The organism is Enterobacter vonholyi (assembly GCF_008364555.1).
Lineage (GTDB): Bacteria > Pseudomonadota > Gammaproteobacteria > Enterobacterales > Enterobacteriaceae > Enterobacter > Enterobacter vonholyi.
Map to the genome: position 1 here is coordinate 1 of NZ_VTUC01000012.1, position 97,536 is coordinate 97,536.

Below are 97,536 nucleotides of genomic sequence, written 5' to 3' on the forward strand. Positions count from 1 at the left end.
AGCGTTCAATCTGAGCCATGATCAAACTCTTCAATTTAAGTTTGATGCTCGTGAATTAAACTTCGTAATGAATTACGCATGTTCACTCAGAGACTTGGTATTCATTTTTCGTCTTGCGACGTTAAGAATCCACGTCACTTTGAGTGCCCACACAGATTGTCTGATAAATTGTTAAAGAGCAGTGCCGCTTCGCTTTTCGCTGCGGCGCGGGGTGTGCATATTACGCCTTCCCGCTTCAGAGTCAAGCGTTTATTTACGCTATTCTCTGCTGACCTGGCGGCGTGTGTGCCGTTGTTCCGTGTCAGTGGAGGCGCATTATAGGGAGTTATTCCGACGTGACAAGAGGAAATTTAAAAAAAGTTTTCATCCGCGTTTTTTTTCACCACCAGAGGTGAAATCAAGCTACAAATTGTTCTATTTGATGTATCTGCAACCACAATCACATTCGAGGTGGCATAATTATCAGCATGAATCTTTAAGGAATAAAAGCGATGCCATTAAGCGCACAACAGCTGGCCGCCCAAAAAAACCTGTCGTACGTGCTGGCAGAAAAGCTGGCGCAGCGGATTTTAGCGGGTAAATATGCCCCCGGTAGCATCCTGCCGGGTGAGATGGAGCTGGGTGAGCAGTTTGGGGTGAGCCGTACCGCCGTGCGCGAAGCGGTGAAAACCCTGACGGCAAAAGGTATGGTGCTTCCACGTCCTCGCATTGGCACACGCGTAATGCCACAGAGTAACTGGAATTTTCTCGATCAGGAGCTGCTCTCCTGGTGGATGACGGAAGATAACTTTCATCAGGTCGTCGATCACTTTCTGGTGATGCGCAGCAGCCTTGAACCTCAGGCATGTCTGCTTGCCGCTACGCTGGGAACAGCAGAGCAGAAAGCGCAGCTTAACGCGTTGATGGAAGAGATGGTGTTCCTGAAAAAACACTTCAACCGCGAACGCTGGGTTGAGGTCGATATGGCCTGGCATGAACACATCTATATGATGAGCGCCAATCCGTTCCTTACCTCTTTTGCTTCTTTATTTCATTCTGTGTATCACACCTACTTTACCTCTATTACACAAAACGAAGTGGTAAAACTGGATTTGCATCAGGCGATAGTGGATGCCATCCAGGAAAGCGACGGGCAACGAGCCCTGAGTGCGTGCCAGGCATTGCTGGCCGCGCCAACCCACCAGCAGGTAAATAAATGACAAAGAAAAAAGCGCGCAGCATGGCCGGATTGCCGTGGATTGCAGCCATGGCGTTTTTTATGCAGGCACTGGATGCCACCATCCTCAACACCGCGCTTCCCGCTATTGCGCAAAGCCTCAACCGTTCCCCACTGGCGATGCAGTCCGCCATCATCAGCTACACCCTGACGGTGGCAATGTTAATACCGGTCAGCGGCTGGCTGGCCGACCGCTTTGGCACCCGCAGAGTTTTCATGCTGGCCGTAACGCTCTTTACGCTCGGTTCGCTGGCCTGTGCGCTCTCCTCATCATTAACAGAGCTGGTTATCTTCCGCGTATTGCAGGGCATCGGCGGCGCGATGATGATGCCCGTGGCGCGCCTTGCCCTACTGCGAGCCTACCCTCGCAGCGAATTACTTCCCGTGCTCAACTTCGTTACCATGCCAGGCCTTGTTGGCCCGATACTTGGCCCGGTACTCGGTGGCGTGTTTGTCACCTGGGCAAGCTGGCACTGGATCTTCCTGATTAATATCCCAATTGGCGTTGCGGGGCTGCTGTATGCCCGCAAATATATGCCGAACTTCACCACGCCAAGGCGCAGCTTCGACATGGGCGGCTTTTTCCTGTTCGGCCTGAGCCTGGTGTTATTCTCCAGCGGGATGGAGCTGTTTGGCGAGAAGATCGTCGCAACGTGGATAGCGCTCTCCGTTATCCTGGGCGGTATTCTGTTATTTCTTCTTTATATACGTCACGCGCGCCGCCACCCGACACCGTTAATCTCCCTGGGGCTCTTTAATACCCGAACCTTTTCCGTAGGGATTGCAGGCAACATTGCGTCTCGTCTGGGGACGGGTTGTGTGCCGTTCCTGATGCCATTGATGCTGCAGGTGGGTTTCGGCTACCCGGCCCTGATTGCTGGCTGCATGATGGCGCCCACGGCAATGGGCTCGATTCTGGCAAAATCAACCGTTACGCAGGTGCTGCGCTGGTTTGGCTATCGTAAGACGCTGGTTGGCGTGACGGTCTTTATCGGTTTGATGATTGCGCAGTTTTCGCTGCAGTCCGCCGCGTTACCCGTCTGGATGCTGATCCTGCCGCTGTTTGTGTTGGGCATGGCGATGTCGACGCAGTTCACATCGATGAACACCATCACCCTCGCAGATCTGACTGACGAGAACGCCAGTAGCGGCAACAGCGTGCTGGCGGTAACGCAACAGCTGTCGATCAGTTTAGGGGTTGCCGTGAGTGCAGCGGTGCTGAGGTTTTATGAGGGTTTTGACAACGCAAATACCGTTGAGCAGTTCCACTATACCTTTATTACCATGGGTGCACTTACCGTGGTATCGGCGCTGGTCTTTATGCTGTTAAAACCGAAAGACGGCAGAAACCTGATTAAAGAACGTCATAAAGAGAAAGCTAAACCGAACCGCGTTCCATCAGAACAGGAGTAAGCTGCAGGCGTTGTTGCTGCAGCGTGGGCTGCGCCATACGGTGGATCAACACATCTATGGCCAGCTCGCCCAGTTCATCCTTCGGCTGATGAATAGTAGTCAGCGGCGGCGTCATGTAGCGGGCAAGTTCAATATCATCGTAGCCAATCACCGCCATATCGTCCGGCACGCGTAGCCCCGCCTGGTACAACGCCTGATAGGCACCAAACGCCATCGCATCATTACCAATAAAGACCGCCTGCGGGCGCTGCGCTTGCGTCAGCAGTTTCTGCATTGCCTCGAAGCCACCGTTAAATTCGAAATCACCAGTGATCCGGTAGCCATCAGGAATGGCGAGCCCTGCTCGATCCATGGCGGAGAGATACCCTTCCAGACGCAAACGCGCCGGGGTTTTATCCAGCGGACCGGTAATACAGGCGATGCGGGTATAGCCTTTATCAATCAGATACTGAGTCGCCATATCACCACCCAGCAGGGAGTTATCCTGAATGAGATCGCTGGTTCCGTCGAATGGGGCCCAGTCCATCATCACGGTGGGAATAGAAGGATAGCGCTGGATGATCTCTTTCGAGGGCTGGTGCGTTTCGGTGCAGAGCAACAGTAGCCCGTCGACGCGTTTTTGCATCAGCGTCTCCAGGTTACGATTCATGCGCTGCTCGTCACCTTCGGTGTTACACAGCACCAGGCTGTAGCCGCGCTCGAAGCAGCTGCGCTCCACGCCGCGAACCAGTTCTGAATAAAAGGGGTTGGTACTGGCAGTGATCAGCATACCGATAGTACGCGTCTGATTGAGCTTAAGGCTGCGCGCCAGCGCAGACGGCGCATAGTTGAGTTCTTTTACCGCAGCTTCGACTTTTTCCCGAATCGCCTCGCTGACGAAGCGATCTTTATTAATGACGTGGGAGACCGTCGAGGTAGAAACGCCCGCCATACGGGCGACATCTTTCATTGTAGCCAAGCGTTACCCCTACTGACTTAAGAATTCATCGATCTCTTTACGCCACGGAACGGAAGGCTGGGCTCCCTTGCGCGTCACCGCAATCGCGGCAGCGGCGTGAGCGAAGCGAATAGCGTCATCCATTTTCTTGCCTTCCAGCAGCGCGGTCACCAGTGCACCATTGAAGGTGTCTCCCGCTGCAATGGTATCAATCGCCTTCACCTTAAAGCCCGGCACATGACGGCCTTCGCCATTGACGCTTGCCCACACCCCACGGCTGCCAAGGGTGATAATTACGGTGCCGATGCCCTTATCATGCAGTGCACGTGCGGCTCGTGCGGCATCGTCATCATTTTCTACGCGAATGCCCGTCAGCTTTTCGGCTTCGGTTTCGTTCGGCGTAATGATGTCCACCAGCGCCAGCAGCTCGTCTGATAATACACGTGCTGGGGCCGGGTTCAGTACAACAGTGGTATGATTTTCATGTGCAATTTTTGCGGCGGCCAGCACGCTTTCAACCGGTGATTCCAGCTGCATGAGCAGGGCTTCCGCTCCGGCGATGATTGCACGTTGCGCTTCTACGCGCTCCGTCGTCAGCGCAGCGTTAGCCCCAGCATGAATACCGATGACATTCTCACCTTCAGCGTTGACGAAAATCAGCGCCACGCCGGTAGATTCCCCTGCAACAACGCTGACCGGTGCGATATCAACGTTGTCGCTCGCCAGCTGCTTGCGTACACGCTCACCGGTATCGTCATCACCCGTGCAGGCGATAAACGCAATATTCGCCCCACTGCGACCCGCGGCCACGGCCTGGTTGGCACCTTTACCGCCAAATGCCACCTGATAATGATTACCCGTGACGGTTTCGCCCGGTGCAGGGAACGATTCAAGGTTAAGAATGTGATCGGCATTGATACTGCCAAGGACGACGAGGTTGCCTGCGGTTTTCATGGTTGGGTTGTCCATCTGAGAGCGCCACCGGTGTTACCCGGTGGCGTATGCCACACTTTTCTTTTATTGGTGTCCCTCAGGCAGCCAGCGACTGCCTGATTCGCCTTTTACTGCTTGATGACCAGCTTCAGGTCAACCGGGTATTTAGCCTGAACTTTTTCGCCCTTCAGCACTTTGTCGGCAGTTTCAACGCCAGTGGCGCCAATCTGCTCAGGCAGCTGAGCGATGGTCGCAGCCAGTTTGCCATCGTTTACTGCTTTTTCACCATCCGGCGTGCCGTCAAATCCGACAACCATCACATCAGATTTACCTGCAGTCTGCAGAGCACGCAGCGCACCGAGCGCCATTTCGTCGTTCTGCGCGAAGACCGCCTGCACATCAGGGTGTGCGGTCAGCAGGTTCTGCATGACGTTCAGACCTTTGGTACGATCGAAGTCTGCTGGCTGGCTCGCCAGCACGTTGAATTTGTGTGCAGCCACAGCCTGCTGGAAGCCTTCGCCACGCTCGCGGGCGGCAGACGTACCGGCAATCCCCTGCAGTTCGATAACTTTCGCGCCTTCGCCAGCTTTCTTCGCGATGTAATCACCCGCGATTTTGCCGCCCAGCACGTTATCAGACGCAATGTGGCTCACTACTTCGCCTTTCGTTGCCTGACGGTCCAGGGTGATTACCGGGATCTTCGCCTGGTTTGCCATTTTAACGGCGTTACCTACGGCGTCAGAGTCGGTTGGGTTGATCAGCAGAATTTTGGTGCCACGAACGGTTAAGTCCTGAACGTTAGCCAGCTCTTTCGCCGGGTTGTTCTGTGAATCCAGCACCACCAGGTTGTAGCCCAGCTTGTCAGCTTCTTTCTGCGCACCGTCCTTCAGGGAGACGAAGAACGGGTTGTTCAGGGTTGAGACAACCAGCGCGATGGTATCTTTCGCCATGGCGTTAGCACTTACGGTTGCGCTCAGCGCGACAGCAGAAACCAGGGTAGCCAGTTTTTTCATGTTCATATCTAAGATGTCCTGTAGTGTCGTCAGTTACTGTTTTTTGTTGTCTACCAGTACCGCCAGCAAAATCACCACTGCCTTAACGATCATCTGGTAATAGGAGGAAACACCTAACAAATTCAAACCATTATTCAGGAAACCGAGAATCAGTGCGCCGATCAATGTCCCAACAATGCGACCTTTACCGCCCGCAAGACTCGTACCGCCCAGAACCACTGCCGCGATAGCATCCAGCTCATACCCCGTACCCGCCGTCGGCTGCGCGGAAGAGAGGCGCGCCACTTCGATAATGCCCGCCAGTGACGCCAGCAGACCGCACAGGGAGTACACGATAACTTTGACTTTATTAACGCTGATACCGGACAGGCGCGTTGCCGCTTCGTTACCGCCCAGCGCATAGATATAACGACCCAGACGGGTATGATGCAGCATGTACCACGCCGCCAGGAAGACAATAGCCATGATCCAGACCGGCGTCGGGACACCCAGCGGGCGACCGATACCGAACCAGCCAAACAGATCGGCGTTATCGGTGAAGCCGGTATTGACCGGGCTGCCGTTGGTATAAACCATGGTCACCCCGCGCAGCAGCAGCATCATCACCAGCGTGGCGATGAATGCCTGAACGCGACCTTTTGCCACAATCACGCCTGTGACGGCACCAATCGCCGCGCCTGCAGCCAGGGCTGCGGCCACGGCCACCAGCGCGTTGACTTCAATCCCGACAAGCGAAGCGGCGATCGCGCCGGTAAGGGCCAGCAGGGAACCGACGGACAAATCGATCCCTGAGGTCAAAATTACCAGCGTCATGCCGACCGCCATAATGGCATTCACCGACGTCTGCTGCAGAATGTTGAACAGGTTATTAACGGTGAAAAAGTTCGGGCTCATGGTCGATACAATCGCGATCAGCACCAGCAGGGCAATCAGCGATTTTTGTTCCATCAGCCACGCCTTTGTGAAATAGCGGCGACCAGAAACAGCCTGGGTAGTCATCTTCTTACTCCTGATTCACGCGATTAAGCTTGCCCACAGCGGCAGCCATCAGAACTTCCTGGGTGGCCTGCTCGCGAGTGAATTCACCGCCGAGATGCCCTTCATGCATAACGATAATGCGATCGCTCATGCCTAATACTTCTGGCATCTCGGAAGAGACCAGAATGATGCTCAGACCGTCGGCCTTAAACTGGTTAATCAGCTGATAGATCTCTTTCTTCGCGCCCACGTCCACGCCGCGGGTTGGCTCGTCGAGGATCAGCACTTTCGGGCGCGTCATCAACCCGCGCGCAATCGCCACTTTCTGCTGATTCCCGCCGGATAACAGGCCAATCGCCTGCTCCATCGACGGGGTTTTGACGTTAAAGAGGCGGATAAAATCGCTGACCGCCTGCTGTTCGTCTTTATGCTTCAGGCTTCCACCGCTATGGCTGAAATAGCGCAGCGCGGTCAGGGACATGTTCTCTTTTACCGACATGCCCAGCACCAGGCCATCGCGTTTGCGGTCTTCGGAGATATAGACGATGCCGTTCGCCAGACCATCCTGCGGAGAGCGGGTGACCACTTCATGGCCGTCAAGGGTGACATAACCGCTGGTGCGCGGCAGTGCGCCGTACAACACTTTCATCAGCTCGGTACGTCCCGCCCCCATCAGGCCCGCCACGCCCAGGATCTCGCCCTGGCGCAGGGTAAAGGTCACGTCGTTCACACCCGGACCGCAGAGGTTGTCCACCTTCAGGCGGATCTCTCCCGGCGCTTTATCCAGATGCGGATATTGATCTTCAAGCTTACGTCCCACCATCATTTCAATGAGCGTATCTTCGGTCAGCGTGGCCACTTCGCGCTCGGCAATAAACTGCCCGTCGCGGAAAACGGTGACGTCGTCGCAGATCTCGAAGATCTCTTTCATGCGGTGAGAGATATAGACAATCCCGCGCCCCTGCGACTTCAGCTCGCGGATAACGCGGAACAGGGATTCGGTTTCAGTATCGGTCAGGGCGTCGGTCGGTTCATCCATAATGATGACCTTCGACTCAAAGCTCAGCACCTTCGCGATTTCCACCATCTGCTGATCGCCAATCGACAAATCGCCTACCAGACGGTCGCTCTTAAAGCGCAGGTTCAGCTTCGCCAGCAGCTTGTCCGCTTCGGCATACATAGTTTTCCAGTCGATTTTGCCGAACCGGTTAACAAACTCGCGGCCGAGGAAGATGTTTTCCGCAATGGTGAGCTGCGGGATCAGGTTCAGCTCCTGGTGAATAATGCCGATACCCGCTTCCTGAGAAGATTTCGGGCCAGTGAAGGTGGTTTCTTTACCCAGCCAGAGGAGTGAGCCAGCATCGCGTTGATAGATACCGGTCAGCACTTTCATCATGGTGGATTTGCCGGCGCCGTTTTCCCCCACCAGCGCCATTACGCGCCCGGGGTAGACGTTCAGCGCCGCGCCGGAGAGGGCTTTTACGCCCGGGAACGACTTATCGATCCCTTTGAGTTGCAGTAATGCGTCCATGATGGCCTCAGAAGGTGACGCCAGCACAGAGAATGATATTCGCATACGGGGAACACTCCCCGCTGCGAATTACCGCCTGACTGTCTGCGGTTTGTTGTTTGAACTGCTCGTGCGTTGTGTAACGAATTTCTATGGTGTTTCCCTGGTGTTGTTGCAGTTGCTCAATATGGCTGAGCAACGTTTCGTGGAGTTGCGGATTATGTTGTTTGATTTCCGCCGCGAGAATGGCTGCCTCAACCTGCATCTCCGCCGTCACGACTTCCAGTACCTGCATAAACGAAGGAACACCCTGCGTTAACGCCATATCAATACGGGTTGTGCTGCGCGGAACCGGTAAGCCAGCATCGCAAACCACCAGCGTATCGGTATGCCCAAGACGGGAAATAACCGATGAGATTTCTGAGTTGAGTACCGTGCCTTTCTTCATTTTCTTGCTCCACTAGCGAAACGTTTCGCTAAAAGTAGTGTAGCGCCAGAAATGTTCAGAAAACCATCATGACGTAACAGATTTGTGATCGACGTCGAAACGTTTCGCTAAGTGAAATATTGATGGGAGAAATAGCCCGACGGCGCTTCACTTGCACGGGCCTACGGGTTTGGTAGGCCGGGTAAGCGCAGCGCCACCCGGCATTTTCGAAAGGACTTAAATCTCGACCTGCGTACCCAGCTCTATCACGCGGTTAGGCGGGATCTCAAACTGGTCAGGCGCGCGCAGGGCGTTACGCTGCAGGATCAGGTACAGCTTGCCGCGCAGGCGCAAATACCAAGGGCGCTTGCCGATGATAAGCGATTCGTGAGACATAAAGAACGACGTCTCCATCATCCGGCAGCTCAGCCCTTCAAGACCGCAGCGGTGGAACACCTCTTCCACGTTTGGCGTTTCACGCCAGCCGTAGCTCGCCACCACGCGCCAGAATGTCGGGGAGAGCTGCTCGATTTGCACGCGACGCACGTTGTGAACGTAAGGCGCATCTTCAGTGCGCAGCGTCAGCAGGATCACGCGCTCGTGCAGCACTTTGTTGTGCTTGAGGTTATGCATCAGCGCGAAGGGAATGACGTTCAGGGCGCGAGACATGTACACCGCTGTGCCAGGCACGCGGACCGGCGGGGATTTCTCCAGAGAAGCGATCATCGCCTCAAGAGAGTTCCCGTGCTCGTGCATGCGGCGCAGCAGACGGAAACGCTCGCTTTTCCAGGTGGTCATGACGATGAACATCACCAGACCCAGCGTCAGCGGCAGCCAGCCGCCGGAGACAATCTTGTCGAGGTTTGCGGAGAATAGCGGCACGTCAATGCACAGGAAGCCCACCAGAATCATCGCCACGAGGAATTTATTCCAGTGCCAGTTTCGGTACGCTACCGTGGTGGAGAGAAGCGATGTCAGCACCATCGTACCGGTTACCGCAATACCGTACGCCGCCGCCAGGTTGCTGGAGTGCTCGAAGCTGACGATAACAATCACAACCGCGAAATAGAGCAGCCAGTTAACGAACGGGATATAGATCTGGCCCGACTCCATCTCAGAGGTATGGATGATGCGCATCGGTGAGAGATACCCCAGACGCACGGCCTGGCGCGTCAGAGAAAACACGCCGGAAATCACCGCCTGGGAGGCAATGACGGTCGCCAGCGTCGCCAGAATCAGCATCGGCACCAGCGCCCAGTCAGGCGCCAGCAGGAAGAACGGGTTCTTGATCGCTTCCGGATTTTTAAGTAACAGCGCGCCCTGGCCGAAATAGTTCAGCACCAGCGACGGTAGCACCACAATAAACCATGCCACGCGGATAGGCAGTTTCCCGAAGTGCCCCATGTCAGCATATAGCGCTTCCACACCGGTGATGGAGAGCACGACGGCACCCAGCGCCACGAAGGAAACCACTTTGTATTCAAGGAAGAAATGCACGGCCCAGTAAGGGTTCAGCGCATGCAGCACTTCCGGATTCGCGATAATGCTGCGCAAACCAAGCGCGGCCAGGATCAGGAACCAGGCCAGCATAATCGGTGCAAACAGTTTGCCCACCAGCCCGGTACCGTGCTTCTGGATCATAAACAGCAGCGTCAGGACAATAATGGCCAGAGGAACAACCCATGAATCGAGCTGCGGGGCAATAATTTCCAGCCCCTCTATCGCCGAGAGGACCGAAATCGCGGGCGTGATAACCACCTCTCCGTAGAAGAAGCTGCCGCCAATCAGGCCGATAATCACCAGAACGGAGGTCATTCTGGCGGAGGTGTTGCGCCCTGCAAGGGACATCAGGGTCAGGATCCCGCCTTCGCCGGCGTTATCAGCACGCATAACGAAGGAGAGATACTTAACGGAAACGACCAGAATCAGCAGCCAGAAGATGAGGGACAGGAAGCCAAACACGGCATCGCGCTCAACACCAAAGCCAAACTGGCCGGACAAACATTCACGAAGCGTATAAAGCGGGCTGGTGCCAATATCACCGTAGACAACCCCGATCGCCGCAAGCGTAATTGCGGGTAATGATTGCTTATTATCAGTGCTCATAGACTAGTCTTTTCGTTTAAATAACAAATGTGTTCCTGGTCCCTTGGCCCACAAAAAGCGCACAGTATGCACGATTCATTGCAAAATCGTACCCCTAAATGCAACCGCATTAATGTAGCGCAAAGAAGATTGCGCCGCACTTCAGTCTATTACCAGCCCTGACTGAAACGTCTATACTCGCTTCAATTGGCCGCCACGACGGCGAAAGGATGCAAAACTATTATGGCTCACTCACATTTATTAGCAGAAAGAATTTCCCGCCTTAGCAGCGCGCTGGAGAAAGGCCTTTTCGAGCGTAGCCACGCCATTCGCCTCTGTTTACTGGCGGCGTTGAGCGGCGAGAGCGTGTTTTTGCTGGGTCCGCCGGGCATTGCCAAAAGCCTGATTGCCCGCAGGCTAAAATTTGCTTTTCAGAACGCCCGCGCCTTCGAATATCTCATGACCCGGTTTTCCACCCCAGAAGAAGTTTTTGGCCCACTTTCCATCCAGGCACTGAAAGATGAGGGGCGCTATCAGCGTCTGACAGAAGGGTATCTTCCGGAGGCTGAGATTGTCTTTCTTGATGAAATCTGGAAAGCGGGACCGGCCATTCTGAACACCCTGCTCACGGCGATAAACGAACGTCGGTTCCGCAACGGCGCCAGTGAAGAAAAAATCCCAATGCGCCTGCTGGTGGCCGCCTCAAACGAACTGCCTGAAGCCGACAGCAGCCTGGAAGCGCTGTATGACCGTATGCTGATCCGCCTGTGGCTGGACAAAGTACAGGATAAATCCAACTTCCGCTCCATGCTGGTCAGCCAGCAGGACGAGAGCGAAAATCCGGTACCCGCTTCGCTGCAGGTGACGGATGAGGAGTACCACCAGTGGCAGCAGGATATTGGCAAAATCAAATTGCCGGACGCGGTATTCGAGCTGATCTATCTGCTGCGTCAGCAGCTTGATCACCTTCCCTCGGCGCCCTATGTCTCCGATCGCCGCTGGAAAAAAGCGATCCGTCTGCTGCAGGCCAGCGCCCTGTTCAGCGGCCGCGATGCCGTGGCACCCATTGATCTGATCCTGCTGAAAGACTGCCTCTGGCACGACGCGGAAGGCATGAACCTGATGCAGCAGCAGCTTGACGTTTTGATGACCGGACACGCCTGGGGACAGCAGGCGATGCTCAATCAGTTGGGGGCGATTGCCCAGCGGCGCATCCAGCTCCAGCAGCAGCAAAGTGATAAAACCGCGCTGAAAGTGAATCGCCTGGGGGGGATGTTCGCACGCAAACCGCACTATGAATTACCCGCCGAACTCACCACCCCGACGCTGACCCTGCTGCTCCAGCAGCCGCTTAAGCTGCATGATATGCAGGTGGTGCACGTGACGATTGAGCGCGAGGCGCTGGCACAGTGGCTGGATAAGGGCGGAGAGATCCGTGGAAAGCTCAACGGCATCGGTTTCGCGCAGCCGCTGAATATGGAAGTGGACAGCAGCCAGCACCTGGTGATCCGCGACGTCAGCCTGCAGGGCTCGCGTCTCGCGCTGCCGGGAACCGCCTCTGACAGCGTCCCCGAGGAGATTAAGCAGCAGCTGGAAGCGCTGGATACGGAATGGCACCAGCAGCACACCCGCTTTAGCGAGCAGCAAAAGTGCCTCTTTATTCATAGCGACTGGTTAGGTCGCATCGAAGCCAGCCTGCAGGACGTCAGCGCGCAGATTAAACAGGCGCGTCAATGCTAACTCTGGATACGCTTAACGTCATGCTGGCCGTCAGCGAGGAAGGGTTGATCGAAGAAGTGGTCATAACCCTTCTGGCTTCGCCGCAGCTGGCAGCCTTCTTTGAAAAATTTCCGAAGCTCAAAAAAGCGATGACGGACGATCTTCCGCGCTGGCGGGAAAATTTGCGTCAGCGGTTCAGGGAGACCGAAGTTCCGCCTGAGCTAACGGAAGAGGTGGCCTGTTATCAGCAGTGCCAGCGGCTCTCCACATCGCAGTTTATCGTTCAGCTTCCGCAAACCCTCACGCTGCTCGACAAGCTCCACTCTCCGTTTGCCAGCCAGGCCCGGGCGCTGGTCACGGATAACGCCACGTTCACTCCCGCACTGCACACCCTCTTCTTACAGCGCTGGCGCCTCAGCCTGGTGGTGCAGGCCACGACGCTAAACCAGCAGTTGCTGGACGAAGAGCGCGAACAGCTGCTCAGTGAAGTTCAGGAGCGCATGACCTTAAGCGGCCAGCTTGAGCAGGTGCTGGTGGAGAATGAAAACGCCGCAGGGCGTCTCTGGGATATGAGCGCAGGCCAGCTCCGGCGCGGGGACTATCAGCTGATCGTCAAGTACGGCGATTTTCTGACGCAGCAGCCCGAGCTGATGAAGCTTGCAGAACAGCTGGGTCGCTCAAGGGAGGCAAAGTCGGTCCCAAAGAAAGATGCCCCCATGGAGACTTTCCGCACCCTGGTGCGCGAACCGGCTACCGTGCCGGAGCAGGTCGACGGGCTCCAGCAGAGTGATGACATTTTACGCCTGCTGCCCACGGAACTGAGCACGCTCGGGATGACCGAGCTGGAGTATGAGTTTTACCGTCGGCTGGTGGAAAAACAGCTCCTCACCTACCGGCTGCACGGCGAAGCCTGGCGCGAGAAGGTAAGCCAGCGTCCTGTGGTTCATCAGGATTTTGATGAACAGCCGCGCGGGCCATTCATCGTTTGCGTGGATACGTCCGGATCGATGGGTGGGTTTAACGAGCAGTGTGCGAAGGCGTTCTGTCTGGCACTGATGCGCGTGGCGCTCGCCGATCGCCGTCGCTGCTTCATCATGCTGTTCTCCAGCGAAGTCGTGGGCTATGAGCTGACGAACCAGCAGGGGATCGAGCAGGCAATCCGCTTCCTGAGCCAGCGTTTTCGCGGTGGAACCGATCTGGCAAGCTGTTTTCGCAGCATTGTGGAGCGTATGCAGGGCGGCGACTGGTACGACGCTGACGCAGTGGTGATTTCCGATTTTATTGCCCAGCGGCTGCCGGATGATGTAGTCAATAAGGTGAAGGAATTACAGCGGGTGCATCAACACCGTTTTCATGCGGTGGCGATGTCCGCCCATGGAAAACCCGGCATCATGCGCATCTTCGATCATATCTGGCGCTTTGATACCGGGCTGCGTAGCCGCCTGCTCAGACGCTGGCAGCGTTAATTACAGAAGAGAGCCAACGCTTTCACGTACCTGCTGCGGCCAGACACCACACTGAACCTGACCGATATGAGGTAATTGCAGCAGCAGCATGGTCAGACGGGACTGGCCGATACCGCCGCCAATCGTCTGCGGCATTTCGCCGCGCAGCAGCGCCTGATGCCACTCGAGTTTGAGACGGTCTTCATCACCGGTAACCGCCAGCTGGCGCTTCAGCGCGTCAGCATCCACGCGGATCCCCATAGAAGAGAGCTCGAATGCGTCTTCGAGTATCGGGTTCCAGACCAGGATATCGCCGTTCAGCCCGGCAAATTCGCCATCACCCACAGTACTCCAGTCATCATAATCAGGCGCACGAACGTCGTGGCGCTTACCGTCAGACAGCTTGCCGCCGATACCGATCAGGAACACAGCACCTAATTCTTTGGCGATCGCACGCTCGCGGCCTTTGGCATCCAGATCCGGGAAACGGGTCAGCAGTTCCTGGCTGTGGACAAAGTGGATCGTATCCGGCAGGAACGTTGCCAGACCAAACTCTTTGCTCACTGCCGCTTCGGTTGCTTTGATCCCGGCGTAGATCGCCTCAACGGTGGATTTCAGCGTACCGATATGACGTTCACCATCACCCATTACGCGCTCCCAGTCCCACTGGTCAACGTAAACAGAATGAATCGGTGAAAGGCGATCTTCATCAGGGCGAAGGGCTTTCATGTGCGTGTAGAGCCCTTCGCCCGCACTGAAGTCGTGTTGTCCCAGGGTCTGACGCTTCCACTTCGCCAGTGAATGAACCACTTCGAACTGGGCGTCTGGCAGTGTTTTCACTTTCACCTGTACCGCTTTTTCGCATCCAGAGAGGTTATCCTGCGTCCCGTCACCCACGCGGCTGAGGATCGGTGCCTGGACTTCAATCAGCCCAAGCTTCTCTTCCAGCTGGCGGGAAAAATGGGATTTTACGAAACTGATCTGGCGTTGTTTTGCGATGTAAGCGGTTTTCATTATTTATACTCCTGCGTCCTGTTGATATTGATTAAGCAACAGAAACGGCGCCTTATTCAATAACCCATCAACAAAAAGCCACCTTCATTTTTGATTCGATAAAATATAGCGCTAGAATAGAGTGATTCATTAATCTTCATAAGAAAAAGCTATGGAAAATTATCAGATCGACAATCTCGACCGCGGCATTCTGGAGGCCTTAATGGCTAATGCCCGCACCGCCTATGCCGAACTGGCAAAACAGTTTGGCGTCAGCCCGGGAACCATTCACGTTCGCGTAGAAAAGATGAAGCAGGCAGGGATCATTACCGGTGCGCGCATTGACGTCAGCCCAAAGCAGCTGGGTTACGACGTCTGCTGCTTCATCGGCATCATTCTTAAAAGCGCCAAAGACTACCCTTCTGCCCTGGCGAAACTGAACGCGCTGGATGAAGTCACCGAGGCGTACTACACCACCGGGCACTACAGCATCTTTATTAAAGTTATGTGCCGATCCATCGACGCGCTCCAGCAGGTACTTATCAACAAGATCCAAACAATAGATGAAATTCAGTCCACCGAGACCCTGATCTCCTTGCAAAACCCGATCATGCGTACCATCCGCCCGTGATCGGGCAAATTCATTCCCACATTTTCCACAGGTAGATCCCAGCTCGTTCACAGCGTACAATGGCCCTCTCTTTATCTGAGCGAGCGATCAATGGCGGACATTACCCTTATCAGCGGCAGCACCCTTGGTGGTGCGGAATACGTAGCGGAACATCTGGCTGAAAAGCTGGAAGAGGCGGGCTTTTCCACGGAAACCCTGCACGGCCCGTTGCTTGAAGATCTCCCGACTGACGGGGTCTGGCTGCTGATCACCTCCACGCACGGCGCGGGGGATCTGCCGGATAATCTGCAACCTTTATATGACGAACTGCTGGAACAGCAGCCCGACCTGTCAAACGTCCGTTTTGGCGCAGTGGGGATCGGCAGTCGTGAATATGACACCTTTTGCGGGGCAATAGAGAAAGTCGAAGCCGCTGTGACCTCCTGCGGAGCAAAACAGCTGGGTGAAACGCTCAAGATCAACATCCTCGATCATGACATTCCGGAGGATCCAGCCGAGATCTGGCTCGCGGAATGGAAAAATTTACTCAAAAATGATTAAAGATCGCGCGAACAGATGTGGATAACTCTGGTTAAAAGCTCGTATTAACCCGTAGTTATCCAAATAACAACCGTAGCGCAGTTTTTGGCCTGTGTATAAAGTCGCGATCTGATCCCAGCTTATACGGTCCAGGATCACCGATCATTCACAGCAAACGATCCTTTCTAACTGCATGATCTTCTTTATGAGATCGGACTTATCCACACAGGTTCGCGATCCTAATAAGAGATCACAATAGAACAGATCTCTAAATAAAAAGATCTTCTTTTTAATAGCCCAGGATCCCAATGCTTTCTCGAAAGACTAAAGTTGAGTAGAATCCACGGCCCGGGCTTCAATCCATTTTCATACCGCTTTACGCGAGGCAGACCACCATGTTTTATCAGGATCCTTTTGACGTCATCATCATTGGCGGGGGTCACGCAGGCACTGAGGCCGCAATGGCCGCAGCGCGAATGGGTCAGCAGACCCTGCTTTTGACACACAATATCGACACGCTGGGACAAATGTCCTGTAATCCGGCGATTGGCGGCATTGGGAAAGGACACCTGGTAAAAGAAGTGGATGCACTTGGCGGCCTGATGGCGAAAGCGATCGATCGGGCCGGCATCCAGTTTAGGATACTAAACGCGAGTAAAGGTCCCGCTGTGCGTGCGACCCGTGCTCAGGCAGACCGCGTACTTTACCGTCAGGCGGTGCGTACCGCCCTGGAGAATCAGCCGAACCTGATGATCTTCCAGCAGGCGGTTGAAGATCTAATCGTTGAGAACGATCGCGTCGTGGGTGCCGTGACTCAGATGGGCCTCAAATTCCGCGCCAAAGCCGTGGTGCTGACCGTGGGTACATTCCTTGACGGTAAAATTCATATCGGTCTGGATAACTACAGCGGCGGCCGTGCTGGCGATCCGCCGTCTATACCATTGTCTCGCCGTCTGCGAGAACTGCCGCTGCGCGTTAGCCGCCTGAAAACCGGTACGCCGCCGCGTATTGATGCGCGCACCATTGATTTCAGCGTGCTGGCGCAACAGCACGGTGATAACCCAATGCCGGTCTTCTCGTTCATGGGCAATGCGGCACAGCATCCGCAGCAGGTGCCGTGCTATATCACGCATACCAACGAGAAAACCCACGACGTGATCCGCAATAACCTCGATCGCAGCCCCATGTACGCCGGCGTGATCGAAGGGATCGGTCCGCGCTACTGCCCGTCGATCGAGGACAAAGTGATGCGCTTCGCCGATCGCAACCAGCACCAGATCTTCCTGGAGCCGGAAGGGCTGACCTCGAACGAAATTTACCCGAACGGCATCTCCACCAGCCTGCCGTTTGACGTGCAGATGCAAATTGTTCGCTCAATGCAGGGCATGGAGAACGCAAAAATCGTTCGCCCTGGCTACGCTATTGAGTACGATTTCTTCGATCCGCGTGACCTGAAGCCAACCCTGGAGAGCAAATTCATCCACGGTCTGTTCTTTGCGGGTCAGATTAACGGCACCACCGGCTACGAAGAAGCGGCTGCGCAGGGCCTGCTTGCCGGTCTGAACGCCGCGCGCTTCTCTGCTGAGAAAGAGGGCTGGGCACCCGGCCGTTCTCAGGCGTATCTGGGCGTGCTGGTTGACGATCTCTGCACGCTGGGTACCAAAGAACCGTACCGTATGTTTACCTCTCGCGCGGAATATCGCCTGATGCTGCGTGAAGATAACGCCGACCTGCGTTTGACCGAAATCGGCCGCGAGCTGGGTCTGGTCGATGACGAACGCTGGGCGCGCTTTAACGAGAAGCTGGAGCGCATTGAACAGGAACGTCAGCGCCTGAAAACCACCTGGGTGAACCCGCAGGCGGAAACCGCTGCCGAAGTAAACGCTCACTTAACCGCGCCGCTGTCGCGCGAGGCCAGCGGTGAAGATTTGTTGCGCCGTCCTGAAGTCACCTACGAGAACCTGGTCAAACTGACCGCGTTCGCGCCGGGCCTGGAAGATGCTGAAGCGGCAGAGCAGGTTGAGATCCAGGTTAAGTACGAAGGTTACATCGCGCGTCAGCAGGATGAGATCGAAAAACAGCAGCGTAACGAAAACACGCTGCTGCCGGAAATGCTGGACTACCGCCAGGTGACTGGCCTTTCCAACGAAGTGATCGCCAAGCTGAACGATCACAAACCGGTCTCGATCGGCCAGGCCTCACGTATCTCCGGCGTCACGCCTGCAGCGATTTCCATTCTGCTGGTGTGGCTGAAAAAGCAGGGCATGCTGCGCCGTAGCGCGTAAGGCCCGGAATATTGCCCGGTGGCGCAGCGCTTACCGGGCCTACTGAACCCGTAGGGTGGGTAAGCCAAGCGCCACCCGCCACCTAAGTTTTCCAACAGGTATTCACCGTGCTCAACAAACTCTCTCGTCTGCTGGATCAGGCAGGTATTTCGCTCACCGATCACCAGAAAAATCAGCTGGTGGCCTATGTCGATATGCTGAATAAATGGAATAAAGCGTACAACCTGACGTCTGTTCGCGACCCCAACGAGATGCTCGTTCGCCACATTCTCGACAGCATCGTGGTTGCCCCTTATCTGAAAGGTGAGCGTTTTATCGACGTAGGGACGGGCCCTGGTCTGCCGGGTATTCCGCTGTCGATTGTTCGCCCTGAGAGCCATTTCACGCTTCTGGACAGTCTTGGCAAGCGTGTGCGCTTTTTACGTCAGGTACAGCATGAGCTGAAGCTTGAAAATATTACGCCCGTGCAGAGCAGGGTAGAGGCGTTCCCGGCAGAGCCGCCGTTTGACGGGGTTATCAGCCGCGCATTTGCGTCGCTCAATGATATGGTGAGCTGGTGCAAGCACTTACCTGCTGAGAATGGCCGCTTTTATGCGCTAAAAGGGCAGTTGCCAGGCGATGAGATTGAACAGCTTCCGGACGGTTTTGCTGTTGAATCCATCGAGAAATTAAACATTCCTCAGCTCGATGGCGAACGTCATCTGGTGATAATTAAGCCAAACAATTTTTAAAAAATTAATAAAAAATGTGGAATTTGTGCTGTTCTTCGCATGTTAAAAAACAGCACAACTACCGGGGATTTACTGGTGAGCTTTTAACCTCGTTTTTACTAAGGTTTTTCTTCTGGTTAACCTGGCGACTATTCTTCCCCTTGAAGATAGTCATCTGTGAAAATATAAGTCTGCTAAAAGTGGAAAGCAGTAACCAGAACGCAATGTTAATTATTTATTAAGAATGTCAATAAAACGTTTTTATTGTGTACCGGGCTGTTTTGAAAATAGTTGCGATATTTTGCGTTTAATTTCATAAAGATAAATTTCTGCGATTTGCGTCTTTGATAAATACAACCTTATCGCAAATGTGTGTTTTGTGATCTCGTGCACGCTTTATCGACAACGTTTTCGCGCTGTTTGCAGTTTTGGTCGAAGGTTGGTGCTTTGCTCGAAAGTTAAAAAATAGCGGTGGGGAAAAATATTTAAACATTTATTCACCTTTTCGCTACTTAATGTTTGAAATCACGGGTGCGCACCGTATAATTTGACCGCTTTTTGATGCTTGACTCTGAGCCTTAAAGGACGTTTTATACGACACGCGGCATACCTCGAAGGGAGCAGGAGTAAAAACGTGATGTCTGTGTCGCTCTTGAGTAGAAACGTTGCTCGTAAGCTTCTGTTCATTCAGTTTCTGGCTGTGATAGCAAGTGGACTGCTGTTTAGCCTCAAAGACCCCTTCTGGGGCATCTCCGCCGTGTGCGGGGGTTTGGCGGTTGTGCTGCCAAACGTGTTGTTTATGATTTTTGCCTGGCGTCATCAGGCGCATACACCCGCCAAAGGCCGCGTGGCCTGGTCCTTCGCCCTCGGCGAAGTGTGTAAGGTGTTGCTGACCTTTGCTCTACTGGTGATGGCGCTGGCGGTTTTGAAAGTGGTCTTCATGCCGCTGATAGCAACGTGGGTTTTGGTGCTGGTGGTACAAGTTCTGGCTCCAGCTGTAATCAATAACAAAGGGTAAAAGGCATCATGGCTTCAGAAAATATGACGCCGCAGGATTACATAGGTCACCATCTGAATAACCTTCAGTTGGACCTGCGTACATTCTCGCTGGTGGATCCACATAACCCCCCGGCCACCTTCTGGACGATCAACATCGACTCCATGTTCTTCTCGGTGGTTTTGGGTCTTCTGTTCCTGGCCATGTTCCGCGGTGTTGCTAAACGAGCGACCAGCGGTGTACCAGGGAAATTCCAGACCTTCATCGAAATGATCATCGGCTTCGTCCATGGCAGCGTCAAAGACATGTACCATGGCAAGAGCAAGCTGATTGCTCCGCTGGCCCTGACCGTGTTCGTTTGGGTCTTCCTGATGAACCTGATGGACCTGCTGCCAATCGATCTGCTGCCGTTTATCGGTGAGCACATCTTCGGCCTGCCAGCGCTGCGTGTTGTACCGTCTGCGGACGTGAACATCACCCTGTCGATGGCGCTGGGCGTATTTATCCTGATTCTTTTCTACAGCATCAAAATGAAAGGCGTAAGCGGCTTTGTGAAAGAGCTTACCTTGCAGCCGTTCAACCACTGGGCGTTTATTCCGGTCAACCTGATCCTGGAAGGCGTTAGCCTGCTGTCCAAACCTGTTTCACTGGGTCTGCGACTGTTCGGCAACATGTATGCGGGTGAGCTGATTTTCATTCTGATCGCGGGTCTTCTGCCGTGGTGGTCACAGTGGGTTCTGAATGTGCCGTGGGCCATTTTCCACATCCTGATCATTACGCTGCAAGCCTTTATCTTCATGGTTCTGACGATCGTCTATCTATCGATGGCGTCTGAAGAGCACTGATTTTTTACCAACACTACTACGTTTTAATTGAAACAAACTGGAGACTGTCATGGAAAACCTGAATATGGATCTGCTGTACATGGCTGCCGCTGTGATGATGGGTCTGGCGGCTATCGGTGCTGCGATCGGTATCGGCATCCTCGGGGGCAAATTCCTGGAAGGCGCAGCGCGTCAACCTGATCTGATTCCTCTGCTGCGTACTCAGTTCTTTATCGTTATGGGTCTGGTGGATGCTATCCCAATGATCGCTGTAGGTCTGGGTCTGTACGTGATGTTTGCTGTCGCGTAGTAGTAGTTTTAAAACCCTAAGCCACAGATATTAAAGAGGTATTGTGCTGTGAACATGAACGCAACAATCCTCGGCCAGGCCATCGCGTTTATTCTCTTTGTCTGGTTCTGCATGAAGTATGTATGGCCGCCTTTAATGGCTGCCATCGAAAAACGTCAGAAAGAAATTGCTGACGGTCTGGCTTCTGCAGAACGCGCTAAGAAAGATTTGGACCTTGCACAGGCCAACGCGACAGACCAGCTGAAAAAAGCGAAAGCGGAAGCTCAGGTTATCATCGAACAGGCTAACAAACGCCGTTCGCAGATCCTGGACGAAGCCAAAGCTGAAGCAGAACAGGAACGTACTAAGATCGTGACACAGGCTCAGGCAGAAATTGATGCTGAGCGTAAACGTGCTCGTGAAGAACTGCGTAAGCAGGTTGCGATTCTGGCTGTTGCTGGCGCCGAGAAGATCATCGAACGTTCCGTGGATGAAGCTGCTAACAGCGACATCGTGGACAAACTTGTCGCTGAACTGTAAGGAGGGAGGGGCTGATGTCTGAATTTGTTACGGTAGCTCGCCCCTACGCCAAAGCAGCTTTTGACTTTGCTGTCGAACACCAAAATGTCGATCGCTGGCAGGATATGCTGGCGTTTGCCGCTGAGGTGACGAAAAACGAACAAATGGCTGAGTTGCTTTCCGGTGCGTTAGCACCTGAAACTCTCGCCGCGTCGTTTATCGCCGTGTGCGGAGAGCAACTGGATGCCAACGGCCAGAACCTGATTAAGGTGATGGCAGAAAATGGTCGTCTCCGTGTGCTCCCGGATGTTCTCGAGCAGTTTGAGCACTTACGTGCCCTTAGTGAAGCAACCGCTGAAGTCGAAGTGACTTCTGCGACTGAACTGAGTAATGAACAGCTTGCGAAAATCACCGCCGCGATGGAAAAACGTCTGTCACGCAAAGTTAAGCTGAATTGCAAAATCGATAAGTCTGTAATGGCAGGCGTAATCATCCGTTCGGGTGATATGGTCATTGATGGCAGCGTACGCGGCCGTCTTGAACGCCTTGCAGACGTCTTGCAGTCTTAAGGGGACTGGAGCATGCAACTGAATTCCACCGAAATCAGCGAACTGATCAAGCAGCGCATTGCTCAGTTCAGTGTTGTGAGTGAAGCTCACAACGAAGGTACTATTGTTTCTGTAAGTGACGGTGTTATCCGTATCCACGGCTTGGCCGATTGTATGCAGGGTGAGATGATTTCCCTGCCGGGTAACCGTTACGCTATCGCACTGAACCTGGAGCGCGACTCCGTAGGTGCAGTTGTGATGGGTCCATACGCTGACCTCGCCGAAGGCATGAAGGTTAAGTGTACTGGCCGTATTCTGGAAGTGCCGGTTGGCCGTGGCCTACTGGGTCGCGTTGTTAACACCCTGGGTGCGCCAATCGACGGTAAAGGTCCGGTTGAGCACGATGGCTTCTCTCCAATCGAAGTTATCGCACCAGGCGTTATCGACCGTCAGTCCGTAGATCAGCCTGTTCAGACAGGTTATAAGTCCGTTGATGCCATGATCCCAATCGGTCGTGGTCAGCGTGAACTGATCATCGGTGACCGTCAGACCGGTAAAACCGCGATGGCTATCGACGCCATCATCAACCAGCGTGACTCCGGCATCAAATGTGTGTACGTGGCCATCGGCCAGAAAGCGTCCACCATTTCTAACGTGGTTCGTAAACTGGAAGAGCATGGCGCACTGTCTAACACCATCGTTGTGGTAGCGACCGCGTCTGAATCTGCTGCACTGCAATATCTGGCGCCATACGCCGGTTGCGCAATGGGCGAATACTTCCGTGACCGCGGTGAAGATGCTCTGATCGTATACGATGACCTGTCTAAACAGGCTGTTGCTTATCGTCAGGTTTCCCTGCTGCTCCGTCGTCCACCTGGACGTGAAGCGTTCCCTGGCGACGTATTCTACCTCCACTCTCGTCTGCTGGAGCGTGCTTCCCGCGTTAACGCGGAATACGTCGAGAACTTCACCAAAGGTGAAGTGAAGGGTAAAACGGGCTCTCTGACCGCTCTGCCGATCATTGAAACCCAGGCGGGTGACGTTTCTGCGTTCGTTCCGACCAACGTAATCTCTATTACCGATGGTCAGATCTTCCTGGAAACCAACCTGTTTAACTCCGGTATTCGTCCGGCAGTTAACCCGGGTATCTCCGTATCCCGTGTGGGTGGTGCTGCTCAGACCAAGATCATCAAGAAACTGTCCGGTGGTATCCGTACCGCGCTGGCACAGTATCGTGAACTGGCTGCGTTCTCTCAGTTCGCATCCGATCTGGACGAAGCAACCCGTAAACAGCTGAGCCACGGTCAGAAAGTGACCGAGCTGCTGAAGCAAAAACAGTACGCACCAATGTCTGTTGCTCAGCAGGGCCTGGTACTGTTCGCGGCTGAACGCGGTTACCTCGAAGATGTGGAACTGGCGAAAATCGGTAGCTTCGAAGCCGCTCTGCTGGCTTACGTCGACCGTGATCACGCTCCGCTGATGCAAGAGATCAACCAGACCGGTGGCTATAACGACGAAATCGAAGGCAAGCTGAAAGCTATCCTCGATTCCTTCAAAGCAACCCAATCCTGGTAATCGTCCGGCGGCTTGTCTCAGGACAAGCCGCCTGGCATTGAGGAGAAGCTCATGGCCGGCGCAAAAGAGATACGTAGTAAGATCGCAAGCGTCCAGAACACGCAAAAGATCACTAAAGCGATGGAGATGGTCGCCGCTTCCAAAATGCGTAAATCGCAGGATCGCATGGCGGCCAGCCGTCCTTATGCAGAAACCATGCGCAAAGTGATTGGTCACCTTGCAAACGGTAATCTGGAATATAAGCACCCTTACCTGGAAGAACGCGACGTTAAGCGCGTGGGCTACCTGGTGGTGTCGACCGACCGTGGTCTGTGTGGCGGCTTGAACATTAACCTGTTCAAAAAACTGCTGGCGGATATGAAAGCATGGTCTGAAAAAGGCGTTCAGTGCGATATCGCAATGATCGGCTCTAAAGGCGTCTCTTTCTTTAACTCCGTTGGTGGCAACATTGTCGCTCAGGTGACCGGTATGGGTGATAACCCGTCCCTGTCCGAACTGATCGGCCCGGTTAAAGTGATGTTGCAGGCTTATGATGAAGGCCGTCTGGACAGACTGTATGTTGTCAGCAACAAATTCATTAACACCATGTCTCAGGTTCCAACGCTCACTCAGATGCTGCCGTTACCGGCATCAGAAGATGGCGAGCTGAAGCAAAAAACCTGGGATTACCTGTATGAACCCGATCCGAAACCGCTGCTGGATACCCTGCTGCGTCGTTACGTTGAATCTCAGGTTTATCAGGGCGTTGTAGAAAACCTGGCCAGCGAGCAGGCCGCACGAATGGTGGCGATGAAAGCCGCGACCGATAATGGCGGCAGCCTGATTAAAGAGCTGCAGTTGGTTTACAACAAAGCTCGTCAGGCCAGCATTACTCAGGAACTCACCGAGATCGTCTCGGGGGCCGCCGCGGTTTAACCAGGTTTACGAATTACGTAGAGGATTCAAGATGGCTACTGGAAAGATTGTCCAGGTAATCGGCGCCGTGGTGGACGTCGAGTTCCCTCAGGACGCCGTACCACGCGTGTACGACGCGCTTGAGGTACAGAATGGTAACGAGAGCCTGGTGCTGGAAGTTCAGCAGCAGCTCGGCGGCGGTATCGTGCGTACCATCGCGATGGGTTCTTCCGACGGTCTGCGTCGTGGTCTGGAAGTCAAAGACCTTGAGCACCCGATCGAAGTCCCGGTAGGTAAAGCAACACTGGGTCGTATCATGAACGTATTGGGTCAGCCAATCGACATGAAAGGCGACATCGGTGAAGAAGAGCGTTGGGCTATCCACCGCGCGGCACCTTCCTACGAAGAGCTGTCCAGCTCTCAGGAACTGCTGGAAACCGGTATCAAAGTTATCGACCTGATGTGTCCGTTCGCGAAGGGCGGTAAAGTCGGTCTGTTCGGTGGTGCGGGTGTAGGTAAAACCGTAAACATGATGGAGCTGATCCGTAACATCGCGATCGAGCACTCCGGTTACTCTGTGTTTGCAGGTGTAGGTGAACGTACTCGTGAGGGTAACGACTTCTACCACGAAATGACCGACTCCAACGTTCTGGACAAAGTATCCCTGGTTTACGGCCAGATGAACGAGCCACCTGGAAACCGTCTGCGCGTTGCGCTGACCGGCCTGACGATGGCTGAGAAGTTCCGTGACGAAGGCCGTGACGTTCTGCTGTTCGTTGATAACATCTATCGTTACACCCTGGCCGGTACGGAAGTATCTGCACTGCTGGGTCGTATGCCTTCAGCGGTAGGCTACCAGCCTACGCTGGCGGAAGAGATGGGTGTTCTTCAGGAACGTATCACCTCTACCAAAACCGGTTCTATCACCTCCGTTCAGGCGGTATACGTACCTGCGGATGACTTGACTGACCCATCTCCAGCAACCACCTTTGCGCACTTAGATGCAACCGTGGTACTGAGCCGTCAGATCGCGTCTCTGGGTATCTACCCGGCCGTTGACCCGCTGGACTCCACCAGCCGTCAGCTGGATCCACTGGTTGTTGGTCAGGAGCACTACGACACCGCGCGTGGCGTCCAGTCTCTGCTGCAGCGTTACCAGGAACTGAAAGACATCATCGCCATCCTGGGTATGGATGAACTGTCTGAAGAAGACAAACTGGTGGTAGCACGTGCGCGTAAGATCCAGCGCTTCCTGTCCCAGCCGTTCTTCGTTGCGGAAGTATTCACCGGTTCTCCGGGTAAATACGTTTCCCTGAAAGACACCATCCGTGGCTTTAAAGGCATCATGGAAGGCGAATACGATCACCTGCCAGAGCAGGCGTTCTACATGGTTGGTTCCATCGAAGAAGCTGTGGAAAAAGCCAAAAAACTTTAACGCCTTAATCGGAGGGTGATATGGCAATGACTTACCACCTGGACGTCGTCAGCGCAGAGCAACAAATGTTCTCTGGTCTGGTCGAGAAAATCCAGGTAACGGGTAGTGAAGGTGAACTGGGTATTTTCCCGGGTCACGCACCGCTGCTCACCGCCATTAAGCCTGGTATGATCCGCATCGTTAAACAGTTCGGTCACGAAGAGTTTATCTATCTGTCCGGCGGCATTCTTGAAGTGCAGCCTGGCAGTGTGACCGTTCTGGCCGATACCGCTATTCGTGGCCAGGATCTCGACGAAGCGCGAGCCCTGGAGTCGAAGCGTAAGGCTGAAGAGCACATTAACAGCTCTCATGGTGACGTGGATTACGCTCAGGCGTCTGCGGAGCTGGCCAAAGCAATCGCGAAACTGCGCGTTATCGAGTTGACCAAAAAAGCGATGTAACACCGGCTTGAAAAGCACAAAAGCCAGTCTGGATACCAGGCTGGCTTTTTTTTTCGGCCTTAATTCATGATGAAAAAGATGTAGAATTTTAAGCATCAAACGTTTTTACTTCACACTCAAACTACCGTCAGGATGCGTATGTCAAACAGTGCGATGAGCGTGGTGATCCTTGCCGCTGGCAAAGGGACCCGCATGTATTCCGATCTGCCTAAAGTGCTTCACACGCTTGCTGGAAAGCCAATGGTGCAGCATGTCATTGATGCAGCGAATGAACTGGGTGCCAATCAGGTCCACCTGGTCTACGGCCACGGCGGCGATCTTCTTAAAAAGACGCTGAGCGACGACAAGCTCAACTGGGTGCTTCAGGCTGAACAGCTGGGCACAGGTCATGCGATGCAGCAGGCAGCACCGTTCTTTGCGGATGACGAAGACATTTTGATGCTCTACGGCGATGTCCCGCTGATCTCCGTTGAAACCCTGACTCGCCTGCGTGAAGCCAAACCGCAGGGCGGCATCGGTTTATTAACCGTCGTGCTGGACGATCCAACCGGTTATGGCCGTATCACCCGTGAAAACGGTAACGTCACGGGTATTGTTGAGCACAAAGATGCCAGCGATGAACAGCGCCAGATTCAGGAGATCAACACCGGTATCCTGATTGCCAATGGCGCGGATATGAAGCGCTGGCTGTCCAGACTCGACAACAACAACGCGCAGGGTGAATTCTACATCACCGACATCATTGCGATGGCGTATCAGGAAGGACGTGAGATTGCGGCGGTTCATCCGGCGCGTATTAGCGAAACCGAAGGGGTGAATAACCGCCTTCAGCTTTCCCGTCTGGAGCGTGTTTATCAGTCCGAGCAGGCTGAAAAACTGCTTCTGGCAGGTGTGATGCTGCGCGATCCGGCGCGTTTCGATCTGCGTGGTTCGTTATCTCACGGTCGTGACGTTGAAATTGATACTAACGTTATCCTCGAGGGTAACGTGACGCTGGGCAACCGCGTCAAAATCGGTGCCGGCTGCGTGATTAAAAACAGCATTATTGGTGACGACTGCGAAATCAGCCCGTACAGCGTGGTGGAAGATGCCCGTCTGGACGTGGCCTGTACCATCGGCCCGTTTGCGCGTCTGCGCCCGGGCGCAGAGCTACTGGAAGGCGCTCACGTGGGTAACTTCGTGGAAATGAAAAAAGCGCGTCTGGGTAAAGGCTCGAAAGCCGGTCATCTGACCTATCTGGGCGACGCGGAAATTGGCAATAACGTGAATATTGGTGCAGGGACCATAACCTGTAACTATGACGGCGCGAATAAGTTTAAAACCATCATCGGTGATGATGTGTTCGTGGGCTCCGATACGCAGCTGGTGGCGCCTGTTACCGTGGGTAACGGGGTGACCATTGCAGCCGGAACAACCGTAACGCGTGATGTGGCCGAGAACGAGCTGGTGTTAAGCCGCGTTCCGCAGGTCAGCAAACAGGGCTGGAAACGTCCGGTGAAGAAAAAGTAACGGATTTACCCCTCTCCCCAAAGGAGAGAGGGGATCGTTCGGTGCGGTGTTTTTCTCCCTCGCCCCTTTGGGGAGAGGGCCGGGGTGAGGGGATAATATAATCCTCCCCCCACAAGCAGTACCCATAAAAATAACCCCACTCTCTACAAGGCTCGGGGCGCCCGGAAAGGGCAAATACAGGTCAGCGACAACGCAGGCATAATGCCTAAATTCGGAATCTAAAATTATGTGTGGAATTGTTGGCGCAGTTGCGCAGCGTGATATTGCTGAAATCCTTCTCGAAGGTTTACGTCGTCTGGAATATCGTGGTTACGACTCTGCCGGTCTGGCTGTCGTCGATGCAGAAGGTCATATGACCCGTCTGCGTCGTCTCGGTAAAGTGCAGATGCTGGCCCAGGCCGCGGAAGAACATCCGCTGCACGGGGGAACCGGTATTGCGCACACCCGCTGGGCGACGCACGGCGAACCGTCTGAAGGTAACGCGCACCCGCATGTGTCTGAACACATCGTGGTGGTGCACAACGGCATTATCGAAAACCACGAACCGCTGCGCGAAGAACTGAAAGCGCGCGGCTACACCTTCGTCTCTGAAACTGACACCGAAGTGATTGCTCACCTGGTGCACTGGGAGCTGGAGCAGGGCGGTACACTGCGTGATGCGGTGCTCCGTGCTATCCCTCAGCTGCGCGGTGCGTATGGTACGGTGATCATGGATTCCCGCGATCCGTCAACGCTTCTGGCCGCGCGTTCCGGTAGCCCGATGGTTATCGGTCTGGGCATGGGTGAAAACTTTATCGCCTCTGACCAGCTGGCGCTGCTGCCGGTTACCCGTCGCTTTATCTTCCTCGAAGAGGGTGATATCGCGGAAGTGACCCGTCGCAGCGTGACCGTCTTCGATACTAAAGGCGAGCAGGTGAAGCGTCAGGAGATCGAATCGAATCTGCAGTACGACGCGGGCGACAAAGGCGCTTACCGTCACTATATGCAGAAAGAGATTTACGAGCAGCCAAACGCCATCAAAAACACCCTGACCGGGCGCATTAGCCACGGTGAAGTGGATCTGAGCGAGCTGGGCGCAAACGCGAACGAACTGCTCAGCAAGGTCGAGCATATTCAGATCGTGGCCTGCGGCACCTCCTATAACTCCGGTATGGTTTCTCGCTACTGGTTTGAATCCCTGGCGGGCGTGCCGTGCGATGTGGAAATCGCGTCTGAATTCCGCTATCGCAAATCTGCGGTGCGTCGTAACAGCCTGATGATCACCCTTTCCCAGTCCGGCGAAACGGCGGATACGCTCGCAGCGCTGCGTCTGTCTAAAGAGCTGGGCTACCTGGGCTCTCTGGCCATCTGTAACGTCCCGGGCTCCTCGCTGGTGCGTGAATCCGATCTGGCGCTGATGACTAAAGCGGGCACCGAAATCGGCGTGGCTTCAACCAAAGCGTTTACCACGCAGCTGACCGTTCTGCTGATGCTGGTGGCGAAGCTTGCGCGCCTGAAAGGCGAAGATGCGTCCGTTGAGCATGACATCGTTCATGGTCTGCAGGCGCTGCCAAGCCGTATTGAGCAGATGCTGTCTCAGGACAAACGCATCGAAGCGCTGGCGGAAGATTTCTCTGACAAACATCACGCCCTGTTCCTGGGTCGTGGCGATCAGTATCCGATTGCGCTTGAAGGCGCACTGAAGCTGAAAGAGATCTCCTACATCCACGCGGAAGCCTATGCGGCAGGCGAGCTGAAACACGGCCCTCTGGCGCTGATTGACGCGGATATGCCGGTCATAGTTGTGGCACCAAACAACGAACTGCTGGAAAAACTGAAGTCTAACATCGAAGAAGTGCGTGCCCGTGGCGGTGTTCTGTACGTCTTCGCCGACAAAGATGCCGGTTTTGTCAGCAGCGACAACATGCACATCATCGAGATGCCGCATGTGGAAGAGGTGATTGCACCGATCTTCTATACCGTTCCGCTGCAGCTGCTGGCTTACCATGTGGCGCTGATCAAAGGCACCGACGTTGACCAGCCGCGTAACCTGGCGAAATCAGTTACCGTAGAATAATCCCTTCAGGCTCCACCCTCGGGTGGAGCTTTTTTATCCCGCCCGGTTTGTTTTTAATCAATCCTGTCTCGTTTTTAATAATGACAATTTGTCATCTTCAGCTACTTTTTTCAGTGTCACATAAAGAAAATATTTCTGAAAACGTATTGTCATAAAAGTGGCTAACACGATGAAAATTAAGCTTTATTGTGCGGTATTTTAAGTGAAATTTTCATTGTCATAAAACTGTCATAATTCGTACATTTATCTGTCACCTGTTTGTCCTATTTTGCTCATCGTAGCCACTAAACAACGATTTACGAAAATCTTGCAGGAGACATTATGAAAGTTATGCGTACCACTGTCGCAACTGTTGTCGCCGCGACCTTATCTCTGAGCGCGTTCTCTGTATTTGCAGAAGCAAGCCTGACTGGCGCTGGTGCAACCTTCCCTGCGCCGGTGTATGCCAAATGGGCGGATACCTACCAGAAAGAAACCGGTAACAAGGTTAACTATCAGGGTATCGGCTCCTCCGGTGGCGTGAAACAAATTACCGCGAACACGGTTGATTTCGGCGCGTCTGACGCTCCGCTGTCTGATGATAAGCTGGCTCAGGAAGGCCTGTTCCAGTTCCCTACCGTGATCGGTGGCGTGGTCCTGGCCATCAACCTGCCGGGCGTGAAGTCGGGCGAGCTGGTGCTGGACGGCAAAACGCTGGGTGACATCTACCTGGGCAAAATCAAAAAATGGGATGACGAAGCGATCGCCAAACTCAACCCAGGCCTGAAGCTGCCTTCTCAGAACATCGCCGTGGTTCGCCGCGCGGATGGTTCCGGCACCTCTTTCGTGTTCACCAGCTACCTGGCAAAAGTGAACGAAGAGTGGAAATCTAAAGTCGGCTCCGGCTCTACCGTTAACTGGCCTACCGGTCTGGGTGGTAAAGGTAACGACGGTATCGCCGCGTTCGTACAGCGTCTGCCTGGCTCCATCGGCTACGTAGAGTATGCGTACGCGAAGCAGAATAACCTGTCCTACACCAAACTGGTTTCTGCCGACGGCAAACCGGTTAGCCCGACCGAAGAGAACTTTGCTAACGCTGCCAAAGGCGCTGACTGGAGCAAATCCTTCGCTCAGGATCTGACTAACCAGAAGGGCGAAGGTGCATGGCCAATCACCTCTACCACCTTCATCCTGGTGCACAAAGAGCAGAAGAAACCTGAGCAGGGCGCTGAAGTGCTGAAGTTCTTCGACTGGGCATACAAAAACGGCGGCAAACAGGCTAACGCTCTGGATTACGCCACCCTGCCGGACAACGTGGTTGAGCAGATTCGTGCTGCATGGAAAACCAACGTGAAAGACAGCAGCGGTAAAGCGCTGTACTAACAGGATATATTTAACGAAGATGGCGGGTGGCGCTGAGCTTGCCCGCCCTACGGTTTAAGCTGTAGGCCCGGTAAGCGTCAGCGCCACCGGGCATATTCGTAAAAACGTCTCAAACAGAAGAGTAATTTATGGCTGCAACCAAGCCTGCATTTAACCCTCCGGGTAAAAAAGGTGACATGATTTTCAGCGCGCTGGTCAAACTGGCTGCGCTGATTGTGCTATTGCTGCTGGGCGGCATTATCGTGTCTCTGATTTTCTCCTCATGGCCGAGCATCCAGAAATTCGGTTTCTCCTTCCTGTGGACCAAAGAGTGGGACGCGCCGAACGACATCTACGGTGCTCTGGTGCCGATTTACGGCACGCTGGTAACCTCGTTCATCGCCCTGCTGATTGCGGTTCCGGTAAGCTTTGGTATTGCCCTGTTCCTGACGGAGCTGGCGCCAGGCTGGCTGCGTCGTCCGCTGGGTATTGCCATCGAACTGCTGGCGGCTATTCCGAGTATCGTCTACGGCATGTGGGGCCTGTTCATCTTTGCACCACTGTTCGCTACATATTTCCAGGAACCGGTGGGTAATGTCCTCTCTGCCATTCCGTTTGTGGGGGCCCTGTTCTCTGGCCCGGCTTTCGGTATCGGCATTCTGGCGGCAGGTGTGATCCTCGCCATTATGATTATTCCGTACATTGCGGCGGTCATGCGCGATGTCTTCGAACAAACGCCGGTGATGATGAAAGAGTCGGCCTACGGCATCGGCTGCACCACCTGGGAAGTTATCTGGCGCATTGTACTTCCGTTCACCAAAAATGGGGTGATTGGAGGCGTGATGCTAGGCTTGGGTCGTGCGCTGGGTGAAACCATGGCGGTCACCTTTATCATCGGTAACACCTACCAGCTCGACAGCGCGTCGCTCTACATGCCGGGTAACAGTATTACCTCGGCGCTGGCTAATGAATTTGCGGAAGCGGAATCCGGGCTGCACGTGGCGGCGCTGATGGAGCTGGGTCTGATTCTGTTCGTTATTACCTTCATCGTTCTGGCGATTTCCAAGCTGATGATTATGCGCCTCGCTAAAAATGAGGGAGCACGCTAATGGCTACTCTCGAAATGCAAGCTACCGCTGAACTGGCGGAATCCCGCCGCAAAATGCAGGCCAGACGCCGCATGAAAAACCGTATTGCCCTGACGCTCTCAATGGCGACTATGGCATTCGGCCTGTTCTGGCTGGTCTGGATCCTCTTCTCGACGATCGTTCGGGGGATTGACGGAATGTCACTCTCGCTGTTCACCGAAATGACGCCGCCGCCGAACACGGCGGGGGGGGGCCTGGCGAATGCGCTGGCCGGCAGCGGATTGCTGATCCTCTGGGCAACGGTATTCGGCACGCCGCTGGGCATCATGGCGGGGATTTACCTGGCAGAATACGGTCGCAAATCCTGGCTGGCGGAAGTGATTCGCTTCATTAACGATATTTTGCTGTCAGCCCCGTCTATCGTGGTGGGTCTGTTCGTTTACACCGTTGTTGTAGCGCAGATGGAACACTTCTCCGGCTGGGCGGGTGTGATTGCCCTGGCGCTGCTGCAGGTGCCGATTGTGATTCGAACCACCGAGAACATGCTGAAACTGGTGCCGGACAGCCTGCGTGAAGCGGCTTATGCACTGGGTACGCCGAAATGGAAGATGATCTCTGCAATTACGCTGAAGGCGTCCGTATCCGGGATCATGACCGGTATCCTGCTGGCGGTTGCGCGTATCGCGGGGGAAACGGCACCGCTGCTGTTTACGTCCCTCTCCAACCAGTTCTGGAGCACGGACATGATGCAGCCGATCGCCAACCTGCCGGTGACGATCTTTAAATTTGCGATGAGCCCATTTGCGGAATGGCAGCAGCTGGCCTGGGCCGGGGTGCTGATCATTACCCTTTGCGTACTGTTGCTGAACATTCTGGCGCGCGTCATTTTCGCGAAGAAGAAACACGGTTAATTTTTTACGGCGCGGCAGCTCGCGGCGCCGAATGAGGAAATGAGTCAATGAGTATGGTTGATACTGCCCCGGGTAAGATTCAGGTTCGTGATTTGAACTTCTACTACGGCAAATTCCATGCCCTGAAGAACATCAACCTGGATATCGCGAAGAACCAGGTCACGGCATTTATCGGTCCGTCCGGCTGTGGGAAATCCACGCTGCTGCGTACCTTTAACAAAATGTATTCGCTCTATCCGGAGCAGCGCGCTGAAGGGGAAATCATCCTCGATGGCGAAAATATTCTGACCCAGGCTCAGGATATCGCCCTGCTGCGCGCCAAAGTGGGAATGGTGTTCCAGAAACCCACGCCGTTCCCGATGTCCATTTATGACAACATCGCCTTTGGCGTTCGCCTGTTTGAAAAGCTCTCCCGCGCCGATATGGACGAGCGCGTGCAGTGGGCTTTGACCAAGGCCGCATTATGGAACGAAACCAAAGATAAGTTGCACCAGAGCGGTTACTCTCTCTCCGGTGGTCAGCAGCAGCGTCTGTGCATTGCGCGCGGTATTGCGATTCGCCCGGAAGTGTTGCTGCTGGATGAGCCGTGTTCAGCGCTGGACCCGATCTCAACCGGTCGTATTGAAGAACTGATCACCGAGCTGAAGCAGGATTACACCGTGGTTATCGTGACCCATAACATGCAGCAGGCTGCACGTTGCTCCGATCACACGGCGTTTATGTACCTGGGTGAATTGATTGAGTTCAGCAACACGGACGATCTCTTCACTAAGCCCGCGAAGAAACAAACCGAAGATTATATTACTGGCCGCTACGGTTGATTTGCCTTAGTGCATGTGGAGAAACCATGGACAACCTCAATCTTAATAAACACATTTCCGGCCAGTTCAACGCAGAGCTGGAAAGCATTCGCACCCAGGTGATGACCATGGGCGGTATGGTCGAGCAGCAGCTTTCTGATGCGATTACGGCGATGCACAACCAGGACAGCGAGCTGGCGAAACGCGTCATTGAAGGCGACAAAAACGTCAACATGATGGAAGTCGCTATCGACGAGGCCTGCGTGCGCATTATCGCGAAACGTCAGCCGACGGCGAGCGACCTGCGTCTGGTGATGGCCATTATCAAAACCATCGCCGAGCTGGAACGTATTGGCGACGTTGCGGATAAAATCTGCCGCACCGCGCTGGAGAAGTTCTCTCAGCAGCACCAGCCGCTGCTGGTGAGCCTGGAGTCGCTGGGCCGCCACACCGTGCAGATGCTTCACGACGTACTGGATGCCTTTGCGCGAATGGATCTTGACGAAGCGGTGCGTATCTACCGTGAAGACAAAAAGGTCGATCAGGAGTATGAAGGCATCGTGCGTCAGCTGATGACCTACATGATGGAAGATTCCCGTACGATCCCAAGCGTACTGACCGCCCTGTTCTGCGCGCGCTCCATCGAGCGTATCGGCGACCGCTGCCAGAACATTTGCGAATACATTTTCTACTTCGTGAAAGGTCAGGACTTCCGTCACGTGGGCGGCGACGAGCTGGACAAGCTGCTGGCGGGTAAAGATCCGAAAGAGTAATCCTGTCATCTGATAACAACGCCGGTACTCACCGGCGTTGTTATTTCTAGTGTAATCACAATTTTCCCCTTCATCCGTAGCCTGACGTTCGAAACGCGCTAACGTAAGACGAAAAAAACAGCAAAGGATGGGATATGAAAAATTCATTAGCGTGCCTGGCGATGGCCATCAGTATCGGGATCGGTACTGGAACAGACGTTATTGCCGCACCGTTGCCGGTCACACCTGACCAGACTACCCCGGTCAGCCACTATGTGACCCGGGTTAATGCGGATAAAAGCATTACGTTTCGCCTGTTTGCACCCGGCGCAACGCGAGTCTCCGTGGTGACGGGGTCAATGCCTGAAAGCCAGGTTTCCCATGATATGACGAAAGAGAAAAATGGCGTCTGGTCATGGAAAAGCGAGCCGATGGCCCCGAATCTCTACGAATATTATTTCGACATCGATGGTTTCCGTTCAGTCGACACGGGAAGCCGCTATCAAAAACCTCAGCGGCAGGTGAATACCAGCCTGATTCTGGTTCCGGGCAGTATTCTCGACGATCGTCCTGTACCGCATGGCGATCTGACGACCCTGACCTGGCACTCGCCGTCGCTCAAGTCAGAGCGCCGCGTCTATGTATGGACTCCTCCTGGCTACAACGGCACAGGGGAACCCTTACCGGTTCTCTACTTCTACCATGGTTTTGGGGATACCGGGCTCTCGGCCATCGACCAGGGCCGTCTGCCGCAAATCATGGATAACCTGATGGCCGAGGGGAAAATCAAACCGATGCTGGTGGTGGTACCCGACACCGAGACGGACAGCACTGAGGCCATCCCCGAGAACTTCCCACCGGCAGAACGACGGAAGTCTTTCTACCCGCTCAATGCGAAAGCCGCAGATCGTGAACTGATGAGCGAGATTATTCCGCTGGTGGATACACGCTTCAACGTGCGTAAAGATGCTGACGGCCGGGCGCTGGCGGGGTTGTCACAGGGCGGTTATCAGGCGCTGGTCTCCGGGATGAATCATCTGGAGAGCTTCGGCTGGCTGGGAACGTTCAGCGGCGTTACCACAACAACCGTGCCTGACGAAGGCGTGGCCGCACGCTTTAAGCAGCCGGAGGCCATTAACCGGCAGCTGCATAACTTCACCGTCGTCGTGGGAGAGCGCGATTCGGTGACCGGCAAAGATATCGCCGGTCTGAAAGCGGAGCTGGAAAAACAGGGCATCAAATTCGACTATAAGATGTACCCCGGTCTGAATCACGAAATGGACGTCTGGCGTCCGGCCTATGCTGAGTTTGTTCAAAAGCTCTTCAGATAAACCTGTCGCCCTCCCTGCAGGGAGGGGCAACTTAACGCGTAATATTCCACCCGCGCGCCTTCCACAGCTCGGGTAGCTGCGCCAGATCGGTGAAGGTCGTGACTTTTGGATGAACGATCGGCTTGTTGTGCGGGTCGGCGCAGAAGTAAAACACTTCCATCCCCGCATCAATCCCCGACTGCGCACCCGCAGACGAGTCATCCACCAGAACGCAATTCTCTACGTTAACGTTCATCGCTTTTGCCGCATGGAACATCAGCGCCGGGTCCGGCTTCCAGCGCTGGATATCGTAGCCGCTGAACAGTTTTTCCGGGAAATGGTGCAACATCTCAAGCTTGCCCAGCGAGTGCTGCATTTTGCTGACCGGACCGTTGGAGACCACGCAGATCGGCACCGTCATCGCATCCAGCAATGCGTTAGCCCCGGAGATAACTTCCAGCTCGGAGTCAAACAGGCGTGCGACCTCCGCGCGGTACACCGGTTCCAGATCGGCTTTCGCCAGATCCACACCGTGTTCCTGGTTAATGATGTCGATGATCTCGTAGAGCTTCACGCCCTTAAAGCGTTTAAACACCTCTTCGAGTTCCAGAGTAATGCCAAATTCCTGGAACATGGTGACATACGCGCGGGAACAAATGACCTCACTGTCGACCAGCGTACCGTCGCAGTCGAAAAATACCGCTTCAATTCCGGACATGCCTTTCCCTTTTAACAAGTTTAACGTTTACGTACGGCAGTTCACCGGGACGCAATCGTTGCCGTATAAGCAAAATCAATGAAAAAAGTATCACGTAACCGCCACTATTGTCGCATTTTGGTATAGGATAGCGACGAATTTTCCCTCCTTGTTCGGAAATTGATGATGAGTCAACAACACACTACCCAGACATCTGGTCAGGGTCTGCTTGAGCGCGTTTTTAAACTGCGCGAGCACGGCACAACGGCACGCACCGAAGTGATCGCTGGTTTCACCACCTTCCTGACGATGGTCTATATCGTTTTTGTGAACCCACAAATTCTGGGCGTTGCTGGCATGGATACCAGCGCCGTCTTTGTAACCACCTGCCTGATCGCCGCCCTTGGCAGCATTCTGATGGGTGTATTCGCTAACCTGCCGGTTGCATTGGCACCGGCGATGGGCCTGAATGCGTTCTTCGCGTTCGTGGTTGTTCAGGCGATGGGTCTGCCTTGGCAGGTGGGCATGGGCGCTATCTTCTGGGGCGCGGTTGGCCTGCTGCTGCTGACCATTTTCCGCGTACGTTACTGGATGATTGCAAACATTCCCGTGAGCCTGCGCGTGGGCATTACCAGCGGTATCGGTCTGTTCATCGGTATGATGGGGCTGAAAAACGCCGGCGTTATCGTGGCGAACCCGGATACGCTGGTGAGCATCGGTCACCTGACCTCGCATAATGTGCTGCTGGGCGTGCTGGGCTTCTTTATCATCGCGATCCTCGCTTCCCGCAATATTCACGCGGCAGTGCTGGTATCCATCGTGGTGACCACGCTGCTGGGCTGGATGCTGGGCGACGTTCACTATAACGGCATCGTTTCCGCGCCACCGAGCGTTTCTACCGTTATTGGTCATGTTGATCTGGCGGGTTCCCTGAACCTGGGCCTGGCGGGCGTGATTTTCTCCTTCATGCTGGTGAACCTGTTCGACTCCTCCGGTACGCTGATCGGCGTGACCGACAAAGCGGGTCTGGCAGATGAGAAAGGCAAATTCCCGCGCATGAAGCAGGCGCTGTTTGTGGACAGTATCTCCTCAGTGACCGGCTCATTTATCGGGACCTCGTCTGTTACCGCTTACATTGAATCCTCTTCCGGCGTGTCCGTGGGCGGCCGTACCGGCCTGACGGCGGTTGTGGTGGGTATTCTGTTCCTGCTGGTGATCTTCCTCTCGCCACTGGCGGGCATGGTGCCTCCGTACGCGGCGGCCGGCGCGCTGATCTATGTGGGGGTGCTGATGACCTCCAGCCTGTCTCGCGTGAAGTGGGATGATTTAACCGAAGCGGTGCCGGCTTTTATTACCGCCGTGATGATGCCGTTCAGCTTCTCGATTACCGAAGGTATCGCGCTGGGCTTTATCTCTTACTGCGTAATGAAGATCGGTACCGGCCGCTTCCGCGACCTCAGCCCTTGCGTCATTATTGTGGCGCTGCTGTTTGTGCTGAAGATTGTGTTTATTGACGCGCACTAAGGTGCGGTTTGTGGTGTCAGGTGGCGCTTCGCTTACCTGACCTACTGAAGAGTGTAGGCCCGGTAAGCGTTAGCGCCACCGGGCTTTTTTATCAGGCTTTTACCCGCTTAATATAATCCCCGAACGCCGTCAGCTGGCCAGAGAGATGGTCGCGCGTGCTCTGATCCACCACCTCACCCGTTTGCGGGTCGACCTTGTTCTGAATCACACCGCCCATAAATTCCGGCTTGTTCATCACCATCGCATCCAGGAATACCAGGATCTGACGCAGATGATACTGGCAGCGAGCGCCGCCAATTGCGCCCATTGAGCTGGTCTGGATCAGCACCGGTTTGCCTGACAGAGGCTGTTCAGGTAAACGGGACAGCCAGTCGATGGCATTCTTCAGGCCACCCGGAACCGAGTAGTTATATTCCGGCGTGACGATGACCACGCCGTCAGCCTGGCGGATCTGCTCTGCCAGCGCCTCGACGCTCTGCGGGAACCCTTCTTCCTGCTGGACGTCCGCATCATACAGCGGAATATCGCCAATAGACGGCAGGGCGCTAATTTCCATACCTGCCGGTGCCAGCTGTGGCAGCGTGCGGGCAACCATCCCGTTAAATGAACCTTTGCGCAGGCTTCCCAGTAACGTAACTACTTTCAACGTATCAGACATGATTACTCCTGTTTCATCATGATGACCCTGATTGGATCAGCTAAGGGTGAATGCTTTTTCTGTCGGTAAACTGGTTAAACGCATCAGGCGTGCGGCGGGCTCGTTGGCGCGCTCGGGCACATCAGGAAGGCTACGCCATCCCTGTTGACTGTCAAATTCCCAGATTTTCATGCGTTCGATGGCAGGGGTAACCGCAATGGACCAAATGAGCACATCCTCTGCGTCACTGAGTGCCTCCACCAGCGTGGCCTGGGCGGCACGCAGACGTCCGGAGCCAGGCAACAGCTGCAGCAGGCTGGCGTCGTCTGAGGCGCATCCGCAGAGCTTACGAATGCTCTGGCGCAGGGTAATGAGCTGGGCTCGGGCTTCGACAGGATCGTTCTGGTTGCGTACCCACAGCTTCTCATTGCTGGAGAGCGGATAGTCTTCATGTGCGTTACCGCCATGGAAGCTGCGCGTTGCGCGCTGAAGTTCCATATCGAGCCCACAATCCCCTTCGGTGGTCAGCGCGACGCCAATGATATTGCCCGCGTAGGCAATCGAAAAACGAGGGAGATCCGGGTCGACAAAGACCGGGCGGCCTTCGGGTTGGGTAATGATGTCCGGCAGCTCGCTGGTGCCGTACAGCATAAACAGCAGTTCTGCGAGAAGTGCTCTGGACGCTAAAAACCGCGTCCTCCGGTGTTCCGGGAGAGCGAGTGCTTCACGGTGACAGACTGAAGAAATTCTTGCCGATACGAGACGTCCTTCCGTAAGTATCCCTCTTGCAAAGTGCGTAGCCATTTTTCGCTCCTTGATAATGGTCGTAATCGGTTAAACGGTTACATGATTATCGCTTAACTTGACTCCTGTTTTAATCAGTAAATGGGAGTAAGAGAAGCCTTAGGACCGAACTTTACATTTTCTTAGGCAAAAATTGGATCGCTCGCACCGTACAGCGCCTTGATGGTTTCCCGCAACCATAGAATTTTCGGATTATGACTGTTCCGTTTATGCCAGATCAGCGTGAAGGGAACGGTGAGCTTTTCAGCCTGCGCTTCGTCAATGGGAATAGGAAGCGCGATCAGCTTCCGCTGGTGGAGTTCATTGTAGTGATGGCAGTAGTGCGGAGCCGTGGCGATATAGTTATGACCGGGCTGTGCTGCCATAAACATCGACTGCTCAAAGCCCGGCACGCTCATGGCAATGTTTCTCTCCCGACCCATCTCCTTTAGCACTTCGTCCAGTGCCCAGGTGTCGCTGCGTTCCCAGAAGATGCTGATGTGAGGGTAGCGCAGAAAGGTCTCGAGGTTCCATTCATCCTGTAGCGCGGGGTGATCCTCACGCAGATACACGCACGGACGGTCGCTGAACAGGATCTCATAGTCGATGAACCACGGCATTAGCTTCAGCAATTCACGCGATCGCGGGTGCGTTTCGCGTCCGGTGAATCCCAGATCTACCTCTCCACGCGTAATGGCGTCCAGAGAGTCGTAATCCCAGTGGCGCATTTTCACCGTAGCCTGCGGATAGCGCTGGTTCACCTGCTCCAGTAGAGCATTGAAGCGGATCAGCATCAACGGCGTTTCCGCGGCCAGCACGAACGTCAGCCCGCCCGGAGAATCATGGTGAAATTTATCGAGGATCTGGTTGCCGATTTGCATCCAGTCAGCCAGATCCTGCTCAAGACTCACCGTTAGCGGCGTCGGCAGCAGCCCTAGCGGCGTTTTGACAAACAGCGGGTCTTCGAACCAGTCGCGCAGCTTGGCCAGCGATTTGCTCACAGCCGACGGCGTCACGTTCATCCGCTTTGCCGCTTTGGTGACGCTGCGCTCCTGCAGCAAAAGCTGCAGGCACAGCAACAGGTTAAGATCGAGACTGCTGATGGGCTTCTTCATAGTGCGCCGCGGGCTGGATGACCATAAGTAAGGTAATGCACAATATGCTACAGCCAATCAGAACCCCGATCAGCATATTCAGCGCGTTAAGCCCGATGACCGCCGCCAGCCAAATCCACATCGACGAGCCGCAGACCTGCGCGATCCCCAGTACCGAGCTTGCCACGCCTGCCCGCAGCGAAAATGGGCCAAGCGCCTGGCTCATCGCTACGCCAAAGCCAACCGAGAACCCGGCACAAATCAGCGTAATACCCGCCAGCATGACCGCATGTGAGCTGGTGGTCGCCAGGACCGCGCCGGCGGCGAGGAATAAAACCTGTGAGGTCAGCATCAATGTGCGCTGGCTGAAAACATTTAGCGCAAACGGCGTCGAAAACGAAACGGCCATACTGACCATCGCGGTTAATGCCATCACCGTTGAATACTGACCGCGATCGAAGCCCATGGTCTCCATCAGCAAAACCGGGGAAACGTTTACATAGGTCAGGATCACCGCCACGCTTAACGTGGTCACGGCCAGACGGCTGAGGAAAAAGCGGTTGAGAAGCTTCTCTGCCGGGTGAATAGTTGCGGTATGGCCGGTATTCTGCGAGCCCGGGTGGGTCTCTTTCAGCACGGCGATCGACAGGATAAACACCAGCGCGCCCATCGCCGCCATGGTCCAGAACAGGCTCTGCCACGGGAATTTCAGCATGATCAGATAGCCCACGACCGGGGCCAGCACCGGGATGATGCAGGTAATGCCGTTCAGCATCGACAGCACTTTGGCGCGACGCTGGGCGCTTAAAGTGTCGCGCAAAATGGCAAACGCCACCACGTAGCAACCGCCCGCCCCGATGCCCTGGATAAAGCGCCCGGTCAGAAACACGGTGCTGTTTTGCGCCTGTGAGCAGAGAAGGGACGCCAGGGCAAAAACGATGGCACCGGAGATAGCGACAGGCTGACGGCCTGCCTTATCCGCGATCTTTCCGGCAAACACCATCGACGACGCCATCCCCGCGAGGTAGGCCGAAAACGCGATGTGCAGCTGCGCTTCGCTGGCGCCCAGATCGCGGGCGATATGCGGTAATCCCACCAGATACATATCAATACCGGACGGATAAAGCAGAACTAATGCGAAACTACAAAACAGAAAACGCGCCATAAACCCCCCATAGATGCAGGCATGCAGGATAGGGGGTGAAAAGGGATTAGGCGAGTTGCCATTTGGACAATGGTGATTTCCCAGGAGGAAATCACCATTGATTAGCGGGAATTATTTACCAATACAGAAGCTTGAGAAGATCCGTCCCAGCAGATCGTCCGAGGTAAACTCCCCGGTGATCTCGCTCAGATTCTGCTGCGCCAGACGCAGCTCTTCCGCCAGCAGTTCACCCGCCCACGCGCCGATCAGCTGCGCTTTACCCTGGACAAGGTGGTTAGCCGCCTCTTCCAGCGCCTGCAGGTGACGGCGACGCGCCAGGAAGCCGCCTTCCATGCTGGTATCAAAGCCCATGCTCTGCTTGAGATGGTTACGCAGGTCGTCCACGCCTTCACCGGTACGCGCCGACAGGCGGATTAGTGAGTGACCATTCACATCGCTGATGCCCAGCGTTTCGCCTGTCACGTCTGCCTTATTACGTACCACGGTGATCGGCAGTTTGGCAGGCAGACGGGCAATAAAGTCCGGCCAGATCTCTGCCGGGTCAACGGCGTCGGTCGTGGTGCCGTCCACCATAAACAGCACGCGGTCGGCCTGCTCGATCTCCTGCCAGGCGCGTTCGATACCGATGCGCTCAACCTCGTCGCTGGCATCGCGCAGACCGGCGGTGTCGATGATGTGCAGAGGCATGCCGTCGATGTGGATGTGCTCGCGCAGCACGTCGCGAGTGGTGCCGGCAATGTCGGTCACGATTGCCGCTTCACGGCCCGCCAGGGCGTTCAGCAGGCTCGATTTGCCGGCGTTAGGACGTCCGGCAATCACCACCTTCATCCCTTCGCGCAGCAGGCTGCCCTGGCGCGCTTCGGCGCGAACGGCGTCGAGATCGCTCATCACCTGGTTGAGCTGAGCTTCGATTTTACCGTCAGAGAGGAAGTCGATCTCCTCATCAGGGAAGTCGATAGCCGCTTCCACGTAGATGCGCAGGTGAGTAAGTGCTTCCACAAGGTGATTCACACGCGCGGAGAATGCCCCCTGCAGGGAGTTAAGGGCGGAGCGGGCCGCCTGTTCAGAACTGGCGTCGATCAGGTCAGCAATGGCCTCAGCCTGCGCCAGGTCGAGCTTGTCGTTGAGGAAGGCACGTTCGGAGAACTCGCCCGGCTTGGCAATGCGCAGGCCCGGCAGGGTCAGGATACGTTTTAACAGCAGGTCGAGGATAACCGGGCCGCCGTGGCCTTGAAGCTCGAGCACGTCTTCGCCGGTGAAGGAGTTAGGGCCTGGGAACCACAGCGCAATGCCCTGGTCCAGCGGCGTGCCGTCGGTATCTTTAAACGGCAGGTAATCAGCGTAGCGCGGCTTTGGCAGTTTACCCAGCACCGCTTCGGCCACCTCGCGCGCCTTCAGGCCGGAGATGCGCAGAATGCCTACACCACCGCGTCCCGGTGGGGTTGCCTGGGCGACGATAGTGTCGTTATGGCTCATGGTTGGTCTCGTTCAATACAAATAAAAAAGGCGGTCAATCGACCGCCCTTATTTTAGCGTTAACTTACCGAATCAGGACTTTTTCTTTTCGCGGCTATGCAGGCCACGTTTTTCCAGACCACGGTAAATCAGCTGCTGCTGGATGATGGTCACCAGGTTGCTGACGATATAGTACAGCACCAGACCTGACGGGAACCACAGGAAGAACACGGTAAAGATGACCGGCATAAAGGTCATGATCTTCTGCTGCATCGGGTCGGTCACGGTGGTCGGCGACATCTTCTGGATGAAGAACATCGTCACGCCCATCAGGATCGGCAGGATGTAGTACGGGTCCTGTGCGGACAGGTCATGGATCCACAGGGCGAACGGCGCGTGGCGCAGCTCAACGGAACCCATCAGCATGTAGTACAGCGCAAGGAAGATTGGCATCTGAATCAGCAGAGGGAAGCAGCCACCCAGTGGGTTCACTTTCTCTGCTTTGTACAGGGCCATCATTTCCTGGCTCTGGCGCTGTTTGTCATCGCCCAGACGCTCACGCATTGCCTGAATCTTCGGCTGCAGCATGCGCATCTTCGCCATGGAGGTGTACTGCGCTTTAGTCAGCGGGTACATGATGCCACGAACGATGAAGGTGATAACGATGATGGAGAAGCCCCAGTTACCCAGGAAGCTGTGGATGAACTTCAGCAGCTTAAACAGCGGCTGAGAGATGAACCACAACCAACCGTAATCCACGGTCAGATCCAGGTGCGGCGCAACAGCGGCCATTTTGTCCTGAATTTCCGGGCCGACCCACAGGGTGCTTGCCAGCTTACCGGTTTGACCCGGCTGTACCAGAACCGGCTGAGATTTGTAGCCGATGGCTGCAATACCGTTGCCCAGGTTCGCGGTATAGAAGTTGTTGGTACCGTCGTTATTTGGCACCCACGCAGTGGCGAAATACTGCTGCAGCATTGCCACCCAACCGCCTTTAGCGCTGACGTTCAGGTTTTCGTTATCGGCAATGGTGTCGAATTTGTATTTCTCATACTTCGCGTCTGGCGTGGAGTACGCCGCGCCACGGAAGGTATGCAGCGCAAAGTTGCTGCTTCCGGTGTCACGGTGAGACGGCAGATTGATGGACTGCTTCAGCTGGCCAAAGGTGGACAGTTCCAGCGGTTTCGCACTGGCGTTCTGTACGCTGTAGCCCACGTTCACCGCATACTCACCGCGTTTCAGGGTGAAGGTTTTGGTGAAGGTGTTGCCTGCGGCGTCGGTATAGGTCATCGGGATAACGAGTTCGTTCTGGCCATCAGCCAGCACAAAGGTGTCATTCTCGACGGTATACAGTGGACGCGCACCGTTAGCCGGGTTATCCGGGCCATCACGACCGGTCAGGCCGCTCTGCGCCTGGTAGATAAACTCAGGCGTGGTTTCCAGTAACTGGAACGGTTCGTTAGACTTCAGCTCTTTCGGGTAGGTCAACAGCAGCGCCTGCTCAACATCACCACCACGGGTGTTGATTGTCAGCTCAAGCACATCGGTCTTAACCGTAATCTGTTTCCCCTGGCCACTGGCCGGTACGCCCTGGTCGGCGGCGCTACCCGCTGCGGTGGTCGTAGTCTGCGTGGTCTGCTGCTGGGGTTGAGGATTTTTATCCTGCTCCCATGCCTGCCAGATCATGAAAGACACGAACAACAAAGCGATGATAAGAAGATTGCGTTGCGAATCCATCGTTAGTGTTCTCTGGTATCAAAGGGTCCTGGAGGGACGGGGTCGTCTCCACCGGGGTGTAAAGGGTGGCATTTTAATACGCGTTTCACCGTCAACCAACTGCCTTTTATCACTCCAAACCTGCGCAATGCCTCAATTCCGTAGCTTGAGCATGTTGGTGTGAAACGGCAGTGCGGCCCGAGTAGCGGACTAATCAGGCGTTGATAGACCCGAATGAGGGCTATCAGGACCCGTGAGCCAGGCGACAGTGGCGGCGCCATAATTTTTCCAACGCTTCCGAGAGAGCACGGTTATCGAGGTCGGCAACCCCCTTTTTAGCCACCACCACGAAATCCATTGAAGGCAGTTCGTGCTGACGTAAACGGAAGCTTTCACGCGTCAGACGTTTAATCCGATTGCGTTCATGCGCACGCTTAACATTTTTCTTGGCGACTGTGAGACCGATGCGGGGATGCCCCAGCGAATTTTGGCGGCCGAGGATGGTGATTTGCGGCGTGCCAGCCCGTAGTGGCTGCTGGAAGACGAAAGTGAAATGAGCGGGAGTTAACAAACGTAACTCCCTGGGAAATGCTAGCTTAACCACTCAGGGGTTAGCTTTATTACTTGGAAACGGTCAGACGAGCGCGGCCTTTAGCACGACGACGTGCCAGAACCTGACGACCATTTTTAGTAGCCATACGAGCACGGAAGCCGTGAGAACGGTTGCGCTTCAGTACAGACGGTTGAAAAGTGCGTTTCATGGCGATTTCTACCTAAACTTGAATAAATTCACTGACTTTTGCGTATACCCGAACGAGTTTCGAACGACTAACGCCTCAGCGTGGGTGATTAAAGAGGCCGGATTGTAATAATTGTACACTCCGGAGTCAATTCTCTTTCCTTATTTCCCGCGTATTTCCGCACGTTTTCGCGTGGAAAATGAGCAACGGACGACGCAGGAAGATGAGCATCACGCGCCGGGTCGAGGATTATACGGGCTCACCGACAAAGCGCAAGGATCGTCCCGGATCTTCGTTAGATCATTTAAGCAATAAATTGTCTGTGCTCATTAATTTTTCCAATATGCGGACTAAATCGCGGGGCACTCGCGCCAGGATCGTTTACACTTACCCGGTTCTGGATCTTCCTGTGGATAAATCGGGAAGAAACTGTGAGAAACAGAAGATCTCTGGCTCAGTTTAGGCTATGATCCGCGGTCCCGATCGGGATCCCAGGATCCTGGTCAGGATAAATTGCAGATAGCAATTCGCACGTCCCCCTTTACACAGGGTCATGTCGATGTGCGCCAACAATCATGAATATTCAATAGTTTTCTTTTATTGTTCGAGTGGAGTCCGCCGTGTCACTTTCGCTTTGGCAGCAGTGTCTTGCCCGATTGCAGGATGAGTTACCAGCCACAGAATTCAGTATGTGGATCCGCCCGTTGCAGGCGGAACTGAGCGATAACACGCTGGCTTTGTATGCGCCAAACCGTTTTGTGCTCGATTGGGTAAGGGACAAGTACCTTAATAACATCAATGGACTGCTGAACGATTTCTGTGGGTCAGATGCCCCGCAGCTGCGCTTTGAAGTGGGCACAAAGCCGGTCACCCAAACCGTACGTGAAACCGTGAACGTCGCAGCGCCTGCTCAGGCCGCTCCTGCTCCGGCCCCTCGCGTCGCACCCGCTCGTCAGGGCTGGGATAATGTCCCTGCACCGGCTGAGCCAACCTACCGCTCTAACGTTAACGTGAAACACACGTTCGATAACTTCGTTGAAGGTAAATCGAACCAGCTGGCGCGCGCGGCGGCTCGTCAGGTTGCTGATAATCCCGGTGGAGCCTACAACCCGCTGTTCCTTTATGGCGGCACGGGTCTGGGTAAAACGCACCTGCTGCATGCGGTGGGCAACGGCATCATGGCGCGCAAGCCCAATGCCAAAGTGGTGTATATGCACTCCGAACGCTTCGTTCAGGACATGGTAAAAGCCCTGCAAAACAATGCGATCGAAGAGTTTAAACGCTACTATCGTTCCGTTGACGCGCTGCTGATCGATGACATCCAGTTCTTTGCCAATAAAGAACGATCGCAGGAAGAGTTTTTCCACACCTTCAATGCCCTGCTGGAAGGCAATCAGCAGATCATTTTGACCTCGGATCGTTACCCAAAAGAGATCAACGGCGTTGAAGATCGTCTGAAATCCCGCTTCGGCTGGGGCCTGACCGTGGCGATCGAGCCACCGGAGCTGGAAACCCGCGTCGCGATCCTGATGAAGAAAGCCGATGAAAATGACATTCGCCTGCCGGGTGAAGTGGCGTTCTTCATTGCCAAGCGTCTGCGCTCCAACGTCCGTGAGCTGGAGGGGGCACTGAACCGCGTTATCGCCAATGCCAACTTCACCGGTCGTGCGATCACCATCGATTTTGTGCGTGAAGCGCTGCGCGATTTGCTGGCATTGCAGGAAAAACTGGTCACTATCGACAATATTCAAAAGACGGTGGCTGAGTACTACAAGATCAAAGTGGCAGATTTACTGTCTAAACGTCGTTCCCGCTCGGTGGCGCGTCCGCGTCAGATGGCGATGGCGCTGGCAAAGGAGTTAACCAACCACAGTCTGCCGGAAATCGGGGATGCGTTTGGTGGCCGTGACCATACGACCGTACTGCACGCTTGTCGCAAGATTGAGCAGTTACGCGAAGAAAGCCACGACATAAAAGAAGATTTTTCCAATCTAATCAGAACATTATCATCGTGACGCTATGAAATTTACCGTTGAACGTGAACATTTATTAAAACCGCTGCAACAGGTGAGTGGCCCATTAGGCGGTCGCCCAACGCTGCCTATTCTCGGAAACCTGCTGCTTCAGGTCGCGGACGGTACGCTGTCGCTGACCGGTACAGATCTGGAAATGGAAATGATCGCGCGCGTTACGCTGACGCAGCCGCACGACGCGGGCGCGACCACGGTTCCGGCACGTAAATTCTTTGATATCTGCCGCGGGCTGCCGGAAGGCGCTGAAATCGCCGTGCAGCTGGAAGGCGACCGTATGCTGGTGCGTTCTGGCCGCAGCCGTTTCTCGCTCTCCACGCTGCCAGCAGCGGACTTCCCGAACCTGGACGACTGGCAGAGCGAAGTTGAATTCACCCTGCCTCAGGCGACGATGAAGCGTCTGATTGAAGCCACGCAGTTTTCCATGGCGCATCAGGACGTTCGTTACTACTTAAACGGCATGCTGTTCGAAACCGAAGGTGAAGAGCTGCGTACCGTGGCAACCGACGGCCACCGTCTGGCGGTCTGTTCTATGCCGATTGGCGACTCACTGCCAAACCATTCGGTGATCGTGCCGCGTAAAGGGGTGATTGAGCTGATGCGTATGCTCGACGGTGGCGACACGCCGCTGCGCGTGCAGATCGGCAGCAACAACATCCGTGCACACGTGGGTGATTTTGTCTTCACGTCTAAGCTGGTTGACGGTCGTTTCCCGGATTATCGCCGCGTATTGCCGAAGAATCCGGACAAAACGCTGGAAGCAGGCTGCGACAGCCTCAAGCAGGCCTTTGCCCGTGCCGCCATCCTCTCTAACGAGAAATTCCGCGGCGTGCGCCTGTACGTGAGTGAAAACCAGATCAAAATCACCGCTAACAACCCGGAGCAGGAAGAGGCAGAAGAGATTCTGGACGTCACCTACGCCGGGGCTGAGATGGAAATCGGCTTTAACGTCAGCTACGTACTGGATGTGCTGAATGCGCTGAAATGCGAAAACGTGCGCATTCTGCTGACCGACTCCGTTTCAAGCGTACAGATTGAAGATGCCGCATCACAGTCGGCTGCCTATGTTGTCATGCCAATGAGACTGTAATGTCGCTCACCCGTCTGTTGATCCGCGACTTTCGCAATATCGAAAGCGCGGATCTCGCTTTATCCCCCGGCTTTAACTTCCTGGTTGGCGCAAACGGCAGCGGCAAAACCAGCGTGCTTGAGGCCATCTATACGCTCGGCCACGGTCGGGCGTTTCGCAGTTTGCAGATTGGTCGCGTCATTCGCCACGAGCAGGAATCCTTTGTTCTGCACGGGCGTTTGCAGGGGGCGGAGCGGGAAACCGCGATCGGCCTGACCAAAGACAAGCAGGGCGACAGCAAGGTGCGCATCGACGGCACTGACGGCCATAAAGTGGCGGAGCTTGCGCTGCTGATGCCGATGCAGCTGATAACGCCCGAGGGGTTTACTTTACTCAACGGCGGCCCCAAATACAGAAGAGCGTTCCTCGACTGGGGATGCTTTCACAACGAAGCCGGATTCTTTAACGCCTGGAGCAACCTGAAGCGTCTGCTCAAGCAGCGTAACGCCGCGCTGCGCCAGGTGACGCGCTACGCCCAGCTGCGTCCGTGGGACATGGAGTTAATCCCTCTTGCGGAACAGATTAGCCGCTGGCGTGCCGAATACAGCGCTGGTATCGCCGAAGACATGGCCGACACCTGCAAACAGTTTTTACCTGAATTCTCTCTCACCTTCTCCTTCCAGCGCGGCTGGGAAAAAGAGACGGACTATGCCGAGGTGTTAGAGAGAAACTTCGAGCGCGACCGCATGTTGACCTATACCGCGCACGGCCCGCACAAGGCGGATTTCCGCATTCGTGCTGACGGTGCGCCGGTGGAAGACACGCTGTCGCGCGGGCAGCTCAAGCTCCTGATGTGTGCGCTGCGCCTGGCACAGGGAGAGTTTCTCACCCGCGAGAGCGGAAGACGCTGCCTGTACCTGATAGATGATTTTGCCTCGGAACTTGACGACGCGCGGCGCGGGCTGCTTGCCAGCCGCTTAAAAGCCACGCAGTCGCAGGTTTTCGTTAGCGCGATAAGCGCTGAACACGTTATAGACATGTCGGACGAAAATTCGAAGATGTTTACCGTGGAAAAGGGTAAAATAACGGATTAACCCAAGTTGAAATGAGCGAGAAACGTTGATGTCGAATTCTTATGACTCCTCCAGTATCAAAGTCCTGAAAGGGCTGGATGCGGTGCGTAAGCGCCCGGGTATGTATATCGGCGACACGGATGACGGCACCGGTCTGCACCACATGGTATTCGAGGTGGTAGATAACGCTATCGACGAAGCGCTCGCGGGTCACTGTAAAGACATCGTGGTCACCATCCATGCGGACAACTCCGTCTCCGTCACCGATGACGGTCGTGGCATCCCAACCGGTATTCACCCGGAAGAGGGCGTCTCTGCAGCGGAAGTGATCATGACCGTCCTGCACGCAGGCGGTAAGTTCGACGATAACTCCTATAAAGTTTCCGGCGGCCTGCACGGCGTAGGTGTTTCGGTAGTAAACGCCCTGTCGCAGAAGCTGGAGCTGGTTATCCAGCGCGAAGGCAAAATCCACCGTCAGCTTTATACGCACGGCGTGCCGCAGGCACCGCTGGCCGTTACGGGCGACACCGACAAAACCGGTACCATGGTGCGTTTCTGGCCGAGCCTCGAAACCTTCACCAACGTCACCGAGTTCGAGTACGACATCCTGGCGAAACGCCTGCGTGAACTGTCGTTCCTGAACTCCGGCGTCTCGATTCGCCTGCGCGACAAGCGTGATAACAAAGAAGACCACTTCCACTACGAAGGCGGTATCAAGGCGTTCGTTGAGTATCTGAACAAGAACAAAACGCCTATTCACCCGAATATCTTCTACTTCTCCACCGAAAAAGACGGTATCGGCGTGGAAGTGGCGCTGCAGTGGAACGATGGTTTCCAGGAAAACATCTACTGCTTTACCAACAACATTCCACAGCGTGATGGTGGTACTCACCTTGCAGGCTTCCGTGCGGCGATGACCCGTACCCTGAACGCCTACATGGACAAAGAAGGCTACAGCAAGAAAGCGAAAGTCAGCGCCACCGGTGACGATGCCCGTGAAGGCCTGATTGCCGTGGTTTCCGTGAAGGTGCCGGATCCGAAGTTCTCCTCACAGACCAAAGATAAGCTGGTCTCTTCTGAGGTGAAATCGGCGGTTGAGCAGCAGATGAACGAACTGCTGAGCGAATACCTGCTGGAAAACCCGTCCGACGCGAAAATCGTGGTGGGCAAAATTATCGATGCGGCGCGTGCCCGTGAAGCGGCGCGTAAAGCGCGTGAAATGACACGTCGTAAAGGCGCGCTGGACCTGGCAGGCCTGCCGGGCAAACTGGCTGACTGTCAGGAACGCGACCCGGCATTGTCCGAACTGTACCTCGTGGAAGGGGACTCCGCGGGCGGCTCTGCGAAGCAGGGTCGTAACCGTAAGAACCAGGCTATCCTGCCGCTGAAGGGTAAAATCCTCAACGTTGAGAAGGCGCGCTTCGACAAGATGCTCTCTTCTCAGGAAGTGGCGACGCTCATCACCGCGCTGGGCTGCGGTATCGGCCGTGACGAGTACAACCCGGACAAACTGCGCTACCACAGCATCATCATCATGACCGATGCGGACGTCGACGGCTCGCACATTCGTACGCTGCTGTTGACCTTCTTCTATCGTCAGATGCCTGAAATCGTTGAACGTGGCCACGTATACATTGCCCAGCCGCCGCTGTACAAAGTGAAGAAAGGCAAGCAGGAACAGTACATCAAAGATGACGAAGCGATGGATCAGTACCAAATCGCGATCGCCCTTGATGGCGCGACCCTGCATGCGAACTCCCACGCCCCTGCGCTGGCCGGTGAGCCGCTGGAGCGTCTGGTGTCCGAGTTCAACGCTACGCAGAAAATGATCACGCGTATGGAACGTCGTTATCCGAAAACGCTGCTGAAGGAACTGGTTTATCAGCCAACCCTGACCGAAGCCGATCTGAGCGACGAGCAGACCGTCACACGCTGGGTGAACGCCCTGGTGACCGATCTCAACGAAAAAGAGCAGCACGGCAGCCAGTGGAAATGCGATGTTCAGCAGAATGCCGATCAGCAGTTCGAGCCGATCGTTCGCGTGCGTACTCACGGCGTCGACACCGACTATCCGCTGGAGCACGAGTTTGTGACCGGTCCGGAATACCGTCGTATCTGCACGCTAGGCGAGAAGCTGCGCGGTCTGATTGAAGACGATGCGTTCATCGAACGTGGCGAACGTCGTCAGCCGGTAGCCAGCTTCGAGCAGGCGCTGGACTGGCTGGTGAAAGAGTCCCGTCGCGGCCTCGCGATCCAGCGCTATAAAGGTCTGGGTGAAATGAACCCGGAGCAGCTGTGGGAAACCACCATGGATCCGGAAAGCCGTCGCATGCTGCGCGTCACCGTTAAGGACGCGATTGCTGCAGACCAGCTGTTCACAACCCTCATGGGTGATGCGGTAGAACCACGTCGTGCCTTCATCGAAGAGAACGCCCTGAAAGCGGCAAATATCGATATTTAATCGACGTTATACCGCACGATAACTGGCCGCGCGTTTAGCGCGGCTTTTTTATGGGCGCAGGCATATCCAGCGACATCACGGATGGTAAACGGCTCGCCAGCGTATCTATCGCTATTCTTACCCTCAGCGGCAGATGCGGCGTCTGCTGCCACACGGCATGAACGTTGAAATGCACATCCGGTGCCTGCTTCAGGAGCGGGACGAGTTTACCCTGATGGATTTCTTTAACGACCATCCAGCAGGGCAGCCATGCAATGCCGTGTCCGGCCAGCGCAGCGTCGCAGATCGCCTGCAAATCATCCATATTGAGTGATGACCGGGGTGTAAAGGTGTGCGACGTTCCTTCGTTATCCATCAGCTGCCAGGACAACACTCTGCCTGCGCTCAAATAGTTGATGGCCGTATGCTGGGATAAATCATTAACGCTTTGTGGCTGGCCTTTCTTCAGCAGATACTCCGGCGTGGCGCACAGCACCATGCGGTGTTCTCCCAGCTTTCTGGCGACCAGCACGCTGCTGTCCTGAAGCGTGCCGTTACGCACCGCCATATCAAACCCTTCCTCCACCAGATCCACCACGCGGTCGCTGAACGACATTTCAAGCTCAAGCCCGGGGTGTTCCTGCGCCAGTTCAATCAACAGCGGCGCGACGCACTGGCGGCCAAAGAGTACCGGCATGGCAACGCGCAGGCGGCCGCTGACCTGCTGTTTCCCCGTTTCAAGCAGCGACTCTGCGCCCCGAATCTCCTCCAGCGCGCGCAGGCAGCGTTCATAAAAAAGGGCGCCGTTATCGGTCAGCCTCTGGCTGCGGGTGGTGCGCTGAAAGAGCCGTACTCCCAGGCGTTCCTCAAGGCGAGCAATGCTTTTTCCCACCGCCGAGCGCGACAGGTGCAGGCGAACTGCGGCCTGTGCAAAGCTTCCTGCCTCCACGGCAGCGACAAAAACAGGAATATCTTTCAGCGTATCGGTCATGGATTGTATCCATTCAGGCATCAATAAAGAGAAAACTTATCGCCACTGGTGACGAAGAGTCAACGCTAGACTGTCGGTACTGAAGCTTATTTGATCGCAGGAGAGAAAAATGACAGAGACAATGCAACGCTGGACGATGAACGCCCTCGGGCGCGAGAGCCTCACACTCACTCAGGAGCCCATTCCACAGCCAGGCCCGGGTGAAGTACGCGTGCGGGTGAATGCCGTTGCGCTCAACTATCGCGATAAAATGGTGATTGAAGGCACGATGCCGATTCCGCTCTCCTTCCCGTTTACCCCGGCGTCTGACATGGCGGGCGTCGTAGACAGCGTTGGTGAAGGCGTCACGCGTTTCCAGCCTGGCGCTCGCGTTATCTCAACCTTTTTCCCGGAGTGGATCGACGGTAAACCGCAGGCGGACGCGCGCAATTTGCCCTATAGAACGTCCGGCGGATACTTCCAGGGAATGCTGGCCGAATATGTGATTGTGAAGGAAGACGCGCTGGCGGTATCGCCGGAAACCCTGGATGACGCAGAGGCCAGCACCTTACCCTGTGCAGGGCTTACCGCCTGGTTCGCGCTGGTGGAACGCGGCCAGCTGCGCGCCGGGCAATCGGTGCTGGTACAGGGGACGGGCGGCGTGGCGATTTTCGCCCTGCAAATTGCCAAAGCGCACGGCGCAGAGGTCATTGTTACGTCCGGGAGCGATGAAAAGCTGGCGCTGGCCAAAACGCTGGGGGCCAGCCAGGGCATCAACCGCCTGAAAGGCGACTGGGCTGAAGAGGCGCTGGCGCTGACTCAGGATCGCGGCATTGACCATATTATTGAAACCGTGGGGGGCGAGAACCTGAAGCATTCCCTGCGCGCCGTTGCCGTTCATGGACGCATATCGGTCATTGGCGTGCTGGCCGGAACTGACATTTCACTCTCTGCTGGCGAACTGTTGCTGAAATCTCCCGTCATTCAGGGGATCGGCGTAGGACACCGCAGGGCGCTGGAAGATTTCGTTCGCGCTGTTGACGTCACGGGACTGAAGCCGGTGATTGAGCATCGCTACCGCTTTAACGAGCTTGAACAGGCACTTGAACATCTGGATCGCGGCGCGTTTGGTAAAATCGTTCTCACCCGCGAGTAAGCCTTTGTTCCCCGGGATAAACGTAAAAGGGGTGTTCCTGTTGCGCAATGTAGCTCTATTTTTGTGTGCTTAATCGCGTTAGCATGAGGCAGCACTCATTTATTCCGGGGAACTCATGGCTATCAAACTCATTGCAATCGATATGGACGGCACGCTGCTGTTGCCGGACCACACCATCTCTCCAGCTGTTAAAAACGCGATCGCCGCGGCGCGCGCAAAGGGCGTGAATGTGGTTCTGACCACGGGGCGTCCGTATGCTGGCGTGCACAGCTACCTGAAAGAGCTGCACATGAATCAGCCGGGTGATTACTGCATCACCTATAACGGCGCGCTGGTGCAGAAAGCCGCAGATGGCAGTACGGTTGCGCAAACCGCGCTGAACTATGACGACTACCGGTTCCTGGAAAAACTGTCCCGTGAGGTGGGTTCCCACTTCCACGCCCTCGATCGCAATACGCTTTACACCGCCAACCGTGATATCAGCTACTACACGGTACATGAATCCTACGTTGCGACCATTCCGCTGGTGTTCTGTGAAGCCGAGAAAATGGATCCGGCGACCCAGTTCCTGAAAGTGATGATGATCGACGAGCCGGAGATCCTGGATAAGGCGATTGCACGCATTCCGGCCGAGGTGAAAGAGAAATACACCGTGCTGAAAAGTGCGCCGTACTTCCTCGAAATACTCGATAAACGCGTCAATAAAGGCACCGGCGTTAAATCGCTGGCTGACGCGCTGGGCATTAAGCCGGATGAAATCATGGCTCTGGGCGATCAGGAAAACGACATCGCGATGATTGAATACGCGGGCATGGGCGTGGCGATGGAAAACGCTATTCCGTCGGTGAAAGAAGTGGCTAATTTTGTCACCAAATCCAACCTGGAAGACGGCGTTGCCTACGCGATTGAGAAGTTTGTGCTGAACTAAACACCCGCTTGCTATACCCTGATGCGATAACTGTGCATCAGGGTATCCTCATGAAACAAATCACCTTCGCTTCCCGCAACCACCAGCTGACCAACATCAATACCTGGACGCCGGACAGCCAGTGGCTGGTCTATGACGTGCGCCCGTCAGGTGCGTCGTTCACCGGTGAAACCATCGAGCGGGTCAACGTCGGCACGGGTGAGGTGGAGGTGGTTTATCGCGCCACTGACGGCGCGCACGTCGGCGTGGTGACCGTTCATCCCACGCAGGAAAAATACGTGTTTATCCACGGTCCGAAAAACCCGGATGCAGACTGGCACTACGATTTTCATCATCGTCAGGGGGTGATTGCGCATCACGGCCAGTTGAGCAACCTGGACGCGATGGATATCACTTCGCCGTACACTCCTGGCGCGCTGCGCGGCGGAAGCCACGTCCATGTCTTCAGCCCGAACGGCCTGCTCGTCAGCTTTACCTATAACGACCACGTGCTCCACGAGCGCGATCCTAAACTTGATTTACGCAACGTCGGCGTGGCGGCGCCTTTCGGTCCGGTAAACCCGCAGGGGAACCATCCCCGTGAATACCCGGGCGCTTACTGGAGCGTGCTGGTCAGCCGCACGACGCCCAATCCGCAGCCGGGCAGCGACGAGATTAACCGCGCTTACGAAGAGGGCTGGGTGGGCAACGACAGGCTGGCGTTTATCGGCGATACCCTGTGTGCAACCGGCGAGAAAGTGCCTGAACTTTTTATTGTTAATCTGCCCGAAGACGAGCAGGGCTGGAAGCGTGCGGGCGATGCGCCGCTACAGGGCACGACGGATACCCTGCCAGCGCCGCCAGCGGGAGTAGAACAGCGTCGTTTAACCTTTACGCATCAGAGGGCGTATCCGGGTCTGGTAAACGTGCCGCGTCACTGGGTTCGCAGTAATCCGCAGGGGACACAGATTGCGTTTCTGATGCGGGATGATAACGGCATTGTGCAGCTGTGGCTGATCTCGCCGGAGGGCGGCGAGCCGCGCCAGTTGACGCGAAACGGAAGCGATATCCAGTCTGCATTTAACTGGCATCCTTCCGGCGATCGTTTGGGGTTTGTGCTCGAAAATAGGATCGCGTGCTGCGACGCACAGACCGGAGAGGTGACGTTTTTGACGTCCGATCACGGCAATCCGCCATCTGCTGATGCGGTCGTGTTTTCTCCGGACGGGCGCGTTATTGCATGGATGGAAGAGACAGCCGGTTTCCGTCAGCTTTGGGTAACGGAAACCGCGCAGCGCTAGCGTGGAGGCATGTCAGCGGGCGGGATGACGGCGTTTGTCGCCAGATTCTCCTGCTCGCTTTTTTCTACCCGTGAGCGTACGGAGTTGTCCTTACGAAACATATCCCACGGCAGCAGAAGCGTATCCGCCACGGCCGTAAACGGCATATCGAGGATTACCAGGGATTTTGTGCCCCAGTTTGTATCGTCATCGGAGAGCATCGTCGCGCTGGCTCGCGTCCCCGGATATGTTCCTTCTTTACCGCCGGTGTGAGACATCACGCTCGAACACCCGCAAAGTAAAACAACCCCGCTGAACGTCGTCAGCTTTATCAGAACATTTTTCATCATCACTCAGTCATCGTTAATGGCACTGCATAGACCTTCAACTCAGGGTTATAGCGAGCCTTATCCAAAATGGATAGCCCGATAACCCCGCACTGTGGCAGCCATCGCAATTTAACCCTTTGTGCTGTTGTCCCAGTCTAAGCGAGATGCAGGAAAGTGCAAAAAAAAGTGCAGGTGTCGTTCTTGAAAAGGCCGATTGCAGACCCATTTTAATGATGTGGCCCGATAACGAACTCGCCTGATGGGTGTTCGGGGGCGCAAAGGCCTGTCCATGGTGGAAGGCTTCAACTTCTCGCTGATTTCAGGAGTTTTATTTATGCGTAACTTCGATCTTTCTCCGCTATACCGTTCTGCAATTGGTTTTGACCGTCTGTTTAACCATTTAGAAAATAACCAAAGCCAGAGCAACGGCTACCCTCCATACAATGTTGAGCTGGTCGACGAAAACCACTACCGCATCGCCATTGCCGTCGCCGGTTTTGCAGAAAACGAACTGGAGATCACCGCGCAGGACAACCTGCTGGTGGTGAAAGGTTCCCATACGGCCGAGCAGAAAGAACGTACCTACCTTTATCAGGGCATCGCCGAGCGCAACTTTGAACGCAAGTTCCAGTTAGCCGAGAACATTCACGTGAAAGGCGCGAACCTGGTCAACGGCCTGCTGTTTATCGAACTGGAACGTGTGATTCCGGAAGAGAAAAAACCGCGTCGTATCGAAATTAACTAATTATGCGGGTCGCGCGAGCGGCCCACCCGGACTTGTTTGCCGTAACGGGAGCATATGCGAATCCACCTGGATTTGCAGGAACAACTGCGCACAAAAAATTGTGCCGAACTCGCTTCTCAGAAGGAGATTTAGTATGCGTAACTACGATTTATCCCCCTTGCTTCGTCAGTGGATTGGTTTTGACAAACTGGCTAACGCCCTGCAAAACACCGCTGAGCAACAGACTTTTCCGCCTTACAACATCGAAAAAAGCGACGATAACCACTATCGCATCACCCTGGCGCTGGCCGGCTTCCGCCAGGAGGATCTGGATATCCAGCTCGAAGGCACGCGTCTGACCGTGAAAGGTACGCCGGAGAAACAAGAGACCGAGACCAAATGGCTGCATCAGGGGCTGGTTAATCAGCCGTTTAGCCTGAGCTTTACTCTGGCAGACCATATGGACGTCTCCGGCGCAACGTTTACAAACGGGCTGCTGCATATCGACCTGACCCGTAACGTGCCGGAAGCCATCGCGCCGCAGCGTATCGCCATTAGCGACCGGCCGGCGTTAAACAGTTAACAGTGTGCGGGCTGGTGCCCTCATCCCGGCCCTCTCCCACAGGGAGAGGGTGAAAAGATAAAGCCCTGCCACGACAGGGCTTTTTTGTGCGCCATCGCCCATACAACCGCCCACGGCTCTGAGAGAATCCTTAGCATAACTAAGGTTATGCCAAGGAAGTGGATCATGAGTGATATCGCGTTAACCGTAAGCGTGTTGGCCCTGGTCGCTGTTGTTGGCCTGTGGATAGGGAATATCAAAATCCGCGGCGTCGGGTTTGGGATAGGCGGGGTACTGTTTGGCGGCATTTTTGTCGGGCACTTTGCCGACAAGCTCGGGCTGGTCCTCAGCGCCGAAATGCTCCACTTTACCCAGGAGTTCGGCCTGATCCTCTTCGTTTACACCATCGGTATTCAGGTGGGACCGGGATTTTTCGCCTCACTTCGGGTCTCCGGATTACGGCTCAACCTGTTTGCCCTCGGCATTGTGATAATGGGCGGGCTGGTCACAGCGATTCTGCACAAAATCTTCGATATCCCGCTCCCCGTAGTGCTGGGCATTTTCTCCGGGGCGGTCACCAACACGCCTGCGCTCGGCGCGGGGCAGCAGATCCTTCGCGATTTGGGTATCGAACCCGGCATCGTCGACCAGATGGGGATGAGCTACGCCATGGCCTATCCGTTTGGCATTTGCGGCATTCTGCTCTCCATGTGGCTGGTCCGCGTCCTGTTTCGCATTAACGTCGACAAAGAGGCGAAGGACCATGAAACCACGCTCACCAACGGCCATATGCCGATCAAAACCATCAATATTCGGGTTGATAACCCTAATCTGAATAATATGGCGATTCAGGACGTGCCGATCCTGAACAGCGCCAATATCATCTGCTCCCGCCTTAAGCGCGACGATATGCTGATGGTCCCCGCACCCGGCACCGTCATTCAGCAAGGCGATCTGCTGCACCTTGTCGGTCAGCCCGGGGATTTAAATAACGCGCGGCTGGTGATTGGTCAGGAAGTGGATACCTCGCTCTCAACCCGCGGCACCGATATGCGGGTGGAGCGCGTGGTGGTAACAAACGAGCATGTTCTCGGCAAGAAAATACGCGATCTGCAGGTAAAAGAGCGCTATGACGTGGTGATCTCCCGCCTCAACCGTGCGGGTGTCGAGCTGGTCGCCAGCCCGGAGGCCAGCCTGCAGTTCGGGGATATCCTCAACCTGGTCGGTCGCCCCTCGTCCATTGACGCCGTGGCGGATATGGTGGGCAACGCCCAGCAGAAACTGCAGCAGGTGCAGATGCTGCCGGTGTTTATCGGTATCGGGCTCGGCGTGCTGCTCGGTTCTATCCCTGTGTACGTGCCGGGCTTCCCGGTGGCGCTCAAGCTGGGTCTGGCGGGCGGGCCGCTGATTATGGCGTTGATCCTCGGGCGTATCGGCTGCATCGGCAAGCTCTACTGGTTTATGCCGCCAAGCGCTAACCTGGCGCTGCGCGAGCTGGGCATCGTGCTGTTCCTTGCGGTGGTCGGGCTGAAGTCCGGCGGGGATTTCGTCGACACCCTGATCAAGGGCGAAGGGATGAGCTGGGTCGGTTACGGCATCTTTATCACGGCGATTCCTTTGCTGACGGTGGGCATACTGGCGCGGATGTTCGCCAAAATGAACTACCTGACGCTGTGCGGCATGCTGGCGGGTTCCATGACCGATCCGCCCGCGCTGGCCTTTGCCAACAACCTGCACGCCACCAGCGGCGCGGCAGCGCTCTCCTATGCCACCGTCTACCCGCTGGTGATGTTCCTGCGCATCATCACTCCACAGCTACTGGCGGTGCTGTTCTGGGGGATGAGCTAGTAAATCTTCCGGGTGGATGCGCCGCAAATGGTAGTCCACCTGGTAATCGCTGGTATTTCGGAACATCACGGAATAATTAAGGAACTCGCCGCTGTCGCTGTAGGAAAGCGAGGTGATACGCAGCAGCGGCGTCTGTTCCGGCAGGTTCATATAACCGGCCAGCTGTTTATCGGCCAGCACGGGCGTCAGGCTCTCGTAGTTGCCGCTGATGGTGATCCCGCACTCCTTCTCGATGTAATCAAACTTTGACCCTTCAAGATGCGCCAGCGACAGGTTGCGAAACAGCTTCACCGGCATAAAGCTGTCCTCCAGCATCAGCGGTTTTCCGTCCACGTAGCGCACCCGTCTGGAAAAGTAGATCCGCTCATCCACCTGAATCCGCAGCTGGCTGGCGATGGCGGGCGGGGCGGGCATCACTTCGAACTGTAAGACCTTACTCTGCACCTCTTTTCCCTGCTGACGCAACACCTCCACCAGCCCGGTCAGGTTGGTGGTTTCGTGGTGAACGTCTTTGCGCGACACAAACGTTCCGCTACCGTGCCGCCGTTCAACCAGCCCCCAGCTCACCAGCAGATCCAGCGCCTTGCGGATGGTCATTCGCGCCACGCCAAATTCCTGCGCCAGCGCTTTCTCGCCCGGCAGCGGGCTGCCGATGTTGTAGTCAGACGAATTCAGCCGCAGCCGCAATCTGTCAGCAATGGATTTGTAGATCACCAGTAGACCTCTCTGCCATTATCAGGGCGTGGATGGCGTCCTGACATGTCCATATTTACCGTAAAAAGTAGACCTGATTGGTCAAAATAAAACCATGAATGCGATCACGAATCGCAGCGGCACGCCATGTTCGCGCATCAGTAAGTTCTTATGCTCACCTCAGGCCAGCAAAAAACCATAAAGGCCTCTACCCCTACAGGTTGTTTCATGAGGATTTAAAAATGCTCAGTCAAATACAACGTTTTGGCGGTGCCATGTTTACCCCGGTGTTGCTGTTTCCGTTCGCCGGGATCGTGGTGGGAATCGCCATCATGCTTCGCAACCCGCTGTTTGTCGGCGAAGCCTTAACGGCCCCCGATCATCTTTTCGCGCAGATTGTTCACATCATCGAAGAGGGCGGCTGGGCGGTGTTCCGCAATATGCCGCTGATTTTTGCCGTCGGCCTGCCGATTGGCCTGGCGAAGCAGGCGCAGGGCCGCGCCTGTCTGGCGGTGCTGATTAGTTTCCTGACCTGGAACTACTTTATCAACGCGATGGGGATGACCTGGGGCCACTTCTTTGGCGTCGATTTCTCCGCCGAACCGACGGCAGGTAGCGGGCTGGCGATGATTGCCGGGATCAAAACGCTCGATACCAGCATCATCGGGGCCATCGTGATTTCAGGCATCGTCACCGCCATCCACAACCGCTATTTTGACAAGCCGCTGCCGGTGTTTCTGGGGATTTTCCAGGGCAGCTCGTTTGTCGTTATCCTCGCATTCTTCGTCATGATCCCCTGCGCCTGGCTTACGCTGCTGGGCTGGCCGAAAGTGCAGATGGGCATTGAGTCCCTGCAGGCGTTCCTGCGCTCTGCCGGGGCGCTGGGCGTGTGGGTGTATACCTTCCTGGAACGCATTCTGATCCCAACCGGATTGCACCACTTCGTCTACGGTCCGTTCATCTTCGGCCCGGCGGCGGTGGAAGGGGGGATTCAGGTCTACTGGGCACAGCACCTGCAGGAATTCAGCCAGAGCACCCTGCCGCTGAAAACCCTCTTCCCGGAAGGCGGCTTCGCCCTGCACGGTAACTCAAAAGTGTTCGGTTCGATCGGGATTGCGCTGGCGATCTGGTACACCGCGTCGCCGGAAAACCGCGTCAAGGTCGCGGGGCTGCTGGTCCCGGCCACGCTTACCGCGGTGCTGGTGGGCATTACTGAACCGCTCGAATTCACCTTCCTGTTTATCTCGCCGCTGCTGTTTGCCGTTCACGCCGTGCTGGCGGCGACCATGGCAACGGTGATGTACACCTTCGGCGTGGTCGGCAACATGGGCGGCGGCCTGCTGGACCAGTTCCTGCCGCAAAACTGGATCCCGATGTTCCATAACCACGCCGCGATGGTCTTCACCCAGATCGGCATTGGCCTCTGCTTTACCGGGATCTACTTCGTGGTCTTCAAAACGCTGATTGCGCGTCTGAACCTGAAAACGCCGGGCCGGGAAGAGAGCGAAATCAAACTCTACAGCAAGGCCGACTATAAGGCGGCGCGCGGGCAAACCACCGCCCCGGCGGCGGCCAGCCAGCAGGTCGGACAGGCCGCCGGGTTCCTGCAGGCGCTTGGCGGCGCGGCCAACATCGAAAGCATCAACAACTGCGCCACCCGCCTGCGCATCGCCCTGGTCGATATGGCGAAAACGCAAAGCGATGACGTCTTCAAAGCCCTCGGCGCCCACGGCGTGGTGCGACGCGGCAACGGCATTCAGGTGATTGTCGGCCTGCACGTTCCTCAGGTGCGCGACCAGCTGGAATCGCTGATGAAAACCCCCTTAACGAATGAACAAACCACCCTGACAGAGGCTATATCATGAAAAAATTCTCAGTTGTCATTGCAGGCGGCGGCAGCACCTTTACGCCTGGTATCGTCCTGATGCTGTTAGCCAACCGTGACCGTTTCCCGCTGCGCGCCCTGAAGTTTTATGACAACGACGGCGCGCGTCAGGAGACCATCGCCGAAGCGTGCAAAATCATCCTTAAGGAGCAGGCTCCGGAGATTGAATTCAGCTACACCACCGATCCGAAAGCGGCGTTTACCGATGTCGATTTCGTGATGGCGCATATCCGCGTGGGCAAATACCCAATGCGTGAAAAAGATGAAAAAATCCCGCTGCGCCACGGCGTGCTGGGCCAGGAAACCTGTGGCCCGGGCGGCATCTCCTACGGCATGCGCTCTATCGGCGGCGTGCTGGAGCTGGTGGATTACATGGAGCAGTACTCCCCAAACGCGTGGATGCTGAACTACTCCAACCCGGCGGCGATTGTCGCGGAAGCCACGCGCCGTCTGCGTCCGAACGCCAAAATCCTCAACATCTGCGATATGCCGATCGGCATTGAAGGGCGCATGGCGCAGATTGTCGGCCTGAAGGACCGCAAAGAGATGCGCGTGCGCTACTACGGCCTGAATCACTTCGGCTGGTGGACGTCGATTGAAGACCTGAACGGCAACGATCTGATGCCGAAGCTGCGCGAATACGTGGCGAAAAACGGCTATGTTCCGCCTTCGGAGGATGCGCACACCGAAGCGAGCTGGAACGATACGTTCGCTAAAGCAAAAGACGTACAGGCGCTGGATCCGGACACCATGCCTAACACCTACCTGAAGTATTACCTGTTCCCGGACTACGTGGTCGCGCATTCCAACCCGGAACGCACCCGCGCCAATGAGGTCATGGATCACCGTGAAAAGCATGTGTTCAGTTCCTGCCGGGCGATTATCGAGGCGGGCAAATCCTCCGCCGGTGAGCTGGAAATTGATGAACATGCGTCGTACATCGTCGATCTGGCGACGGCAATTGCCTTTAACACCCAGGAGCGGATGCTGCTGATTGTGCCTAACAACGGGGCCATCCATAACTTCGATGCCGACGCGATGGTTGAGATACCGTGCCTGGTCGGTCATAACGGTCCTGAGCCGCTTACGGTGGGCGATATTCCACACTTCCAGAAAGGGCTGATGAGCCAGCAGGTGGCAGTGGAAAAACTGGTGGTGGATGCCTGGGAGCAGCGCTCGTATCAGAAACTCTGGCAGGCGATTACCCTGTCGAAAACCGTGCCGAGCGCGTCCGTCGCGAAAGCGATTCTGGATGACCTGATCGAGGCCAACAAGGATTACTGGCCAGAGCTGCACTGATCGTCCTGACCGACATCGCCCGATGTCGGTCTCCTTGTCCTTGTCAATTTACGCTATGCTGAAGCCTGCCCGTAGCTCGACAAGGAACCTTCATGAAAATTTCCCGCCTCGGCGAAGCGCCGGACTACCGCTTCTCGCTGGCTAATGAACGCACGTTTTTAGCGTGGATCCGCACCGCGCTGGGATTCCTTGCCGCAGGGGTGGGTCTCGACCAGCTCGCGCCTGATTTTGCCACGCCGCTGATTCGCGAGGTGCTGGCGCTGCTCCTGTGCCTGTTTGCGGGCGTGCTGGCGGTTTACGGCTATCTGCGCTGGCTGCGCAATGAGAAGGCGATGCGTCTGAAGCAGGATCTGCCCTATACGCGCGGGTTATTCATCATCAGCGCGGTTTTGCTGGCGGTGACGGGCGTGGTGATGGTGCTGGTGTTCTATGGCGGATAGCCGCAAAGCGCGACGGGAAGCGGACCCCGGCCTGCAGCCTGAACGGACGTCGCTCGCCTGGCTGCGTACGTTGCTGGGGTATGGCGCGCTGATTGCCCTGGCGATTAAGCACAACTGGCACCATACCGGGGTGCCGTTCTGGATCTCGCTTGTTGTGCTGGCGCTGGTGGCGATTGTTTTATGGCGCTATACCCGCAGCCGTAACCTGATGGACGTGGCGCAGAACGACTTTGTGCAGCCGAAGGCTGTGCGGGATAAATTCCTGATTGCGCTGGCCGTGCTGTCTCTGTCTTTACTCTTCGCAGTGACTCACATTCAGCAAATTGTGAGCTTTTAAAGCCCGGTGGCGGCTACGCCTTACCGGGCCTACGATTAGCGGCCTTTTGCTAAATACTTCGCCATCTCGTCTTCCGGCACCATCCCACCGCCGGTCGCCCACACCAGGTGGGTAACGTTCGCACCGGCACTGACGCGCAGCGGCCCGGCCATCCCCGCCAGCGCCGACGGTTCCAGACGAATGCCTTCCTCCTGCGCCAGCCAGCCGAGCATGTCGTACATGCTCTGATCGGAAAGCGTATAGAATCCGTCGAGCAGGCGCTCCATCGCGCGGCCCACGAAGCCGGAGGCACGTCCTACCGCCAGTCCGTCCGCCGCCGTCACGTTATCAATGCCCAGGTCCTGCACGGCAATTTCATCGTGCAGGCCGGTGTAAACCCCCAGCAGCATGCACGGGGAGTGCGTGGGCTCCGCGAAGAAGCAGTGAACGTTGTCGCCAAAGGCCAGCTTCAGGCCAAACGCCACGCCGCCGGGGCCGCCGCCGACGCCGCACGGCAGGTAGACATACAGCGGATGCTCCGCATCCACCACGCGGCCCTGTGCGGCAAACTGCGCCTTCAGCCGCTCGCCTGCCACCGCGTAGCCCAGGAACAGGGTGCGGGAGTTTTCATCGTCAATGAAGAAACAGTTAGGATCGCTTTCCGCCGCTTTGCGTCCCTGCTCCACCGCCACGCCGTAATCCTGCTCGTATTCCACGACGATCACGCCGTGGCTGCGCAGTTTGGCTTTCTTCCACTCGCGGGCGTCGGCGGACATATGCACCGTCACCTTAAAGCCGATGCGGGCGCTCATAATGCCGATGGACATACCCAGGTTGCCGGTTGAGCCCACGGCGATGCTGTACTGGCTGAAGAAGTCCTTAAAGCGCGGCTCCAGCAGAACGCTGTAGTCGTCTTCAACGCTCAGCAACCCGGCTTCCAGCGCCAGTTTTTCCGCGTGGGTCAGCACCTCATAGATACCGCCGCGCGCTTTAATCGAGCCGGAGATCGGCAAATGGCTGTCTTTTTTCAGCAGCAGGGTGCCGGGAATGGCCTTGCCGGACTCTTTCTCCAGCCGCGCCTGCATTGCCGGAATCGCGACCAGTTCGGATTCAATAATCCCGCCCGTTGCCGCCGTCTCCGGGAAGGCTTTCGCCAGATAAGGCGCGAAGCGTTTCAGGCGAGCGTGGGCGTCGTCCACGTCGGCTTTGGTCAGCCCGACATAGGGCAGCCCTTCAGCCAGCGTCGTGGTGCGCGGGTTAAGCCAGGTGGTTTCTTTCAGGGCAATCAGATCCTCAACCAGAGGAAACTGTGCGGTTAAAGTAGTGATAGTTGCGTTTTCCATAATACGTCTCTTCGCGCTCAGATAATGAAAGAAAGCAGGAATGTGCCGCCAAGTGCAAGCACCGAGGCGATAAACGTCGCCGTCGTATAGTATTTGAAGGTCTCATTCAGGGTCGCGCCGCAGTATTGCTTCACCAGCCAGAAGAGAGAATCGGTCACGATCGTGCAGCCAATCGCGCCGGAACCGATGGCAATGGTGATGATCTCCGGGCTGACGTTCGGGTAGAGCGGCAGCATCGGCGCGACTATCGCCGTGGCGCCCATCATCGCGACTGTGGCGGAGCCAACCGCGGCATGCAGCACCAGCGCCACCAGCCAGGCGAGCAGGATAGGGTGCATGTGCAGGTTAGAGAGAATTTGCGCCAGCGAGTCCGCCAGCCCGCTGGTTTTCAGGATGGCGTTGAACGCGCCGCCCGCGCCGATAATCAGCAAAATGTTGGCGATAGAGCCGAAGCCATGCTCCGTATGGGTTAGCATCGCGCCCATGCCCATATGCTGGCGGATGCCCAGCAGGTAGTAGGCGACAAACACGGCGATAAACATCGCGGTGATGGGGTTGCCGATAAACTCCAGCAGCGTATACAGCGTGCCGTCTTTTGCCATGTTCAGTTCGGCGATGGTCTTCACCAGCATCAGGGCAATCGGCAGCAGCACCGTGAACAGCGTGGCGCCCAGCGACGGCAGGGTGTGCTCTTCCCGCACCTTCAGGTCTGAAAATTCTGCCGGAACCGGTTTAAACGGCAGACGATTGCCGAGCAGCTTCAGGAACAGCGGGCCACCGACCATAGAGGCCATCAGGCCCACCAGCAGGCCGTAGACGATCACCGTCCCGACGTCCGCCCCTAATTTATTGGTCACAAACAGCGCGGCCGGATGCGGCGGCACCACGCAGTGCACCGCCATCAGCGCGGTACAGAGCGGAATGGCCAGCTTAAGCAGCGACGTGTTGGTCTTTTTGGCGATGGAAAACGCCAGAGGGATCAGCAGAACCACGCCCACTTCCACGAACAGCGTAATGCCGCAGATTAGGCCTACCAGCACCATAATCACGTCTGCCGACAGCCAGCGGCAGCGCTGCAGGGCGATCCCGATGCGCTCTGCCGCGCCCGAAACCTCCATCATCTTGCCTAGAATGGTTCCAAGGCCGATAACCGCCGCCAGAAAGCCCAGCGTGCCGCCAATCCCGCTCTCGATGGCGTTTACCATATCCAGCGGGCTCATTCCCATCATTGCGCCGACGAAAAAGCTCGCCAGCAGCAGCGCGAGGAATGGGTGAAACTTCAGTTTTACGATGGTTAAAACAATCAACACGATGCTGACAAGCAGCGTTGCCACAACCCAGACCTGAGATCCCATATCTCACCTCATCCTTATGTCATCTGGGGGTATTGGACGAAAAAGCGGCGTGGGCTGACAAACGATATAATTTGGCGTTCAGATGAGCCAGATTGAATCAAGTGAGTGACTATGCTCTAAAAAACGCACTTAATCTGCATTAGGGTCACATAAATTCACCCAGGAACGGTATGCTGAGCGCAGAAAACACGCGTGAGAATTGTGATGACCGATGCAAATGAAGCCAGAAACCGGCTATTAAACGGCTGGCAGCTGTCGAAAATGTACACCTTTGAAGTGGCTGCCCGGCATGAATCCTTCGCGCTGGCGGCGGAGGAACTGTCGCTTAGCCCCAGCGCGGTAAGCCACCGCATCAACCTGCTGGAAGAAGAGCTGGGTATTCAGCTGTTTGTCCGTTCGCACCGTAAAGTCGAACTGACGCAGGAGGGAAAGCGCGTTTACTGGACGCTAAAATCGTCCCTCGACACCCTGAATCAGGAGATCCTGGACATCAAAAACCAGGCGCTGTCCGGCACGCTGACGGTCTACTCCCGGCCATCGATCGCTCAGTGCTGGCTGGTACCCATGCTGGGTGACTTTACCCGCCGCTATCCGTCGATTTCGCTCACCATCCTGACCGGCAATGATTACGTCAATATGCAGCGAACGGGTGTCGATCTGGCGCTTTATTTCGACGATACGCCACCAAACCATCTGTCTCATCACTTCCTGATGGACGAGGAGATTTTGCCCGTCTGCTCCCCGCGGTATGCCCGCGAGCATGAACTGCTGAAAAAACCTGATAACCTCAGCCACTGCACGCTGCTGCACGACCGTCAGGCCTGGAGTAACGATTCCGGTACGGATGAATGGCTGAGCTGGGCGCAGCACTTTGCGGTGAATATGCCGCCATCGTCGTGTATCGGTTTCGATCGCTCTGATTTGGCGATTATTGCGGCCATCAATCACGTTGGCGTCGCGATGGGCAGAAAGCGGCTGGTGCAGAAGAGGCTCGAACGGGGCGAGCTGATCGCCCCGTTTGGTGACAAGACCCTGAAATGCCATCAGCACTACTATGTCTCGACGCTTTCTGGCCGTCAGTGGCCGAAAATAGACGCCTTTATCGGCTGGCTGAAAGAACTGGCAGGTTGAAGAATTATTACGCTTTCGCTCTACACCAAATGTGAAAAAGCGTGCTAAATACAGGTAATGCTTTCGATTTATCCAGGGTAAACCGTGTTAAAGCCTTTTATTGCCTTTGCATTACTGATCTCTTCCGGCTGGGCGATGGCCGCTGAGCCGCCGCTGACGGCTGCCCGTTATGCGCAGCAGCTGGGCGTCGGGATGGATGTGGACTGGGCGCGCACCGAACGCGGCATACGTGAATTCGACCCGCTGGTGGTCCGCGATTTTCGTGCAAAAGGCATTACCCACGTGCGCATCCGCGTGGCCGATGAGCCGACGGAAGCGCGGTTAATTCACCTTCGCAAGCTGGTAGAAGCCTGCGAGCAGTATGGCGTGATCCCGATAATTGCTTATCAGGCTGATGAATATAAAAACGACCCGAAAGCCGATAACGAGAAAGAGACGGTCAACTGGTGGATTGCCGTGGCACACTATTTCGGCCAAAGCTATCCGCAGCTGGGTTTTGATCTCATCTATGAGCCGGCCGACAAGCTTAACCACAGCCTGGCGTCGCTAAACCGCGTGTATGAAAAATCTATTAAAGCGATCCACGACATCGACCCCCAGCGCATGATCTTTATTGCGCCGCGCCTGCGTGCCGCACCGGAGGATTTATCCAGCCTGAAGCTGCCTGCGCACAGCCAAAACTACCTGCTGGCGGAGTGGCATATTTTCCCGTGGGGGCCGCTGAAAAATGGTGGTAAATACCCGTGGACGTCCGGCACGGCGGCGGAGAAAGCGGCTATCCATAATCGCATCAATACCGCCCTGCACTGGCAGCAAAAAACCGGTCACGTTAGCTGGGTCGGGGGCTGGGGCGTGGGGGAGTCAAACCACCTTACGCCAACCGCTTCGCAAATGGCCTTCGCCACCTTTATGGCCTGCGAACTGCAAAAAGCGAAAATCCCGTATGCGCTTAACGCGGATTTCCAGTTTTACGACGGGGAAGAGGGGGCATGGCGGCCTGCGCCAGAGCCCTTACTGCAGGCGATGATAACGCCTGCCTGTGAAAAGCCCGGCGAGAAGCCGGGCCATCATGCGCTTAAACCGGCTGCTCGTGATGCGGAACGCGCGACGCCAGCGGCAGCCAGCACAGTAAAATCAGCAGCCCCATCAGCGTCATCAACAACCCCAAACTAGACTGCCCGGTCTGCGGCATCATAGCCGAGAGCCAGGCCAGCGCGCCGGAACCGATGTTCTGCAAACCGCCCACCAGCGCGCCCGCCGTGCCTGCGAGGAACGGGAACGGCTCCATCGCGCCGCTGGTGGCGAGCGGGAACAGCATCCCCGCGCCGAAGAAGAACAGCGCTGCCGGGATGAGCAGCGTCCAGACGGTCATCACGCCAAACAGCCCTGGGATCCACATCATCAGACCCGCCAGCAGGCAGCTGATCACCGACTGCCACATCAGGGTGGAGAAGCGCTTGTTCTGACGCCCGGCAAACCACGCGCCGAAGAACGCCGCCGGGATTGGCAGAATAAACAGAATGCTCACCACCATGCTGCTCAGGCCCAGCCCCGCGCCCAGCAGCACGCCGGAGCAGGCTTCAAACACCGCGATGCCCGCCAGGCCGCCGATCAGCATCAGCAGGTAGCAGGTGAACGCGCCGTTGCCGAACAGCGTTTTATAGCTGGCGATAAGCTTCGTGCGCGGCGCGTCCTGCGGCCGCGTTTCCGGCATCCAGCGCGCCATGCTGAAGGTAACAATCATGCAGAGCACCAGCAGGAAGGCGTAGCAGGCGCGCCAGGACCACATAGTGTCCAGCAGGCCGCCAATCAGCGGGGCCAGCAGCGGGCTGACCAGAATCCCCATATTCAACAGACTGTTAGCATGACGGAGCTGGGTACCCTGATACATATCGCGCGGTAAGGTTCGCGCCATCACCCCGCCAACGCCGGTTCCGACGCCCTGTAGAGCGCTGGCGGCAATCAGTACGGTCAGGCTGTGGGTGGTCATCGCAATCACGGTCGCCACCATGAAAATGCACATACCGACTAAAATCACCGGACGGCGTCCGATACGGTCGGAGAGCGGTCCATAGAACAGCTGCGAAACGCCATAGGTCAGCAGGTAGGCTGCCATCACGCTTTGTACCGAGCCCTCGCGGACGTTTAATTCCTTTGCCATGTCGGCAATCGCCGGAATGTAGATGGTTTGCGCCATCTGACCGACGGCCACCAGTAACACCAGCATCAACAATAAGTTAACGTTCCGTTGCTTTTTCATGTCGCTGAATACTTTTGCCAAAAGAGAGAAATGAAGAATAAGTGACTGCGAATTCCCATAAATGCGCGAGGAATCTACCACAGAGAGATGACAAATTAAGCATTGTCGTGGTGAATGAAAAAAACGTGAAAGGCAGGATTTGTAAACAAGAACGGCAACTAATGTTGCCAGTGATTTACGCCAGACGTAGCAAAATGGCGCCGCCGGCGATACCCAGCGCCGCCGCGATGCGCAGGCCCGCAACCTTCTCTTTTAAAAGGACAAACGCGATTAGCGCGCCGAAGAGTATGGAAGTTTCACGCAGCGCCGCAACTACCGCCAGCGGCGCCTGCGTCATCGCCCACAGCGCCAGACCGTAAGAGCCCATGGTGCCAACCCCGCCGAGCAGCCCCTTTTTCCAGTGCAGGCGCAGGTAGCCGGACGCCTGGCGCCGACGCGCCACCATCGCCCAGCCGAGCAGGCAGAAGCCGTTCATAAAGAAGGTCCATAGCGTATAGCCCAGCGCGGTGTCCGACAGCCGCACGCCGGTGCCGTCCACAAGCGTATACCCGGCAATAAAGCAGGCATTCAGCAGCGCCAGCCAGATCCCTTTGCGTGACTGCATGCGCCCGTTCATCGCCATCGCCAGAATCGACAGGCAGATCACCCCAATGCCGGACCAGGCGAGCCAGGATAGACGATCGCCGAGCGCCAGCACGCTGATCAGCGCCACCAGCAGCGGGGCGGTGCCGCGCATCAGCGGATAGGTCTGGCTCATATCGGAAACCTGATAGGTCTTCGCGACCAGCACGGTGTACACCACCTGTAAGGCGCAGGAGACTAACAAAAACGGCCAGCTTGCAGCAGAAGGCTGTGGGGAAAACGGCAGTAAGACCAGAGCGATAACCGTGGCGGATCCGCTGACGCTTATTGCGGAATAGAGCTTGTCCGTTCCGGCCTTAACGATGGCGTTCCAGCTGGCATGCAGCAGCGCGGCGAAGAGCAAAATGCAGAATACGGTGATGGTCATGGCGTATCGGGTGGTGAATTGTCACTCAACTGTAACATTCACGCCCTGAAGCTGCCAGCCGCTTACACCGCACAAAAAAGGCGGTGCGTCACCCGCGGTTCGTCCGAGACCAGCGTAAATCCTGCCTGGCGATAAAACCCGTAGGCAGCGTCCGGCGCATGGGTATTGAGGAAATCAAACCAGATGCTGGCATCGGCCATCACCACGGTCAAAAGCTGCTTGCCAATTCCCAGCCCGCGGCACTTTTCGCTGACGTAGAGATGGCGAATACGTCCGGCGCGCGGCTGCTGGCTGAACGGATCGCGATTCAGACCGCACACGCCGACCAGCTTGCCGTTGAGAAACGCGCCTAACAGCTTTTCGCCCGGCGCGTTAAAGCGGTTCTCACCCCGCTGCCAGCTCTCTTCGAGCCTGCGCAGCATATTGAAATTCAGTGCAATACTTTCCGCCTTCAGGGCGATATACCCCGGCTCGTCTGGCGTGACAGGCTCAATTAACAGACGCGACATAGCATTCCCTCGTTATTAAAGAGGGGCGGTTGCCCGCCCCTCTCAGGTGCGACTTGAACCTGAATTACCGAACGAATTTCAGGACAGCATCAAGCAGTTGCAGTACTGCAACAATGAGTTTGAGGATAAGTATCACCATATCCACTACGCTCATACGCGTCTCCTTTTGGTTAAAAGGAGCACGATGCTGGCGTACCTTTCCGCCGCCTGTTGCCAGCACCTGGATTGACGTAACACAGTGTGCTCACTTCAGGGGTTAAGGCACTGACGGCACCACCCGTTTCAGCCAGGACTTCGTTGCGCCGGTATAACTGCGGCCCCCTCGCTCACTGCGAACACCCTCAGTATAGATAAATACTGTATGTATGAACAGTATTTTTTGGACAAAATCAGGAAGGTGATCCATACTCAAAAACGTCAAAATCCGTGCCGGAATTGCGCGTTCGTCTTCGATCGCGTATACTTTTTGCGTTGACGTAACACAGTGTGTTCTGCGGCAACCAACCGCAAAACCCTGATAAAAACCTCGCTCCGGCGGGGTTTTTTGTTTTCTGTCAGTCTGAATAATTCATATTTTCAACGTAAGACCGTATTGCGGCTCTCTTTTGTTCAAAGGCCATTTCCTCCGTTTTTTGACACTCTGCCAGGGCTGCGGCAGGGTAGTGAACGCAGGGTATTTGCCGGGTTTTATCCTGCAGTACCCCCAGCGGATATCCCGTGCTGGCATCAAGGACAGAAATGTGTTGTTCGACGGGGGCAGATGGCCCCTGCCCGATATTTTGCAATTCAATAAGAAACTGGACCTCGTGCGTTGAGATGGGGTAACCCAGACCCGCAACATAGCCCAGCATGGAGAGTGGCTTAACCTGTTTACTCGTCGCTTCGCCGAAATAGATCATACGGTAGATAAAATAACTGCCCCAGGGTTCGCGCGAGCCCAACGCGCTGTGCATAAACCAGGCGCGGGAATCATGGATTTGATCATCAAAAAGCGCTCTTGTTAGTCCTGAGGGTTCATTGGCATTGCTCTGTTCCCCTTGTGGTGGAAACAGTGTTTCCAGGTGTTGTTTCCCTGCCTCTTTGATCTTTTTAAACTCAACAGGAATGTCATCCTGGTTAAAGGCAAAAACAAAACCTTTGAAGTAATCGAGTACGGCGTAGGTTGTGCTTTTTGCCTGAGTACGAGAAACGTCCTGATAGTCCTCTTTGAACTCGAATGCGGCCTGTAAAAGCTGTGTTTGTCCGAGCAAGGCATCAAAGTCTTTAGAGCCTGTCTTAAGCATCACAAACTGACCCTGCGGGTGGCTACCGAGCTGTTTAATTCGCTCTCTTTCTGCATCTTTTTGTAATTTTTCGCGTTCTCTTTCCCGTTCCGCCCTTTTACCAGGATCGTTATCCTGATTTTGATTATTGGCTGCGGCGTCGTGATAAAAGCGCTGGCTCCGGAATGTTTCCTGGGCGTAGCGATTGATGCGCCAGGCGGTTATCCAGCCGATTTGGTTTTCAAGCGCTTCGATGATATTGACTCGAGCGCGAACGGGGGAGTAGAGGGTTGCCTGTTCATCGGGAACGCCACTTTCGGAAGGAGGTAAATCAAGAGTGAGCTGGCGCCAGGCGTTGAAGCGTTGGATTAGTAAGGGGTCAGTACTAAATTCGTCAACCAGGGCTTCTGGCATAATTCTCCATAAATCTTTTTGTAAATCTTCAGGGAGCGACTCTTTTTGGACTTTTAATGGGGCACCTGAAGTAAAGGCTGCTGCGTATATGTCGTTTAAACAAAGCTGTGATAATAAGAAATCATCGACATTAGCATTTGCTTTCCCCTGATCGCCTGGTGGGTACCCGCCCCCAATATCAGAGTGCATGCCAGGATAAACCACCTCTACGGCATATTCAGGATATCGCCCGTCAGCACGACAGATTGAATCGAGTGGGAAGCACAACCGCTGATCGTGAGCCGAAACCAGATGCACGCAGCGCTTAATCAGCGCATTGTCCGGCAATTCCATCGTTCCGTCGGCCCAGCCCATATGACCTTCCGCTACCGGGGCAATATGGGCAATCCCTACGGAAGCGACCGTATCCAGCAAACCTAAAAATTCAATGCTAATCGGAATTTCACCCTGTTTTGTCGCCAGGTAAAAAGGTTGTAAGGCCCCTGCTCGGGAAGGCGAAAGCAGGGCGTTAAGCCAGTTAACAAAGGCCCGGGCCGAGGCCGCTCCGCGCGAGAAACCGTAAACATAGAGCTTGATTCCCAGCAGCTTAGAGGTGCCTGGCGTTGGCTGCGTTAACGCGGTCTCCAGCGTTTTACCCAACCCGTTTAACAGCCGGAAAAGCTCTCTGTGGCGGAGGTATTCTCCGTGAACGTTGGAGTGTGAGTAGTTGGTGGCCATAGCCTGAATGGAGTGCCAGTTTTCCTCATCGCTCAGCTTGCCAAGCCCAAGCGTACGTCGCAGAGCGTCTACCAGCCGAAGCAGACCCCAGTTGATGCGCTCCTCGCCGTAAGCTGCGTATTTCAGGCCTGCATCACTGAAGTCGAGATCCAGCACCTCCGGAAAAGGCGTCCCCACGCCGGGAATATAGTATTTGTAATACTGGTTGCGCGCGACGCCTTCCTGATCGACCAGCTCTGCGTTATGCGCGCCGGTTCCCCCTGCATAGCCTTGTCCTATGGTGGAACGGAACAGGCGAGCGATATTGGTCGGATGAGGCGGGGTCGATTCATAGAGGTCATGATTCATGTTGTTGCCCGTACCGTCAAAGAAAAGGCTGATATGGAGCGTTTTACAGCAGGGAGGCAAGACGCGTCGGTTGGCAGCCGTGCAAAGCTGGTTGTGGTATTGCGTTTCCAGACTGCCTTGTTCCCTGCAGTTTTGCCCAAAGTGAGATCTAGTACTAGGTAATCTACCTCTTTCCGGAAACTCAGGAGGGTACCAGACATTATCAGGGTTCAGTTTGGACATACTTTGGGCTTCTCCATATGCACGGGGTCTTTGACGGGATAATCAGGGCTGCCGTAGTCGGCACAGCTGGTGGTGACCTTCACCTGGTCACAGGGCAGGAAGTGAACGGTAATACCGCAGGTTTTCTGGCCGGTGTAATCGGGGACCGGAACGCTTTGAGTATGTTTTTTATTAAACCCTTTGATTATTGCTCGCCACTCACGGCGTTTATCTGCATATTCCTGCCATGCCTTGTAACGCTCATCCCGGTTCATCCCGGTGGTATCTGGTTCATCAGGCTGCGGGATCTCAGGCACATCGCTGGCAAACGCGACGCCCGTTTCCCAGTCAACCTGCACCGTCATTCCGGGCGTCCACGGCCCGCTCACGCCAAAGCAGCATCCTCCACCTCCACCCGAATACGGGCCGATAATATCGAGGCCGGACTGCCCGTTAACGCTGAAGCGGTTGATGGCCCAGCTGGTGTGGTTAATGGCTTCAATGGTTCCGCCTCCGCCGGGCGGGGCTGGTTCCGTTTTTACGGGCTGGTCGCATCCCGCCAGTAAAAGCAAAGCCGCGAAAAGCATTGTGTTAAACTTATTCATGTTGTCTTCCTTAACACCTGCCTTTATCCCTCGGCACGCTCTAGTATTTTTGTAGTTGTTCTTAGGTTCGAAAAATCATAACCACATAAAGCCTGCGACAATACCCTCGAGCCGCTATTTTCAGATTTTCATAAGAAATTAATATGTGACTGAACCTAATAGTGTTTAGGGCAAATTTGAGAGGTGAAAACGGAGAGCAAACCCAACAAACGAAACGTGATCCCTGACGCATTTTTGCGCAGATGAAAATTTTTCCATTGTCACGCCCGAAAACCTGTGTTTGTATAAATTCAATCAATGAATCCAAACACAGGTCCCCAATGACTTCATCCATCTTCACTTCGACCCTACTAAAAACTGCGCAACCAGCCGCAGTGGTCGTCGTGCGTGTGGTGGTGGTCGTCGGCAATGCGCCGTAGGGACTGGATCAACACACGAATCCAAAACCCCGCCGGCGCAAACCGGGCGGGGTTTTTCGTTTAGGACCCTCCCCGGAAAGTCGGCCCAGAAGAAAAGGACTGGAGCATGGCAAGTTCGGGCACAACATCCACCAAGACGCGTTTTACCGGCGCGCAGCTGATCGTTCATCTGCTGGAGCGACAGGGCATTACCACGGTTGCGGGCATCCCCGGCGGCACGGTGCTGCCGCTGTACGATGCGTTAAGCCAAAGCACGCAGATCCGCCACGTGCTGGCGCGCCACGAGCAGGGGGCAGGCTTTATCGCTCAGGGCATGGCGCGTACCCAGGGTAAACCGGCGGTCTGTATGGCCTGCAGCGGGCCGGGCGCAACCAACCTGGTGACCGCCATCGCCGACGCGCGCCTCGACTCCATTCCGCTGATCTGCATCACCGGCCAGGTACCGTCCTCGATGATCGGCACCGATGCGTTCCAGGAAGTGGATACCTACGGCATCTCTATCCCCATCACCAAACATAACTATTTAGTTCGCGATATCAGCGAGCTTCCTCAGGTTATCAGCGATGCGTTCCGCATTGCGCAGTCCGGCCGCCCGGGCCCGGTGTGGATAGACATTCCTAAGGATGTCCAGACCGCAGAGATCGAGATCGACGTTCTGCCGGAGCCGGGTGAGCGAGCCCCCGCGCCGGAATTCAGCGCTGAGAGCGTGCGCGACGCTGCCGCCATGATTAACGCCGCCAAACGCCCGGTGCTCTATCTGGGCGGCGGGGCGATTAACGGCGCAGATGAAATCCGCGAGTTTGCAGAAAAAGCCAACCTGCCGACTACCATGACCCTGATGGCGCTGGGCATGCTGCCAAAAGCGCACCCGCTGTCCCTGGGCATGCTGGGCATGCACGGCGCGCGCAGCACCAACTACATCCTGCAAGAGGCTGATTTGCTGATTGTTATGGGCGCGCGTTTTGATGACCGGGCGATTGGCAAAACCGAGCAGTTCTGCCCGAACGCGAAAATCATTCACGTGGATATCGATCGCGCTGAGCTCGGCAAAATCAAACAGCCACACGTGGCGATTCAGGGGGATGTGGCGGAAGTACTGACGCAGCTGATCCCGCAAACGGATGCGACCGATCGCGCCGACTGGCGTCAGCTGGTGGCCGATCTGCAGCGTGAGTTCCCGGGCGCTATCCCAACCGAAGGCGATCCGCTGAGCCACTACGGACTGATCAACGCCGTGGCCGCCTGCGTCGACGACAGCGCGATTATCACCACCGACGTCGGCCAGCATCAGATGTGGACCGCCCAGGCCTATCCGCTGAACCGTCCGCGCCAGTGGCTGACCTCCGGCGGTCTGGGAACCATGGGCTTCGGCCTGCCTGCGGCGGTCGGTGCAGCACTCGCCAACCCGGACCGCAAGGTCATCTGCTTCTCCGGTGACGGCAGCCTGATGATGAACATTCAGGAAATGGCGACCGCGGCCGAAAACCAGTTAGACGTGAAAATCATCCTGATGAACAACGAGGCGCTTGGCCTGGTCCACCAGCAGCAGAGCCTGTTCTACAAGCAGGGCGTGTTTGCGGCGACCTATCCGGGGATGATTAACTTTATGCAGATTGCTGCCGGCTTTGGCCTGCACACCTGCGATCTGAACGCGGAAGAGGATGCCCACGCGGCGCTGCAGGCGGCGATTTCTCGTCCGGGCCCGGCGCTGATCCACGTCCGTATCGACCCTGAACAAAAAGTGTATCCGATGGTGCCGCCGGGTGCGGCAAATACTGAGATGGTGGGAGAATAAGCCATGCAGAAACAACACGATAACGTCATTCTGGAACTCACCGTCCGCAACCATCCCGGCGTCATGACTCACGTCTGCGGGCTGTTTGCCCGCCGCGCGTTTAACGTGGAAGGCATTCTCTGTCTGCCGATTCAGGGCAGCGAGCACAGCCGCATCTGGCTCCTGGTGAACGATGACCAGCGTCTGGAGCAGATGATGGCGCAGATCGACAAGCTGGAGGACGTCACCAACGTGGCGCGCAACCAGTCCGATCCCACCATGTTTAACAAAATTGCGGTGTTTTTCGAATAGATCGCTCATTGCTTGAACACCCGCGCGCTTATCGTTAAGGTAGGCGCGTTTTTTTATCCGCCCGCCAGGAACGCGCCATGACCACCATCGCCCTTATCGACGACCACCTTATTGTCCGCTCCGGATTTGCCCAGCTTCTGAACCTCGAACCGGATTTTCAGGTGGTGGCCGAGTTTGGCTCCGGTCGCGAGGCGCTGGTGGGCCTGCCGGGTCGCGGGGTGCAGGTCTGTATCTGCGATATCTCGATGCCGGATCTCTCCGGGCTGGAGCTGTTAAGCCAGCTGCCGAAAGGGATGGCGACGATCATGCTGTCGGTTCACGACAGCTCGGCGCTGGTCGAGCAGGCGCTTAACGCGGGCGCGCGCGGCTTCCTTTCCAAACGCTGTAGCCCGGACGAGCTGATTGCCGCCGTGCGCACCGTCTCCACCGGCGGCTGCTACCTGACGCCGGATATCGCCATCAAGCTGGCGGCCGGCAGGCAGGATCCGCTCACCAGACGCGAGCGTCAGGTGGCTGAGAAGCTCGCGCAGGGGATGTCGGTGAAAGAGATTGCGGCTGAGCTGGATTTGTCGCCAAAAACCGTGCATGTCCATCGCGCCAACCTGCTGGAAAAACTCAACGTCAATAACGACGTCGAGCTGGCGCGCCGCATGTTCGACAGCTGGCAATGAGTTCCGCTTTTTCACGGCTGATCGCCGTCGTTGCCAGCTTTTTTATCTTCTCTGCCGCGTGGTTCTGCCTGTGGAGCATCAGCCTGCATCTGGTGGAACGTCCTGAACTGGCGGTGCTGCTGTTTCCATTCGGCCTGCGTCTGGGGCTGATGCTGCAATGCCCGCGCGGCTACTGGCCCGTTTTGCTCGGGGCAGAGTGGCTGATGCTGGTCTGGCTGGCTCAGGAGGTTGCCCTCGCGCATCTTCCCTTATTGATGACCGGAAGCCTGCTCACGCTTCTCCCGGTTGCCCTCATTTCCCGCTATCGTTACCAGCGCGACTGGCGCACCCTGCTGCGGCAGGGTGCGGCGCTGATTGCCGCCGCACTGCTGCAGTCCCTGCCGTGGATTGGCGACAAGGAGATGCTCAACGCCCTGCTGCTGACCCTCACCGGTGGCCTGACGCTGGCACCCACCTGCCTCGTGATCTGGCACTACCTCACCAGCACCGTCTGGCAGCCGCTCGGCCCGGGGCTGGTTTCCCAACCGGTGAACTGGCGCGCCCGGCATCTCATCTGGTATCTGCTGCTGTTCGTGGTGAGCCTCTGGCTTCAGCTGGGTTTGCCCGCCGAGCTTTCACGCTTCACGCCGTTTTGCCTTGCGCTGCCGATTATTGCTCTGGCCTGGCACTACGGCTGGCAGGGGGCGCTGATCGCCACCCTGATGAACGCCATCGCGCTGATCGCCAGCCAGACCTGGCACGACCATCCGGTGGATTTGCTGCTCTCACTGCTGGCCCAGAGCCTGACCGGGCTGCTGCTGGGCGCGGGCATTCAGCGACTGCGCGAGCTGAACCAGTCCCTGCAGACCGAGCTGGCGCGCAACCGCCGTCTGGCTGAACGCCTGCTGGAGACGGAAGAGAGCGTGCGGCAGGAGGTGGCCCGCGAGCTGCACGATGATATCGGCCAGACGATCACCGCCATCCGCACCCAGGCGGGCATTGTCCAGCGTCTTGCGGCGGAAAATGCGGGCGTGAAGCAGGGCGGGGCGCATATTGAACAGCTTTCGCTGGGTGTGTATGACTCGGTGCGACGCCTGCTCGGCAGGCTGCGGCCGCGCCAGCTTGACGACCTGTCGCTGGAGCAGGCGGTACGCTCCCTGATGCGCGAGATGGAGCTGGAAAGCCGCGGCATTGTCAGCCATCTCGACTGGCGCATTAGCGAACCTGCGCTGAGCGAAGGCCAGCGCGTAACCCTGTTCCGCGTCTGTCAGGAAGGGCTGAACAATATCGTCAAGCACGCCAGTGCCAGCGCGGTCACGATACAGGGCTGGCAGCAGGACGAGCGCCTGATGCTGGTGATTGAAGACGACGGCTGCGGCCTGCCGCCGGGCTCCGGCCAGCAGGGCTTTGGCCTGGCGGGCATGCGCGAGCGCGTCAAGGCGCTGGGCGGCACGCTGAACCTTTCCTGTACCCACGGGACGCGCGTCAGCGTCAGTTTGCCGTTAAGGACGCATCATGTTTAAAACCCCAGCCAGCGCAGCCCCATTAAGCAACAAAGCGGAAATCGACGCCCGATACCGCTACTGGCGACGTCATATCCTGATTACTATCTGGCTCGGCTACGCGCTGTTCTACTTCACCCGCAAAAGCTTCAACGCCGCCGCGCCGGAGATCCTCGCCAGCGGCGTGATGACGCGCACCGATATCGGCCTGCTGGCAACGCTGTTTTACATCACCTACGGCCTGTCGAAGTTCTTCTCCGGTATTGTTAGCGACCGCTCTAACGCCCGCTATTTCATGGGCGTTGGGCTGATCGCGACCGGGGTGGTGAACATCCTGTTTGGTTTCTCCACATCGCTTTGGGCCTTCGCCCTGCTGTGGGCGCTGAACGCCTTTTTCCAGGGCTGGGGCGCGCCGGTCTGCGCCCGCCTGCTCACGGCGTGGTACTCGCGCAACGAGCGCGGCGGCTGGTGGGCCGTCTGGAACACCGCGCATAACGTCGGCGGGGCGCTGATCCCGATGGTGGTCGGCGCCGCGGCGCTGCACTACGGCTGGCGCGCGGGGATGATGATTGCCGGTGGCCTCGCCATTCTCGCCGGGCTGTTCCTCTGCTGGCGCCTCCGCGACAGGCCGCAAACCGTTGGCCTGCCTGCGGTGGGCGACTGGCGGCACGACGAAATGGAGATTGCCCAGCAGCAGGAGGGGGCGGGGCTGACCCATAAGGAGATCCTCACCAAATACGTGCTGAAAAACCCGTACATCTGGCTGCTGTCGCTCTGCTACGTGCTGGTCTACGTGGTGCGCGCGGCTATCAACGACTGGGGCAATCTGTACATGTCCGAGACGCTCGGCGTGGACCTGGTCACCGCTAACTCGGCGGTGACGATGTTCGAACTGGGCGGGTTTATCGGCGCGCTGGTAGCGGGCTGGGGTTCGGATAAGCTGTTCAACGGCAACCGCGGCCCGATGAACCTGATTTTTGCCGCCGGAATTTTGCTCTCCGTCGGCTCGCTGTGGCTGATGCCTTTCGCCAGCTACGTGATGCAGGCGGCGTGCTTTTTTACCACCGGCTTCTTCGTCTTTGGCCCGCAGATGCTCATCGGCATGGCAGCGGCGGAGTGTTCCCACAAAGAGGCGGCAGGCGCGGCGACGGGCTTTGTCGGGCTGTTTGCCTACCTTGGCGCATCGCTCTCCGGCTGGCCGCTGGCGCGGGTGATCGATATCTGGCACTGGAGCGGTTTCTTCGCGGTGATCGCCATCGCGGCGGGAATTTCCGCCCTGCTGCTGCTGCCTTTCCTGCACGCGCAGGCCCCACGCGAGATGGGTGAAGCGTGATGCGCCTCACCTTTCTGGCTCGAGTGGCGTAAAACTAAGAAATTTTCCCGGTTTTACCTGGACGCTGTCTCAGGCATCTCTCCTGGCTGATTTTTACAATGCCTGCCATTCGCAGGTAAAAATCAGCTCAGGAGCAAACCATGCTGGCCTTCCTCAACCAGGTGCGCAAGCCGACCCTGGATCTGCCGCTCGACGTGCGGCGCAAAATGTGGTTCAAACCGTTCATGCAGTCCTATCTGGTGGTCTTTATCGGCTACCTGACCATGTACCTGATCCGCAAAAACTTTAATATCGCGCAGAACGACATGATCTCCACCTACGGGCTGAGCATGACGCAGCTGGGGATGATTGGCCTGGGCTTCTCCATCACCTACGGCGTGGGAAAAACGGTTGTGTCCTACTATGCGGACGGCAAAAACACCAAGCAGTTCCTGCCGTTTATGCTGATCCTCTCCGCCATCTGTATGCTCGGCTTCAGCGCCAGCATGGGCGCAGGGTCTGTCAGCCTGTTCCTGATGATCGCCTTCTACGCCCTGAGCGGCTTCTTCCAGAGTACCGGCGGGTCGTGCAGCTACTCCACCATCACCAAGTGGACCCCGCGCCGCAAGCGTGGTTCGTACCTCGGCATGTGGAACATCTCCCACAACCTCGGCGGAGCGGGTGCGGCAGGCGTGGCGCTGTTTGGCGCAAACTACCTGTTCGACGGCCACGTGATCGGCATGTTTATCTTCCCGTCGATTATTGCCCTGATTGTCGGCTTTATTGGCCTGCGCTACGGCAGCGACTCCCCGGAATCGTACGGCCTCGGCAAAGCCGAAGAGCTGTTCGGGGAAGAGATCAGCGAAGAGGACAAAGAGACCGAAGAGAACGAGATGTCCAAATGGCAGATCTTTGTTGAGTACGTGCTGAAAAACAAAGTGATCTGGCTGCTGTGCTTCTCAAACATCTTCCTGTACGTGGTGCGTATCGGCATCGACCAGTGGTCCACCGTGTACGCCTTCCAGGAGCTTAAGCTCTCTAAAGAGGTGGCGATTCAGGGCTTCACCCTGTTCGAAGTGGGCGCGCTTGTGGGCACCCTGCTGTGGGGCTGGCTCTCTGACCTCGCCAACGGCCGTCGTGCGCTGGTGGCCTGCGTCGCGCTGGCGCTGATTATCGCCACACTTGGCGTCTACCAGCATGCCAGCAACCAGTACGTTTACCTCGCATCCCTGTTCGCGCTCGGCTTCCTGGTGTTTGGTCCGCAGCTGCTGATCGGCGTGGCGGCAGTGGGCTTCGTACCGAAAAAAGCGATCGGCGCTGCCGATGGGATTAAAGGCACCTTCGCCTATCTGATTGGCGACAGCTTCGCCAAGCTGGGTCTGGGGATGATCGCTGACGGTACGCCAATTTTCGGCCTCACCGGCTGGGCGGGCACCTTCGCGGCGCTGGATGCGGCAGCGATCGGCTGTATCGTCCTGATGGCGATGGTCGCGGTACTGGAGGAACGTAAAATTCGCCGTGAGAATCGTGCGCAGAAATTAAAAACAGCCTGAGTGTGCAGGTAACGTCTTTGCCCGGTGTGTGATGCCGGGCTTTTTTATTTCCGCCGACGGCATTAATACCTTATCCCCCGTCCCGCGACGTCTTTTCAGTGCACTATTCTGGTTCTGCCCGCTGTTGACGCCGTGCGTTTCCCGCTATGATGATCGGCTAGTCAAAGGAGAACGCATGGTCTGGATAATGCTGGCAACGCTTGCCGTGGTGTTTGTGGTGGGATTTCGCGTCCTGACCTCAGACTCCCGCCGCGCCATCAAACGTTTAAGCGAGCGTCTGGGCATCACCCCGATGCCGGTTGAGTCGATGATCGATCAGTTCGGCAAAATGCCGGGCAATGAGTTTATCCGCTACCTTGAGCGCCCGGACGAAGCGCATCTGCAAAACGCCGCGCAGGTGCTGCTGATCTGGCAGGTCTGCATTGTCGACGCCAGCGAGGAGAACCTGCACGCCTGGCACCGCATGCTGCGAAAAGCCCGCCTTGCCGCACCCATTACCGATGCGCAAATTCGTCTGGCGCTTGGCTTTATGCGCGAGATGGAGCCCGATCCGCAGGAGCTGAACGCCTTCCAGCTACGCTATAACCAGCTCTTCCTGCCGGAAGAGGGCGTGTTTTATCTGCACTGATCCCCTCTAAAAACCACAAAAGTTGTCTAAACGTTAAATCCGTCACACTTTTGATGATAAACTGCGCGACTTTTCCGCACGTTTTTATCTTCAGGTGACGCCATGACAGAACATATCCAGCCCACGACCAGACCGCAGACCAAAGAGGTTTCACGCCCCAACTGGTCGGCGGTTTTCTCCGTGGCGTTCTGCGTCGCCTGCCTGATTACCGTTGAGTTTCTGCCGGTGAGCCTGCTGACACCGATGGCGCAGGACCTGGGCATTTCCGAAGGCGTGGCGGGGCAGTCCGTTACCGTCACCGCGTTTGTGGCGATGTTTGCCAGCCTGTTTATCACCCAGGTGATTGGCACTATCGACCGCCGCAAAGTGGTCATTCTGTTCAGCGTGCTGCTGACGCTCTCCTGCCTGCTGGTCTCCTTCGCGGAAAGCTTCACCCTGCTGCTGCTCGGTCGCGCCTGTCTTGGTCTGGGGCTCGGCGGCTTCTGGGCGATGTCCGCCTCGCTGACCATGCGCCTGGTGCCTGCGCGCACCGTGCCGAAAGCGCTGTCCGTCATCTTTGGCGCGGTCTCCATCGCGCTGGTGATTGCCGCGCCGCTGGGCAGCTTCCTGGGCGGGATTATCGGCTGGCGTAACGTCTTTAATGCGGCGGCGGTTATGGGCGTGCTTTGCGTTATCTGGGTGTGGAAGGCGCTGCCGTCCCTGCCGGGCGAAGCGGCGCACCACAAACAGAACATGTTCAGCCTGCTGAAGCGTCCCGGCGTGCTGGCGGGGATGACCGCGATCTTTATGTCCTTTGCCGGGCAGTTTGCCTTCTTTACCTATATCCGCCCGGTGTTTATGACTATGGCGGGCTTTGACGTAGACGGCCTGACGCTGGTGCTGCTGAGCTTCGGTATCGCCAGCTTTGTCGGTACGTCGCTTTCGTCCCAGTTCCTGAAGCGCTCCCTGAAGGTGGCGCTGGCGGGTGCGCCGCTGGTGCTGGCCGTGAGCGCCGCGGTGCTGGTGCTGTGGGGCAGCGATAAGTGGGTCGCGTCTGCCATTGCGATTATCTGGGGCTTTGCCTTTGCGCTGGTGCCGGTGGGCTGGTCGACGTGGATCACCCGCTCGCTTGCCGATCAGGCTGAAAAAGCCGGGTCGATTCAGGTGGCGGTGATCCAGCTGGCGAACACCTGCGGCGCGGCGATTGGCGGCGTGGCGCTCGACCACCTGGGGCTGACGTCACCGCTGGTGATTTCCGGTACGCTGATGCTTTTGACCGCGCTGCTGGTGGCGGGCAAGGTTAAAGCACGTTGATTGATAAATAGTCACTTCATCGATATACTTGTACCGTAACTTGTACAGGAGGGAATATGCAGGTTGTGACGTTTACCGAAGCACGAAGCCGACTCAAAGATGTGTTGGACGACGTGAATGACAACGTGGAGACAACCATCATCAGCCGCCGAAACGGGGGGGACGCGGTGGTTATGTCTCTGCAGCACTACAACTCGATGATGGAAACCATCCATCTGATGAGTTCGCCTGCTAACGCCAGCCGACTGATGGAGTCAATCGCACAGGCAAATACCGGAAAAACCACGCAGAGGGATCTGATAGATGACCAGGCTACTGATTTGGACTGATAACGGCTGGGATGATTACCTGTGGTGGCAGGAGCAGGACAAGAAAACGCTTCGCAGAATCAATAAATTGATTGAAGATGCGAAGCTTCAACCTTTCGATGGCCTGGGTAAGCCGGAACCCCTTAAAGGTAACCTTTCCGGATACTGGTCCCGTCGAATCAATGATACCGATCGTCTGGTTTACGGGGTGTCAGATAGCGCTCTTACTATTTTAATGTGCCGCTATCACTATTATTCGTAGATCACGCCGATGTCCTCACCCGTCTTCTTGAATCCATCGAAATCAGTACAACCGACGACACGATCAGCAGCGTCCCCAGCCAGTCCGGCAGGGTGAACGCCACGCCCAGCAACACCACCGACAGCAGCGCGCTGCTCAGCGGCTCGGCGCAGCTCAGAATGCTCGCCTTCGGCCCGCCTATCGTCTGCGCGCCTTTCAGATACAGGCTAAACGTCAGCGCGGTGCCAATCACCACCAGATAGAAAAACGCCAGCAGCAGGCTGCCGTCAATGACGAAGGTCGTCCCGCGCCCGGCGTAGAACGGCGTCAGCATTAACCCGGCAATCAACATACTCCAGCCGACAATCGGCAATGTGCCGTAGCGGGCGATAAGCGATGACGGATAGGTGGTGTAAAATGCGGCGGCAAACGCCGAGGCGATGCCGAAGAACAGTGCGGCAGGCGAGATGGAGAGCGAGGTTGGGTCGCCGTGGGTGACCAGCAGGAACGTTCCGACCAGCGAGGTCACAATCGCGGATAAAACAAACACGCCGGGGCGCTTTTTCCGCGCCAGCGCGAACCAGGCCACGATAATCGTTGGCGACAGAAACTGCAGAACGGTAGCGGTCGCGGCGTTGGATTTTTCAATCGTCAGCAGGAAGGTGAGCTGCACGGTGAGCGCGCCGACCAGCGAGAAAAACAGCAGGCTGAGGGCGTCTTTGCGATGCTTGATGACCGAGAAAATCTTGTCGCCGTGAACGAAGGAGAGCGTCAGCAGGATCACGCCGGTAAACAGCAGGCGAACCATGGTCAGGTAAGGCGAAGAAATGTGGCTTTTCTCCATGATGTACTGCGCGCAAACGCCGGAACTGCCCCATAAAACGGCGGCGATCAGGACGTTCAGCATCCCTTTACGTGTAGAACCCATTTTCTCCCCTGTTATGTTGGTTTTTTTCTAGCATAACATGGGATCTTTCCGGGTGGCGCTACGCTTACCCGGCCTACAAAACCTTGTAGGCCCGTGCAAGCGCAGCGCCGCCGGGCGAAACAAACGGCGCTGTACTAGAACCACGCCTCCCACATCGCGCCGACGTTGAAGTCGTCGAGCGTTTCGTCTTTGGTGTTGTTCACGCGCGCGGTGCGTGCGTTATCCACTTTGCCGCCGGTCACGTAGAAGCGCAGCATCGGACGGAACTCTGGCCCCATGGCGATAGACATGTTCTGCGACAGGGTCAGCTTCCAGCCCCTGTTGTCGCCGCCGTTGTCGTAGTCAACGTGCTGCCAGCCTGCTTCCAGCCAGGTGGAGTGAACGTCGTTCCACCAGTGCATCGGACGCACGATGGCGTTGTAGTTCTTACGGTTATCGGTCTTATCGCGGCTGTTGTCGTAGTCGTGGAAGGCGAGGATGTACTCCACCTGCGTGGCCTGGGTGAATTTGTACAGCCCTTCGAAACTGGCGTAGACCGTGGTCAGGTCTTCGGTTTTATTGAACACGCTGTTGTCCGAATTATCGGAGTAGCGGGCGATCACCTTGTTCACGCCGCTGTCGTTGGTGTGGCTCAGCACCACGCCGCCCTGCCACGCGTTCAGACGTTCGTCGCTCTCCACCGCTTTGGAGTCAAAGCCGTAGTTGGCGTAAAGCTCCATGTCGATCGGGCCGAGCTTCATGCCGTGGATTTTTGAGGTCGCGGCGTAGTTGCCTTTGTCGCCCGTGCCGGACCCGCCGGTACAGGTGATGCGCGACGGGTTGGCTTCATCTTCCATCACTTCCGGGCTACAGGATTCCACCGCCGCCACGGCGGCGACGTCAAACTGCACGCCGCCGATATCGAAGTTCTTCACCCCGGCGCCCTGGCCGTCGTGGTTCATCCAGAAGTAATCGTTGATGCCCTGCTGCGGACGCTGGTGGAAGTCACGACCGGCCCAGAAATAGGCGTTCGGGTTGGAGGCCATAATGTTGGTCACCCCTGCGTAGGCTTTTTTCAGGTTAACTTCGTCGCCCCAGTGGTCGATCATCACGTTGATATCCCAGATGGCGCCGTTTTCGCCTTTAAAGGCCTTGGAAAGCTGGAATTCCCCGCCGTTGCCTTCGTTGCCCAGACGACCAATGGCGGACGCGCCGTTGTATGAACCGTCCACCGCCACGTATTTCTGATCGGCGGCCTGGAAGTGCGCGCCGTATCGGGCGTAGCCGGTAAATTTAACCCCAAACGGAATCGCCATATCCGGAGATTGCGCCGCGCTTTGCGGCTCGGTCACCACGTCCGCTTTTTTCGCGACGGCAGCATCCATTTTGGCCTGACGTTCAGCCAGGGCTTTATCCACCGCTTTCGCCACAATGGCGTCGATTTGTTCCTGCGTGAATTCCTGTGCGAGCACGGAAATTGGGCAAAGCGCGGCGATAACCGCCATGGTTAATGGAAGTTTTTTAATCGTATTCATGGTTATCTCAATATAGTTTAATTTTATTCAGACAATAACCATCCCGCTCCGATCTGACAGAATATGTCGCTATCATCAGAACAAGTGGATTTCTAGTTTTAGGTACAGAGGTGTTACATTAATTTATTTCGACATAGGCTATCTCTGATATAAATGAATAATTTCTTCGGACAATTCACGTGCTAATAAGGAATTCATTAAGTGATCCTGCGCGTGAACCATGATTAACGTCATCGGCTGACGGCCTTCGCCCGCATCCTGCTCGATCAGTTTGGTCTGCATCTTGTGCGCCTGGCGCGCGTAGCCATCGGCTTCGCGCAGCAGGCTTTTGGCCTCGTCAATGTTTCCCTGACGCGCGGCGTGCAGGGCTTCAAAGCACAGGCTGCGGGACTGCCCGGCATTGACGATAATTTCCATTACGGCTTCTTCTAATGCGATCATAATCATGACTCTTTTTCAAAACTATTATTTAACGCGGTGGCGGCAAACCACTCCCCGCTTTTCTTAATGGTGCGTTTCTGCGTCTCTAAATCGAGCTGGATAAATCCGTAGCGATTTTTATACGCGTTGCACCACGACCAGTTATCTATAAACGTCCACATATGGTAGCCAAGACAATTACACCCTTCGCTAATCCCTTTATGCAGCCAGGCTAAATGTTCGGAAATAAACTCGATGCGGTATTGATCGTTAATCTGACCATTTTCAATAAAACGCTGCTCATTTTCGACGCCCATGCCGTTTTCGGAAATAAAGCAGCGAGGGTTGCCGTAGTTGTCGCGCAGGTTAATCAGAATATCGTAGATACCCGGCTCGTGGATTTCCCAGCCGCGGTGCGGATTCATCTTGCGGCCCGGCATCTCGTAATTATCAAAGAACCACTCCGGCATAAACGGCGCCTGCGGGTTCACCGCGCTGTCGCGACACTTCACGCGACGCGGCTGATAGTAGTTGATGCCGAGCAGATCGATTTTCCCTTCCGCAATCAGGAAACCATCTTCCGGCTTGCAGGAGGGTAATTGATCGTAGGATTTTAGCAGCGCCACCAGATCCGCCGGGTATTCGCCGCGCAGGACCGGGTCAAGGAAGCTGCGGTTAAACATCAGATCCGCAACGTGCGCCGCCTTCACGTCTGCCGGGTTCTGCGAGCGCGGATACGACGGCGTCAGGTTCAACACGATGCCGATCTCCCCCGCGTAGTGCCCGGCGCGGTAGGCCTGAACCGCCTTCGCATGGGCCAGCACCGTGTGATACGCCACGGTGGCTGCCCGACGAAAATCCACTACGTTCGGGTAGTGGAAGTCGTACAGATAACCGCCTTCCACCGGCACGATCGGCTCGTTGAAGGTAAACCAGTGCAGCACGCGATCGCCGAACAGCTCGAAGCAAATCTGCGCGTAACGGGCGTACGCGTCCACCACGTCGCGGTTTTCCCAGCCGCCTATTTCCTGCATCGCCATCGGCATGTCGAAATGGAACAGAGTGATAAACGGCGTGATACCCTGTTCGTTCAGCTCGTCAATGATCTGATTATAAAAATCGACCGCGTCCGGGTTCACTTCACCGATACCGTCGGGGATCAGGCGCGCCCAGCTAATCGAGGTGCGAAAGCTGTTGTGGTTCAGCTGTTTCAACAGCTGAATGTCCGTTTTCCAGTGCTGATAAAACGTGGAGGTCTGCTGTGGCCCCACGCCGTTGTGAAAACGGTTCGGCTCGCGGGCAAACCAGTAATCCCACGTGGTTTCCCCCTCTCTTGCCCCTTCCGTCTGGAGAGCGGAGCTTGCGCTGCCCCACCAGAAGTTATCGGGAAATGCGTATTTCATGACTCTTCCTCTTTGACTTAATTGCTGGCGGTCTCGGCGGCACCGACGGTTGCCTGGGCCTTCTGCTCTTCGTTTTTGATGAGCGTACGCTCATAGGCGCGCAGGAACGGCAGGTACATCAGCGCGGACATCACCATACAGACCAGGCACATCACCACCGGGCTCAACGCCCAGTTCGCCGCCCACGAGGCGCCGATCGGTGCAGGGGTAGTCCATGGGGTCAATGACACAACCTGTGCCAGCCAGCCGAGCTTGGTTGCCGCGTACGCCAGACAGGCGTTGACCAGCGGAACGAACACGAACGGGATAAACAGCATCGGGTTCATGATGATCGGCGCGCCGAACAGAATTGGCTCGTTGATGTTAAAGAAGCTTGGCACAACGCCCATTTTGCCGATGGTGCGCAGGTGGGTAACGCGGCTGCGCAGCAGCAGGAACGCCAGCGGCAGTGTGGAGCCGACGCCGCCAATCAGCAGGTAGTGATCCCAGAAGCCCTGCAGGTAAACGTGCGGCAGCGCCGCGCCTGCTGCCAGTGCCGCCTGGTTTGCCGAGAGGTTTGCCATCCAGAACGGGTTCATGATGCCGGTAACGATCAGCGAGCCGTGGATACCCGCAAACCAGAAGATCTGGCACAGCAGCACGGAGAGCAGAATGGCGGGCAGGGAGTCAGAGGCGGACACTAGCGGCTCCAGCAGGTGCATAATCGCCTGCGGGATAATCATCCCGGTCTGCGCTTCAATGAACAGGTTCAGCGGATGCAGCGTGCCGATCACCACCATCACCGGGATCAGGATCTCAAACGAGCGCGCCACGCCGGTTGGCACTTCCTTCGGCAGACGAATGGTGACATTGTTCTGCTTCAGCCATGCGTAAACGCGGGTGGCGTAAATCGCGGTGATCAGCGCGGTGAAGATGCCCTGACCGGAGAGATACTGGGTCGAGATTTTGCCATCGGCATACGGCGCGGCGACCAGCAGGAAGGCCATAAAGGCCAGCAGGCCGGACATCACCGGGTCGAGGTTAAACTGACGTCCCAGGCTCGCCCCAATCCCCACCGAGATGAAGAAGGTCATAACGCCCATGCTGAGGTTAAACGGCAGCATCAGCTGCTCGCGGTAGGTCTGGGAGAAATCCAGCCAGCCGCGGGCGAAGCTGTTGGTGGTATCCGCCGAGAACGGTGGGAAGATGAACACCAGCATAAACGAGCCGATGATCATGAACGGCAGCGCGGCGGTAAAGCCGTCGCGGATGGCAATCACATACTTTTGCTGGCCGAGCTTCGCGGCCAGCGGGGTAATTGACTGCTCAATCACCGCGACCATGGATTGATATAACGAACTCATGTGAACACCTTTTAGTGTGCCGCTTCGATGAGCGACAGAGCATAGTCCAGTACTTTATCGCCACGCTGCATGCCGTAGTCCATCATGTCGATGGGCTGTACCGGAATGCCATGCGTCGCCGCCTTGTCTGAGAGTGTCTGTAACATGTATTTCACTTGCGGTCCGAGAAGGACAACCTGGTATTGCGGAAACTGCGTATCAAATTCGGAAACACCGTACGCATCAATCTTCACCGGCAAACCACGTTCTTTCGCGACATCGACCATTTTGCTGACCAACAGGCTGGTGGACATCCCGGCAGAGCAGCACAGCATAATCTTGAACATCGACAACCATCCTCTAAATGTAAAAAGTTATTGCGAGGATGATTGGACATTATACGGAAACCGGTTTCCATTTATAAAAAGCAGAACTGTGATAGCCATCAAGATCCAATACTTATGAGGCTAATTAACCGGATGTGTGTCACATAATTTGGCTGGTTTGACAGCATTTTGAGTGGAAACGGAAAATCGGTTTCCATGGAAAACGGAAACGGATATACTCCGTTCTGGCTATAATGTGAGCCGAAGCGGTGATGGAATTTGCAGGCGCGAGGTAAGCCTGCCAGGGGAAAAAGATGTCGACAATCAATGATGTATCACGTCTTGCCGGGGTGTCTAAAGCCACGGTTTCGCGAGTGTTGAGTGGGTCGCGTGGCGTTAAGGAAGCCAGCCGTCAGGCCGTTCTGAAAGCTGTGGATGAGCTGAACTATCGTCCCAACGTGATTGCCCAGTCGCTGCTGAGCCAGTCGACGGGCTGCATTGGGGTCATTTGCGCGCAGGAGAATATTAACCAGACCACCGGTTATCTGTACGCGCTGGAAAAACAGCTCAGCCAGCATCAAAAACACCTGCTGCTGCGTTTCGCGCACAGCAAAGCGGAAGTGATGAACGCCCTTGAAGAACTTTCCTGCGGGCTTTGTGATGACATCCTGGTGATCGGCGCCCGTTTCCCGCTGGACGTCGACATGGACAACGTCATTCTGGTGGACTGCATGGATTCTGATAATTCCAACAGCATCCAGTTCGATCACGCTTTTGCCGCAGAAACTGCCTGTAACTATCTCACCAGCCAGGGGCGTCGCCAGATTGCGCTGATCCACCCCCACGGCAGCGGTTTTGCCGACCAGGTGCTGCTCGGCTACAAGCACGCGCTGGAGAAAAATTTCCTGCCCTTTAATCGCAACCTGGTCTTTATGGACGCGACGTCTTCGTCCGTTGCGCTGCAGGAGCTGCTTAATAACGCCAGCACGCTGAACTTCAACGCGCTGCTGGTGGCGGACGAGCAGGAAGCCCAGCGGGTGATCCCGCAGCTGCAGGCGTTTAATAAATCGGTGCCGGATGACATCATGGTCTTTAGCCTTGCCGGATCGCTGCACCTGCCGGGTATTCCGGTGATCCCGGCGATTGAATATTCCATGGATGCCATGGCGGCGCGTATCGTGAGCTGGCTGACGGAGAAAACGCAGATGCTGGGCTCGTATGTGCTGCGCGGAGATTTAATTATTCCGGATGTGCGTAAGCGTTAAACATATTTTCCAGGCCGGGTAAGCGCAGCGCCACCCGGCAAGCAGCATTCAATAATCTTCCATACAGTCCACCTGACCAATCGCCCCCCAGTAGGCGTCCAGGTTGTCGCGCTTCACGGCGGTAATGGCATTTTTGATTAGCAGCTGATTGGCCTCGGACGACAAAATCATCTCCTGCCAGGCTTTATCGCTCTGCTTTTTCTGTGGCGTACAGGTTTTCTTAATATCTTTCAGGACCTGCTGTTTTATTTGCGCCTCTTTCGCGGGATCGTCCTTTTCCTGAGCATGGACAAACGCGGCGAACAGCAGACAAACCAGCAGGCAGACAAGGTGTGCAGCTTTCATCAACAATCCCCTTTTGACGTCACAGGCTTCCCATGAAATATATCGTTACATTCAGTGTAGCGACGCCAGCCGAAAGTATGAATTTTCTCCGTAAAGTATCTGTGAGATAGTCAAACAGCACACAAAAACAGGGAGAACGTCATGCAACTGAGCATTACCAATACGGTTACGCAGCAGGAAAAAGAAGAGTTATTCGTTGGGCTGCGTGCCTACAACGCGCAATTTTTGGATATGGCGACCTTTAGCGGCGACGTTGGCGTTTACGTGCGTGACGATAATGGCGCCATGCTGGGCGGGTTAATCGGTGTGCGTAAAGGCGACTGGCTGAATATCGACTATCTCTGGGTGAGCGAGACCGTGCGCGGATCCGGCGTTGGCAGCCAGCTCATCAGAACGGCCGAAGAGGAAGCCAGACGCAAAGGCTGCAAGCACGCGCTGGTCGATACCGTCAGCTTCCAGGCGCGGCCGTTCTATGAAAAACAGGGGTACCAGCTGCAAATGTCTTTGCAGGATTATCCTTATCCGGGCATGCAGCGACATTACCTGGCGAAAGCCCTTTAAGCTTTGAATCCGTAGGCTGGGTAAGCGCAGCGCCACCCGGCCATAGCCGCATATAACTTATCCTTCTTATTGATTCTTTTTCGGTTTTTATTTCACCGCCTCGTTGTCGATATAGTCACTACAACATTCAGCAAAAGGAACTGTCTTGTGAAACGTCGATTGGGTGCTCTGGTACTGGCTGGCCTGCTGCTGGCAGGGTGCGATCAAAGTGGCAACGATGCCAAACACATTAAAGTCGGCGTCATCAACGGCGCCGAGCAGGACGTGGCGGAAGTCGCCAAAAAGGTGGCAAAAGAGAAATATGGCCTGGACGTGGAGCTGGTAGGCTTCAGCGGCTCGCTGTTGCCTAACGATGCCACCAACCAGGGGGAACTGGATGCCAACGTCTTCCAGCATCGCCCGTTCCTTGCAGAGGATAACAAGGCGCATGGCTACAAGCTGGTGGCCGTGGCGAACACCTTTGTTTTCCCGATGGCTGGCTATTCCCGCAAAATCAAATCCGTCTCTGATCTGAAGGACGGGGCGACCATTGCCATTCCAAACGACCCGACCAACCTCGGCCGCGCGCTGCTGCTGTTGCAAAAAGAGAAGCTCATCACCCTGAAGCCGGACACCGGGCTGCTGCCAACGGCGCTGGATATTACCGCCAACCCTAAACAGCTGAAAATCATGGAGCTCGAAGGGGCGCAGCTGCCGCGCGTGCTGGACGACCCGAAAGTCGATGTCGCCATCATCAGCACCACCTATATCCAACAAACCGGGCTGTCGCCGGTGCATGACAGCGTCTTTATCGAAGACAAAAACTCGCCGTACGTGAACATCGTGGTGACGCGCGAAGACAACAAAGACGCCGAGAACGTGAAGGAATTTATCCAGTCGTATCAGTCGCCTGAAGTGGCGAAAGCGGCGGAGACGATCTTTAACGGTGGGGCGGTGCCAGGCTGGTAAACAATCTGATGGAAAAAGGTTTGCTTAAATTGGCCCGATTCCATCGGTAATCGCCCTTTAACCCACAGCATGACGCGCGACGGCTGGCTATCCTCCTTATCACACCAACCGGAGGATAGCCCATGAACATCACCCACATTCGCAACGCCACCCAGCTGATTACCTACGCCGGAAAACGTCTTTTAATCGACCCGATGCTGGCCCCTAAGGGCGCTTATCCGGGCTTTCCCGGCACGGCGTATGCCGAACGCCGTAACCCGACGGTTGAACTCCCCGTTGACGTCAACACGCTGCTGGACGCCGACGCGGTGATCGTCACCCATACTCATGACGATCACTGGGATCGCGCCGCGGCAGAGCTGATCGCCAAAGATAAGCCGATCTACGTGCAAAACGAACGTGACGCCGCGCTGCTGCGCAGCCAGGGGTTTAGCAACCTGACGATCATGACCGACGCGACCTTCTTCGGCGATATTCAGATTACGAAAACCCACGGCGGGCAGCACGGGACCGATCGCGCTTACGCCGTGCCCGAACTGGCGGAGCGGCTGGGCGAGGCCTGTGGCGTGGTGCTCCGCCATCCTGATGAGAAGACGCTCTATCTTGCCGGGGATACCGTCTGGCGTGACGAAGTGGCGGCCGATCTGCAAAAGCATCAGCCGGACGTGGTGGTGCTGAACGCCGGCTATGCTCACGTCATTGGCTTTGGGCCCATTATTATGGGGCAGGAGGACGTGCTCAACGTCCATTTCCTGCTGCCGCAGGCCAAAATTGTGGCGAGCCATATGGAAGCCATTAACCACTGCCTGTTAACCCGCAGCGCGCTGCGTGAGTACGTTGAAGCCAACCAGGTGAGTGACGCAGTGAGCATTCCCCTGGATGGCGAAACCGTTATATTCTGAGTATCTAAAAGGGAAAGGAGAGACAAATGCCGCTAGCCAACGTCGCGATTGTCGCGGTAGACGGGTTCAGCCCGTTCCACTACTCCGTTCCCTGCATTCTGTTTGGCGACTCGGTCTCCGGAGAAAAGCGCTTTAACGTGACGATCTGCGCCGAAACGCCGGGATTCCTCACCTCAAAAGACGGATTTGCCCTCAACGCCACGCAGGATTTTACCGCCATTGGGCAGGCCGATATTGTTGTCGTTCCCTACTGGCAGCACGTTCTTGAACGCCCGCCGCAGTCGCTGCTCGACAGCCTGGTGCAGGCGAGAGACCGCGGCGCAGAAATCGTCGGGCTGTGTCTGGGGTCGTTTGTGCTGGCCTGGGCGGGGATCCTCGACGGTAAGCGTGCGGCCACCCACTGGGAGTTCGAACGTCAGTTTCAGTCCCTCTTCCCGAACGTTCGACTGGATATTAATGCCCTTTACGTGGATGACGGCAATATCATTACCTCTGCCGGGACTGCCGCCGCGCTGGACTGCTGCCTGTATATCATTCGCCAGCGCTTTGGCAGCGTGGTCGCCAACCAGATTGCCCGCCGTATGATTGTACCGCCCCACCGCGAGGGCGGTCAGGCGCAGTTCATCGCCCAGCCGGTTCCCAAAGATACCCGCGACGGACGCATTAACTGCCTGATCGACTATCTTCAGCAGCACATCACCGAACCGCATAGTCTGGACTCGCTGGCGGAGGTCGTCTCGATGAGCCGCCGCACCCTGACCCGCCATTTTGTTAACGCTACGGGGATGAGCGTCGCCGACTGGCTGACCGCCGAACGCCTGCGGCGCAGCCAGATCCTGCTGGAAGCCGGAAATATGCCGATTGAGCGCGTGGCTGAGCTGGTGGGATTTAATTCCGCCATCACCTGGCGACAGCAGTTTAAGGCTCGTTTTGGGGTGAGCCCTGCGGAATGGAGAAAAACCTTTCGTCTTCACAGCTAGTTTATTTGGGCTAACTCAAGATTTAAGGCTTAGTTAAATAATTTATTATTTTTTCTTAATCGACCTCTCATTTTTCTAAAAAAATATTTTATTTGATGAGCCCTAACGCAAATTAGATATACTCGCATTAAGAATGCTCTTATATTTCGAAAATATTAATAGCGAATAATTTTGTGGCATGGATGAATAGCAATAAAATAAAAAAGAGAATAATTTCATTAGCAAATTATATTATTTTTATCTTATCGGTTGCGCTTTTTTCAGCGAGCGCTAACGCTGCCCCCTTGTCTCCAGCCGATCGCGATTCCATCCAGCAGCAACAGCAGCAGCTTTTATTACAGAACCAGCAACAGCGTGAGGAGCTGGAGCGGAGTATTCCTCGTCCCGCGCCCGCCAGACCGCTGCCTGTTACCGGCTCCGGACCCTGTTTCACCATTCATACCATTACCCTTTCCGGTGCGACCTTAATCTCCCCGAAAACCCGGCAGACCCTTGTCGCGCCGTGGCAGGGCCGCTGTCTGGATATGGCAAAAATAACGGAA

General features: G+C 55.9%; 94 protein-coding genes, 2 pseudogenes and 1 other annotated feature. Of the genes and pseudogenes, 59 read left to right on the forward strand and 37 right to left on the reverse strand.

Features of this window, described 5'->3' with window-relative positions; genetic code table 11:
* Positions 1-491 precede the first annotated feature (491 nt).
* The gene (locus tag F0319_RS16200) at positions 492-1,199 is read left to right on the forward strand and encodes a FadR/GntR family transcriptional regulator (RefSeq protein ID WP_023309775.1); all 708 of its coding nucleotides are present in this window, start codon (positions 492-494) and stop codon (positions 1,197-1,199) included.
* Positions 1,196-2,629 carry a multidrug transporter subunit MdtD gene (gene mdtD, locus F0319_RS16205; RefSeq protein ID WP_115876784.1) on the forward strand — a complete coding sequence of 478 codons (1,434 nt, stop codon included), beginning with the start codon at positions 1,196-1,198 and terminating at the stop codon, positions 2,627-2,629. The genes F0319_RS16200 and mdtD overlap by 4 nt, the downstream gene beginning before the upstream one ends.
* Here the strand turns inward: mdtD and rbsR are convergent.
* The 7 genes from rbsR to kup all read right to left on the reverse strand — a co-directional run bounded on the left by rbsR (position 2,595) and on the right by kup (position 10,533).
* Positions 2,595-3,587 (reverse strand): ribose operon transcriptional repressor RbsR, encoded by a 993-nt coding sequence (gene rbsR / locus F0319_RS16210; protein WP_111964226.1) that lies wholly within the window; start codon positions 3,585-3,587, stop codon positions 2,595-2,597. The two genes, mdtD and rbsR, sit on opposite strands and share 35 nt — an antisense overlap.
* Before the next feature lie 9 nt (positions 3,588-3,596).
* Positions 3,597-4,520: a ribokinase gene (gene rbsK, locus F0319_RS16215; RefSeq protein WP_149367396.1), complete on the reverse strand. Its 924-nt coding sequence runs from the start codon at positions 4,518-4,520 to the stop codon at positions 3,597-3,599.
* 107 nt (positions 4,521-4,627) lie between these two features.
* Positions 4,628-5,518: a ribose ABC transporter substrate-binding protein RbsB gene (rbsB, locus tag F0319_RS16220; protein ID WP_010426610.1), complete on the reverse strand. Its 891-nt coding sequence runs from the start codon at positions 5,516-5,518 to the stop codon at positions 4,628-4,630.
* Positions 5,519-5,545: 27 nt separating this feature from the next.
* Positions 5,546-6,511, reverse strand: a complete 966-nt coding sequence (gene rbsC / locus F0319_RS16225) for a ribose ABC transporter permease (RefSeq protein ID WP_021242657.1) — start codon at positions 6,509-6,511, stop codon at positions 5,546-5,548.
* Positions 6,512-6,515: 4 nt separating this feature from the next.
* Positions 6,516-8,021, reverse strand: coding sequence for a ribose ABC transporter ATP-binding protein RbsA (gene rbsA / locus F0319_RS16230; RefSeq protein WP_021242658.1), 1,506 nt, complete (start codon positions 8,019-8,021; stop codon positions 6,516-6,518).
* A 7-nt stretch (positions 8,022-8,028) separates the two neighbouring features.
* Complete coding sequence (gene rbsD, locus F0319_RS16235) at positions 8,029-8,448, reverse strand: D-ribose pyranase (protein ID WP_003862392.1); 420 nt, start codon at positions 8,446-8,448, stop codon at positions 8,029-8,031.
* A 216-nt stretch (positions 8,449-8,664) separates the two neighbouring features.
* Positions 8,665-10,533 (reverse strand): low affinity potassium transporter Kup, encoded by a 1,869-nt coding sequence (kup, locus tag F0319_RS16240; protein WP_023309781.1) that lies wholly within the window; start codon positions 10,531-10,533, stop codon positions 8,665-8,667.
* A 222-nt stretch (positions 10,534-10,755) separates the two neighbouring features.
* On the opposite strand from kup, the gene ravA reads away from it, so the two are divergent.
* Entirely contained in the window at positions 10,756-12,252 is a 1,497-nt protein-coding gene (ravA, locus tag F0319_RS16245) for an ATPase RavA (protein WP_149367369.1), read from the forward strand.
* Positions 12,246-13,697: an ATPase RavA stimulator ViaA gene (viaA, locus tag F0319_RS16250; RefSeq protein ID WP_149367370.1), complete on the forward strand. Its 1,452-nt coding sequence runs from the start codon at positions 12,246-12,248 to the stop codon at positions 13,695-13,697. The genes ravA and viaA overlap by 7 nt, the downstream gene beginning before the upstream one ends.
* Here the strand turns inward: viaA and asnA are convergent, their stop codons facing one another.
* Positions 13,698-14,690: an aspartate--ammonia ligase gene (gene asnA / locus F0319_RS16255; protein WP_111964229.1), complete on the reverse strand. Its 993-nt coding sequence runs from the start codon at positions 14,688-14,690 to the stop codon at positions 13,698-13,700. It abuts the gene before it with no gap.
* Positions 14,691-14,841: 151 nt separating this feature from the next.
* Between asnA and asnC the strand changes: the two genes are divergently transcribed.
* The 21 genes from asnC to F0319_RS16360 all read left to right on the forward strand — a co-directional run bounded on the left by asnC (position 14,842) and on the right by F0319_RS16360 (position 36,123).
* The gene (gene asnC, locus F0319_RS16260; protein WP_008500198.1) at positions 14,842-15,300 is read left to right on the forward strand and encodes a transcriptional regulator AsnC; all 459 of its coding nucleotides are present in this window, start codon (positions 14,842-14,844) and stop codon (positions 15,298-15,300) included.
* 90 nt (positions 15,301-15,390) lie between these two features.
* A complete protein-coding gene (gene mioC, locus F0319_RS16265) occupies positions 15,391-15,840 on the forward strand; it encodes an FMN-binding protein MioC (RefSeq protein ID WP_008500197.1) in 450 nt (149 codons plus the stop codon).
* Between the two features lie 374 nt (positions 15,841-16,214).
* Positions 16,215-18,104: a tRNA uridine-5-carboxymethylaminomethyl(34) synthesis enzyme MnmG gene (gene mnmG, locus F0319_RS16270; RefSeq protein ID WP_115876779.1), complete on the forward strand. Its 1,890-nt coding sequence runs from the start codon at positions 16,215-16,217 to the stop codon at positions 18,102-18,104.
* A gap of 107 nt (positions 18,105-18,211) precedes the next feature.
* Entirely contained in the window at positions 18,212-18,835 is a 624-nt protein-coding gene (rsmG, locus tag F0319_RS16275; RefSeq protein WP_115876778.1) for a 16S rRNA (guanine(527)-N(7))-methyltransferase RsmG, read from the forward strand.
* Between the two features lie 616 nt (positions 18,836-19,451).
* Positions 19,452-19,832: a F0F1 ATP synthase subunit I gene (gene atpI, locus F0319_RS16280; RefSeq protein ID WP_008500194.1), complete on the forward strand. Its 381-nt coding sequence runs from the start codon at positions 19,452-19,454 to the stop codon at positions 19,830-19,832.
* Positions 19,833-19,840: 8 nt separating this feature from the next.
* The gene (atpB, locus tag F0319_RS16285) at positions 19,841-20,656 is read left to right on the forward strand and encodes a F0F1 ATP synthase subunit A (protein WP_008500193.1); all 816 of its coding nucleotides are present in this window, start codon (positions 19,841-19,843) and stop codon (positions 20,654-20,656) included.
* A 49-nt stretch (positions 20,657-20,705) separates the two neighbouring features.
* Positions 20,706-20,945, forward strand: a complete 240-nt coding sequence (gene atpE, locus F0319_RS16290; RefSeq protein ID WP_000429386.1) for a F0F1 ATP synthase subunit C — start codon at positions 20,706-20,708, stop codon at positions 20,943-20,945.
* 48 nt (positions 20,946-20,993) lie between these two features.
* Positions 20,994-21,464, forward strand: a complete 471-nt coding sequence (gene atpF, locus F0319_RS16295) for a F0F1 ATP synthase subunit B (RefSeq protein ID WP_014072436.1) — start codon at positions 20,994-20,996, stop codon at positions 21,462-21,464.
* 14 nt (positions 21,465-21,478) lie between these two features.
* Positions 21,479-22,012: a F0F1 ATP synthase subunit delta gene (atpH, locus tag F0319_RS16300; protein WP_023309790.1), complete on the forward strand. Its 534-nt coding sequence runs from the start codon at positions 21,479-21,481 to the stop codon at positions 22,010-22,012.
* Between the two features lie 12 nt (positions 22,013-22,024).
* On the forward strand, positions 22,025-23,566 hold the full coding sequence (gene atpA, locus F0319_RS16305; RefSeq protein ID WP_006808751.1) for a F0F1 ATP synthase subunit alpha: 1,542 nt from the start codon (positions 22,025-22,027) through the stop codon (positions 23,564-23,566).
* 51 nt (positions 23,567-23,617) lie between these two features.
* On the forward strand, positions 23,618-24,481 hold the full coding sequence (atpG, locus tag F0319_RS16310) for a F0F1 ATP synthase subunit gamma (RefSeq protein ID WP_024907886.1): 864 nt from the start codon (positions 23,618-23,620) through the stop codon (positions 24,479-24,481).
* A 31-nt stretch (positions 24,482-24,512) separates the two neighbouring features.
* Positions 24,513-25,895: a F0F1 ATP synthase subunit beta gene (atpD, locus tag F0319_RS16315; RefSeq protein ID WP_003862362.1), complete on the forward strand. Its 1,383-nt coding sequence runs from the start codon at positions 24,513-24,515 to the stop codon at positions 25,893-25,895.
* A gap of 20 nt (positions 25,896-25,915) precedes the next feature.
* Entirely contained in the window at positions 25,916-26,335 is a 420-nt protein-coding gene (locus F0319_RS16320) for a F0F1 ATP synthase subunit epsilon (protein ID WP_003862360.1), read from the forward strand.
* Positions 26,336-26,473: 138 nt separating this feature from the next.
* The gene (gene glmU / locus F0319_RS16325) at positions 26,474-27,844 is read left to right on the forward strand and encodes a bifunctional UDP-N-acetylglucosamine diphosphorylase/glucosamine-1-phosphate N-acetyltransferase GlmU (RefSeq protein WP_115876777.1); all 1,371 of its coding nucleotides are present in this window, start codon (positions 26,474-26,476) and stop codon (positions 27,842-27,844) included.
* A 226-nt stretch (positions 27,845-28,070) separates the two neighbouring features.
* Positions 28,071-29,900 carry a glutamine--fructose-6-phosphate transaminase (isomerizing) gene (gene glmS / locus F0319_RS16330; protein WP_149367371.1) on the forward strand — a complete coding sequence of 610 codons (1,830 nt, stop codon included), beginning with the start codon at positions 28,071-28,073 and terminating at the stop codon, positions 29,898-29,900.
* Between the two features lie 321 nt (positions 29,901-30,221).
* The gene (pstS, locus tag F0319_RS16335) at positions 30,222-31,262 is read left to right on the forward strand and encodes a phosphate ABC transporter substrate-binding protein PstS (protein WP_008500186.1); all 1,041 of its coding nucleotides are present in this window, start codon (positions 30,222-30,224) and stop codon (positions 31,260-31,262) included.
* Between the two features lie 128 nt (positions 31,263-31,390).
* Positions 31,391-32,350, forward strand: a complete 960-nt coding sequence (gene pstC, locus F0319_RS16340) for a phosphate ABC transporter permease PstC (protein WP_023309793.1) — start codon at positions 31,391-31,393, stop codon at positions 32,348-32,350.
* Positions 32,350-33,240: a phosphate ABC transporter permease PstA gene (gene pstA, locus F0319_RS16345; RefSeq protein WP_111964235.1), complete on the forward strand. Its 891-nt coding sequence runs from the start codon at positions 32,350-32,352 to the stop codon at positions 33,238-33,240. Before pstC ends, pstA begins: the two co-directional genes overlap by 1 nt.
* 47 nt (positions 33,241-33,287) lie before the next feature.
* On the forward strand, positions 33,288-34,061 hold the full coding sequence (pstB, locus tag F0319_RS16350) for a phosphate ABC transporter ATP-binding protein PstB (protein ID WP_008500183.1): 774 nt from the start codon (positions 33,288-33,290) through the stop codon (positions 34,059-34,061).
* Between the two features lie 26 nt (positions 34,062-34,087).
* A complete protein-coding gene (gene phoU / locus F0319_RS16355) occupies positions 34,088-34,813 on the forward strand; it encodes a phosphate signaling complex protein PhoU (protein WP_008500182.1) in 726 nt (241 codons plus the stop codon).
* Between the two features lie 161 nt (positions 34,814-34,974).
* Entirely contained in the window at positions 34,975-36,123 is a 1,149-nt protein-coding gene (locus F0319_RS16360; RefSeq protein WP_149367397.1) for an esterase, read from the forward strand.
* Between the two features lie 31 nt (positions 36,124-36,154).
* Here the strand turns inward: F0319_RS16360 and yieH are convergent, their stop codons facing one another.
* Complete coding sequence (yieH, locus tag F0319_RS16365) at positions 36,155-36,820, reverse strand: 6-phosphogluconate phosphatase (protein WP_149367372.1); 666 nt, start codon at positions 36,818-36,820, stop codon at positions 36,155-36,157.
* A 165-nt stretch (positions 36,821-36,985) separates the two neighbouring features.
* Between yieH and adeP the strand changes: the two genes are divergently transcribed.
* On the forward strand, positions 36,986-38,323 hold the full coding sequence (adeP, locus tag F0319_RS16370; protein WP_149367398.1) for an adenine permease AdeP: 1,338 nt from the start codon (positions 36,986-36,988) through the stop codon (positions 38,321-38,323).
* 91 nt (positions 38,324-38,414) lie between these two features.
* Here adeP and F0319_RS16375 read toward each other — a convergent pair whose 3' ends face one another.
* The 10 genes and pseudogenes from F0319_RS16375 to F0319_RS22555 all read right to left on the reverse strand — a co-directional run.
* The gene (locus F0319_RS16375; protein WP_014833835.1) at positions 38,415-38,981 is read right to left on the reverse strand and encodes an NADPH-dependent FMN reductase; all 567 of its coding nucleotides are present in this window, start codon (positions 38,979-38,981) and stop codon (positions 38,415-38,417) included.
* A gap of 36 nt (positions 38,982-39,017) precedes the next feature.
* Positions 39,018-39,764, reverse strand: coding sequence for a 4'-phosphopantetheinyl transferase family protein (locus F0319_RS16380; RefSeq protein ID WP_111964238.1), 747 nt, complete (start codon positions 39,762-39,764; stop codon positions 39,018-39,020).
* 122 nt (positions 39,765-39,886) lie between these two features.
* On the reverse strand, positions 39,887-40,858 hold the full coding sequence (gene yidZ, locus F0319_RS16385) for an HTH-type transcriptional regulator YidZ (protein ID WP_111964239.1): 972 nt from the start codon (positions 40,856-40,858) through the stop codon (positions 39,887-39,889).
* Positions 40,827-42,002, reverse strand: coding sequence for an MFS transporter (locus tag F0319_RS16390; RefSeq protein ID WP_149367373.1), 1,176 nt, complete (start codon positions 42,000-42,002; stop codon positions 40,827-40,829). The genes yidZ and F0319_RS16390 overlap by 32 nt, the downstream gene beginning before the upstream one ends.
* A gap of 111 nt (positions 42,003-42,113) precedes the next feature.
* Positions 42,114-43,478 (reverse strand): tRNA uridine-5-carboxymethylaminomethyl(34) synthesis GTPase MnmE, encoded by a 1,365-nt coding sequence (gene mnmE / locus F0319_RS16395; RefSeq protein ID WP_032644252.1) that lies wholly within the window; start codon positions 43,476-43,478, stop codon positions 42,114-42,116.
* Between the two features lie 72 nt (positions 43,479-43,550).
* Positions 43,551-45,194: a membrane protein insertase YidC gene (gene yidC / locus F0319_RS16400; RefSeq protein ID WP_115876769.1), complete on the reverse strand. Its 1,644-nt coding sequence runs from the start codon at positions 45,192-45,194 to the stop codon at positions 43,551-43,553.
* A gap of 2 nt (positions 45,195-45,196) precedes the next feature.
* Positions 45,197-45,454, reverse strand: a complete 258-nt coding sequence (gene yidD / locus F0319_RS16405) for a membrane protein insertion efficiency factor YidD (RefSeq protein WP_001307474.1) — start codon at positions 45,452-45,454, stop codon at positions 45,197-45,199.
* Positions 45,418-45,777, reverse strand: a complete 360-nt coding sequence (gene rnpA, locus F0319_RS16410) for a ribonuclease P protein component (protein ID WP_032640303.1) — start codon at positions 45,775-45,777, stop codon at positions 45,418-45,420. Before rnpA ends, yidD begins: the two co-directional genes overlap by 37 nt.
* Positions 45,778-45,793: 16 nt before the next feature.
* Positions 45,794-45,934 carry a 50S ribosomal protein L34 gene (gene rpmH, locus F0319_RS16415; RefSeq protein WP_000831330.1) on the reverse strand — a complete coding sequence of 47 codons (141 nt, stop codon included), beginning with the start codon at positions 45,932-45,934 and terminating at the stop codon, positions 45,794-45,796.
* A gap of 228 nt (positions 45,935-46,162) precedes the next feature.
* Positions 46,163-46,213 (reverse strand): annotated as a pseudogene (locus F0319_RS22555) (hypothetical protein); the annotation flags it as partial.
* 320 nt (positions 46,214-46,533) lie between these two features.
* On the opposite strand from F0319_RS22555, the gene dnaA reads away from it, so the two are divergent.
* The 4 genes from dnaA to gyrB are packed head-to-tail and all read left to right on the forward strand — an operon-like array spanning position 46,534 to position 52,546.
* Complete coding sequence (dnaA, locus tag F0319_RS16420) at positions 46,534-47,928, forward strand: chromosomal replication initiator protein DnaA (RefSeq protein WP_010426558.1); 1,395 nt, start codon at positions 46,534-46,536, stop codon at positions 47,926-47,928.
* A 4-nt stretch (positions 47,929-47,932) separates the two neighbouring features.
* Positions 47,933-49,033, forward strand: coding sequence for a DNA polymerase III subunit beta (gene dnaN / locus F0319_RS16425; RefSeq protein ID WP_008500170.1), 1,101 nt, complete (start codon positions 47,933-47,935; stop codon positions 49,031-49,033).
* Positions 49,033-50,106 (forward strand): DNA replication/repair protein RecF, encoded by a 1,074-nt coding sequence (gene recF / locus F0319_RS16430; protein ID WP_032648574.1) that lies wholly within the window; start codon positions 49,033-49,035, stop codon positions 50,104-50,106. Before dnaN ends, recF begins: the two co-directional genes overlap by 1 nt.
* Positions 50,107-50,134: 28 nt before the next feature.
* Positions 50,135-52,546 (forward strand): DNA topoisomerase (ATP-hydrolyzing) subunit B, encoded by a 2,412-nt coding sequence (gene gyrB / locus F0319_RS16435; protein WP_111964243.1) that lies wholly within the window; start codon positions 50,135-50,137, stop codon positions 52,544-52,546.
* Between the two features lie 34 nt (positions 52,547-52,580).
* Here the strand turns inward: gyrB and F0319_RS16440 are convergent, their stop codons facing one another.
* Positions 52,581-53,516 carry a LysR family transcriptional regulator gene (locus tag F0319_RS16440; protein ID WP_149367374.1) on the reverse strand — a complete coding sequence of 312 codons (936 nt, stop codon included), beginning with the start codon at positions 53,514-53,516 and terminating at the stop codon, positions 52,581-52,583.
* A gap of 109 nt (positions 53,517-53,625) precedes the next feature.
* On the opposite strand from F0319_RS16440, the gene F0319_RS16445 reads away from it, so the two are divergent.
* The 3 genes from F0319_RS16445 (at position 53,626) to F0319_RS16455 (ending at position 56,859) form a co-directional block, all read left to right on the forward strand.
* Positions 53,626-54,651, forward strand: a complete 1,026-nt coding sequence (locus F0319_RS16445) for a zinc-dependent alcohol dehydrogenase family protein (RefSeq protein WP_111964245.1) — start codon at positions 53,626-53,628, stop codon at positions 54,649-54,651.
* A gap of 115 nt (positions 54,652-54,766) precedes the next feature.
* A complete protein-coding gene (yidA, locus tag F0319_RS16450; RefSeq protein ID WP_111964246.1) occupies positions 54,767-55,579 on the forward strand; it encodes a sugar-phosphatase in 813 nt (270 codons plus the stop codon).
* A gap of 50 nt (positions 55,580-55,629) precedes the next feature.
* Positions 55,630-56,859, forward strand: coding sequence for a YidR family protein (locus tag F0319_RS16455; RefSeq protein ID WP_149367375.1), 1,230 nt, complete (start codon positions 55,630-55,632; stop codon positions 56,857-56,859).
* Here F0319_RS16455 and F0319_RS16460 read toward each other — a convergent pair.
* Positions 56,856-57,188, reverse strand: a complete 333-nt coding sequence (locus F0319_RS16460) for a YceK/YidQ family lipoprotein (RefSeq protein WP_096150942.1) — start codon at positions 57,186-57,188, stop codon at positions 56,856-56,858. The two genes, F0319_RS16455 and F0319_RS16460, sit on opposite strands and share 4 nt — an antisense overlap.
* A gap of 248 nt (positions 57,189-57,436) precedes the next feature.
* Positions 57,437-57,508 (forward strand) — a sequence feature (ROSE (Repression Of Heat Shock gene Expression) occurs in the 5'-region of heat shock genes and acts as an RNA thermometer to modulate expression.).
* Here F0319_RS16460 and ibpA point away from each other — a divergent pair.
* The 3 genes from ibpA (at position 57,502) to F0319_RS16475 (ending at position 60,301) form a co-directional block, all read left to right on the forward strand.
* On the forward strand, positions 57,502-57,912 hold the full coding sequence (ibpA, locus tag F0319_RS16465) for a small heat shock chaperone IbpA (RefSeq protein WP_008500162.1): 411 nt from the start codon (positions 57,502-57,504) through the stop codon (positions 57,910-57,912). (Overlaps the previous feature by 7 nt.)
* 133 nt (positions 57,913-58,045) lie before the next feature.
* Positions 58,046-58,474, forward strand: a complete 429-nt coding sequence (ibpB, locus tag F0319_RS16470) for a small heat shock chaperone IbpB (protein WP_008500161.1) — start codon at positions 58,046-58,048, stop codon at positions 58,472-58,474.
* 165 nt (positions 58,475-58,639) lie between these two features.
* On the forward strand, positions 58,640-60,301 hold the full coding sequence (locus F0319_RS16475; RefSeq protein ID WP_149367376.1) for a putative transporter: 1,662 nt from the start codon (positions 58,640-58,642) through the stop codon (positions 60,299-60,301).
* Here the strand turns inward: F0319_RS16475 and F0319_RS16480 are convergent.
* Entirely contained in the window at positions 60,269-61,015 is a 747-nt protein-coding gene (locus tag F0319_RS16480) for a GntR family transcriptional regulator (protein WP_008500159.1), read from the reverse strand. The two genes, F0319_RS16475 and F0319_RS16480, sit on opposite strands and share 33 nt — an antisense overlap.
* Before the next feature lie 221 nt (positions 61,016-61,236).
* Between F0319_RS16480 and F0319_RS16485 the strand changes: the two genes are divergently transcribed.
* From F0319_RS16485 to F0319_RS16500, 4 genes are all read left to right on the forward strand, one after another.
* Entirely contained in the window at positions 61,237-62,859 is a 1,623-nt protein-coding gene (locus tag F0319_RS16485) for an alpha-glucoside-specific PTS transporter subunit IIBC (RefSeq protein WP_149367377.1), read from the forward strand.
* Positions 62,856-64,178, forward strand: a complete 1,323-nt coding sequence (locus F0319_RS16490; RefSeq protein ID WP_111964251.1) for a 6-phospho-alpha-glucosidase — start codon at positions 62,856-62,858, stop codon at positions 64,176-64,178. Before F0319_RS16485 ends, F0319_RS16490 begins: the two co-directional genes overlap by 4 nt.
* 92 nt (positions 64,179-64,270) lie before the next feature.
* A complete protein-coding gene (locus tag F0319_RS16495; RefSeq protein ID WP_149367378.1) occupies positions 64,271-64,618 on the forward strand; it encodes a YidH family protein in 348 nt (115 codons plus the stop codon).
* The gene (locus F0319_RS16500) at positions 64,608-64,955 is read left to right on the forward strand and encodes a DUF202 domain-containing protein (RefSeq protein ID WP_149367379.1); all 348 of its coding nucleotides are present in this window, start codon (positions 64,608-64,610) and stop codon (positions 64,953-64,955) included. The genes F0319_RS16495 and F0319_RS16500 overlap by 11 nt, the downstream gene beginning before the upstream one ends.
* 35 nt (positions 64,956-64,990) lie before the next feature.
* Here F0319_RS16500 and dsdA read toward each other — a convergent pair whose 3' ends face one another.
* Positions 64,991-66,277 carry a D-serine ammonia-lyase gene (gene dsdA / locus F0319_RS16505; RefSeq protein WP_149367380.1) on the reverse strand — a complete coding sequence of 429 codons (1,287 nt, stop codon included), beginning with the start codon at positions 66,275-66,277 and terminating at the stop codon, positions 64,991-64,993.
* A gap of 17 nt (positions 66,278-66,294) precedes the next feature.
* Complete coding sequence (gene dsdX / locus F0319_RS16510) at positions 66,295-67,632, reverse strand: D-serine transporter DsdX (protein WP_149367381.1); 1,338 nt, start codon at positions 67,630-67,632, stop codon at positions 66,295-66,297.
* A gap of 204 nt (positions 67,633-67,836) precedes the next feature.
* On the opposite strand from dsdX, the gene dsdC reads away from it, so the two are divergent.
* The gene (gene dsdC / locus F0319_RS16515; RefSeq protein WP_149367382.1) at positions 67,837-68,763 is read left to right on the forward strand and encodes a DNA-binding transcriptional regulator DsdC; all 927 of its coding nucleotides are present in this window, start codon (positions 67,837-67,839) and stop codon (positions 68,761-68,763) included.
* An 84-nt stretch (positions 68,764-68,847) separates the two neighbouring features.
* Positions 68,848-69,936 (forward strand): cellulase family glycosylhydrolase, encoded by a 1,089-nt coding sequence (locus F0319_RS16520; RefSeq protein WP_149367383.1) that lies wholly within the window; start codon positions 68,848-68,850, stop codon positions 69,934-69,936.
* On the opposite strand, the gene emrD is transcribed toward F0319_RS16520, so the two are convergent.
* The 6 genes from emrD to F0319_RS16550 all read right to left on the reverse strand — a co-directional run bounded on the left by emrD (position 69,839) and on the right by F0319_RS16550 (position 76,088).
* Positions 69,839-71,023, reverse strand: a complete 1,185-nt coding sequence (gene emrD / locus F0319_RS16525) for a multidrug efflux MFS transporter EmrD (protein WP_149367384.1) — start codon at positions 71,021-71,023, stop codon at positions 69,839-69,841. The genes F0319_RS16520 and emrD overlap by 98 nt on opposite strands.
* Positions 71,024-71,198: 175 nt before the next feature.
* On the reverse strand, positions 71,199-72,032 hold the full coding sequence (locus tag F0319_RS16530; RefSeq protein WP_149367385.1) for an EamA family transporter: 834 nt from the start codon (positions 72,030-72,032) through the stop codon (positions 71,199-71,201).
* Between the two features lie 62 nt (positions 72,033-72,094).
* The gene (locus F0319_RS16535; protein ID WP_021242692.1) at positions 72,095-72,541 is read right to left on the reverse strand and encodes a GNAT family N-acetyltransferase; all 447 of its coding nucleotides are present in this window, start codon (positions 72,539-72,541) and stop codon (positions 72,095-72,097) included.
* 64 nt (positions 72,542-72,605) lie between these two features.
* Positions 72,606-72,695 (reverse strand): type I toxin-antitoxin system toxin TisB, encoded by a 90-nt coding sequence (gene tisB / locus F0319_RS22560; RefSeq protein ID WP_008500146.1) that lies wholly within the window; start codon positions 72,693-72,695, stop codon positions 72,606-72,608.
* A gap of 400 nt (positions 72,696-73,095) precedes the next feature.
* Positions 73,096-75,504 (reverse strand): T6SS phospholipase effector Tle1-like catalytic domain-containing protein, encoded by a 2,409-nt coding sequence (locus F0319_RS16545; RefSeq protein ID WP_149367386.1) that lies wholly within the window; start codon positions 75,502-75,504, stop codon positions 73,096-73,098.
* Positions 75,492-76,088, reverse strand: a complete 597-nt coding sequence (locus F0319_RS16550; RefSeq protein ID WP_149367387.1) for a Tli1a family immunity protein — start codon at positions 76,086-76,088, stop codon at positions 75,492-75,494. Before F0319_RS16550 ends, F0319_RS16545 begins: the two co-directional genes overlap by 13 nt.
* Before the next feature lie 320 nt (positions 76,089-76,408).
* Here F0319_RS16550 and ivbL point away from each other — a divergent pair, with 320 nt between their 5' ends.
* The 11 genes from ivbL to F0319_RS16605 all read left to right on the forward strand — a co-directional run bounded on the left by ivbL (position 76,409) and on the right by F0319_RS16605 (position 86,101).
* A complete protein-coding gene (ivbL, locus tag F0319_RS16555; protein ID WP_057979964.1) occupies positions 76,409-76,507 on the forward strand; it encodes an ilvB operon leader peptide IvbL in 99 nt (32 codons plus the stop codon).
* Between the two features lie 106 nt (positions 76,508-76,613).
* Positions 76,614-78,302 (forward strand): acetolactate synthase large subunit, encoded by a 1,689-nt coding sequence (ilvB, locus tag F0319_RS16560; protein WP_149367388.1) that lies wholly within the window; start codon positions 76,614-76,616, stop codon positions 78,300-78,302.
* 3 nt (positions 78,303-78,305) lie between these two features.
* Positions 78,306-78,593 carry an acetolactate synthase small subunit gene (gene ilvN, locus F0319_RS16565; protein WP_008500144.1) on the forward strand — a complete coding sequence of 96 codons (288 nt, stop codon included), beginning with the start codon at positions 78,306-78,308 and terminating at the stop codon, positions 78,591-78,593.
* A gap of 77 nt (positions 78,594-78,670) precedes the next feature.
* The gene (gene uhpA, locus F0319_RS16570; RefSeq protein ID WP_149367389.1) at positions 78,671-79,264 is read left to right on the forward strand and encodes a response regulator transcription factor UhpA; all 594 of its coding nucleotides are present in this window, start codon (positions 78,671-78,673) and stop codon (positions 79,262-79,264) included.
* Complete coding sequence (gene uhpB / locus F0319_RS16575; RefSeq protein WP_149367390.1) at positions 79,261-80,766, forward strand: signal transduction histidine-protein kinase/phosphatase UhpB; 1,506 nt, start codon at positions 79,261-79,263, stop codon at positions 80,764-80,766. The genes uhpA and uhpB overlap by 4 nt, the downstream gene beginning before the upstream one ends.
* Complete coding sequence (uhpC, locus tag F0319_RS16580; RefSeq protein WP_149367391.1) at positions 80,759-82,078, forward strand: MFS transporter; 1,320 nt, start codon at positions 80,759-80,761, stop codon at positions 82,076-82,078. Before uhpB ends, uhpC begins: the two co-directional genes overlap by 8 nt.
* Before the next feature lie 140 nt (positions 82,079-82,218).
* Positions 82,219-83,610 (forward strand): hexose-6-phosphate:phosphate antiporter, encoded by a 1,392-nt coding sequence (gene uhpT, locus F0319_RS16585; RefSeq protein WP_023309834.1) that lies wholly within the window; start codon positions 82,219-82,221, stop codon positions 83,608-83,610.
* Between the two features lie 175 nt (positions 83,611-83,785).
* A complete protein-coding gene (locus tag F0319_RS16590) occupies positions 83,786-84,238 on the forward strand; it encodes a DUF1198 domain-containing protein (protein WP_115876746.1) in 453 nt (150 codons plus the stop codon).
* A gap of 102 nt (positions 84,239-84,340) precedes the next feature.
* Positions 84,341-85,531 carry a purine ribonucleoside efflux pump NepI gene (gene nepI / locus F0319_RS16595; protein WP_149367392.1) on the forward strand — a complete coding sequence of 397 codons (1,191 nt, stop codon included), beginning with the start codon at positions 84,341-84,343 and terminating at the stop codon, positions 85,529-85,531.
* A gap of 56 nt (positions 85,532-85,587) precedes the next feature.
* Positions 85,588-85,860, forward strand: coding sequence for a type II toxin-antitoxin system Phd/YefM family antitoxin (locus tag F0319_RS16600; RefSeq protein ID WP_041911702.1), 273 nt, complete (start codon positions 85,588-85,590; stop codon positions 85,858-85,860).
* A complete protein-coding gene (locus tag F0319_RS16605; RefSeq protein WP_111964262.1) occupies positions 85,835-86,101 on the forward strand; it encodes a Txe/YoeB family addiction module toxin in 267 nt (88 codons plus the stop codon). Before F0319_RS16600 ends, F0319_RS16605 begins: the two co-directional genes overlap by 26 nt.
* Position 86,102: 1 nt before the next feature.
* Here the strand turns inward: F0319_RS16605 and F0319_RS16610 are convergent, their stop codons facing one another.
* The 6 genes from F0319_RS16610 to F0319_RS16635 all read right to left on the reverse strand — a co-directional run bounded on the left by F0319_RS16610 (position 86,103) and on the right by F0319_RS16635 (position 92,014).
* Positions 86,103-87,008, reverse strand: a complete 906-nt coding sequence (locus F0319_RS16610) for a DMT family transporter (protein ID WP_111964263.1) — start codon at positions 87,006-87,008, stop codon at positions 86,103-86,105.
* A 134-nt stretch (positions 87,009-87,142) separates the two neighbouring features.
* The gene (locus F0319_RS16615) at positions 87,143-88,522 is read right to left on the reverse strand and encodes a carbohydrate porin (protein ID WP_149367393.1); all 1,380 of its coding nucleotides are present in this window, start codon (positions 88,520-88,522) and stop codon (positions 87,143-87,145) included.
* Between the two features lie 138 nt (positions 88,523-88,660).
* Positions 88,661-88,963, reverse strand: a complete 303-nt coding sequence (locus F0319_RS16620; RefSeq protein WP_029741865.1) for a PTS lactose/cellobiose transporter subunit IIA — start codon at positions 88,961-88,963, stop codon at positions 88,661-88,663.
* Between the two features lie 2 nt (positions 88,964-88,965).
* Positions 88,966-90,345: a glycoside hydrolase family 1 protein gene (locus F0319_RS16625; RefSeq protein ID WP_149367394.1), complete on the reverse strand. Its 1,380-nt coding sequence runs from the start codon at positions 90,343-90,345 to the stop codon at positions 88,966-88,968.
* A 17-nt stretch (positions 90,346-90,362) separates the two neighbouring features.
* On the reverse strand, positions 90,363-91,688 hold the full coding sequence (locus F0319_RS16630) for a PTS sugar transporter subunit IIC (RefSeq protein ID WP_023309840.1): 1,326 nt from the start codon (positions 91,686-91,688) through the stop codon (positions 90,363-90,365).
* 11 nt (positions 91,689-91,699) lie between these two features.
* Positions 91,700-92,014, reverse strand: coding sequence for a PTS sugar transporter subunit IIB (locus tag F0319_RS16635; RefSeq protein WP_032644367.1), 315 nt, complete (start codon positions 92,012-92,014; stop codon positions 91,700-91,702).
* Between the two features lie 293 nt (positions 92,015-92,307).
* Between F0319_RS16635 and F0319_RS16640 the strand changes: the two genes are divergently transcribed.
* Positions 92,308-93,258, forward strand: a complete 951-nt coding sequence (locus F0319_RS16640; RefSeq protein WP_111964266.1) for a LacI family DNA-binding transcriptional regulator — start codon at positions 92,308-92,310, stop codon at positions 93,256-93,258.
* 48 nt (positions 93,259-93,306) lie between these two features.
* On the opposite strand, the gene F0319_RS16645 is transcribed toward F0319_RS16640, so the two are convergent.
* Positions 93,307-93,603 (reverse strand): YicS family protein, encoded by a 297-nt coding sequence (locus tag F0319_RS16645; RefSeq protein ID WP_023309843.1) that lies wholly within the window; start codon positions 93,601-93,603, stop codon positions 93,307-93,309.
* 141 nt (positions 93,604-93,744) lie between these two features.
* Between F0319_RS16645 and F0319_RS16650 the strand changes: the two genes are divergently transcribed.
* From F0319_RS16650 to F0319_RS16670, 5 genes and pseudogenes are all read left to right on the forward strand, one after another.
* Entirely contained in the window at positions 93,745-94,164 is a 420-nt protein-coding gene (locus F0319_RS16650) for a GNAT family N-acetyltransferase (protein ID WP_111964267.1), read from the forward strand.
* Between the two features lie 147 nt (positions 94,165-94,311).
* Positions 94,312-95,112, forward strand: coding sequence for a lipoprotein NlpA (gene nlpA / locus F0319_RS16655; RefSeq protein ID WP_111964268.1), 801 nt, complete (start codon positions 94,312-94,314; stop codon positions 95,110-95,112).
* Positions 95,113-95,234: 122 nt separating this feature from the next.
* Positions 95,235-96,014 (forward strand): MBL fold metallo-hydrolase, encoded by a 780-nt coding sequence (locus F0319_RS16660; protein WP_149367395.1) that lies wholly within the window; start codon positions 95,235-95,237, stop codon positions 96,012-96,014.
* 26 nt (positions 96,015-96,040) lie between these two features.
* A complete protein-coding gene (locus tag F0319_RS16665; RefSeq protein WP_111964270.1) occupies positions 96,041-96,994 on the forward strand; it encodes a GlxA family transcriptional regulator in 954 nt (317 codons plus the stop codon).
* Positions 96,995-97,176: 182 nt separating this feature from the next.
* Positions 97,177-97,536: pseudogene (locus F0319_RS16670) on the forward strand (POTRA domain-containing protein); the annotation flags it as partial.

Bases quoted from the DNA above. Each gene is read 5' to 3' on its own strand.
- F0319_RS16490 (WP_111964251.1), top strand. From the start codon at position 62,856: ATGAAAAAATTCTCAGTTGTCATTGCAGGCGGCGGCAGCACCTTTACG.
- F0319_RS16375 (WP_014833835.1), bottom strand. From the start codon at position 38,981: ATGTCTGATACGTTGAAAGTAGTTACGTTACTGGGAAGCCTGCGCAAA.
- viaA (WP_149367370.1), top strand. From the start codon at position 12,246: ATGCTAACTCTGGATACGCTTAACGTCATGCTGGCCGTCAGCGAGGAA.
- mioC (WP_008500197.1), top strand. From the start codon at position 15,391: ATGGCGGACATTACCCTTATCAGCGGCAGCACCCTTGGTGGTGCGGAA.
- F0319_RS16460 (WP_096150942.1), bottom strand. From the start codon at position 57,188: ATGATGAAAAATGTTCTGATAAAGCTGACGACGTTCAGCGGGGTTGTT.
- dnaN (WP_008500170.1), top strand. From the start codon at position 47,933: ATGAAATTTACCGTTGAACGTGAACATTTATTAAAACCGCTGCAACAG.
- uhpT (WP_023309834.1), top strand. From the start codon at position 82,219: ATGCTGGCCTTCCTCAACCAGGTGCGCAAGCCGACCCTGGATCTGCCG.
- yieH (WP_149367372.1), bottom strand. From the start codon at position 36,820: ATGTCCGGAATTGAAGCGGTATTTTTCGACTGCGACGGTACGCTGGTC.
- F0319_RS16635 (WP_032644367.1), bottom strand. From the start codon at position 92,014: ATGTTCAAGATTATGCTGTGCTGCTCTGCCGGGATGTCCACCAGCCTG.
- F0319_RS16625 (WP_149367394.1), bottom strand. From the start codon at position 90,345: ATGAAATACGCATTTCCCGATAACTTCTGGTGGGGCAGCGCAAGCTCC.
- recF (WP_032648574.1), top strand. From the start codon at position 49,033: ATGTCGCTCACCCGTCTGTTGATCCGCGACTTTCGCAATATCGAAAGC.
- atpA (WP_006808751.1), top strand. From the start codon at position 22,025: ATGCAACTGAATTCCACCGAAATCAGCGAACTGATCAAGCAGCGCATT.
- F0319_RS16530 (WP_149367385.1), bottom strand. From the start codon at position 72,032: ATGACCATCACCGTATTCTGCATTTTGCTCTTCGCCGCGCTGCTGCAT.
- F0319_RS16620 (WP_029741865.1), bottom strand. From the start codon at position 88,963: ATGATCGCATTAGAAGAAGCCGTAATGGAAATTATCGTCAATGCCGGG.
- F0319_RS16545 (WP_149367386.1), bottom strand. From the start codon at position 75,504: ATGTCCAAACTGAACCCTGATAATGTCTGGTACCCTCCTGAGTTTCCG.
- yidC (WP_115876769.1), bottom strand. From the start codon at position 45,194: ATGGATTCGCAACGCAATCTTCTTATCATCGCTTTGTTGTTCGTGTCT.
- kup (WP_023309781.1), bottom strand. From the start codon at position 10,533: ATGAGCACTGATAATAAGCAATCATTACCCGCAATTACGCTTGCGGCG.
- rbsD (WP_003862392.1), bottom strand. From the start codon at position 8,448: ATGAAGAAAGGCACGGTACTCAACTCAGAAATCTCATCGGTTATTTCC.
- F0319_RS16605 (WP_111964262.1), top strand. From the start codon at position 85,835: ATGACCAGGCTACTGATTTGGACTGATAACGGCTGGGATGATTACCTG.
- asnC (WP_008500198.1), top strand. From the start codon at position 14,842: ATGGAAAATTATCAGATCGACAATCTCGACCGCGGCATTCTGGAGGCC.
- F0319_RS16610 (WP_111964263.1), bottom strand. From the start codon at position 87,008: ATGGGTTCTACACGTAAAGGGATGCTGAACGTCCTGATCGCCGCCGTT.
- F0319_RS16380 (WP_111964238.1), bottom strand. From the start codon at position 39,764: ATGGCTACGCACTTTGCAAGAGGGATACTTACGGAAGGACGTCTCGTA.
- atpD (WP_003862362.1), top strand. From the start codon at position 24,513: ATGGCTACTGGAAAGATTGTCCAGGTAATCGGCGCCGTGGTGGACGTC.
- F0319_RS16550 (WP_149367387.1), bottom strand. From the start codon at position 76,088: ATGAATAAGTTTAACACAATGCTTTTCGCGGCTTTGCTTTTACTGGCG.
- ravA (WP_149367369.1), top strand. From the start codon at position 10,756: ATGGCTCACTCACATTTATTAGCAGAAAGAATTTCCCGCCTTAGCAGC.
- F0319_RS16485 (WP_149367377.1), top strand. From the start codon at position 61,237: ATGCTCAGTCAAATACAACGTTTTGGCGGTGCCATGTTTACCCCGGTG.
- nepI (WP_149367392.1), top strand. From the start codon at position 84,341: ATGACAGAACATATCCAGCCCACGACCAGACCGCAGACCAAAGAGGTT.
- F0319_RS16600 (WP_041911702.1), top strand. From the start codon at position 85,588: ATGCAGGTTGTGACGTTTACCGAAGCACGAAGCCGACTCAAAGATGTG.
- F0319_RS16665 (WP_111964270.1), top strand. From the start codon at position 96,041: ATGCCGCTAGCCAACGTCGCGATTGTCGCGGTAGACGGGTTCAGCCCG.
- phoU (WP_008500182.1), top strand. From the start codon at position 34,088: ATGGACAACCTCAATCTTAATAAACACATTTCCGGCCAGTTCAACGCA.
- pstB (WP_008500183.1), top strand. From the start codon at position 33,288: ATGAGTATGGTTGATACTGCCCCGGGTAAGATTCAGGTTCGTGATTTG.
- atpE (WP_000429386.1), top strand. From the start codon at position 20,706: ATGGAAAACCTGAATATGGATCTGCTGTACATGGCTGCCGCTGTGATG.
- atpG (WP_024907886.1), top strand. From the start codon at position 23,618: ATGGCCGGCGCAAAAGAGATACGTAGTAAGATCGCAAGCGTCCAGAAC.
- uhpB (WP_149367390.1), top strand. From the start codon at position 79,261: ATGAGTTCCGCTTTTTCACGGCTGATCGCCGTCGTTGCCAGCTTTTTT.
- F0319_RS16645 (WP_023309843.1), bottom strand. From the start codon at position 93,603: ATGAAAGCTGCACACCTTGTCTGCCTGCTGGTTTGTCTGCTGTTCGCC.
- glmU (WP_115876777.1), top strand. From the start codon at position 26,474: ATGTCAAACAGTGCGATGAGCGTGGTGATCCTTGCCGCTGGCAAAGGG.
- F0319_RS16615 (WP_149367393.1), bottom strand. From the start codon at position 88,522: ATGAATACGATTAAAAAACTTCCATTAACCATGGCGGTTATCGCCGCG.
- dsdX (WP_149367381.1), bottom strand. From the start codon at position 67,632: ATGGGATCTCAGGTCTGGGTTGTGGCAACGCTGCTTGTCAGCATCGTG.
- dsdC (WP_149367382.1), top strand. From the start codon at position 67,837: ATGACCGATGCAAATGAAGCCAGAAACCGGCTATTAAACGGCTGGCAG.
- gyrB (WP_111964243.1), top strand. From the start codon at position 50,135: ATGTCGAATTCTTATGACTCCTCCAGTATCAAAGTCCTGAAAGGGCTG.
- glmS (WP_149367371.1), top strand. From the start codon at position 28,071: ATGTGTGGAATTGTTGGCGCAGTTGCGCAGCGTGATATTGCTGAAATC.
- uhpA (WP_149367389.1), top strand. From the start codon at position 78,671: ATGACCACCATCGCCCTTATCGACGACCACCTTATTGTCCGCTCCGGA.
- dsdA (WP_149367380.1), bottom strand. From the start codon at position 66,277: ATGGAAAACGCAACTATCACTACTTTAACCGCACAGTTTCCTCTGGTT.
- yidZ (WP_111964239.1), bottom strand. From the start codon at position 40,858: ATGAAGAAGCCCATCAGCAGTCTCGATCTTAACCTGTTGCTGTGCCTG.
- adeP (WP_149367398.1), top strand. From the start codon at position 36,986: ATGAGTCAACAACACACTACCCAGACATCTGGTCAGGGTCTGCTTGAG.
- F0319_RS16475 (WP_149367376.1), top strand. From the start codon at position 58,640: ATGAGTGATATCGCGTTAACCGTAAGCGTGTTGGCCCTGGTCGCTGTT.
- tisB (WP_008500146.1), bottom strand. From the start codon at position 72,695: ATGAGCGTAGTGGATATGGTGATACTTATCCTCAAACTCATTGTTGCA.
- emrD (WP_149367384.1), bottom strand. From the start codon at position 71,023: ATGAAAAAGCAACGGAACGTTAACTTATTGTTGATGCTGGTGTTACTG.
- ibpB (WP_008500161.1), top strand. From the start codon at position 58,046: ATGCGTAACTACGATTTATCCCCCTTGCTTCGTCAGTGGATTGGTTTT.
- F0319_RS16445 (WP_111964245.1), top strand. From the start codon at position 53,626: ATGACAGAGACAATGCAACGCTGGACGATGAACGCCCTCGGGCGCGAG.
- yidA (WP_111964246.1), top strand. From the start codon at position 54,767: ATGGCTATCAAACTCATTGCAATCGATATGGACGGCACGCTGCTGTTG.
- F0319_RS16535 (WP_021242692.1), bottom strand. From the start codon at position 72,541: ATGTCGCGTCTGTTAATTGAGCCTGTCACGCCAGACGAGCCGGGGTAT.
- mnmE (WP_032644252.1), bottom strand. From the start codon at position 43,478: ATGAGCCATAACGACACTATCGTCGCCCAGGCAACCCCACCGGGACGC.
- F0319_RS16495 (WP_149367378.1), top strand. From the start codon at position 64,271: ATGAAAATTTCCCGCCTCGGCGAAGCGCCGGACTACCGCTTCTCGCTG.
- asnA (WP_111964229.1), bottom strand. From the start codon at position 14,690: ATGAAAACCGCTTACATCGCAAAACAACGCCAGATCAGTTTCGTAAAA.
- rbsK (WP_149367396.1), bottom strand. From the start codon at position 4,520: ATGAAAACCGCAGGCAACCTCGTCGTCCTTGGCAGTATCAATGCCGAT.
- pstA (WP_111964235.1), top strand. From the start codon at position 32,350: ATGGCTACTCTCGAAATGCAAGCTACCGCTGAACTGGCGGAATCCCGC.
- atpH (WP_023309790.1), top strand. From the start codon at position 21,479: ATGTCTGAATTTGTTACGGTAGCTCGCCCCTACGCCAAAGCAGCTTTT.
- F0319_RS16650 (WP_111964267.1), top strand. From the start codon at position 93,745: ATGCAACTGAGCATTACCAATACGGTTACGCAGCAGGAAAAAGAAGAG.
- F0319_RS16390 (WP_149367373.1), bottom strand. From the start codon at position 42,002: ATGGCGCGTTTTCTGTTTTGTAGTTTCGCATTAGTTCTGCTTTATCCG.
- F0319_RS16360 (WP_149367397.1), top strand. From the start codon at position 34,975: ATGGCCATCAGTATCGGGATCGGTACTGGAACAGACGTTATTGCCGCA.
- pstS (WP_008500186.1), top strand. From the start codon at position 30,222: ATGAAAGTTATGCGTACCACTGTCGCAACTGTTGTCGCCGCGACCTTA.
- mdtD (WP_115876784.1), top strand. From the start codon at position 1,196: ATGACAAAGAAAAAAGCGCGCAGCATGGCCGGATTGCCGTGGATTGCA.
- rbsA (WP_021242658.1), bottom strand. From the start codon at position 8,021: ATGGACGCATTACTGCAACTCAAAGGGATCGATAAGTCGTTCCCGGGC.
- F0319_RS16500 (WP_149367379.1), top strand. From the start codon at position 64,608: ATGGCGGATAGCCGCAAAGCGCGACGGGAAGCGGACCCCGGCCTGCAG.
- rbsB (WP_010426610.1), bottom strand. From the start codon at position 5,518: ATGAACATGAAAAAACTGGCTACCCTGGTTTCTGCTGTCGCGCTGAGC.
- F0319_RS16640 (WP_111964266.1), top strand. From the start codon at position 92,308: ATGTCGACAATCAATGATGTATCACGTCTTGCCGGGGTGTCTAAAGCC.
- uhpC (WP_149367391.1), top strand. From the start codon at position 80,759: ATGTTTAAAACCCCAGCCAGCGCAGCCCCATTAAGCAACAAAGCGGAA.
- F0319_RS16440 (WP_149367374.1), bottom strand. From the start codon at position 53,516: ATGACCGATACGCTGAAAGATATTCCTGTTTTTGTCGCTGCCGTGGAG.
- F0319_RS16455 (WP_149367375.1), top strand. From the start codon at position 55,630: ATGAAACAAATCACCTTCGCTTCCCGCAACCACCAGCTGACCAACATC.
- F0319_RS16630 (WP_023309840.1), bottom strand. From the start codon at position 91,688: ATGAGTTCGTTATATCAATCCATGGTCGCGGTGATTGAGCAGTCAATT.
- F0319_RS16590 (WP_115876746.1), top strand. From the start codon at position 83,786: ATGGTCTGGATAATGCTGGCAACGCTTGCCGTGGTGTTTGTGGTGGGA.
- yidD (WP_001307474.1), bottom strand. From the start codon at position 45,454: ATGGCGCCGCCACTGTCGCCTGGCTCACGGGTCCTGATAGCCCTCATT.
- atpB (WP_008500193.1), top strand. From the start codon at position 19,841: ATGGCTTCAGAAAATATGACGCCGCAGGATTACATAGGTCACCATCTG.
- F0319_RS16320 (WP_003862360.1), top strand. From the start codon at position 25,916: ATGGCAATGACTTACCACCTGGACGTCGTCAGCGCAGAGCAACAAATG.
- pstC (WP_023309793.1), top strand. From the start codon at position 31,391: ATGGCTGCAACCAAGCCTGCATTTAACCCTCCGGGTAAAAAAGGTGAC.
- ibpA (WP_008500162.1), top strand. From the start codon at position 57,502: ATGCGTAACTTCGATCTTTCTCCGCTATACCGTTCTGCAATTGGTTTT.
- mnmG (WP_115876779.1), top strand. From the start codon at position 16,215: ATGTTTTATCAGGATCCTTTTGACGTCATCATCATTGGCGGGGGTCAC.
- atpI (WP_008500194.1), top strand. From the start codon at position 19,452: ATGTCTGTGTCGCTCTTGAGTAGAAACGTTGCTCGTAAGCTTCTGTTC.
- ivbL (WP_057979964.1), top strand. From the start codon at position 76,409: ATGACTTCATCCATCTTCACTTCGACCCTACTAAAAACTGCGCAACCA.
- ilvB (WP_149367388.1), top strand. From the start codon at position 76,614: ATGGCAAGTTCGGGCACAACATCCACCAAGACGCGTTTTACCGGCGCG.
- rpmH (WP_000831330.1), bottom strand. From the start codon at position 45,934: ATGAAACGCACTTTTCAACCGTCTGTACTGAAGCGCAACCGTTCTCAC.
- F0319_RS16660 (WP_149367395.1), top strand. From the start codon at position 95,235: ATGAACATCACCCACATTCGCAACGCCACCCAGCTGATTACCTACGCC.
- F0319_RS16200 (WP_023309775.1), top strand. From the start codon at position 492: ATGCCATTAAGCGCACAACAGCTGGCCGCCCAAAAAAACCTGTCGTAC.
- ilvN (WP_008500144.1), top strand. From the start codon at position 78,306: ATGCAGAAACAACACGATAACGTCATTCTGGAACTCACCGTCCGCAAC.
- rbsC (WP_021242657.1), bottom strand. From the start codon at position 6,511: ATGACTACCCAGGCTGTTTCTGGTCGCCGCTATTTCACAAAGGCGTGG.